Source organism: Pseudonocardia sp. CA-142604 (assembly GCF_050948475.1).
Taxonomy (GTDB): Bacteria; Actinomycetota; Actinomycetes; order Mycobacteriales; family Pseudonocardiaceae; genus Pseudonocardia; species Pseudonocardia alaniniphila.
This window is the reverse complement of sequence record NZ_CP192045.1, coordinates 4084935-4199337: the sequence shown is the minus strand read 5'-3', so window position 1 is coordinate 4199337 and position 114403 is coordinate 4084935. Positions and strand designations below refer to the sequence as shown.

The following is a 114403-nucleotide window of genomic DNA, read 5'->3' as shown; positions in this document are numbered from 1 at the left end:
AGGTCCACGTTCCCGGTGCGCTCACCGTTGCCGAACAAGCAGCCCTCGACGCGCTGTGCACCCGCCATCAGAGCCAGCTCTGCGCACGCCACTCCGGTGCCTCTGTCGTTGTGCGGGTGCACCGAGAGGATCACCGCCTCCCGCCGGTCCAGGTTGCGGTGCATGAACTCGATCTGGTCGGCGTAGACGTTCGGCGTGGAGATCTCCACCGTCGCGGGCAGGTTGTGGATCACGGGGCGATCCCGATCCGCGTCCCACACCTGCGTCACCATGTTGCACACCTCGAGCGCGAAATCCGGCTCCGTCAGGTTGAAGACCTCCGGGGAGAACTCGAAACGCACCTCTGCGTCCCAGCCGTCCACGGCGCGTGCGATCCGCTCGGCCGCGTCGCGGATGCGCCGCGCCAGCCCTACCCGGCCCTCGCCGATCACCGTGTTGCGCCACAGCGGCGCCGTGGCGGTGTAGAGGTGCACGACCACCCGGCGCAGGCCGGATATCGACTCGATCGTGCGGTCGATCAGCTCCGCCCGAGCAGGGGTGAACACGACGGCCGTGACGTCCTCGGGGACGAGTCGCTCGTCCGCGAGCTCGCGGACGAAGTCGAACTCCACCTGGCTCGCTGACGGGTAACCGACCTCGATCTCGGTGAAGCCCATCCCGACCAGCAGTTCGAAGAACTGCCGCTTGCGCCCCAGATCCATGGGCTCGACGAGAGCCTGGTTGCCGTCGCGAAGGTCGACGGGGACCCACAGCGGCGCCTCCGTGATGCGCCGCTCGGGCCACGTCCTGTCGATGAGGGGGACGTCGACCCTGTCGTGGGCGGGCCGGTAGCGGTGCGACGGCATCGCACTGCCCCGCTGCCGGTTCCACCAGGGCGCGGTGGCCGGTCGCGGGCCACGCGGCGTGCGCAATGACGTGCTCGGGCGAAGTGACGGTGAACCTGCCATGGACCCAACCTAAGAGACATCTGGTTGTCTGACAACCAGATATCCGAGCCCACCATTGCCGGCGCCCCGATTGCCGGCCGGTCAGCCCATCGGCCGGCCGACGACGTCCTGGCCGGCGTTCCACCCCGCGATCTCCCGCGCCACGTCCTCGTCGATCAGAGCGTTGTTGATCGCGATCGCCACGGCGCTGGCATGACCGGCGGCGCCGATGACGGTCAGGCCCGGATTGACACTGCTGCCGGCCGCCCAGACGTTCGGCACGCTGGTACGCCCGGTCGCGTCGGCGTCGATGGCACCTGCCATCGGGCCTTCGGAGAGGACCGGGCAACCGAGCCGCGCGGCGAGATCCGAGGGTTGACGCCGGGCAGTCACCACGAACAGCGCCTCCCGAGGGAGCGTCTCGCCGGTGACGAGTCGAACGGCGGTGAGCCGGTCTCCGTCGACCTCCACACGGGCGACGGGATTCTCGCGGATCACGACGCCGGCACGCCGCAGATACTCGAGCCTGGCCTCGTCCAGCCCGGCGGGGCCGTTGCTGATCAGGGCCAGGTCCGGCGTGAAGCGCAGCAGCAGGAGCAGGTGCTGCCACGCCCGGGGCCCCGACCCCACCACGGCGACGGCCTTGTCCCGCGCCTCCCAGCCGTGGCAGTAGGGGCAGGCGACGACGTCACGACCCCACCGGCTCGCCAGCCCGTCGATTGCCGGAAGGTCCTCCACGATTCCGGTGGCGAGCAGGAGCGCCCGGGCATGCCACCGCGCGCCGTCCTCGGTGCGAACCAGCCAGTGCGGATCATGCCGTCGCACATCGACCACGGAACCCGGCACGATCTCGACGCCGTAGCGGAGGGCATCCGCCCGCCCTCGTGCGAGCAGCGCATCCGGGGCGATGCCCTCGTGTCCGAGAAGGTTGTGCACAGCGCTCGCAGCAGCATTGCGCGGCCTCCCTCCGTCGACAACGGTCACGGTTCGACGTGCCCGTCCGAGCATGAGAGCGGCCTGCAGACCAGCTGAACCGCCACCGACAACGACCACGTCCACTGCTTGTCGAGTCACCGCTGTACACCATCACGACGTCCCAGGATTCGGCCAGATATTCCCATCTGCTGAGATCACGGACACCATGCGGCCGGACCGCGCACGTGAAATTCGCCAGGGCGGGCCGCCGATCGGCCCGGACGGCGCGATCCTGCCCGGGAACCCCGTCGGGGGTACCCAAAGCGATTCGCGGATGCTCCGGCCGGCCGGGGTTATCCCCACATTCGGCTCGGCACCGGGAATCCTGCGGTTCCGCGCCCGGCGCCGCCAATGATGGAGCTTCCGGTGACCCGCGACTCCCCGACGGATCGACTTGCCATACTGCACCGAAACAATTATCTTGATCGCGTCCCCCGATACGGTTCATCCGTAGCAACCCGTGAAAGGCAAGCCACGTGGCGAAGCAGACGACAGTCACCCTGGTCGACGACTTGGACGGCAACGAGGCCGACGAGCAGGTCGAGTTCGCGGTGGACGGCAAGGCCTACGAGATCGACCTCTCGGCGGCCAATAGCGCCAAGCTGCGGGAGGCCCTCGCTCCCTTCGTTTCCGCTGCTCGCCGCACGGGCGTCCGCCGCCGTTCGGCCGGCACCACCGCAACGGTCCGCCCGAGCGTCGACCGCGAGCAGAACCAGGCCATTCGCGAATGGGCGCAGCAGCGCGGAATGAAGATCTCCGAGCGTGGCCGCATCCCGTCCAACGTGCTCGAGGCCTACCACCAGAAGAACTGACGGGGGCCGGCCCCCACCGTTCTACCGCCGTGGGGGCCCGAGGCGCTGCGTACGCCAGGATTCCGCTGAGCATGCGCCTCGGCCCCCAGGTAACGGGCTCGACAGCGCTCCCCCGCAGGTCATCATGGGCCCACGAGATCGCGCTGCCGCGCCGATCACCGAACACCCGTCGCTCGGCATCACGTTCACCACGGTCGCGGGCCGTCTTCTCGTATGCCGGTATTCCGGTTTACACGTCGAGATCGCGTCCGCGAGCGTGCGCTCGTCATCGTCGGCTGACGGCGTGTACGGTCGGCGCATTCGCCAGTAGCGATGCACCACACGAATCAACGGCTCCAGGTCGCGGTTGCACTCCTGGCCCTGCCTACTCGGGCCGGTTGTGCCGATAGACATCAGAGGGTAGGTCCGCGAGTTCCCGAAGCGCTGGGTCTCTGACCGGAACAGCAACTAGTCGATCTACGGCCACCCCAGGTTCAACTCGTCTGGATAGCGTCGCCACGCGCCGCTCCCGGCACACCCTCTACGTTCCGCGGCTCGCGCACCCCACGGTGTACTCCGAATCGGCCTTGGCGATGGGAATCTTTGCGCGCTCGCCCAACGAGTGGCCCGGTTGTCACCGGCCCGACAACGGCGGCGACAACCGCTCGAACAGCCGTATGCCCTTCGCGATCTTCTTCCCCGCACCCCGGCAAAACTCTTGCCCGGCGCACCGCGTTCGACGGCCCGATCCCTCCCGGGGGCAGGTGACCCCACTCGGCCGCGTTCGGCGGCAGTCTCCGAGCCGTTCAACAGTTACGAAACCGAAGAACAGAGACACATGCGTGTCCCGCGTCTCGACCAGGGGTCGTAACGGCGCTGCCGCTGCGCGGTCGCCCGGCCTCCGCACCGTGGCCGCATTAGCCACCCTCAGGCCGTCCGGGGTTTGAGTTCTCCTCACACGCGCGACACGCTGGTCGCCGGTCGAGATCCGGGCGGAGCGAGGTGAACCGTGGCGGGCAGGGCGAGGAGCACGACAATACGCACGGGCGAAGCCCGGAAGCCGCAGGAGTCGGCCGTGCACGCCGATACGGTGACCACTGAGCGGGCCGCCGGAGTGCACCCGGCCGAAGGCCGCTTCGCGGGACGGCGCTCGGCGACGGTCAACCTCCCCTTCGTGACCAGCCCAGTTCCTTGTGCCGGACCTGCAACTGCCGAGCCGGGCGGAGCTCGGCTGGGTCGTGCACACGGCACAGTCGATGCTGCCGTCGGGCAGGTCACTGTTGTTCTTCGGCGGACTCGCGGCAACCGCGATCGCCGGGATCATCGAGTGGCCGGTCGCCGCAGCCATTGGTGTCGGTAGCGCGTTGGCCGGTCAGGGCGCCACGAACCCGGAACCGCGCAGCGGGACACCGCACGCGATGCAGGCCGGGGCAGGCGGCACGAACGGCCCCGGGGGCACCAGTGGCTGAGCCCGCGGAGACGGTAGCGCCACCCCTGGTGGCGACGCGGCTGCTGCAGAACCCGCTGGGTCAGCGGGCGGCACCTGGTGCCCGGGGCGACATCGTCCGGGTCACCGACGGGCGGGCCACGATCTATCTTCTCCCCCAGGAGTACGACGCAGCCGATGATCGCTCGCTCCGGTGGCTGCTGGCGAAGCAACGTCCGCCGGAACGAGGTTGCCGGCGCGACTTGTGATCACTTCTCCGGGAGACCTCGGGGCTGTGTCTCGATACAGTGCGCCCGGGGGGATCAATGAGCGTGCTCACGAAGAACGCGCCGGTGTCCGTTGCGCGAGTGCGCGAGCTCGTCGCGGGCGGGGCCACGCCGCAGCGGCTACGCCGGGTCGGGGCCGTCCTGCTGGTCGGTGCGTTGCTGGCCGGGGTCGTCGGGCTGGCGAACGGCCTGTCACGCGCTGACGCCGTCGGGAGCGAGGGCGCCCGCCTGGCCACGCTCTCCGCCGACGCCGCCGAGATCTACCGCGCACTGGCGGACGCCGACGCCATGGCCACCAGCGGCTACGTCTCCGGCGGCACCGAGCCTGCAGCCGTCCGCGACCGATACGACAGCGACGTCAGCGCAGCATCCGAGCGCCTCGTGCGGGCAGCAGCCGGCCTCGCCGACGACGATCCCGCCGCCGACGACGTTGTGACGATCACGTCGAACCTGCCCGTCTACACCGCGTTCGTCGAGTCCGCGCGCACCTACAACCGCCTCGGTCTGCCCCTCGGCCAGTCCTACCTCGGCGCTGCATCGAACCTGATGCGGGAGACGATCCTGCCGGCCGCCGCGACGCTGCGCACCGCGGAGAACACGGCCCTCGACGCCACTCTCGCCCGCGGCGGCACCCTTCCGTTCGCCGTGGTCGTGCTCGGGATCGCTGCGCTCGTCGGCCTCGTGCACGCCTCGATCCGGGAGCGCCGCCGCACCAACCGCGTGATCAACCCGGGCCTGGTCGGCGCCGTGGCCGCGCTCGTCGTCCTCGTCGGGTGGTGGGTGGTCGCGACCGCCGTCGCGGGCGGGGCACTGCGCGGGGCCGATCGGCACGGCGACGCGGCGCGCGCCCTCGACGACGCCCACGCCGCCGCGCTGCAGGCCCGGAGCAACGAGAGCCTCGTGCTCGTCGCGCGCGGCGGAGCAGGGGCCTCCGACCAGGGCTTCACCGTGCAGATCGACCGCATTCTCGCGCCCGGCGCGCTTCTCGACACCGCGGCGGCGGCCGATCCCGACGCCGACCTGTCGACGGTCCGGGCCGCGGCCGAGCGGTGGCGCGACGCGCACGTGGCCCTCCGTGCGCTCGACGACGGCGGCCGCTTCCCGGAGGCGGTCGCCTCTGCGACCGGCACCGACCCGCAGGGCTCCGGGGCCACGTTCCAGGCGCTCGACGCGGCGCTCGGCTCGGCGACGGCCGCGCAACGCGCCGCGTTCGCCGACGACGCCGCAGTCGCACGGGCCGCTGTCGGCGCCCTGCCGGTGGTATCGGTCGTGCTGGGGGTGCTCGCGGCCGTGGGGATCGTCCTCGGGATCGGGCGCAGGCTGGGGGAATACCGGTGACCGGACACGAGACGCGCTCACGCCCGTCGAGCAGACTGCCGCTGATCGCCCTCGCGGTCGCCGGAGTGCTGGCGCTCGGCAGCCTGCTGCTGCCCGACGGCGGTACCCCCGCCGCCTTTCCCGCTGCGGCGACCCAAGCACCCGTGGCAGCGCCGACCCCGCCTGCCTGCAGCGAGGTGCGGGAGAGCCTGCGCCCCACCGGTCCGCTGCCCGCGCCCGGCGCGATGCCCCCCGGCTCGACCATGGCCGCGATCGCGGCGCGGGGCCGGCTGATCGCGGGTGTCGACCAGGGCAAGTACCGCGTGGGCTACCGCAATCCGATCACCGGGCAGATCGAGGGCTCCGACATCGACATCGTCCACCGGATCGCCGCCGCGATCCTCGGCGATCAGAACGCGGTGCAGTTCGTCGTCCTCGACATCGCCGACCGGGCGAGCGCCGTCCGGGACGGGCGCGTCGACATGGTCGTCAACAGCTTCACGGTCACGTGCGACCGGCAGAAGAGCGTCGAGTTCTCCAGCGCGTACATGACCGTCTCCCAGCGGATGCTGGTGCCGGTCGACAGTGGAGTGCACGAGGTGGAGGACCTCGCCGGACAGCGGGTCTGCACGTCGGAGGGCTCCACCACCGAGGACGTTCTCCGTGCACTGCCGCTCGGCTTGCAGGTCTCCACCCGTGCCGGGATCCCCGACTGCGTGCTCGACCTGCAGCACGGCAGGGTCGAGGCCGTCTCCAGCGACGACGTCATCCTGGCCGGGCTGGCGGCGCAGGACCCGCAGACCGAGATCGTCGGCCGCGCCCTCGACAACTCCCGCTACGCCGTGGGGATGCAGCTGGGCCAGCCCGACCTCGTCCGGTTCGTGAACGGCGTGCTGGAGCAGGCCCGCGCCGACGGCAGCCTCGCCGCGAGCAACCAGAAGTGGTTCACGGGCCACCTCGACACGGTCCCGCCGGTCGCGCCCGCCGTCTACCGCGACTGACCCGACTGGCGCGACTCGCGGATCAGGGGGCGTGGACGCTGAGCGTCGTCCAGGCGCCGATCTTGACCACGGTGCCGTCCGGCAGCGGCACAGGGGTGTTGGGCGGGATGAGGTCGGTGCCGTCGCCGACCGTCGTCCCGTTGGTGGACTGCAGGTCGACGATCGTCCAGCCGCCGTCTGCGCCGGGCAGCAGCAGCGCGTGCAGCGTGGAGACGCCGGGGTCGAGCGGCGGGCCGGACAGGTCGATCTCCGGGTCGATCCCGCGGGAACGGCTGCGACGCCCGATCGCCATCTGCGGGCCGCTGAGCGTGAACCGGCGCTCCGGGGCGTACGGCGGGAACTCGAGCGTGGCGGCATCCGGCCCGTCGCGGCGGCGCACCTCCTCGAACCACGCCCGGTCCGCGCGGACGACCGCCGTCCAACCGGCAGCCGGTGCGGGCTGCGCAGCAGGAGCGGTGTCCGGCACCGGCAGGTCCGCGTCGTGCCCGCACGCCTCACAGAACCGCCCACCCCGCGGCTCGCCGCACCGCGCACAGTGCGCAGGCGGCTCGGGTGGCGGCGCGGGCGGTGACGCCGTGGGCGCGGTCATGCGAGCCCCGCACGTGTCGCAGTAGTCCGTGGTCGAGGACTCGTGCCCGGCCGGGCAGGCGGCCATCAGCCCTCACCCCCACGCACCCGCACGGTCTTCACCGACCGGGTGTCGAGCGTCATCTCGTCGGCGGCGGACACGTCCTTCCGCAGCCGGACCGTGCCCGAAGGCGCATCGACGACCTCGACGACCTTCTCCAGCAGCCTCGCCGTGCCGTCGTTGCCGGACACATCGGCCAGCGCGACGGCCCGGCCCAGGCGCGCGGTGGCAGTCGGTTCGTCGCCCGCCTTGCGCGCGGCGAGGCCTTCCTGGATCGCCTGGGCGAGCTCGGCCTGTCCGGTGTAGTGGGCCACCCCCGGGCTGATCCTCGTCGAGAGCGCGACGTCCTCGGTCCAGACCGCCCGCATCCTGCCCTGGTCGCCCAGCGCCTCGTCCGAGCCCGACCGGACCAGGGTCACCCGGCCCGCGAGCATCTCGTCGCCGACCGCGCCGGGCGCGACCTCGACGCACACGTGGTACTCGCGGCTCTCCGCGCCCCACGAGCCGAGCGGGTAGTCGCCGCGCAGCGGGCCCGCCTCGGCGCGGCGGTCCGTGAGCTCCTCGACCGCGGGCGAGACCTGCTTGACGAACCGGATCGTCGCCCCGCGCGGTGTCCAGAGCCGCAGGGCGACGTCGGCGACACCCTTGCCCATCGCCGCACCCATCAGCGACCGGAAGTCGGTGGCGAGGTCGGCGGGGTCGGCGACGATGTCGACGGTGCCGAGCAGCGCCGAGGCGATCGCGCGCAGTTCGTCGACCTGCCAGTCGGTGCCGACGCCGCGGCAGTCGCACGCGATCAGCCCGGTCACCGACCTGAGCTGCTCGGCGAACCAGTCGGGGGCCTCGCCGTTCTTCCCATCGGTCAGCAGGATCGCGTGCTTGATCGAGCCGGGATGGGCCGCGGCGATCGCGCCTGCCGCAGCGAGCCAGGAACCGATACCTGTGCCGCCGCCCGCCTGCAGGAACCGCACGACGGTCGTCGCCTCGGCGCGGGTGGCCTCGCCCGCGACGGCCGTGCCGCCGCTGGGTGGATACACCTGGCTGGCGACGTGCGTCCCGGCGATCACGGCGAAGGCGACCCCGTCGCGCAGTTCGGCGATCGCCGCGGCGGTGGCCTGCCGCGCAGCGCGGATCCGGTCGCCCTGCATCGACCCCGAGCAGTCGATCACGATGACCTCGAGGACATCCGACGGTGGGGCGGGCGCGGTGAGGTCGCCGGAGGCCGTCACCGTGACGATCGCGTCGACGCGGGTCTCGCCCGCCGCGAGGTACGGGTTCTGGTCGACGTCGACGGCGAAGGTCATGCCGGACTCCTCTCGGGTAGGGGGATCGCGACGACCGTGATGTTGTCCCGGCCGCCCGAGTCCAGCGCATACCGCGTGAGCAGGGCGGCGATCCCGTGCGGGGTGTCCGCGGTGGCCGCGATACGGGCGAGGTCGCCGGGGTCGGGCAGGTAGTTCCACAGACCGTCGGTGCACAGGAGCAGAAGCCCACCCTCGGCGTCCACGGTGGTGACATCGGGGTGCGGCACCCCGTCCGCGCCGAGCCACCGGGTGATCGCGTGGGCGCGCGGATCGGCCATCGCCGCCGCGGGGTCGAGCACTCCGGCGGCGACCTGCTGATGGGCCCACGAGTGATCGGCGGTGAGCAGCCGCGAGGCCGGGCCGTCGAGGTGATAGACGCGGCTGTCGCCCACCCACGCGACCGTGACCCGGCCCGACGACCCGACCAGCGCGGCGACGAGGGTGCACGACGGGGCGTCGGGCTCCCGCACGGCGGCCAGCCCCGCAACGGCCTCGGCCGCGGCACCGACGGCACGCCGCAGCAGCCGTTCCTCCTCCGCAACGCCTGGGGCCGACTCCGGCGGCTGGTAGGTACGAGCCGCGGCCGGGCGCACCCGCACCGTCCGCCCGGTACGCGGTTCCTCCGGTCCGGCGCCCACCGGCACCGGCACAGGGGCGGGCTCGGCGTTCAGCAGCACGGAGAGGGCCGCTTCGGCGGCGGCCCGGGAGGCGTCCTGCGGCCGCCTCGTGCTGGAGACGCCGTCGCAGACCACCGCGGCGACCACGCCGGTGTCGCGGCGGAGTCCGAACGCCATCGCGTCCTCGTTGCGGGCGTGGACATAGCCGCGATCGCTCACGCCGGCCAACCGGCCGAGGTCGGCGGCGACGTGGTCGGTGCCGTCCGGGACCCGCCTGCCGCAGACGCCGCAGTAGTCGGTCTCATCCGGTGCGGCGCCGCAAGCGGCGCAGGCGCCGGGTGGGCGGGCATCGACCGTGCCGGCGCGGCGCAGCGTGAGGTCCAGGCCGCATCTCTCGCAGAACCGGTCGTCGACGCCGACGTCCGCCGCGCAGCGTGGGCAGGCGTTCACACCCATGTCCGGGGCCGTTCGGCGTTCGCGCGGTCGATGAGCTCCACCCGCTGGGCGTGGTCCGTGACGAGCCGCGCCGACGCCCGCAAGCATCGCTCCAGAGCCAACCGCAGGTCGTGCTCGCGCCAGGGCACCCCGAGCAGCGGGCCGTCCCCCGTGCTTCGTGTCGCGATCGCGGCGGTCAGCAGGGCGGCACGGACTCCCTGGTCGGTGGCGCGGTCCAGCGGCAACGACTCGACCCGCGCAGCGACGGCCCGCAGCTCGCTCGCCGGGGCAGACGTGCCTTCCGCGACCGTCGCCTCGACCACCGCGAGCTGGGCCGGGACGTGCATGCTCGACGTCATGGGGACGGCGTCGAGAGCGGTGATCGCCCCGGCCCGGTCCCCCGCCCGGAGGCGGCAGCGCGCCCGGACGAACGCTGCGTCGGCCAGTGCCGGGTCGGTCGCGGCCAGCAGCGAGGCGAGTTGCTCCGCGTGCGCGTCCGCACCGGCCCGCTCGGACGCGGCAGCGAGCGCGAGCTTCGGGGCCTGCTCGCCCGGCAGCGTCGAGTAGACGGCGTCGAAGGCGGTGACCGCCGCCGGGACGTCGCCGTCGACCAGCGCCGCGATCCCGGTGAACCAGTCGAGCCGCCAGTCGCCCGCCTCGTCCCGGCGCAGCGCGTCGATCGCGGTCCGTGCGGCCGCGGTGTCGCCGGCGTCGATGTCCGCCCGGATCAGTCGCAGCCGCAGTTCGGGGCTCGGCTCCCCCGGCCCACCGGTCTGCGCGCTCGCCTCGGCGATGCGGGCGATCTCCGCGCGGTCGACCGTGGCGGTGGCGGCGAGCACCCCTGCTGCGGGATCCGCAGGGTCCACCAGCGGGACGGGGAGCAGGGCCGCGACCGCCGCGGGATCGGGGCGCCCGACACCGTGCTCGTCGATCAACAGCCCGGGCGCGAACGTGCCGCGCGGCGGGCCGAACAAGGTGGACGCCGCAGGTCGCGGCCGTCCGTCCTCAGTGGCCAGAACCTCGCGCAGCACCCCCGTGAGCTGCTCGGCCATCTCGTCGCAGGAGTCGAAGCGGCGATATGGATCCGGGTCGGTCGCCCGGCGCAGGAGCCGGTCGAAGGACGGATGCCGCGTGAGCACCGGATGCGCGTCCGGATCGGGCAGCGGGGTGGGCACTCCGCGGCGCGCGGGCGGCATTCCGAGCGCCAGCACGGCGAGCGTGCGCCCGACCGTGTGCACATCGGACGCCGGCGACGGACCGAACGCCGCGATCTCGGGCGCCTGGTAGCCGATCGTGCCGAAGACAGCGCTGGTCCGGTCGTCGACGCCGATCACGGCACCCAGGTCGATGAGCGTGAGCTGCCGGTCGTACTGGATCACGTTCTCGGGCTTGAAGTCGCAGTAGACGAGGCCGCGGGCGTGCAGGTAGCCCAGCGCCGGCAGCACCTCCAACGCATAGGCGACGGCCTGGCCGACGGGCATCGGGTCGAGGCCGCCGTCGGCGCGCCTGCGCTTCTCCATCAGCTGCTTGAGCGACGAGCCGCCGACGTAGTCCATGACGATGTACTCGACCGGTGTGCCGTCGTCATCCGGATGCCGGACGAAGTTGTAGATCTTGACAATGGTGGGGTGGTCGACCTCCGCGAGGAAGCGCCGCTCGGCCACGGCAGCGGCCATCGCGTCGGCGTCACCGGCGTCGAGCAGGCCCTTGAGCACCACCGGCCGGTCGTTCACCGCCCGGTCGAGCGCCAGGTAGATCCAGCCGAGGCCGCCGTGCGCGAGGCAGCCGAGCACGTCGTACTGTCCGCCGACGAGGGTGCCCGTGGTGAGCTTCGGCACGAAGGAGAAGCGGGTTCCGTCCTTCGGGCAGAAGCCCTCCACACGTCCTGGCTGCCCGTCGCGGCTGCGCCCGACCGGGCTGCCGCAGCGGCTGCAGAACCGCTCCGACTCCGCGACCTGCGGGTCGGTCATCAGCGCGCTCACCGGGTCGAGACGCGGCACCGGTGGGACGTCGACCATCCCGGCCCCCAGTCGGCTGCGGGTGGCGGCGGTGCCGCTGCGCCCGCTGCCGCGGCGGGTGGGCCTGCTGGCGGGGCTGCCGGATCCGCCGGATGAGCTGCTGGTGGACCAGGTCGGCGCCGCAGCCGCCGTGCTGGGGCCGGCATCGGTGTCGGTCCCGGCCGCTGCCGGCGCCAGGCCGCACGTGTCGCAGTAGCCCTCGTCGATCGTGCCGTCACAGCCCGGACGACCGCACGACCCCGGAGGCGCGACCGCCGCGCTCGCCGAAGCCTCGACCGATGGCGGCGCGGCCGGAGCCAAACCGCACGCGTCGCAGTAGCCGTCGTCGATGGTGCCGTCACAACCCGGCCGGGCACAGGCACTCATCGCTCGTCCCCGCTGCGCTCGGCCGGTGCTGTGCACAGGCACCGTGACGCCGGTCCGCCCGCGAGCTCGATCATGCGGTCCTCCCCTCGGCCTGCAGCAGGCGCTGGTACTCGGCGAGCGCGCGGGTAGCGGCCGCCAGGTCACACGGCCGCGCCCACAGCACGGCTCGCAACTCCTCCTCGAGCCGGAGGATCTCGGGCTGCTCGGAACGGCCGAGGCGGTGTGCCTTGGCGCGGTACGCCTCGTAGCGCCCGCGCAGCTCGCCACGGCGCTCGATCAACCCGCTCGCCAGCTCCCGGGCGGCCCGCAGCGTGTCGGCCTCCGTCGCGACGGCGACGAGGAGGCCGTCGAGCGCCGCGGCCCTCGACGGCCAACCATCGATCACGAGCACGGCGGCCTGACGGGCGCGCAGCGCGGGCCTGCGGTCGGCCGGGGCGGGCGGCAGCGTGACGACGACGATCTCGGCGGCTCTGGCGCGGTCGGCGACCATCCGGCCGCGCAGCGCGTCGAGCTCACCGAGCGCGGCGTCGAGCCGGGCGGTGCGTTCGGGCCAACCGTCCCGGACGGCGGCCGCGACGCGAAGCCGCTCGACGACTGCCCCGACGTCGTGGGCGAGCGGGCCGGTGTCGACCGTCGAGCCGAGCGGATCCGTGGTCGCGGTCCGCTCGACGACGTCCAGTCTGCGGGTCAGCTCCGCGATCGCGTGCTGCTCGGTGCCGAGGTCGTCCGCGATGCGGCAGGCGTCGCGGAGCTGTTCGGCGGGCGAGGCGACGCGGGCGAGAGCGTCGCGATATGCGGCGTCGGCGCGCGTCACGAACGCGCTGACGCGATCGAACGCCGCCTCCATCCGGCGCTGGAGGGTGTCGAGGTCGATGTGCTCGACACGCTCGGGGACGCCGGTGAGTCCCCGCTCGTGGAGCGGGAGTGCGGTGCGGGACACCTCGATCGACGGATCGTGCAGCAGCCGCCTCAGCGTGCCGAGATCACCGCCGTCGGCGGCGGCTGTGGCGGCGTCGACGATCCTGCGGTGGTCATCGAAGTCGCGCCACAGCCCGGCGAGCTCACCTTCGATGCCTGCCCAGAGCCGCGCGGTCTCCCCCGTGAGCCTGCCGCTGGTGAGGAAGGCATGGCCGGGATGGCGCTCGAGCTCGACGAGCGCACTCGCCATCCTGCCCTGCACCGCGACCCGCTCGGCCAGCTCGGCCCGAAGTGGACGCGTTGCCCCGTTTGTCATGCCGTCCCCCCGAGGCGGCAGGGTAGCGCGTTCAGCCGGTGCCGAGCAGGATCTTCTGGGCCCGGGTGCAGGCCGAAGTAGCGGTCGATGAAACGGGATCGCCGCCCCGACGGCGTCCCGGCCGACCGCCTGCATCATCGTGTCGACGAGGGCGCCCTGGTTGACGTCGAACGTCCAGCCGTGCAACCGATGAGTCGGGCAATGGGACGTTGATGCGTTCACGGAAGGAAATATCGCAACTGTTCTACGTGGTGACCACCAGGGAATTCGAAGGCGGGAAGATTGTCCGCGAGAAGCAGTAATTCAATGAGGCGTTCGAGCCGGACCGGCGGTCATTGGAGCGGGATCGCCGCCCCGATGGCGTCCAGGCCGACCGCCTGCACGATCGTGCCGACGAGGCCGCTCTGGCTGGCGTCGAACGTCCAGCCGATGGGCCCGTCCCCAAATTGCCAGTAACTCTTGAAAGCGGCTTGGAAATCCGCGTCCTGGACGCCGAAGGTCACGTTCACCTGGTTGGCGGGACCCGACTGGAGGGAGGCACACACCGCGTTCGCCGTCTTGTTGAGGGTGTCGTCGAAGCTGACACCCGCCGCGGACAGCGCGGTCTTGACCTCGGGCAGGGCCAGGCAGCGCAGCAGAACGCCCCGCCCGCTGACGTAGTCCTTCGAGAACACGAAGCCCGTCATCGGGTCGTTCGACATGAGCGCCTTGAACGGCGCTTCACGCACGATGCCGTCGGTGCCGACGAGCAACTGCTGCACGCCCCCCGCGATCTGACCGATCCAGGTGGTGACGTCGGTCGTGAACGCGGTCTTGTCGAAGGTGGGATCGACGTGGGCCTGGACGTAGAGGGCCAACTCGTCGGCGATCTCGAGCATGCCCGCCAGGGCCGCGAGGATCAGGCCCTGGTCGCCGGACCAGGTGCAGCCCGGTTCGTACGGCGGGTTGTCGAGCGAGTTGTAGATCCCGTCGGGCAGTGGTCGTTCGTTGACCAGACCACCCATCACGCCTTTGTTGAACGTGACGAGCTTCAGGTACTGGTACTTGGAGAGGTTCGGCTCCGTGAACCACCGGCTGAACCACTCGTATTGGGCGTAGGCCATCTTGAGGTAGCCCTGGGCGGCGGCCGTCTTCTGGGGCGTGACGGTCTTCAGCGTGTTGTAGAGGCGCAGGGACAGCAGGAAGAACCCCGCGTTGGTGACCGTGTTCTTGATGCCCATGGGGTTACTGCCGGCCGAGGCACTGCTGTTGCGGCAACCGTGCGGTACCGGCATCACCTCCGTCGCCAGGTCGTAGCCCGTGCCGACCATGCGTAGCCAGCACGTCTGCGCGATGTTGAGGTAGACGGGGGCGCGCAGGTAGCCGCCCGTGCCGGGCAGGTTGTTCGCGAGCAGGAAGTCGTACGCGCTGAGCGAAGCGAGGCCGCACCAGGCGAAGTCGTCGTCCCAGACGCCGACGTTGTCCAGCATCGGCTGGAAGAACTGGTCCTCGGTCTGGGCTGCGTTCGCCAGCCGCGCATTCATGCCGTCGACCCATGGTTGGGCCTGGGCGGGCCATTTGCTGTACGCGGCGTTGACGAAGTGGATGGCCGCGTCGAGAGTGTTGGCCCGGGTCCAGAAATCGGTGATCGCCCAGCGGTTGTTGTACAGGTACCCTTGGTAGATTGGATTCACGCAGGAAACCGGGTCCATAGCGCCTCCTTCGGGAAACGATTGCCCGACCAATTGCGGCGGCTGTTGAGCGCGCCCAGGATGGCCGTCTGCGTGTGCCCGCTGCAATACGACATGCAGTTGATCCCTCCACGTCCGGCGTCACTTTCCGTGACTGAGGACATGGACTCCGGCTGGGATCAGCGGCGGAGCTGCCTGCGTGAGGTGATGTTGAGTTTGCCGAAGATCTTGTGCAGGTGATATTCGACGGTGCGCGGACTGATGAACAACCGGGCTCCGATCTCGGGATTGGTGAGACCCTCCCGAACCAGACGCGCGACCTGCGCCTCCTGCGCGGTCAACTCACCGCCGATCTCCACCGGACGTCTGCGCACGGTCTCACCGGTGGCCCCCAGTTCGCGCTCCGCACGCCGGGCGAACGCTTCCATCCCCGTCGCCGTGAACATCTCGTAGGCGGTGCGCAGTTGCTCACGCGCATCCAACCGCCGGCCCTCGCGACGCAACCACTCCCCATACAGCAGATGGGCCCGGGCGAGCTCCCCCCGAATCCGGGTGCGTCCGAGCCGTTCGATCGCCTCTCGGTAGGCACGTTCCGCCGCATAACCGTCGCTCGTCAGCGCCCGGCAGCGAGCCTCGATACCCAACCCCCAGTCTGTTGCGCTCGCGCGGGTCGACTTCGCGATCTGCTGCAGGGCGCCGTCGGCACGCTCGGGCATCCCGATGCGAGTGGCGGCCTCGACGAGCTCGACCAGCGCCCAGGCGGTCGATGCGTTCAGCTCCTCCGGGTGCTCACCGGCTCGCTCGGCCGCGGCCATCGCTTCCTCGTAGCGCCCGAAACCGTTGTTGAGCACTGCCGCCGCCAACCCGGTGACGGTCAGCCCGAGTCCCTCGCCCCGGGACACCGCTTCGTCGAGAACGGTCTCGATCAGGTCGGTGGCCTCGTCCTCGCGGCCCCGCCAGGCGGCAAGCATCAGGGCGCCGTAGGGCACGAAGGGGCTCCCGGTCGCCTCCGTGACGCCGTGCAGCTCGTCTCCCAGCGCCTCGGCAGCATCCAGCTCACCGGCGAACACGTGCGCGAGCGTGCGGGCGCTGAGGGCGAGCGGAAGCACGGAGAGCGCTCCGGTCTCCCGCGCGAGCTCCAGGAAGCGGGTGACGATCGCCTCCCACGCCTCCTCGTCCCACAGAGCGCGGGCGACGCGGCAGGTGAGCCACAGCCAGCGCAGCCCCTCCTCCTCGGAGACGTCCGGGCAGCGGAACGCGACCAGCGCGCGCTTCAACGTCGGTATGCCCGCCGCGAACCCGTCCGTGTACCCCACGGCCAGACCGTCGAGGAGGAGATCGGGCGCACGTGAAGGCGACTGCGACGGGGGCGCGGAACGTGCGGCGGCTGCGGTCTCCTGCAGTCCGCTGCTGCCCGCCAACGGGCCGGCGAAGATCGCTGCGTCCAGTGCATCCAGGTAGGTCTCCCGAGCCAGCTGCACGTCGAGCGGTTCGAGCTGTTCGGCGGCCCGCAGCAGCAGCGACGGTGCATCACGGCCACGGCTGACGGTGAACGCGATCTGCGCCCGCAACAACTCCGACCGGACACGTTGCAACGGATCCAGTGGCCCCGCCGACGCAGCCGACAGCAGTTCCAGCGCTGTGTCGGGTGCGCCGGCCTGGTGCTTGGCCTGCGCCGCGGCCAGCGCCCGCTCGGCCCGACGCTGCGGATGGAGAGTCAGATGAGTGGCCCGTTCCAGGAACGCAGCGGCCGCAACGCGCCCCCCGCGGGACTGCGCCCGCCCTGCCGAACGCTCCAGCTCCGCCGCGACGTCTTCATCCGGGCCCGCGGCCGCCTGGGCGCGGTGCCAGGCACGGCGATCGGGATCCGTGTCGGGATCGATCGACTCCGCGAGCGCACGGTGCGCGTACCGCCACTCCTCCACGGTGGCGGCCCGGTGAACCGCCGAGCGCAGCAGCGGGTGGCGAAACCGCACCTGAGCGCCGATCTCGATCAACCCGGCGGTGGTCGCAGGCGCCGCTGCCTCATGCCCGATCCCCAGCCACTGCGCGGCCCGCCAGATCAGGACGGGGTCGCCGAGCGGCTCCGCCGCGGCGATCACCAGCAGCTCGCGGGAGTCCGCCGGCAGCGGCGCGAGCTGGCGACGGAAGCTCTCCTCGATCCGCTTCGGCAGTGGCATCGTCGTGGGCAACCCGAACCCGCCGGTCAGCTCGGCGGGCGTCAGCCCGCGCGGAAGCTCCAGCAGGGCCAGCGGATTACCGCGGGCCTCGCCGACGATCCGGTCGAGCACCCGCGCGTCCACCGGACCGGGCAGCGCCGAGCCCAGCAACGCTCGTGCGTCCTCGTCGGGCAAGCCGCCCACCACCAGCTCCTGCAGACCCGTGGACTCCTCCTCGTCCGATTCCTGCTCCTCGCCGGGCTCGCGCGACGCGAAGACCATCGCCACGGACTCAGCGCCCAGCCGCCGTGCGGCGAACATCAGAGCCTGCGCGGAGGCACGGTCCAGCCACTGGACGTCATCCACCACACAGACGAGCGGCTGCTCCCGCGCCACCTCCGCAAGGAGGCCGAGCACAGCGAGGCCGACCAGCAAGCGGCCCGGCGGGTCGCCGTTGCTCAGCCCGAACGTGATGGTCAGCGCCTCGCGCTGCGGACCAGGCAGATGGGCCAGCTCATCCAGCATCGGCGCGCAGAGCTGGTGCAGCCCGGCGAACGGCAATTCCATCTCCGACTGGACACCCGAAGCGCGCGCCACACGGCAGCCCGAGGCCCGCTCGACCAGGTGCTCCAGCAGGGCCGTCTTGCCCACACCGGGCTCGCCGCGCACCACCAGCGCCCGGCTCTCGCCCGACCGGACGGCCTTCAGCAGACGGTCGAGCGCCTCACACTCGCTGCGCCGATCCCGCAGGGCCACCGGCGCTCGGCCTCCTCGCGCCACCTCAGGAGTATCCGGCCTACTCGTGCTGCTCACGTGCTGTGATGCCGGCCGGTTCCAGGAGGTCGGGCCGGGCTGCGAGCTCGCGAAGGACTCGATGAGGTTCCGCGACGAGGCGCCGGGTGCTGTGATCGAGCACTCCCATGATCTTGACCAGCTCCGTGGCCAGCACCCCGTCGGCACGGATGAAGCGATGCAGGAAGGTGAAGGTTCGTCCGGAGCCGTATGTGGGCTCGCAGGTGACGGTCACAGGTTCTCCGATGCGTAGCTCGCGCAGGTAGCGCGCCTGAGCTTCGAGGATGACCGGGCCCACCTTGTTCTCCATGAACGTCTCGGGCACGACTCCCGCGCGACGCAGGAACTCCAGCCTGACGTGGTCGGCCCAGTCGTAGTAGGCCGCGTTGTTCACGTGCCCGTTGAAGTCCACCTCGTACTGCCGCGCAGCCAGCTGCACGCTGAAGATGCCCATGCCCTGCCTTCACCAGCTTCAGGTCTGACACGGCGACTGTCGTCCGGCATCAGTGCGATCGCATCCGTGTGGATCCCGAGCCACATCCCCAGCGGGCATACCGGGGACGGCACGTGTGCGGGAGAAGGTCGGCGTATGGACGCGGCCTTGTCCGCCGTTCGGTCAGCCGGAGCGGTCGGGGCCCGCGCGGGTCAGCGTCACGCGCAGCAACACCCGCCGCTCACGCTGCATCGCCGCGCGGTATTCGTCCCAGTTCTCGTGCTCGCCCATGATCCGCCGGTAGTAGTCCACCAGGCCGTCCATCGCATCCGGCAGAGACACGATCTCGGCGCTGCCCTCCACCTGGATCCAGCTCCCGAAGAACCCATCGGGCAGCACGCACAGCCACAGCCGATGGTCCCTGCGCACGTTGCGCACCTTGACTGCGGTCTCCCGGGTGCTGACGAGCACGCGGCCGTCGTCGTCCACGCCGACCAGGACCGGTGACATCTGCGGAGTGCCGTCCTCGCGGATCGTGGCGAGCACCGCCCGGTGTTGTTCACGGATGATCTCTCGCGCTTTGTCGAGATCCATCCGACGACCGTAGTACGCCGCCGCGGTGAGCACCGGCCGACGCCCTCACATGCGCCCGCATCGGTGCGCACTGATACTCCTTGCGTGGCGCGGCGCGGATCCGCGCCGGTGGCGGTGTTGCCAGGTGTTGCGGGATCGGCGCAGTGAGTGTGACGAGCTCGACCGCCTGCTCGAGGCTGTTCGGTCGGGCGAGAGCCGGGCGCTGCTGGTGCGCGGCGAGCCCGGTGTGGGCAAGACGGCCCTCCTCGACTACCTGGTCGAACGCTCGTCGCACTGCCGCGTGGAACGGACCGCGGGCGTCCAGTCGGAGATGGAGCTGCCGTTCGCCGGGTTGCACCAGCTGTGCTTCCCGATGCTGGATCGGCGGGAGAAGCTCCCAGGTCCGCAGCGTGACGCGCTGGCCACAACGTTCGGGCTGAGCAACGGACGCCCACCGGAGCGCCTGTTGGTCGGTCTTGCCGTGCTCGGGCTGCTTGCCGAGGTGGCACGGGAGAAGCCGCTGGTCTGCGTGGTCGATGACGTCCAGTGGCTCGACCGTGCCTCCGCACAGGCCTTGATGTTCGCCGCACGGCGGCTGGGCGCCGAGTCCGTGGCGATGGTCTTCGCCTCGCGCCCTCAGCGCGGCGAGCAGGAGTCGACCGGCCTGCACGAGCTGGTGGTGGGCGGTCTGCCCGACCAGGACGCCCGAGCGCTGCTGGGCTCGGTATTGCCCGGTCCGGTGGACGAGCGGGTACTCGCCCGGATCGTCGGCGAGACCGGCGGCAATCCACTCGCGCTCCTGGAGCTACCTCGCGGATTGACGCCCGCCGAACTGACCGGCGGCTTCGGACTGCCGACGACGACGGCGCTCCCGAAGCGGATCGAGGAGAGCTTCCACCGGCAACTGGCCCCGTTGCCGGCGGACACGCGGCGCCTGCTCGTGATCGCCGCGGCGGAGCCGCTCGGCGACCCCGTGCTGGTCTGGCGGGCGGCCGGGCGGCTCGGGGTCGGCCACGAGGCGAACGGGGCAGCGGGCGGACTGCTCTCGATCGGCTTTCAGGTGCGGTTTCGCCACCCGCTGCTGCGCTCGGCGATTCACCGGGCCGCCTCCGTGGAGGAGTGGCAGAACGCGCACCGTGCGCTCGCGGAATCGATCGACCCCGACGTCGATCCCGACCGCCGGGCCTGGCACCGTGCCCAGGCGGCCGCGAAGCCGGACGAGGACGTCGCTGCAGACCTCGAGCGCTCCGCGGGGAGGGCACAAGCCCGCGGCGGGCTTGCCGCCGCCGCCGCGTTCCTCGAACGTGCCGCACACCTGACCCCCCACCCGGCCCGCCGAGCCGAGCGGGCACTGGCCGCGGCACAGGCCAAACACCAGGCAGGCGCACCCGACACGGCCCTGGAGCTGCTGGCCGTTGCCGAAGCGGGGCCGCTCGACCCTCTGCGGCGCGCCCGCGTCGATCTCCTGCGCGCGCAGATCGCATTCACCGTCAACCGCGGCCGTGACGCGCCACCGCTGCTGCTGCGGGCCGCACGGGAACTCGAACCGCTCGATGTGCAGCTGGCCCGGGAGACCTACCTGGACGCGCTCAACGCAGCGATCTTCGCCGGTCCGCTCGCCGGGAGCTGCGGTGTGCGGGAGACCGCCGAGGCAGCACGGGTCGCGCCCGCCGGGATGCAGCCCCCGCGCGCGCCCGATCTGCTCCTCGAAGGGTGGGCGGTGCGGTTCACGGACGGTTACGCCGCTGGGATGCCCATGATGCAGCGGGCACTGGTCGCCTTCCGCAGCCCGGACCTCTCCGAGGAGGAGGGGCTGCGCTGGCTCTGGCCCTCCATCCGCACCGCCCGCGACGTGTGGGACGACGAGACCTGGGAGGTCCTCGTCATCCGCTTCCTGCGGCTCGTCCGGGAGACCGGAGCGCTCAGCGCCCTGTCCGTCGCCCTGACAGCCCGCGTCGCCGTGCACGTGGTCGCAGGCGAACTGGCCACGGCTGCGGCGCTGGTGGAGGAGGTGGAGACAGTCATCGAGGCCACCGGCCCACTCGCGCCTTATGGCGCCTTGATGCTCGCCGCCTGGCGGGGCCGGGACGCCGAGGTCGCCGAGATGGTCGGCTCCACGCTCGACGATGCGAGGTCCCGCGGCGAAGGGGTCGCGCTGCCCATCACGTGGTGGGCGCTGGCGCTGCTCGACAACAGCCTCGGCCGGTACAAGGACGCGCTGACCGTTGCCCTGCGGGCCGCCGGGGACCGCCCGGAGGAGCTGGGGGCACCCATCTGGGTGCTGGTCGAGCTCATCGAGGCCGCCGCCCGGGGTGGGACGCCCGACCATGCTGCCGACGCCCTCCAGCGACTCACGCCGACGACCCGCGCCGCCGGCACCGACTGGGCGATGGGCATCGAGGCCCGCTGCCGCGCGCTGGTGGCCGAGGGCCCGGCCGCCGAGAGCGACTATCGAGAGGCGATCGACCGCCTCGGGCGCACCCGCATCCGCGGCGAGCTCGCCCGCGCCCATCTGCTTTTCGGCGAATGGCTGCGCCGCGAGGCGCGGCGCCTGGATGCGCGCGAGCAACTCCGCACGGCCTACGAGATGTTCACGGCGATGGGGATGGACGCGTTCGCCCGGCGTGCCGAGCGTGAGTTGTCGGCTGCCGGCGAGACCGTCCGCAAGCACACCGTGGAGACCGGAAGCCAACTGACCGTGCAGGAGGCGCAGGTCGCACGTCTGGTTCGCGAGGGCCTCACGAACCCGGAGATCGCGACCCGGCTGTTCATCAGCCCGCGCACCGTCGAATACCACCTGCGCAAGATCTTCGGCAAGCTCAACATCACCTCACGCAGGCAGCTCCGGCGCTGATGCCGTAGTGCTGGGCCCTCCCCCGGCCGCCAGGTGCCCTCACTAGGGATCCGACCCGGGGTTCCCACGGAGGCGCCCGGAGCGTCGCCATCGCACGGTTGAGATGCCGGCCCGACGAGGTGACCGAACGGCGGTGGCCCCGTCGCCGGACCTCGCGACCAACCGGCCGTCGAGATGGCTGCCCCGGTCGGGATCCACATGCCACAGAACGGAGCAGAGCGTGGGAAGAGTAGACGGCAAGGTCGCCTTCATCACCGGTGCTGCGCGTGGCCAAGGCCGCAGTCACGCGCTGCGGCTGGCCGAGGAAGGTGCGGACATCATCGCCCTCGACATGTGCAGGCCGCTCACCTCCGCGCGGTACAACCTGGCTTCCCCGCTGGACCTGGCGGACACGGCACGCGAGATCAGGGCCCTCGGCCGGCGCGTCGCCGCCTTCGAAGCGGACGTTCGGGATGACTGTGCGCTGCGGAAGGCGTTCGAGGCCGGGGTCGGCGAGATCGGCCCCGTCGACATCGTGATCGCGAACGCCGGCGTGGCGTTGTTCGCGGTGGACGAGGCCTACGACGCCTGGCAGGACACGATCGACATCAACCTCACCGGTGTCTTCAACACGATGGAGATCGTGGTGCCGTCGATGATCGACCGTGGGGCGGGTGGGTCGATAGTCCTGACCAGTTCGACCGCGGGGCTGCGCGGTGTACTCGGGCCGTCGCGCGCCGCGCTGGGGTACGTCGCGTCCAAACACGGCGTGGTGGGCCTCATGCGCTCCTACGCGAACATCCTCGCTCCACATTCGATCCGGGTGAACTCCGTGCACCCCTCAGCGGTCAAGACCCCCATGCTCACCGCCGCGTCGATGACGGCCTTTCTCGAAGCGAACCCGCAGATATCGGCGGGATTCACCACTCCGATGCCGATCGACGTCCTCGACTCGCGCGACGTCAGCAATGCGGTGCTCTACCTCGTGTCCGACGAGGGCCGCTACGTCACCGGCACCACGTTGCCCATCGACGGCGGCCGCACCAACAAGAACTGAGATCTCTTCCTCACGGAACCACGAAGGACAAGTGATGACATCCATCAGCGGATCGACCGTCCTCGTCACCGGCGGGCAACGTGGCCTCGGCAAATCATTCGTCGAGGCTGCGATCGATCTGGGCGCCGCCACGGTGTACGCGACGGCGCGCAGGCCAGCGCCCAGCGCCGACCCACGGGTGGTACCGCTCGCCCTCGAGGTGACCGACCCGTCCTCGGTGGCCGCACTCGCCGACCAGGTCCGCGATGTGTCCATCCTCGTCAACAACGCCGGCGCGACACTGCGGAAGCGACTCATCAGCACCGAGGTGGACGAGCTCAAGGATCTGTTCGAGACCAACCTCTTCGGCGTACTGCGGGTCACCCAGGCTCTCGCGCCCACCCTCGCCGCCAACGGTGGCGGAATATTGATCAACATCCACTCCGCGATGTCCTGGATCGCCGGAGCGGGCCCCTACGGCGTGACCAAGGCCGCGTTGTGGTCAGCGACCAACTCCTTGCGCATCGACCTGGCCCCACAAGGGACCCAGGTCGTCGGCGTCCACCTCGGCTACACCGAGACGGACATGACCGCGAACCTCGACGTCGTGAAGAACGATCCTCGCGAACTGGCCCATGCCGTGCTGGTCGCGGCCGAGAACGGACAGACCGAGGTGCTGTCGGACGAGGTGAGCCGGCATGTCAAGGCGGCACTCTCCGGCCCGGTCGAGGGACTCGAGTTCACGCTCGTCGACGGCAAGGTGGTGGCCAAGCACGCGTCCGCCGACACGTCTGTATGACGACGAGGCCGTGCGCGTGACGCACCGTGCCGGCGCCGGACGACCGTCGGGACGACCCAATACTGTGCCCTTGCGCTAAGTGTTTGGCCGGGCCACACTTAGCCGCGTGGCACAGTATTCGGCGGAGGTCGACGGCGTCTTCGTCGCCCTCGCCGACCCGACCCGGCGCGGCGTCATCCGCCGCCTCGGCCGCGGCCCGACGAGCGTGAGCGATCTCGCGCGCGAGTTCCCGATGACCCTCCCCTCCTTCATGAAGCATGTGCGGACGCTCGAGGCGAACGGCCTGATCAGCACGGTCAAGCTCGGCCGCGTGCGCACCTGCGTGCTCAACCGCGACCGTCTCGCTCTCGTCGACGACTGGCTCGCGGAGCAGCACCGGATCTGGGAAGAGCGCACCGACCGACTCGAACGGCTCGTCACCGACCCCGACCAGGAGCAGCAATGAACCCAGAACTCGACCTGACCATGGAGCGGATCATCCGCGCCCCACGCGCCGTTGTGTGGAGCGCGTGGACCGATCCGTCCCGGCTCGAGAAGTGGTGGGTCCCGGCTCCGACCCTGTGCCGCGTCGACCACCTGGATGTCCGGCCCGGCGGCGGGTTCGTGACGCGACTGAGCGACGACGGGGCGGAGTTCGTCCCCCACATCGACGCGAGCTTCCTCGTCGTCGACGAACTCGAGCGGATCGTGTTCACGAACGCGATCGACAGCACCTGGCGTCCCACGAATCCCGCGCCGGTCCCCATGACGGCCGAGATCACGCTGACCGATCACCCGGACGGCACGGACTACCGGGTCCTCGTCCGGCACGGCGATCCCGCCGCCCGCACTCGCCACGAAGAACTCGGCTTCCTCGAAGGCTGGGGCTCGGTCACCAAGCAACTCGCCGCCGTCGCGGAGAGCCAGGCCGCGCGTTGACGATCGCGCTCACGGAGCTCGTCACCCTCGACCAGGTCAGCCAGACCCCCGGCTAGCGCGCTGCGGATACATGCGCGCCTCCCTATTTGAAAATCATATTCAGTAACGGTTGACTCGTGGCGTGACCTTCCCCTCGCTGCCTCTCAACCTCGGCGGCGCGCCTCGTGACCCGGGCCGCGGGCGCCGCGCCACAGAGATCGCCGATCTGGTGCGCGTCCTGCTGCAGCTACCGGCGGATGCGCCGGTCACCGTGTTTCCACTCGCCTGTCGCGAGCCCGGCTGCCCACCGGTGGAGACCGTGATCGCCGTGCTCGCGCCACCCCGGCGGCGCTGGACGATCCACCGCCCGCTGGTCCAGATCGACGACGGGGTCGTCACCGACCTGCTCACCCACAACCCGCAGGGATTCACCCATGACTGATCAGCGCATCCCCGTGACCGTCCTGACCGGCTTCCTCGGCTCGGGCAAGACCACGCTGCTCAACCGGATCCTCACGGAACAGCACGGCCGCCGCATCGCCGTGATCGAGAACGAGTTCGGCGAGGTGGGGGTGGACGACGCGCTGGTACTCGACGCCGAGGAGGAGGTGTTCGAGATGAACAACGGCTGCATCTGCTGCACCGTGCGCGGCGACCTCATCCGCATTCTCGGTGCCCTGCTGCGGCGCAAGGACCGGTTCGACGCGATCCTCATCGAGACCACCGGGCTGGCCGACCCCGCGCCGGTCGCGCAGACCTTCTTCATGGACGACGCCCTGCGCGCCGAACTGCGCCTCGACGCGATCGTCACAGTCGTCGACGCCAAGCACGTCCTCGGTCACCTGGACGAGGTCAAACCCGACGGGGTGGAGAACGAGGCCGTCGAGCAGATCGCGTTCGCCGACCGGATCGTGCTCAACAAGATCGATCTCGTCGAGGCCGCGCAGGCCGCCGAGGTGACCCGCCGGATCCGCGCGATCAACGCGCCGGTCATGGTGCTACCCGCCGTGCGCGGCGACGTCGACCTCGCCGACGTCCTCGACGTTCACGCGTTCGACCTCGACGCGATCCTGGCCGGCGAGCCGGAGTTCCTCGACCCCGACTCCGAGCACCAGCACGACGAGTCGGTGACGAGCGTCGGGATCGAGGCCGACGGCACCATCGACCCGGGCGCACTCAACACCTGGCTGGGCGCGCTGCTGGCCACTCGCGGACAGGACCTCTACCGGAGCAAGGGCGTGCTCTGCCTCGCCGACACCGACCGCCGCTACGTCTTCCAGGGCGTACACATGCTCCATGACGGCGAGCTCGGCGAGCCGTGGCGCGACGGGGAGTCCCGGCGCAACCGGATCGTGTTCATCGGCCGCAACCTCGACCGCGAGGAGCTGACCGCCGGGTTCCGCTCCTGCCTGACCGCCGCATCGGTCGGGGTGGCCGGATGACGACCGCGACCGCGGACACACGCTGGACCGTCGATCTGGGCGAGCCGGTGATCCACTGCGTGCCCTTGCCCGGCGGGCTCGCGGCCGGAGGCTCGGAAGGCACGATCGTCGTCGTCGACCTCTCGAGCAGCGTCCTGCTCCGGCTGCATCTCGACGACTTCCTGCTCGGCCTGGCCGCCAGCCCGGACGGCACACGTCTCGCCGCAGGCGGCGGCGAGCGGGTCGCGGTCTGGGACCTCGCCGACGGCCGTCTCCTCGCCGAGCACCCCACTCAGTGGAGCTCGGCCCTGGCCTGGTCCGCCCGTTCCGACCTGCTCGCCGTGGGCGACGGCAAGCAGGTGCGCGTCCTCGACCGCGACGGCGCACCCCGCTGGACCTCGACCCCATTGACGTCCACTGTGGCCGGTCTGGCGTTTCTCCGACGCGACGGCCGCCGCATCACCGCGGCCGCCTACCGAGGCGTCACCATCTTCGAACCCGACTCCGACCGGCTGATCGAGCATCTCCTCGCACCGGGATCGATCGCCGGGATCGCCGTCGCCCCCAACGGACGCTGGGTCGTGGGCGGCAGCCAGGACGCCACACTGCACGGCTGGAAGGTCCCGGGCGGCGACGACTTCCGGATGAGCGGCTTCCCCACGACCGTCTCCCGGCTCGCATTCGAGTCCAGCGGCCGCTGGATGGCGTGCGACGGCGGCGACGCCGTCGCGTTCTGGGACTTCTCCGGGCACGGACCCACCGGCCGCGAAGCCGTGCTCGGCGACGGCCACCGCGGCCTGATCACGGCGATGGCCTGGTATCCCGGCAACGCACGCACGCTCGTGACCGGCGACGGCAACGGCGATGTCATGACGTGGGTACTCGACACGTCCGTCCGCCCCGGAGAGCGCATCGGCCCCACACGCGCCCGGTCCACGGGCGACCCGATCGACGCCCTCACCGTCGTCGACGGCTACCACCCGGTCACCGGGCACCGATCTGGCGCGATCACCTGCGGCACGGCATCGTGACGGTGCCCCGCACGCTGACCCTCGAAGCGGACGGGCGCCGCACGACCGGTTCGTCACCACCACGACAGGACGCCGGCCGTCGATACGGGTCAGATCCAGCCGCTCTTCTTGAACAGCACGTAGAGCCCGAACGCGAGCAGCAGCATCACGAGCAGGGCCAGCGGGTAGCCGAGCGTCCAGTGCAGCTGGGGCATGTGGGTGAAGTTCATGCCGTAGATCGTGGCGATCAGGCTGGGTGCGAACAGGATGGCCGCCCACGAGGAGATCCGTTTGACCTGCCCGCTCTGACCGTAGCTGGCCTCGGTCAGCGCGGTGAGCTCGGCGCTCTGCCGCTGGGCTACCAGAGCTGCGTTGACCGCCATGACGTCGACGAGCAGTTCGCGGAAGCTCTGTGCGCGTTCGACCGCGCGGGTGCTGTGGTCGGCCACATCGCGCAGCGCCCGGCGCAGCTCCAGGTCGGACTCCCCGGCCTGGGCCTTCAGATGCTCGCGTAACTCGGAGCAGAGTGCAGGTAACGGCTCGACGGCGCGCTGGAACGTGATCACCTCGCGGGTCAGGTGATAGATCCGTCTCGATGCGGTGGGATCGCCGTCGAATACCTGCACCTCGATCTCGTCGATATCCGTTTGCAGGCCATCGAGCACCGGACCGTAATCGTCGACGACCTTGTCGAACACCGCGTAGAGAACCGCGAAAGGCCCGCTCCGGAGCAAGTTGGGGTCCTGTTCGAGACGGTGGCGCACCGGGCGCAGGTCGGGTTCTTCGGCATGCCGGACGGTGATCACGAAATCCGGCCCGAGGAACAGATGCAGCTCACCGATCTCGATCGCCTCGGCGGAGTCGACGTAGCGGACCGGGCGCAGTACGACGAACAGGATGTCGTCGTAGCGTTCCAGCTTCGGTCTCTGGTGCGCCGTGATCGTGTCTTCGACGGCCAGTCTGTGCAGGTTGAACTCCTGCGCCACCGCGTGGATCTCGTCGGGATCCGGGTGCAGCAGCCCGATCCAGCAGAAGCTGTGGCCGTCGCCCGGGCAGGCTCGCAACTCCGAGAAGGTGCGGTCCATCGAGCCCGGCTGCACCTCTCGGCGGCCGTCGATGTAGATGGCGTTGTCGACCACCGGCATGACGCGGCTCCCAACGGTGAGGCAGGTACCCGGCGGTGGGTCGGACCGGGACCACCGGACAATTCTCCCATCGGAGTGCCATCGCGTGCTCGACATCGGCCTTGACGAGATCCGAATGGTCGATGCCCGGGACATGGGGTTTGATGGGGCTGTGCAGGTGGAACCGATCCTGCAAGCTCATCGGCCGCTCGTTGTCGGCGCTGCTGCCGTGGCACCCCTGGTTGCCTGCGCGGCGCTGAGCCCGCTCCGGGACAACTTCGCGAACACCAATATCGCGCTCGTGCTGGTACTGCTCATCGTCGCGGGTGCCGCCACCGGCATCCGCGCGGCGGGCCTCGTCGCCGCGTTGTCGAGCGCGGCCTGGTTCGACTTCTTCTTCACCGAGCCGTACAACCACTTCAGCATCATCGATCGCGCGGACATCGAGACGGCGGTGCTGCTCATGCTCGTGGGCGGCGCCGTGACCGAGATAGCCCTCTGGGGACGGCGCCAGCAGGCGCGTGCGAGCAGCGAGCAGGGCTACCTCGACGGCGTGCTGAGCACCTCCGCGGCAGTCGGCGCCGGCCGCTCGTCCACGGACTCCTTGCTCGACCACGTGTGCGAACAGATCGTCGGCGTCCTCGGCATCGACCGTTGCCGCTTCGATCCCGGCAGCGACGCCATCCTCGCGACCCTCAACAACGACGGGACCATGACGTACAACGGCCGCCCTTTCGACGTCGGTCGTCTCGGGCTGCCGACCGACTCCGAGATCGCGCTCGTGGTGCAGAGCGGTGGCGTCGTCCATGGCAGATTCCTGCTCACCGCCGCTACCCGGATCGTCCGGCCGACGCTGGAGCAACTCCGCGTCGCGATCGCACTCGCCAACCAGGTAGGTGCCGCGCTCGCCACCTCCGATCTCGACAGGCGTCCTCCGCGCACCGAACCGAATCGCTGACCGCATCCGGGGAACTCATCATCTGAGTGCGCGTTCAGCAACATCGCCCTGCGGAGGTGGGTCCGACCGGGCCGCTCCTGTCCTAGCAGACAGCACGACGTCGACGCTTCGGATCGGCAAGGACGGCGGCGCCGTAGCCCGCGTCGTCGGGATTGAGGTCGACGCCGGGTGCCACGACGTGGTCGATGCGGTCGAGCAGGGCGGCTTCCAGAACGATGTCCGCAGCACTCAACTGGCCGTGCAGGTGCTCGGCGGTGCGGGGGCCGATGATCGCCGCAGAGACTGCGGGGTGGGTGGTGACGAACGCCAGCGCCAACTGAATCAGTGTCAGGCCGGCTTCGTCGGCGATGCCGGCCAGTTCAGTGGCGGCGTCGAGCTTGGCCTGGTTGCCCGGGACGTCCAAGTCGTAGTGAGCGGACGTGGTGCGGAAGGGCATCGTCCGCGTGCGGTGGCTGGACGGGTCGGCCGCGTCCCGACGCCAGCGTCCGGACAGCCAGCCCCCGGCCAGCGGGCTCCAGGCAAGTACGCCCATGCCGTATGTCTCGCAGGTGGGCAGCACGTCGGCTTCGACGCCCCGGGTCAGCAGGGAGTACGGAGGCTGTTCGCAGACGAAACGCTCACGTTGCCGTCGCTCGGCGGTCCATTGCGCCCGCACGATCGTCGAGGGGGAGAATGTCGATGAGCCCGCGTAGCGAATCTTGCCTGTGCGGACGAGGTCGGACAGCGCACCCAGGGTCTCGTCGAGGTCGGTGGCGGAATCGGGTCGGTGCACCTGGTAGAGGTCGATGTGATCGGTGTCCAGGCGGCGCAGACTCTCCTCGCATGCCCGGACGATCCAGCGCCGCGAGGCTCCGCGTTCGTTGAGGCCGGGGCCCATCGGGCTCGACACCTTGGTCGCCAGGATGACCTCGTCGCGCCGTCCGGCGATCGCCTTCCCCACGATGACCTCGGACTCACCGCCCGAATACACGTCGGCCGTGTCGATGATGTTGACGCCCGCGTCGAGCGCGGTGCGGATGACGGTGATCGAATCGTGATGGTCGGGGTTCCCCCACTTTCCGAACATCATCGCGCCCAAGCACAGCGAGCTGACATGGACTCCGGTGCTTCCCAGCGTGCGGTACTGCATGACGTGGACGACCCTCCTGCGGACGCGACAGCGCAACGGAACGGCCGACAGCCACCTGCTACCGTCCGCGGCTACCGGAGTCACCTCCGGTAGCCGCCGCACGATAAACGGAGGATGCTCCATATAGCAAGCGGGTGGCAGGACGAGGCCGCGATCCGCGTCAGCTACCCCGACATCACGAGTTCACGCTCAGTGGCAACGATGGCTGCGCGTCAACCCCTCGCCACGCGCCGGGCCGTGTTCAGATCTGGTTGCGTGAGGTGATGTCGAGCTTGCTGAAGAGCCTGCTCAGATGCCATTCGACGGTCCGCGGGCTGATGAACAGCCGAATCCCGATCTCAGGGTTCGTGAGGCCTTCGCGAACCAGGCGAACGATCTGGGCCTCCCGCGCGGTGAGTTCCTTGGTGGGCTCGGTGCAGCGTCTGCGGGCGGTCTCGCCGGTGGCCAGCAACTCGCCGGCCGTCCGCTGGGCGAACGCGTCCATCCTCATCGCGCCGAACATCTCGTGGGCGGTACGGAGCTGCTCGCGCGCGTCGAGGCGGCGACGCTCACGGCGCAGCCACTCGCCGTACAACAGATGGGCGCGCGCGAGCTCCCCACGCAGGCGGGTGCGGCCGAGGCGATCGATCGCTTCGCGGTACGCGTCCTCGGCGGCTTGGCCGTCGCTCAGCAAGGCGCGTGAGCGGGCCTCGAGGCCCCGCGCCCAGTCGGTGTCGTTCGCGCGGGCCAGCAGGGAGAGCCGCTCGAAGGCCGTGGCGGCGAGTCCTGTCTCGCCGCTGTGGGTGGCCGCCTCGATGAGTTCGGCCAGCGTTCCGCGGGCGAGCATGCTCATCTCCTGCGGGAGCGCGTCGCAGATCTGGGTGGCCGGCGCCAGCGCGTCCTCGTATCGACCGAGGCCGTTGTACAGCACGGCCTGCGCCCACCCGACGATCGTCAGCCCGATCCCCTCGCCCCGGCGCCGGACCTCGGCGCCGCTCGCCGCGATCAGCTTGACGAGGTGGTCCTCGCAGCCGCGCCAGGCAGCGAGCATCACTGCGCTGTGCGGCCACGACGGCTCCCCTGTCGCCGCGGTGGCCGCGTGGAGCTCCTCCAGCAGCGATTCCGCCGCGGTCAGATCACCCAGGAGGACGTGCGCGTTGATGCGTTCGTTCAGGGCCGTGGGCAGCCTGCCGAGCGCGCCGGCGTCGCGAGCGAACTGGACGTGGCGGGTGGCGAGCAGGTCCCAGGCCGCGTCGTCGCCCAGGTCTCCGGCGGCGAGATGGGCATGCCAGAGCCAGCGGAAACCGTCCTCGTCGGACAGGGTGGGGCCGAGGAAGGCGCTCAACGCCCGCCGTAGCAGCGGTGTCCCCACGGTGTAACCGTCGGTGAACCGCGCCGCCAGGCCGTCGAGGAGGAGATCGGTCGCGCGCGGGGGCTGCGGTGCGGCGGGCACCGCCCGCGCCGCTTCGGCCACCTCCCGGACATCGGCGCCGCACGCCAGGTGACCGGCGTGCATGGCCGCGGCGAGCGCGTCCAGATAGGTCTCACGGGCCAGCCGCAGGTCGAGCGGCTCGAGTTGCTTGGCGGCCTTGAGAAGAAGCGGGGCTGCATCGGAACCGCGATTCATCGCAAAGGCGAGCTCTGCGCACAGCTGGTCCACGCGGGCATGCTGCAGCGGGTCCAGCGGGCCTGCCGCCGCGGTCGACAGCAGTTCCATCGCCGCGTCGGGTGAGCCGGCCTCGTGCATGGCGTGCGCTGCAGCCAGCACGCGCTCGGCCCGTCGTGCCGGATCGACGGTCAGGTGGGCGGCCTGTTCCAGGAATACGGCGGCTGCTGACGGTCCGCCGCGCTTCTGGGCGCGCTCCACAGAGCGCTCGAGCTCCGCCGCAATGCTCTCGTCGAACCCCTGCGCCGCCTGGGCGCGATGCCACGCGCGGTGATGGGGATCCGCCTCGGGATCGATGGCCTCGGCCAACGCCCGGTGCGCGCTCCGTTGTTCCTCCACGGAGGCTGCACGCAGAATCGTGGAGCGCATCGTCGGATTCCGGAACCGCACCTGGGCGCCGATCTCGACCAGCCCGGCCGCGGGTGCGGCCGCCCCGATCCCGATTCCGTGCCGATGAGCCGCCCGCCACACCAGCACCGGGTCACCGAGCGGTTCCGCCGCGGCGATCAGCAGCAGCCGCCGCGTGTCGCCCGGTAAGGACTCGAGTTGCCGCTGGAGGCTCTCCCCGGCCTGCCTCGGGACCGTCGTCCTGCCTGGCAGGCCGAACCCGCCGGTCAACTCGGCGGGTGTCAGTTCCTCCCGCAGCTCCAGAAGCGCCCGAGGGTTGCCCCGGGTTTCGGCGACGATCCGGTCGACCACTCGCTCGTCCGCCGGTCCGAGCAACACCTGGCCCAGTAGTGCTCGCGCATCGTCGTGCGCCAAGCCCGTGACCACCAGCTCCGGCAGCCCCGTCGCCTCGTCCTTCTCGTGTTTGCGCGACGCGAAGACCAACCCGACCGACTCGGCCCCCAACCGCCGAGCGACGAACGTCAACGTCTGCGCCGATGCCTTGTCGAGCCACTGCGCGTCATCCACCACCCAGACGAGCGGCTGTTCGTCGGCCACCGTGGCCAACAGGCCGAGTACGGCCAGGCCGACCAGGAAGCGACTCGGCGCCTCCCCCTTCTGCAACCCGAACGCCGTGCGCAACGCGTCGCGCTGGGGATCGGGCAGGCGTTCGAGCCGGTCCACCATCGGGGCGCACAGCTGATGGAGCCCGGAGAACTCCAACTCCATCTCGGCGGGGACACCCGCGGTCCTGGCCACGCGGAACCCCGGCGCCTGCCCGGCCACGTAGTCCAGCAGTGCCGACTTGCCGACGCCCGGATCGCCGCGCAGGACGAGGACCTGGCTCTTACCCGCCCGTACGGCGGCGAGCAGTCGATCGAGCGCTTCACGCTCACGGCGTCGGCCAAGCAACACGTCCACCACCCACCGCCTCAGGTCAGCGTCGACAAGTCAGGCACGACCACCTGCAGACCGGACACGATCGTGGTGCCATCGCGGTGGTCCCGAGCGGCACCAACAGGAGTCGTTCGAGCGATTGGCTTGCTGTCATCACATCGGCCGCCGCGCCACAGGTGCTTCCGAAGTGGCGCAAGCCGTGCGGGTAAGGGTGCCGCCCGACCGAGCGGATGTCGTGATGGCCTCCGGCCATCTTCCATTACCGGCTGGCCGGAACCCGGTGTGCCAGCTGCCACTGCCAGCGCGGCACGATCCGGATGAACCGACCTCGATCCCCGGCAACGCGCGTCAGACGTCGCAACCTCGGCCGCGCGGTTCTCCGGTGGCCGCGTCTCGGTGGGGCAGGCTGGAGCCATGACTGGGAGCTGGATCGACGTGCACGCCCACTACAGCCCGCCGAGCACCGCGCAACAACGGGAGGCAAGCCGGCAGGCGATGCGAGAGGCGTGCTTCATGGTGCCGGAGCCGTACCACTGGACCGTCGAGAAGACCCTCGACCACATGGACCGCACCGGCATCGGGATGCAGCTGCTGAGCAACCAGCCCGCCGGAACGGAGGCGTTGCGTGCGTCGAACGACTACGGCGCCGAACTGGTGCAGCGATATCCACAGCGGTTCGGGTTGCTCGCAGCGCTGCCCACCGACGACCCGGCGGCGACGATGGCCGAGCTCGACCGCGCCGACGAGCTGCACGCGGACGGGTTCGCGGTGACCTGCCGGCGCAACGGCGTGTACCTCGGCGACCCGAGCCTCGATCCGATGTGGGCGGAGCTCGATCGCCGCGGCGCCACGGTCTTCGCGCACCCGGACGCCTACGCGGCAGGGACCCAGGGCCGTCCGGCTCCGTTGATCGAGGTGGGCTTCGAGACGACGCGGACGATCGTGGACATGGTCTACGCCGGTCTCTTCCGGAAGTACCCCGACATGAGGCTGATCGTCGCGCACTGCGGTGGCGGCGGCACGCTGCCCGCGATGACGGGGCGGCTCGGGCTGCTGGGCGCCGAGCCGTGGGTGCCCAACCCGAACGCGCTGACGGCCGAGGAGATGCGTACCCAGCTGCGGCGGCTGTATCTCGACACCGCAGCCACCGGGTTCGCTTCCTCCCTCGCTCCGGCGCTCGTCATGACCACGCCGGACCACATCGTGTACGGCTCCGACTCCGGGGTGCCGTGCAGCACCGAGGAGACCATCGAGGCCAACAAGCAGGCGCTGCTGGAGTTCGACGGCCTCACCCGGCAGCAGCGCGAGGCCGTCGGCCGCAACGCCGCGGCGCTGTTCCCCGCTGCCGCGGCCCGTCTCGACGGATGGACCGCAGCGGCCTGACCGCGGTGCTACCCAGCCAGTTGGAAATGCCAGACGATCGTCACAGGCCGTCCGGCGTTGACGGCGTGCGCCGCGTCGGGCACCAGCGCGGCGAGGCTCCAGGGCCAGCGCTCCCACGGTCCCACCCCGTCGCTCGTGGCAGATCGTGGAGGGCTTGCCGGCAGTCGGGGCTCCTCGCAGCGTCGCACCTGCAGACCGACCGGCAGGGCCGCACGCAGATAGTCACCGACGAGATGGCGGTAGGTCGACACGCGTGCGGGACGGCCGCCCGGCCCGACGACGGAGGGGATCGAGCCCAGAGCCACCGATTCCTGGTGGCCGTCCGAGATCACCAGATGCCCGCCGGGACGCAGGACCCGTGCGAACTCCGTCATCACGGGTTCGAGCGCCGGAACGTGATTCAACGCGAGGCCGCAAACGATGATGTCGGCCGAATCGTCGGAGAGCGGCAGATCCTGGAGATCGCCCGAGCGGAAATCGGCCTGCGGTACGCGAGTACGCGCTCGGGCGAGCATGTCGGGTGAGCTGTCCACACCGATGACCTGATGACCGCGTGCCGCCAGGTACTCCGCATATCTGCCGGTGCCGCAGGCGGCGTCGACGGCGACGCCCGCCGGCCGCCCGTCGAGGATCTCGTGTACGAGAGGCTCCTCGAAATCGAACAGCCCGTTGCGCGGCTCGTCATAGGTCGTCGACCACACGCGATATCCGTCGACCGTGTCGACGCGGTCGACCAGAACGCCGTGCCCGTTCAACGACTCGTCGTCGAGCAACTCGCGTATCTCGGCCAGCCGCGCCTCGACGAACTGCCGGTCGAACTCCCCGGTGAACGCACGCAGCAACGCGACACCCTCGAGGCCGAGCAGATATGCCAGCGGGTGCTCGTAGATCACAACGGCACGGTAGCCGGGCGCATCCGAAGCGAGCTAACCGTTTATGCGTGCCTATGGCCAGTGGTGCATCACGCCTGTCGCACGCTGTGTTGTTCAGCCGTGATGACGGGGTCAGTGACCCCACCAGGGGACGTCCATTTGTCGATGTCCCACCCGGCCCGCGTCGCGCCGGCCCGGTAGGCGCTGTCGTAGAACTCGAGCACCACTGCCCGGGGATCCGGCGCCGCGCGAGCGTCGTCGTAGCGCAGAACCGCGAGGTGGCTGCTGCCCCGCTCGATCCACGCGGCCGTCGAGGGGTGCAGCGGCTCGTCCGCCAGCCCGGCAGGCTCAGGGGACGTGTAGGAGTAGAACGCGGCCTCGGGGAAGGCGTCCTCGCCGAACCAGAAGCCGAAGCTGGTCACGTCCCGGGAGTAGGCCTCGCGGGTGACCGGATCCGTGGACGGAGGTTGATCGACGAATGCATCGCCGAACCGCGTGACGGCGATGTCGAATGTGTGCCAGAAGTGGTGAACAGGGCTGGTCTTGCCCGAATAGCCGGCCGCGAACTCCTCCAGCAGCAGGTTCACCTGGCTGAGAACACGCCAGTAGCGGCTCACCGCAGCGGCGTCGTAGGTCGCGTGTTCGGTGTCCTCGGCGAACGGCCTGCCGGAGTCGGACAGGTCGAACGGCCACGGCAGCGCGATCGTGACGTCGGCCCCGACAGCGGACAACCCCCTGCGCACCTGATCGTAGAAATCTGCGACCGACTGCCCGGAAAGGGGGAACGAGTACCGCCGGCCGCTCAGCGCGGTGATGTCCAACCGGTGGTCGAGGAAGTCGAAGTCGATGGTGAAGATCGTCGACCCGTCGGTCATCGGGCGAGTCGTGATACCACGGCCGGTGACATGGAACGGAACGCTCCACCAGTGGTTGCGGCGGGGGCTGGCCGCCAATCTGACCTTGCCGACGATCTGGGCGTAGCGGTGCAATGTCGCGCGGGTGTCCACCCAGGAGGCGAACGGAAGATCGGGAAAGAGCTCCACGGTGTTCTCCTCGCGGTCGGAATCGTCGTGAACGGCCTGCCATTCTCCCGCACTCGCAGCTAGGTCACCGCACACACGAGGGGGCCGCCGCACACATGTCCGGCCGTGTGCACCGGGGCCACGGGATGTGTGCCGTCACTCAGTGACCCGCGCTCTGGCCGCCGTCTACGTGGAGGATCTCGCCGGTTACGAACGGGGCGTTCTCCAGGAAGATCACCGCGTCGACGATGTCGCTCACCTCGCCCATCCGACCGACGGGGTGGTGGCCCGCCAGCATCTCGTGGTGTGCCTCGGGGTGCATGGGCGTCTTGATGATGCCCGGAGAGACGGCGTTGACGCGGATGCCGCGGGTGGCGTACTCGATGGCCAACGACTTGGTGGCGGACTGCACACCACCCTTGGTCAGCGATGCCAGCACCGAGGGGATATCGGAGTTGGCGTGATCGACCAAACTGGTGGTGATGTTGACGACATGGCCGCCGCCCAGGCCGAGCATGTGCGGGATCGCGGCCTTGGTGATGCGGAACAAGCCCGCCAGGTTCACGCCGACGACGGACTGAAAATCGTCTTCCGTGTAGTCGGTGAAAGGCTTGGGGACGAAGATCCCGGCGTTGTTGACCAGGGTGTCGACACGGCCGAAGCGCTCTATGCCTGCGGTGATGACGCGATCCGCGCCGGGGTCGGCGACGTCGGCCTGCACCGTGAGAACGTCGGCGTCGTCGCACGGGCCGATGCTGCGTGACACGGCGACCACGGCGAAGCCGATCTTGCGATACGCGGCGACCAGGCCTGCGCCGATGCCCTGCGAAGCGCCGGTGATGACCGCAACCTTCTTCTCCTGCGTATTGCTCATTCCGTCCTTTTTCTCCACCTGCGTTCGATGGTCTGGACAGCCTCGGCGCAACGGTTATCCTGCACCGGACGTCAGCCCCGGACAACCACCATCTTTCCGCCGGCTTCGTTGGCCTCCATCACGCGATGTGCCTCGCGGATCTCCTCGAACCCGAATATGCGGGCGGGCCTGGCGTCGAGCTTCCCGGACGCCACATCCCGCGCGATGTCCTGCAGAGGGACGTCCCACAGCGGAAAGCCGGGCGTCCCGAAGACGAAGCTGCCGAAGAAGGTCAGGTAGACCCCGCTGGCCATCTGCAGGAGCGGGTTGAAGTCGGCGATGGGGTCGAGGCCGCCGAGCCACCCGGCCAGGCAGGCCCGCCCGCCTCGGCGCAGCATGGCGAGCGAATCGATGATCACGCTGTTGCCGACGAGGTCGAGCACCGCGTCGATCTGCTTGGCCTCGGCGATCCGCTCGGAGAGGTCGAGCGCCTCCACCTCGCACCGCTCGACACCCAACGCCTCCAGCATGGCGAATCGATTCCGGTTGCGCGTCGTCGCGACGACACGCGACCCTGCATTGACAGCCATCTTGATCGCCGCCTGCCCGAAGGAGGACGTCCCGCCGCGGATGACCAGCAACTGGCCGGACTGGATCTCCAGATTGCGGAACAGGCAGGTCCAGGCGGTGGCATACGTCTCGGGAATGGCTGCCAGCTCGGCCCACGACAGCTCGGCGTCGATCAGCGCGACATTGGAGACCGGTGCACGGGTGAACTCGGCATAGCTTCCGTTGCGGGTACGTCCGAGACCGCCCATGAGAGCGGCAACCTTGGCGCCGACGGGAAACTCACCGCCTGGACACGACTTCACGGTGCCGACACATTCGATGCCGCTCACCTCCGCAGCCTCGGCCCACTCGCCCCGCCGCATGTGTATTTCGGCATGATTCAAACCGAAGGCCTTGATGTCGATGACGACTTCGCCTGCCCTGGGCTCGGGCTCAGGGATGTCCTTGTAGACAAGACTGTCGAGACCACCGAACTTCTCGAGAACGATGGCACGCATGATCTTCCTCCAGGGGCCGGCGGCAGCGGACCGGGCCAGCCTAACGCATGAGTAGGTTCGCCGATCGCCATCGAAATCCCACATGCGAACGGGGTCAGCGCCCGTCGAGAGCCATTCGAAATATCGCAGGCACCCTTCGACAAGTCGCACGTTCGCCCACGCCGCACTGTGGTAATCGTAATTCGAACCGCGCCGCTCGGAATAGAAAGAGTCGCATGTATATCAGCAATTCCGGGCAAATCGCCGAACCGCCGCCCTCATCGCACCGACCAGGCCCACCTTCACCGCCTGGCAGACCCGTGCCCACGGAGGCATCCGGCCACATCCCGTAGCCGGCCTCACAACCCCTTCCACGCTAACCATCCAACGATGCTTGACAGGTTACATCCGCCGATCCTAGGCTTTGCTAACCGCCATACGTAGCTTGAGTGGTTAGCTGGACCGCCGGGCGTGACCACGGGAAGGAAGACCGCGATGCCACAGCGCCCAGCCGGAACGACACCCGATCGCGGGCCGGAGCAGGTCGGAGAGTCCGCTTCGACCGCCCCGAGTCCAGCACTCGGACCCATCGTCACCGCCGCGCAGGTACGTGGACAGGCGCTCACCGTCACGCCGGGCTTCGGCCCGCTTCCGGCCACCTACCTGCCTGCCACACCGCTCAGCTCGTTTCGAGGCGGACGAGGGGCAACCGCCCGCCTCAGGGCGCCGGCGTTGCGGCTGGTGCGCCTCCTCGCCGGAATCTGGCACCACCGTGCATCGCAGGACGGACGTGTTCAAGGAACCGCCCCGCACCTCAGGTCGATCTCATGACGACGCTGCGCGCGCTCCAATGCCTCGTGGCATTGATCGACTCGGAATCGGTCACCGAGGCCGCGGCCATGCTGCACATGTCGCAGTCGGCGGTCTCGCATCAGATCGCCGGCCTGGAGCGCGAACTGGGAACCCAGGTGGTCGAGAGACTGCCCCGCGGCGTCCGCCCCACGGCGGCAGGCCGGGCCGCGGCCAACGAGGCCCGCACCGCACTGCAAGCCGCCGCTCGCGCGATCGAGACGGGCCGGCAGGTCGGCGGGGGCCGCGCCGGCAGACTCCGCATCGCGTGCAGCGAGACGATGACGGTCTGGCTACTGGCGCCCGTCCTCAAGGACTGGAGCCGGCGAAGACCCGAGGTGCGCCTCGACCTCGCCGAGTTCACGAGCGCAGACCGGATGACCGAGCACATCGCTGCCGGCGAGTCGGACATCGGTGTCGGGCCACGACCCACGACCACAGCGGCTCGCATCGAGCTGCTCGGCCAGGAGCCGATGGTCGTGGTGGCTGCCTGCGGCCACCGGTTCGCCGCGAAGTCGTCCGTGTCGGTGATCGAACTCGCCGACGAGCCGTTCGTCCATTACGACCCGGCCAACGGACTGTCGAGCTGGTTGGACGAGTTCGCGGCGCAGCATCAGCTGAGCACGATGCCGGTGCTGCGCACCCGAAGCCCCCGGACTGCGGCCCAACTCGCCGCTTCAGGGGTGGGGGTGGCGATCGTGCCGATCTCCGCCCTGATGAGCCAGACGGCACGAATCGTCCGCCACCTGGATCCCGAGGTGCGCCGCGACGTGACCGTGCAGATCGGCAATCCCGCTGACTCGCTGGCGCAGCGGTTCGTCGCCGATCTACGCCGCCGCGGCCTTCCTTGCTCGGTGGTCACCGATCACAAGTGCGAGATCGGTGCCTGACGGCGCGCGGCCTGGTCAGCCGGCCGCCTGGCTCCGCCGGTAGTGACGACGAACCTTCAGGCGATTGCCGCAGACCTTCATCGAGCACCAGCGAGCGGAGTTGCCGTGACTGCGGTCGAGAAGGAACAGCCGGCATTCGGGGTTGGCGCACGGCCGGAGGCGACCGGACATCCGTTCCTGCAGGTGACCCCAGGTGAGCAGCGCACGCGTGGCGAGGCGTCGATCGTCGTCCACGTCGAGCCGCCAGCTCACCCCGTCGCCCGTCAGGTCGGGGCGAAGCCGGACGCCGCGAAGCGACGGCGCGAGCACCGCCACCGGCTCCCGACCCCTCACCACAGCCTGCAGCCGGTCGCGAACCCGGCGCAGGTGGCCGATCTCCGCCCGCGAACCGCTGCCACCCCTGGCGAGAGCCCAGTGTTGCGCCTCGTCGTCGGCGGCAAGCAGGTCTCGGCTTTCGCGCTCAACCACCGGCGTGCTGTTCAGGAGGTCGAGCAGTAGCTGCTCGTCGCCCGGGTTCATCGGATGAAGCACGCGATGATCATAACCACACAAAGGCTCTTGACAAGTTAGGGACGGGCATGTCTGATGGCGTCCGCCTAACCATTCAAACGATGATGGGTAGTTAGTCATGTCTGACGTGCACCACCGCACCGCCACCGTGAACGGGCACCGGGTCTTCTACCGCGAGGCCGGTCCCGCCGGCGCGCCCGTGGTCCTGCTCCTGCACGGATTTCCCACCAGCTCGCGCATGTTCCGCCGCCTGGTCCCCGCGCTCGCCGACCGTTACCACGTCGTCGCGCCCGACCACCTCGGCTTCGGACACTCGGCAACGCCCGGAACCGACGAGTTCACCTACACCTTCGACGCGCTGACCGACGTCACGCAGGGCCTGCTCGACCAGCTCGGGATCGATCAGTTTGCGATGTACGTGCAGGACTACGGCGCGCCTATCGGCTGGCGGCTCGCACTGCGCCGGCCCACTGCCGTCACGGCGATCATCAGCCAGAACGGCAACGCCTACGACGAGGGCTTCGTCCCGGACTTCTGGGCGGCGGTGTGGGCCTACGCCGAGGATCCCGGCCCGGCCACCGAGCCTGCCGTTCGTGGCGCACTCTCCGTCGACGCCATCCGCTGGCAGTACCTCACCGGCGTGCCGGAGCCCGACCTCGTCGACCCGGATACCTGGCTGATCGACCACGCCGGCGTCGCCCGACCCGGGAACGACCAGATCCAGCTGGCCCTGTTCCGGGACTACGCGACGAACCCGCCCCTCTACCCCGCCGTGCAGGAGTACTTCCGCACGAGCCAGGTTCCGCTGCTCGCGATCTGGGGCGACGGCGACGAGATCTTCGGACCGGACGGGGCGAAGGCCTTCGCCAAGGATCTCCCCGATGCCGAGATCCGTCTCATCGAGGGCGGCCACTTCCTGCTCGAGAGCGCCTTCGACACGGCGAGCAGGTACATCCGCGGGTTCCTCGGCCGCACCGCGGCCGCGATCACGTCCTGACAGCTCAGGCGCCCCTCGAAAGGACCCACAGCATCATGTCCGAACCGCTGAAGGACCAAACCGTTCTGGTCGTGGGACGCGGCGGCGGCCTTGCTCGCGCTGTCGCACTCACCGCGCGTGACGCCGGCGCTCGTGTCGTGGCGGCCGGACGGCGCCCCGATGCCCTCGCCGCCGCCTACGCCGACGAGCCCGGCATCACCGTCGACACCGTCGATCTCACGGACGAGCGCTCGATCATCTCGCTCGGAGAACGGCTGGGGACTCTCGACCACGTCGTGTCCACCGCATCGGCCCGCGCCCGCGGCCGCCTCGCGGAGCTCGACCGGGAGGCGGTCCGGGCGTCCTTCGACACCAAGGTCATCGGTCCGCTCATGCTGGCCAAGCACCTTGCACCGCGGATCAACGACGGCGGCTCGTTCGTGCTGTTCTCAGGGGTGGCGGCCTTCAAGATCGCCGTCGGCACCCTCGCCGTCGCGATCACCAACGGCGCCGCCGACACGCTGACCCGCTCGCTCGCGCTCGAACTGGCGCCCATCAGGGTCAACGCGATCTCTCCCGGCGTGGTCGACACCGGCGCATGGGACGCACACGGCGAGCAGCGCAAGACCGAGATGTTCGCGGACATGAGCGTCCGCAATCCGGCACGACGCATCGGCACGGCCGACGACATCGCCTCCGCCGTGCTGTTCGCACTCACCAACACCTTCCTCACCGGTGTGACGCTCGCCGTCGACGGCGGCGAGGTGCTCACCTGATCCGGAACCGATCGGAGGACCTTCTCAATGGGCCTGTCGTGGCAGCAAGGACCGCTCTCGCCGGGAAGGGTCGGGCGCTTCCTCGTCCCCGACCCACTCCCCGACCGACTGCTGTTCGCCGAGCCGTTGCGGCGGCGGATGCGGGTGCGGCTCGGAGGTGAGTGGATCGCCGACAGCGAGGACGTCGTACTGCTGCACGAACCCGGCCGCTACCCCGTCGCCTACTTCCCGCTCGGCGACATCGCGCCCGAGGTGCTGAAACGACTGGAAACCGTCACCGACCATCGCGATCTCGGGCCGACGTCCTGGTTCGCGGTGCACACCGCCGGAAAGACGGCGCAGCGTGGGGCGTGGCAGCACATCGGCCTGCCGGAACACGCGCGCGAGTTCGAGGGGCGAGTCGCATTCGCCTGGCGGGCGATGGACGCCTTCTACGAGGAGGACGAGCGCATCCTCGGTCACGCCGCGGACGCCTACCACCGCATCGACATCCGCCGCACGTCACGCCATCTGGTCGTGTGCCTGGGTGACCGCCCGATCGCCGACACGACGGAACCCGTGGTCCTCTACGAGTCCGGGTTCGCCCCACGCTGGTACGTCCCGCGGGCCGACATCGACGAGACGGCCTTGACCCCCGTCGAGGGCCAGACCTTCTGCCCGTACAAGGGACTGGCCGACTACTACGACATCGGCGACGCCAAGCGTGCCGCGTGGTCGTACCGCGACGCGTGGTCCGAGGTCGCACGGGTGCGTGACCTGGTCTCGTTCGAGCCGGACAAGATCACCGTTCTCCTCGACGGCACAGTGCTCGAGCTCGAACCCGGTCAGCAGGTCACCCCACACGGCATCGACCGTGGGCTCACCGCCGACGAGGTCGCCGCCGATCCACCGCATTGACGGTCACGGGGACCGAATCGCGCGCGGCCGATCTCAGAGCTTGCGCGAGTAGTCGATGGCCACCGACGGGACCGCCATCAGCAAGCCTGCGATGGCGAACATGATGAAGACCCCGACGAAGCTGCCGGACACCTGGACGATCACGCCGACCAGGATCGGGGCGAGGATCCCGGCCACGTTGCCCGAGAAGTTCATGGCCCCGGAGAGCCGGCCGACGTGCTGCGACGACGCGAGCCGTGCGGGAACGGACCAGTACAGCCCGCCCCAGCGAAGGAAGAAGTTCGCCAGGCTGATCAGAAGGATCGCCGCCGCGGGTGTCGACACCGTGTTGACGAGGATGATCGCGACGGCGACCCCGAGGCCGGCGAGACCGAGCAGGGTGCGGAGCACGAGGTTGGGGGACGCGCCCGAGCGGATCCACCGGTCCGCCACCTGGCCCGCGATCAGTTCGCCGACGAAGCCCGCGCCGAAGATGACGAACGTCCAGAGCCCGGTGATGCCGAACGAGACGTGCTGCACCTCGCTCACGTAGGACGGTGCCCACGTCAGCAGGCCGTAGACCACCGCGTCGTAGCCGAAGAACGCGATGAGCAGCAGCCAGGCACTACGGAACCGGAAGTACCGCAGGGCCGACCCCCGCGCTTCGGGCTCTCGACCTTCCTCGGCCTCGCCCTTCGCGAGATAGTCCGCCTCCTCACGCGTGATCATGGGATGGGTGGCCGGGTTGTCCCGCATGAAGAACCAGGCGGCTACGCCGATCAGCACCGTGATCAGGCCGACGCCGGCGAACGCCAGCCGCCACGTGCCCAGCCAGACGATCAGACCCGTGACCAGCAGCCCGCCGAACGCCGTGCCCAGCGGGCCGCCGCCGTCGACGAGCGTGCTCCCGCGGGCGTGCTCGCTCTTACGCAGCCAGCGCGTCAGCGACGCGTTGGCGCCGTTCTGCACCGGGCCTTCGAAGACGCCGAGGAGCATCCGCATGCCGATCAGCGAGGCCACACCGTTCGCGAGTCCGGTCAGTCCCTCGATGACGCCCCAACCGAGCAGGCTCCCGGTCACGACCTTGCGCGGCTTCAGCTTGTCCACCAGCCAGCCGCCGGGTAGCTGCATCACGGCGTAGGTCCAGCCGAACGAACTGAGGATGACCCCCGTGATCGCCGCGTCGAGATGCAGGTCCTTGCTGATCAACGGCATGGCGATCGACAACGACGCACGGTCGATGTAGTTGATGATCATGACGAGGACGAAGAACCCGAACATCCACCAGCGAAGGCCGGAAACGCGGATACCGGAAGCCTGGGTACGGACTCCACTTCGAGTGCCCATGTGCACTTGTGAGAACCACCAGTTCTATCGCGTGACCGTCAGAGACGGAGGGATTCACCAGCCTGTGCGACCGCGATTCCGGGCGCATCGTCGGTGGTGGCGGCGTGCGCGAGGTCGAGTTCGACACCGAGATCGCGGATTCCGTCGGCGGCCGCTGCCTGCAGCCTGTCGTCGGTGATGATGCGATCGAAACGGCGTAGCGGCACGACGTCGTACATGCCGAAGGTCCCGAACTTCGTGCTCGTCGCCAGGAGCACCGACTCGGAGGCACCGTCCAGGGCCGCGAGCTTGACCTCGACCTTGGCTTCGGCAGGCGTGGTGACCCCTCGGCTCAGATCCCAGGAGCTGGTGCTGATGAACGCGAGGTCGCTGTTCAGTTGCCGGAGCGTCTGGGCCGCCAGCCGCCCGACCGTGGATCGATTGGTGTGGTCGAGGCGTCCGCCGACGTGGATCACGTCCACGTTCGTGGATCCGGTCAGGTCGTCCACGATGACGCAGTCGTTCGTGATCACCGTGATTCCGCGGCGTTCGCGGATGGCCGGGGTCAGCGCGCCGGTGGTCGTGCCCGCGTCGAGGTAGATCGTCATGTCGTCGTGCAACAGGCTTTCCGCCCGCTGCGCGATGGCGACCTTCTCGAGGCGCTCGGTGCCCGCTTTCGTGGCGAACGTCGGCTCCTCGCGCATGGAGCTCGCGTGGCGCACGCCGCCGGGCACCGAGTAGGCCCGACCCTCCCGCTCGAGCACGACGATGTCGCGGCGCACGGTCATGTGGGAGACGCCGAGCAGCTCGGTGAGCTGAGCGACGCTGAGGACGGTGTCCCTGCGCAGCAACCGCATGAGCTTCTCGCGGCGCTGGTCGGGAATGAGATTCGTGTCCTTCTCGATCACTGCCCGGATTCTTTCTCCGCCTGGGCGGCGGCATCGAGGCCGGGGGCGGCGCCGAGCTCCCGGCGCAGGACACTGAGCCGCCGATAGGCGGCGTCCCGGTAGGCGAGCAGCGCCGGAACGTCCTTGCTGGGGATGTCGAGGAACCCGCGGCCGCTCTTGATCCCGAAGTTGCCCTCCTCGACCGTCTTGCGCAGCCGCTCCGGCGCAGCCAGCCGGTCGCCGTACTCGGCGGCCAGGCTCTCGTAGGAGGCGGCGTAGACATCGAGCCCGGCCATGTCCCCGATCGCGAAGGGACCGAAGAGCGCGAGCCGGAACCCGAAGGCGTTGCTCACGACGGTGTCGATCTGTGACGGGGTGGCCAACCCCTCGTCCACCATCCGCACGGCTTCCTTGTACAGCGCGAACTGGAGCCGGTTCGCGACGAAGCCGGGGCTGTCGGCGATCCGGGCCGGAACTTTGCCTGCCTCGGTGACCATCGCCTCGACACGGGCGATCGCGTCCTCGGATGTCCGCGGGGTCGCGATGAGCTCGATGGCCGGCACGAACGGCGCCGGGTTCATCCAGTGCACGCCGAGGAAGCGTTCGGGACGCTCGACGGACTCGGCGAGCTCACCGATCGGGATGGCCGACGTGTTCGTGCCGATCACGGTGTCGGCGCGGGCGGCCCGGGAGATCCGCCGCAGCGCGTCGGCCTTGACCTGTCGGTCTTCGAAGACGGCCTCCGTGACGTAGTCGACGTCTGCCACGGCGGACTCGATGCTGTCGGCGGCACGCAGCCGCTGTTCGAGGATCTCCACCGAGCCGGGGTCGAACAGATCCGTCTTCACGAAGCGCCGGGCCTCGTCGAGGAGCCGGACACGTGCGGCCTCCGCCTTGGCCGCATCGACGTCGCTCAGGACGACGTCCCGGCCGGACAAGGCGAGCACCTGAGCGATTCCGCCGCCCATGTATCCCGATCCGACGACTGCCACCGTTCGGATGTCGGCGCCGGACTCACTGGCTACGGGGTCGCTCGACATTCGGTCCACTCCTTCGGGGCGTCACGGGGCGACGTCATCGCGTCGTCACCTGGGACGTTAGCTCCGTATTCACAAGAGCGTCAACTCTGATAACGTTTCTTCACAGACGCGATCACGGCAATTCACATGATTCGGACAGCGTCTGCGTCGAGAGGGGTGGACGTGCCGCAGTGGGGCTGCATAGCCGACGACGTGACGGGAGCGACCGATCTCGCCACCAACCTGGTGTCCCGTGGCCTGCGCACGGTCGTGCTGCTGCAGCCGTTCTCCGACTCGGGCGCGCCACTCGGGCCAGGGCGGCTGCCCACGGAGGTCGACGACATCGACGCGATCGTGGTCGCGCTCAAGTCGCGCACCGCACCGATCGACGTCGCCGTGGCGCAGAGCCTGGCCGCGCTCGACTACCTGGAGTCCGTGGGCTCGGAGCGGATCTATCTGAAGTACTGCTCCACCTTCGACTCGACGCCCGAGGGAAACATCGGGCCGATCATCGATGCCGTGCTCGCGCGCACCGGCGAGACCCGCACGATCGTGGTGCCGAGCTTCCCCGACGCCGCGCGCACCGTGTACCGCGGACATCTGTTCGTCGGCGACGATCCGCTGGACGAGAGCCCGATGCGCAACCATCCACTGACCCCGATGCTCGACTCGTCGGTGCCGCGCCTGCTCACTCCGCAGACCAAGGGACACGTGGACCTCGTGACGCTGCCGACCGTGCGCGCGGGTCGTGCCGAGCTCGCCCGGAGCCTGGAGGCGGAGCGCGGCGACGGGCCGGTGTCCCTGGTGGTCGACGCGATCGAGAACGAGGATCTCGAGACGATCATGGCGGCCGCGGGAGCACTACGGGTGGTGACCGGAGGGTCAGGCCTCGCATTGGGAATGCCCCAGCGCGCAACGTCCGACGCCAGGCGGATTCGCGGGGTCGAGGGCCGTCGCGCGGTGCTCTCGGGCAGCGCCTCCCAGCGCACCCGCGAACAGGTCGCCTTCGCTCGCACACGGCTGCCGTGGTGGAAACTCGACGTGGACCGGCTCTCACAGGGTCTCGAGGACGCCGTCGAGGAGATCGCTCGCTGGGCCGCGGCTCGCTGGGCCGACGACCCCACGGCCATCCCGCTCGTCTACTCAGCGGATTCCCTCGACGACATCGACCACGACACGCCCGACGCGGCCGATCTCGTGGAACGGACCTTCGGTGCCGTCGCCGAGCGTCTCGTGACGCTCGGCGCGGCACAGCTGATCGTGGCCGGTGGCGAGAGCTCGGGACGGGTCATGGCCGAACTCGGTGTGGCCCAGCTGCGGATCGGCCCCGCGATCGCCCCCGGAGTCGCATGGAGCGAAGCCACGACGGCGACGGGCACCCTGCTGAACGTCGCGTTGAAGTCGGGCAATTTCGGCGAGGTCGACATGTTCACCGCGGCATGGCGCGAACTGGAACGGGGCACGGGCACATGAGCGACAACGGTTCTCGGACATCCGTGGAGACGGAATCGATGCTCAGAAAGGAACTCGTGGCCGCCGCGGCGCAGCTCGCGGCGGCCGGCATGAGCCCAGGCTCGTCAGGCAACCTCAGTGTCCGGCACGCCGACCGCATCATCATCTCGCCGACAGGCTCTGATCTCGGGTCGCTCGACCCCGATCGGCTCTCGGTACTCGATTTCGACGCGACGCTGCTTTCAGGACCCGCGCCGTCGAAGGAATATCCGTTCCACCGCGCCTTCTACCGTCGCGACGAGACGTTGCGAGCCGTCGTACACGTGCACTCCATCGGCGCCTCTGCGTGTTCGTGTCTCGACCCGTGGTCGGAACGCAGCGCGATCCCGCCGCTCACACCGTATTTCGTCATGCGCGTCGGCCAGACGCCCCTGATCCCCTACGCCGATCCCGGCGATCCGGCGCAGGCCGATGCCATCCAGGCATCCCGTTCACGTTTCCGGGCAGCGCTGCTGCAGAACCACGGCGCGATCACGGCCGGGCGCACCGTGCAGGAGGCACTGGAAGCGGTCGTCGAGCTGGAGCACACATGCTCCTTGCTCCTGCAGCTCGGCTCCCGCCCGTTCCAGCTGTTGCCCCCGGAGGCCGCGGACCGGCTGGCGAAGAAGTACGACTCGCCCTGGGGCTGACCCGTCCGCACGTCACATGACGTGCGACGCCCCGCCGTCCACATTCAGCGCCGAACCGGTGATGTACCCGGCCGCGTCCGACGCGAGGAACGCGATCGCCGCAGCCGCCTCCTCCGCCTGACCGGTGCGTCCCAACGGCACCCGGAAGTCGCGGGCGAGGTCCGCGTAGAACTCCTCCCGCGTGCGCCCGTCGTCGGCCGCACGCCACCGGCGATCGTTCTGGAGGCTCTCCACCACGCCGATGCAGACCACGTTCACCCGGATCCGATCCGACGCGACATCGCGGGACAACGCCTTCGCGTAGGCGAGCCCGGCCGCCCGCGACACCGACGTCGGGGACGACCCGGCTGACGGTTGCCGTCCGGCGATCGCCAGAACGCTCACCACCGCGCCCCCGCCCCGTGCCCGCATCGTCGGCACCACCAGGCGCGCCATCCGAATGTGGGCCATCAGCTTCAGGTCCAGGTCGTCCTGCCACGCCGCGTCGTCGACCTCGGCCGCGTGCCCCCTCGCCGAGGTCCCCGCGTTGTTCACCAGGATGTCGATCCCGCCGAACCGATCGACCGCGGCACCGTGCAGCCGCACGAGCTCGTCCGGATCCGTGGCGTCGCACGGGACGCCCAGGCACCGCTCGTTGTCGAGCGATGCCACCGCATCGGCGAGACGCTCCTTGTCGCGGCCACACACCACGACGCTGCTGCCCTCCGCGAGCAACAACCTCGCGGTCGCGAGCCCGATACCCGCCGTGCCGCCGGTGATGACAGCGACCTTGCCGGCCAATCCCAGTTCCACAGCCACACTCCCGGATCCGGCTTCCCGCCACTGCCCGGCCGGCCCTGCGAGGGCACCGAGCTCGCGAGCGGGAATTCATATTGTGAATAGACAGGCAATTCGATGAACCTTAGCCCACCGACGCATGGACGCCGAGAGATCACGCGTGGCACGATTCCTGTCGGCCCGCCGCCAGCGTCGGGCACGCGGCGAGGAGGTCGTGCGTGAGCGTCGTGCTCGGCTCGGGCGAGTACACGTACTGCGCACACGACGGGCAGTGGGGCGATCTGCCCGATGGCTGGGAGCTGATCGACGTCGCCGGGGTCGCGGTCGACGACCAGGACCGCGTGTTCGTCTTCAACCGCGGCGCGCACCCGGTGATCGTGCTCGACCGCCACGGCCGTTTCCTCGGCTCGTGGGGCGAGGAGATCTTCACCCGGGCCCACGGCATCCATCGGGGTCCCGACGGCAACCTCTACCTGACCGACGAGGGCGACCACACCGTCCGCACGTGCACGCCCGAGGGGCAGGTCCTGCTCGAGATCGGGGTCGCGGGGCGTCCGGCGCCGTTCATGAGCGGCGAGCCGTTCCACCGCTGCACGCACACGGCCCTCTCGCCGGACGGCGACATCTACGTCTCCGACGGCTATGGCAACGCGCGGATCCACAAGTACGCGCCCGACGGGACACATCTCTTCTCGTGGGGCGCGTCCGGCGTCGGCGAGGGCGAGTTCAGCCTCCCGCACAACATCGCCTGCGACGCCGACGGCTGGGTCTACGTCGCCGACCGCGAGAACCACCGCATCCAGATCTTCGACGGCGACGGCCGGTTCGAGACGCAGTGGCATGCGGTCCACCGCCCGAGCGCCTTCCACCTGACCGGCGGCCCCGACCCGCTCTGCTACGTCGGCGAGATCGGCACCCCGCTCGACTTCCAGCGCGGTGCGCCCAATCTCGGCCCACGGGTCAGCATCTTCACCCCCGGCGGGGAACTGCGTGCGCGGCTCGGCCGGGAGCCCACCCCCGGTACGGGCGCAGGTCAGTTCGTCTCACCGCACGGGCTCTGCGTCGACTCCCACGGCGACATCTACGTGGGCGAGGTGTCCCACACCGGCTGGCCGAACGTCTTCGGTTCCGACCGGCCCCGCCCGCAGCCGCTCCGGGCACTGCAGAAACTGGTGAAGGCCGGCCCGCCGAATGCGAAGGAGTCGAGTTGACCAGGGGAAACCCGCTCAAGGGGATCGGCGACTCCGGCCGGGCGCAGATCGGCACGTGGATCAACCTGGTCCGCAACCCCGCCGTGCTGACCCTGCTCAAGAGCACCGGCCTGGACTTCGCGCGGGTGGACATGGAGCACTCTTCCCCGTCCATCGAGACGATCGCGGACATGGCGGTGCTGGCACGCGCGCTCGGCTTCCCGCTGGTCGTGCGCCCGCCTGCGGCCGATCGCGAGTGGGTCACCCGGCTGCTCGACGTCGGTGTCGTGGGCCTGCACGTCCCACAGGTCGACACCCCGGAGATCGCGCGTTCGGTTGTTGAGGCCGCCTACTACGCGCCGCTCGGGCTACGCGGGATGGCGGTCAACGGCCCGCACAACGACTACCGCGCGGAGGCCGGGCTCGACGAGCTGAACGCACAGGTGCACATCACCGTGATGCTCGAGTCGCGCGAGGCGTTCCGGCACCTCGACGAGATCGTGGCGACCCCCGGGATCGACGCGGTGACCCTCGGGCCTGCCGACCTCGCACAGGAGCTGGGCGTGCGCGGCACACCCGACGAGGCACGCGTGCTGAACGAGCACCGGTCGCTGCTCCTCGACGCGGCGCGCCGCCACGGCAAGGACGTCGCGATGCTGTTCGACACGGTCGAGCAGGCCCGCCCCTGGATCGAGGCCGGCATCAGGATCATCGCCATCGCCTCTGACGTGGCAGTGCTACAGAACGGCTACCGCGGCATCGTCGCCGGGCTGCGCGCCGGCACCGACGGTCACGGCGACGACAGCTCCGCACCAGCCCCCGACGTGATGGGATTCGAGCATGCCCGTTCTCGAGCACGGTGACGTCAAGATCCGCTACGACGAGTACGGCGCCGGATTCCCGGTGCTGCTGTTCGCACCCGGTGGCCAGCAGTCGTCCGTCGGGTTCTGGGAGCACACCCCCTGGAACCCCATCGAGCACCTCTCCCCGCACTACCGCGTGATCGCGATGGATCAGCGCAACGCCGGCGGATCCACCGCTCCGGTCCGCGCGTCCGACGGATGGCACTCCTATATGGAGGACCACCTCGCGCTCCTCGACGCACTCGGCATCGAGAAGTGCCACCTCCTGGGCATGTGCATCGGCGGCCCGTTCATCGTGCAGCTCGCCGAGTCCGTCCCGGACCGCATCGGCGCCGCGGTCGTCCTGCAGACGATCGGCCTCGACGGCAACCGGGAGCTCTTCCACGGGACGTTCGACGCCTGGGCCGCCCGCCTCTCCGATCAGCATCCCGAGGCCGACGCCAATGACTGGAAGGGCTTCCGCTCGAACCTCTACGACGGGCCGAACACCCTCTACAGCGTCGCCGACGACGTCGTACCCCGGCTCACCACACCGATGCTGGCGTTCCTGGGGAACGACGAGCCGCACCCGGCCAGTGCGTCACGGTTCCTCGCAGCGCACGCACCGAACACGCAGCTCGTCGAGCAGTGGAAGGAACCCGAGCACCACGCCGCGGCGCGCTCTGCCATCGAGGCGTTCCTCGCCGACCACACGCCCTGAGTCGTACTGCAACGGCAGTTCGACGTGTCGTGTGAAGCTGCGCCCGGAGGGGCGGGAGCAGTGTCCCGGTGCCAGCCGCTGACCGAAGTGACCTCCGGGCACGGAGCCCTGCGCGAAACCCGTTGGCGGACCACGGCGACCACCGCTACTTTTCGGGCGGCCGTGCGAGAAATCGAGGAGGTGGTACCCGTGAACGTATCGACATGGGTGCTTCCGTCCGGGGTCACGGTCGGGCGATAGGTCGTCCGGGAGCGCCGTTCACGAGCACTCCCGAAAGGCACGACCATGCGATTCACTTCCGAACAGCGCCTCGACGACGGTGTCCTCGAGCGCGGGTTCACCCTCGGCGAGATCCCCGGCATCCTGTGGACGCCCGGATCCGCATCCGCACCGGCCCCGCTGATCCTGATGGGCCATCCCGGCGGACTGCGCCAGATGTACCCCCGACTGGTTGCCCGGGCCCAGCACTCCGCGGCGGAGGGCTTCGCCGCGGCCACCATCGAGCTCCCCTGGAGCGGTGACCGGCCCGGTTCCGCCGCTGCGAAGGAGGCCCGCGCCGAACTGCGCCGGGCGCTGGAGGCCGGCGAGCCGGTCGACGACGGGATCGTCGACCGGCTCGTCCTGCCGCTGGTCGAGAAGGCGGTCCCGGAATGGCGGGACGCCCTCGACGCACTCCTTCGGCTGCCCGAGATCAGCGGCCCGGTCGGGTACGCGGGAGGGGTGATCGCCATCGGCATCCGGCTGGCGGTGGTCGAGCCGCGTGTCTCGGCCGCCCTTCTGTTCGCCGGGAGTTTCGTACCCCGCGTCCTGTTCGAGGACGCCCGCCACGTCACCATTCCGCTGCAGGTGCTGCTGCAGTGGGACGACGAAGGAAACGACCGGCAGATGGCCCTGGACCTGTTCGACGCTTTCGGCGCCACGGAGAAGACGCTGCACGCCAACATGGGCGGGCACACCGGCGTCCCGCAGTTCGAGGGGGACGACGGGAACCGGTTCTTCGCCCGGCACCTGAAGTGACGCCGGGCCGTCAGACCGGCAGCAGACGATCGGAGCTGTCGACCACGATGCGGTAGAACGCCGGTTTCACGGACGGTCCTGCTCTCCGGCGGGGGCGGTCTGACCGCCGACCAGCGGCCAATGTCCGCCCCGTCGGGGAGGCCCGCGGTGATCATCACCGGCCGGCCGCCGCATCTCGGTCCGTTCCGGCAGCACCTCCGGGAACCGATCACCGGTCGAGGTTCTCCGTGGTTCGGTCGCAATGCAGTGATTGACCGATCACCTTTCGCCCGCACAGCCGCCGATTGTTGACAACTTCGTTGCCAATATCAGCCGACGGAGTTATGCTCCGATCGAATCACAGTGGGTTGCGATACCGCTCACACTCGGAGGCGAGCGGGTAGGCCGCAGGTGGGCCGGGCCGGACGTGATCGAGGCGGCCCTATCTCGGCACCGACGACGACGTGACGGTGTAGGAGACGGAGTTCGGCGCCCCGCGCACCGATAGCTGGATCGTGACCGCCGGCTGACGCCGGGGCGGCCGCGTCGGGGCCTTCCCCCAACCAACTGCATGCCGCGTTCGACACAACGAGGTGGACGACGATGGTTCTGTTGCTCGCACACGTCACGAACCATGGCTTCGGCGAGGATCGCCCTCAGGGCGATGTCGTCGCACCATACGGCGCGGTGGGCCGCCGGCGGCGATCCACCTCTTCTGCGCCCACCTGGCGGCCGACGAGACGCCCGCATGCGGCGGGATCCCGACCCCGGCGATGACCGGTAGACCGTCGGCGTCGATCTGACCGTCCGGAAATTTCACCCGGGCCGCATTCGCCGTCCCCGACTCGCTCCCGACGATCGCCGGACCGGAGATCAAGGGCGGGCTGCGGCACCTGAATCGGGACACATTCCACCCCACCATTCCGGCTCGACGGATGAATTCGTCGAGATAGGCGCGTTTCGGATGCGGCCGATCCGGTCGCCCACTCACAGCAAAGGAGCTGTGCTGACATGGGTACGAGAATTCGCACCTCGGTCACGGCGACCGCTGCGGTCGCCTGTCTCGCCCTGCTCGCGGCGTGCGGCGCCATCGGCGTCGCCCCGAGCGAGCAGGGCGATCGCATCGTGGCCACGAATCCGTACGGAGGGAATCCCGCCACCGAGGGCGAGCCCAAACGCGGCGGGACACTCGTGATGGGAACCGACCGCGAGGTGGTCAGCTTCGACACGACAGTGCAGAACGCCAACCAGGCGGCGATGGCTGTCTACGACTCGCTGCTCAAGCTCACGCCCGACGGCACGCCGGAGCCGTACATGGCCGAGTCGATGGAGTCACCCGACAACGGGGTGACCTGGCGGCTCGCCCTGCGGCCCGGCGTGATGTTCTCCGACGGCACCCCGCTGGACGCGAACGCGGTGATCGTCAACGTGCAGCGGCACGTCGACAAGGTCTCCTCGCCCGGTCACCTCTACACCGAGCCGATCGCGTCGATGCGGGCGGTGGACCCGTTGACCGCCGAGTTCACGTTGAAGCGCCCGTTCGGTCAGTTCCCCACGGCATTCGCCCTGGGCTTCAACGGCGGCCTCGGCGCGATCATCTCACCGGCGGCGCTCCAGCAGTACGGTGACGACATCGGCAGCCACCCCGTCGGAGCAGGCCCGTTCGTGCTCAGCGAGTGGACACGGGACTCGAGGATGGTCCTGAACCGCAATCCGAACTACTGGCAGGCGGGCATGCCGTACCTGGACGCGTTGGAGTTCCGGCCGTTGCCCGACACGGAGACCCGCTACGCCTCGATCGAGAACGGCGACGTCGACCTGATCTTCGGCGGCTACCACACCGAGTTGGTGCGCGGCTTGGACAACCCGAACCTGACCGTCTACTACGGGCCGGGTCATGGCGCCGAGTGGGTCTACTTCAACCACACGCGACCCCCGTTCGACGACCACCGGATGCGCGAGGCCGTCGTGCGCGGAATCGACCTGGACGCACTTGCGGCCACTCAGTTCCGCAACCGGATGACCCGCGCCGACGGGTACTTCGGGTCGGACAGCGAGTACCAGACGCCGGAGGCCGCGGCGGCGTGGCCGGCGACCGACATCGAGCGGGCGAAACAGCTGGTCGAGGAGTACAAGGCCGAGGGCGGCAACACGACCGTGTCGCTGAAGACGTCGAACGCACCGAACAGAGTGGCCTTCGCGGAGTTCCTGCAGGCCCAGATGGCCGTGATCGGCATCACCGTGCAGCCGGAGTTCTATGACCTCGCGCAGTTCGCCGGCACTGTCGTGCAGAGCCGCGACTTCGACCTAGCCAGCTTCGTCGGCGGCCCGGTCGACACGCCGTACCCGAGCGCGTCGAACATCTTCCGCACCGGCGGCAACGCCAACTACGGCGGCTACTCCAATCCGCAGATGGACGCGCTGCTCGACCAGGCGGCGACGACCACCGACGAGGCCGAGCGCACTCGGCTCTATCAGCAGGTACAGCTCCTGTCCAACCAGGACCTCGTGGACGCCTGGTACAGCCGGGGCTACCTGTCCACCATCGCCAAGCCCGAGGTCAAGGGCGTGGTGCGGTACCTGAACCGCACCCACTTCTACGCCACGACCTGGCTGGACCGCTGACAGGTGTCACGCCGCCCCGGGGCGCCGGCCGGGCCGGCGCCCCGGAGCGGTGATGCATCCAGAGTGGGTCATGCTCGATGGACGGCGTGTCGCGCCTCGTACCAGGTGTCGCCGACGGGCTCGCCCGCCATGTTCCAGCTCCACGAGTCGGTGGGACTGATCCGGATGTAGAGGCCCGGCCCGACCATTCCGGTCCGCTCCACCGGGGGATCGGCTCGCCCGTAGATCCGTATCCCACGCGCGATGAACGGTTCGAAGGACACCATGTCGTCGACCACCAGCGCGACTTTCCGGTTCCCCGCGCGGACGTTGCGGAACTTCCGGGTCCGTTCGACCGACGCTCCGGATCCGCCCACCCAGAAGAACTCCCCGTCGAACTCGAAAGCGAGGGGGACGACGTCGGGCTGCCCGTCGGCGGAAAGCGTGGAAACCCGAGCGAGCGGTTGCGACCGTAGGTAGGCGATCTCTTCCTCGGTGAACGACATGCAGTGGCTCCTCTCGGGAAGGTCCGCACAGTGTGTACGAACCCGCAAGAGTCGAGATCGACGGCAGCCGTCGCAAAGGATCAGGAGGCGCCGACTCGCAACGCCGTGACCACGAGCGCCGTGTACCGCATCGTGAAGCTGCCCCCGAATGCGTCGACGGCGGCGCCGGTGCCCGTCAGCACCTCCTGGAGCTGGGCGGGTGGGAGCCGTGTGTGCAGGCCGGTGGTGGGCACGTGGTCCAGCCACTCGTCCCGGGTGTAGGTCTGCTCCCAGTCGAATCGCCACTGCTCGGGCTCGCCGAACGCGCTCGTCCCCCGGATACCGTCCGCCGCCATGTCGCCCATCACCGAGTACCCGTCGACGGCCGACATCGTCGGCCGGCGGGCGGCAGGCGAGTCGGGCAACACTGGGAGATAAATCTCGACGAACGATTCCGCCAGTTCGGGCGGTGGTTCGGCAGCGTTCCAGAACACGGCCAGGCGGCCACCGGGCCGCAGCGCCTGCGCCGCCTTGGCCGCTCCCGCAGCCGGGTCCACCCAGTGCCAGGTCTGCCCGGAGACGACCGCATCGAACTCGCGGCCTGCCGGGTCCCAGGCTTCGAACGCCGCCACCTCGACGTCGAGGCCCCGCCGACGCGCGAACTCGGCCATCCGCGCATCGACGTCGACCCCCAGCACCGTGCAGCCGGCCGCTTGGAACTGCCGGGCCGCGATGCCGGTGCCACACCCGACGTCGAGAACGTCACGGCCGGGACTGGTGGCGACGATGCGGTCGACCATGGCTTGCGGGTAGCGCGGCCTGGCCCGGTCGTAGCGCTCGGCGTCCGCGCCGAAGGACTCCGCCATCTGTCGGTGGTGGTGAGGCGCGTCGCCGGACGAGGGCGTTCCCGCCGAAGGTAGAGTGGGCATGTGCCCACTCTAGTGGGCACATGCCCACTCATCGACGGGGCGGGCTCGACGAGGGAACGAAGGACGCACGGTGCCGACAGGTGTGGCCATCCACGACGCGCGTGATCAGCTGTTCGACGCCGCCGAGCGCGTGTTGCTCCGGGACGGGCCGAACGCGCTGACCAGCCGGGCAGTCACCACGGAGGCCGGCTGCGCCAAGGGAGTGCTGCATCGGCACTTCGCCGACTTCGACGCGTTCCTCGCCGAACTCGTGCTGAACCGCATGGCCCGGATCGACGGTCAGGCCGCAGCCCTGCAGGCGTCGGCCGGAACAGGCACCGTCGCCGACAACGTCGCCCGCGCCCTGACCGACCTGTTCGGGTCGGTCGCCGTGGCGATCGTCGGGCTCATCATCTCCCGGGACGATCTGCGCGCCCGGCTCCGCCGGACCACGCCGACCGGCATCCCGCTGCTCACCGAAGCCACGGCCATGATCGCCTCCTATCTCGCAGCCGAGCGCGAACTGGGCCGTATCGCGGCGGCCGCCGACGTCGACACGCTCGCGCCCACACTGATCGGGGCCGGGCACCTGCTCTTCGCCGACCGGAAAGGCACACCGCCGGAAGCCGGCGCCGTCGACAAGGTCGTCACCTCGGTCATCGCCGGCGTCGTGCGAGAACAGCAGCCATAACCGCCGGTCGACGCTCGCCCCATTCGCGCGCAGATCACGCCGATCTCATTAACGCCCTGTCGCCGCCGCAAAGCACAGATGCTTGACGACCATTCGGCACGTGCTACTCTCCGTTATCAACAATGCGGCCGGCGGTCGGGTTTTGATATACGTACCGTGAGGGGACGGCCGACAACCCGTGTCGGGGCGGGTGGTTCAGGGCAATTGATCGAGTCAGCGATGCCGTGCGGCCGATGAGTCGACCATCGCCGGTGGATCTCTGACATATCGGAGGACATGTGGACGAGAACGTCGAGGACGTGCGCCGACGCCAATTCCTCAAACTGTCCGGCACGGCCGGGCTTGCCATAGCTCTCGGCGGCTTCGGCACGCCGGCCGGTGCGGCGGTGCCCACAGCCCTTCAACCCAACCTGTGTGGCTCCGACACGGACTCCAAAGGCAGGTTCGTCCTCTGGGACCGTGCCAAAGCATGTGGGGATGCGTATAAAAATCCCAAAAAACCCACGCCACCGCAGTATTGCCTGATCGGAGGTAAGCGTGATGTCGTGCTGCACGGCGGCGGCTCGACCACGCATGACTTCCTCCTGGTTCCCACCACCCGCATCAAGGGAATAGAATGCCCACTGCTCCTCAGCGACCTCGGGAGACAATACTGGGAGGACGCCTGGAACTACGCGCAGCCAGGAGCCGGCCCGGGAGCGGTGAGCTTCCCTGCCGGCCAGCTCGCACTGGGAGTGAACGCGGCACACACGACTGGAAATCCACCTAAACCTGTTCGCAAACAGGACCAGCTGCATATTCACATGGCCGGCATCCCGCAGAACGTGGTCAACCAGCTGAAGCCCATAACGAGCGGCGTACAGCAGTGGAGATCGACGATCCTGGATGTCGCTTTCGGCGGAGGGACGTACGCCCTCCGAGGATTCCGCGCCACGAGCTTCAACGAGAATTTCTTCAAGCTCCTGCACGACGAGGTCGTGAAGCCGGCGGGCGAGGACATGGCAACCCAGATGATCGTCGTCACGAAGGCCGGCGGCAACGACTGGTACGTCTTGAACAGCAATAGCGCTGTGCGGGGGCCGAACAACACCGGTGGAACGAGCACCTGCGATCGGATTCTCGTCTACAAGTAGGCCGCGGGCTACTCCTGCCCGGCTAGCGCCTGCGCCGCACCGCGCGGCACCACCATCACCGGCACGGGCGAGTGCCGGACGATCCGCGATGAGCGAGAGCCGATGAACACGCGTTCGAGCGGTCCCGCGGTGCTGGACCCGACGGCCAACAGGTCACCGTCCGCCCACCCGATGTCCTCGATCGCCCCCGCCCAGTCGGTGCCGTACCCGACCACCGACTCGATCGAGGACGGCCGGTGGGGCAGGCGTTGGACGTACTCCAGGACGGCACGCTGAGCGTGCTCGGCGTCCGCCGCCCACTTGTGCGCCACGCCGTCCTCGGCACGGGAACCGATCCCTGCCGTCAGCGGCGTGCGCGGGCGCACGGCGAAGGACGCGACGCGCAGCGTGGCACCCGCCCGCGCGGCGACCTCCGCGACGGCGATGACGAGCTCGTGGGAGTCCTCGGTCGCACCGAAGGCTGCCGTCACCCGGCGCACGCTGCTGTCGGGCCGGCAGCGGAACCCACGGGGGCCGAGCACGACCGGCAGGGGCGAGCTGTGCAGCAGCCGGTCCGCGACGCTGCCGAACGCGACCCGCCCGAGCACCCCCGCCGTGGACGAGCCGAGCACCAGCATGCGTGCGCCGTGTTCGTTCGCGATCGCGATCAGGCCCGCCGACGTCGAGCTCGCCCTGGCGACGACGAACTCGGCGGAGCAATCGGGGGGCACCAGGCTGCGGGCCCGCTCGATGGCCTCCTTGGCGCTCTGGTCGAGGTACTCCTGGTACTCGGCGTCGACCCTGCCCATCCCCGGCGGCCACGGGGGCGGCACCACGGTGCACACCACGAGGTCCTCGTCGAACGAGCGGGCGAGCCTCCCGCCGAGCTGTACCGCTGCCGTTGCGCGCTCGTCGCGCGGCAGCCCGACGACGAGCGTCACAGCACGTCCTCCTGGGGATCCGTGGCAGCGGCACGTAGCCGCGAGTGCCGGATCCCGTAGGCGAAGTACCAGACGAGCACGACGGCCACCCAGATCGCGAACACGGCGATCGTCATCGGCTTCAGGCCGACGACGATCCAGAGACAACCCGCAATCGAGAGGATGGGTGTGACCGGATAGCCGGGAACGCGGAACCCACGGGGCAGATCAGGTGCGGTGCGCCGCAGGACGATCACACCGACGGAGACGACGAGGAAGGCCACGAGTGTGCCGATGCTCGTCAGCTGGGCGAGGAAGTGGATCGGAAGGAGCCCGGCCAGGAGCGCCACGGCGACGGCGACCACGATCGTGGTGTTCACGGGCGTGCTGGTGCGGGCGTTCACCTGGTGGAAGAACTGCGGAAGCAGCCCGTCGCGGCCGATCGCGAACAGGATGCGGGTCTGACCGTAGATCGTCACGAGGGTGACACTGAAGATCGAGATGATGGCCCCGGCCGCAAGCACGGTTCCCGGCCAGCTGGCACCGACCACGTTCTCCAGAATGGCGGCGAGCCCGGCCTCCTGGCCCTCGAAATCCGCCTGGGGCTGGGCGCCGACCGCCACCAGGGCGACCGCCGTGTAGACGAGTGTCACGGTGCAGAGCGCCAGGATGATCGCCAAAGGCATCGTCCGGCGTGGGTTCTTCACCTCCTCCCCCGCCGTCGACACGGCGTCGAGACCGATGTAGGCGAAGAAGATGATGCCGGCGGCCCCGGTGATTCCCGTGATTCCGAACGGCGCGAACTCGGCGAAGTTGTCGGTGTTCCAGCCCGTGACGCCGATGACGACGAACATCAGCAGCACGGCGATCTTGATGACGACCATGACCGCGTTGACCGTTGCCGACTCGCTCGCCCCGCGGATGAGCAGGAGCGCGCACAGCGCCACGAGCACGACGGCGGGCAGGTTCAGCAGGCCACCGCCCTCCGGCGACTGGGAGAGGAACTCGGGGATCCGGAACCCGAACAGGTTGCCCAGCAGCTGGTTGAGGTACTGCGACCAGCCGACCGCCACCGCCGCGGACGACACGCCGTACTCGAGCAGCAGGCACGCCGCCACCCCCATGGCGACGACCTCACCGAGCGTCGCGTACGCGTAGGAGTACGACGACCCCGACACCGGGACGGCGCTGGCCAGCTCCGCGTAACAGACCGCGGTGAGGCCCGCGACGATCCCGGCGATCACGAACGACCAGACGACCGCCGGTCCGGCGACAGGGACGGCCTCGGTCAGGACGAAGAAGATGCCCGTCCCGATCGTCGCGCCCACGCCGATCATGGTGAGCTGGAAGAGCCCGATGGTACGGGCGAGCTCGCCCGCGCCCTGGCCGTCGAGTCCGGTCTCCGCGGCCATCTTCTCTACAGGCTTGCGACGGAAGGCCTGCTGCAACAACGTCGCCATGCCATCTCCTCGGTTCGTGGCTCGACCACGATCCCGGGCGGCACGGCTGAATGCGAGCCTCCGAACGGACAATCCGCACCAATGGCTGACTCGCGAGCGCGGCGGCGGTGGGAATCAACCCGTTCGCCGAGCCATATCGCGATCCGCCCACGGCGGACCTGCCATCAGGCCTTGCTGTAGTCCGTGCTCAGCCACTTCTCGGGGCGCATCCGAACGAGAAGGGAGTCCGCTCCGAGGTTGTCGGTCACCCACTTCGCCGCATCCTCCGCGGACAGATAGCGGCCCGCGATGCGGAGGGCCTGCTCCTCGGTCGGTTCCTCGTCGATCGCGATCACCGGGCCCTCGGCTGTGGCGTACTTGTACGGTGCCGTTTCGACCTGTGCGCAGATGCTGAACCGGCCGGCCTCCCGCAACAGACGTTCCTTCAGCGATCCGCGAGAGATCCAGATCAGCACCTCACCGCCCGGGACGTAGTCGTACCAGATCGGCACAGCGAGCGGGGCTCGCCCGTCACGGTTCACCGCGACCACGCCGACGTGCACTCCGGCAAGGAACTCCTGGCGCTCCTGCTCGGTCATGACAAGAGACATGCGCACCCCTCGACCAGGAACGGACGAACCGCCCGTTCGGGACTTATGTGATCAATGTGCCTGATACAACTCCGGCACCATCTGCCGCATTCCGTCGGTGACGGATGGCCGCTCTGCCCGCGGTGTGCCCACCTGCGACCCTAGACCGGCACCTGATCACGCCACGTGAAGCGGCGCCTCCGGACACCGTCTGCGATCAGGACCGGAGTCAGGTGAACCTCCGATTCGTCGGATCCGTGTCGAAGAGTGTGGATCGAACTTCCTCGGCGGCCTCGGCCCCGTCGCCGGCCGGTTCAGGACCCGGCGCCGGCGCTGCTGATCCGGTCGCTCGATCGCGACGTGGGCCTCCCGTGGCGCGATGTGCACCCGGCATCAGGCGCCTGGTGAACACCGGGCACCGCGCACCCGTACGGGAAGGATCTCCGGCTTGTCGATTCACACCCCACCCCGCGCCCCCGCTCGGAACGACACAGCAGGCGTCCACAGGGCAGCGCGGAACGACAAGCGGCCACGCCACGTCAGGATCGGCGCGATCCTCACCGGCCTGGCCGGTGTGCTGGTGTTCCTCGCTCTCGTCGCGCCCCGGGAGGTCGGACAGGTCACCCCGTTGGCGCTCCTTCGAATCCCGATCGAGGGGCTGCTCGGCGTCGCGGTCCTGATCGCTCTGCCACCGCGGGCGCGCCGGGTGCTGGCCGTTGCCGCGGGAACGCTGCTCGGCCTGCTGACGGTGCTGCGGGTCTTTCAGATGGGCTTCCTCGCGATCCTGGGCAGGCCGTTCGACCCGATATTCGACTGGTCCCAACTCGGGAGCGGCATCACGCTGCTCGAGGACTCGATGGGTCACGCAGGCGCGATCGGCACCACGGTCGGCGCCGCCGTCGCGGGCGCCGCACTGGTCGTCCTCATGGCGCTGTCCGTCCGGCGGCTGGCGAACCTCGCGGCCAGGCACCGGACCACCACGGTCCGGACGGTCGCGGTGCTCACCGGGGCCTGGCTCGCCTGCTTCGCAGTCGGCGCGCAGATCGTCGCCCCCGTGCCCGTCGCGGCGAGGAGCACCGCCGCGCTCGGCCTCCAGACGGCTCAGCAGGTGTCCACGAGCCTGCGCGACCAGCGGATCTTCGACGAGCAGGCCGCCACGGACGCGTTCCGTGGCACCCCGGGCGCGAACCTGCTGACCGCGCTGCGTGGCAAGGACGTCGTCTTCACCTACGTCGAGAGTTACGGGCGCTCGGCGCTGGAGAATCCGGAGTTCGCGCCGACCATCGGCACGGTCCTCGACGACGGAACCCGCCGGCTGGCCGCGGCCGGGTTCGCCTCCCGCAGCGCCTACCTCACATCCTCGGTGTCTGGCGGTGGCAGCTGGCTGGCCCACGCCACGCTGCTCTCGGGACTGCGGGTCACCAACCAGTACAGCTTCGACAAGCTCGTCGCGAGCGACCGCCTGACCCTCACGAGCGCGTTCCAGCGCGGAGGCTGGCAGACCGTGTCGGTGATGCCGTCCAACTCCGGACCCTGGCCGGAGAAGGCGTTCTACGGCATCGACCGGAGCTACGACTCCGGGAACCTCGGCAACCGGTCCCTGACCTACTCTGGCTTCCAGACCCCCGACCAGTACACGCTGTCGGCCTTCGAGCAGTCGGAGCGCAGCAGGCCGGACCGCGGTCCTCTCATGGCCGAGATCCCCCTCGTCTCCAGCCACTGGCCGTGGGCGAAGGTCCCCAACCTTCTCGACTGGGACGCCGTCGGCGACGGCTCGGTGTTCGACCGCCCCGGCGCCGGGCGCAATGATCCCGTGGATGTCGTCGAGAGCGATCCCAACCGCATGCGCGACGGGTACCGGCGTTCCATCGAGTACTCGCTGTCCACCCTCGTGTCGTACGTGGAGAAGCACGGCGATGACAATCTGGTGCTCGTCGTCCTCGGCGACCACCAGCCCGCCGCCTTCGTCGCCGGGGACGACGCCGGCAAGGACGTCCCGATCACGATCGTCACCCGCGACCGCGCCGTACTGGACCGGATCGCCGGGTGGGGATGGCAGGACGGGCTGCGGCCCGGCCCGCGGGCGCCGATCTGGCCCATGGAGTCCTTCCGTGACCGATTCCTGACCGCGTTCGCGCGGTAGGTCGCTTCGCGGGCGACGAGGGTCATGGTCGCAGTTCGTAAACCATGTTGAAGGGATTCGAGGTGGCGACTCGCGTGCGGCTGAAGCCGGCCTCGGCCGCAATCTCTGCGGTTCGGCTCGGGCCGGCTTGGTTGCCCAGGCCCGCGGCCGGCGGTGCCGACAGTCCGCTGGGCAGGCAGATGAACACCGATCCCCCGGCCATCAGCCGGCCGAGCGGGGTGAGCCGATCGGCAACGGCATCCGAGCTCATCGGTTCCACCAACATCACCCGGCCGTCGGGGGACAATGCAGCTCGGGCTGCACCGAGCGCCGCAACTGGATCCGGCATGTCGTGCAAGCAGTCGAGAAAAGCGATGAAATCATAATTTCCGCTCAACTCGCTTGCACTGGCCACCTGGAATGTGATGCGGTCCCCGACACCCGCCTCCGTGGCACGCGAGCGGGCCAGCTCTAGTGACTGTTCGTGATAATCGACTCCCACCCATTCCGTGGCGGGATACGCTTTCGCCATGATGATCGTCGAGGCTCCCAGGCCACAGCCGACGTCGGCGGCTCGCCCCCCACTGATGAGCTTCTGCTCCACACCATCGAGCGCCGGAATCCACGAACTGACCAGATTCGCCTGGTAGGCACCGCGAAAGAAGCGTTCGGTGCCGACGAATGTGTCCTCGTCGTGCTCGTGCCAGCCTATCCCTGCGCCGGTACGAAAGGCCTCGGCGAGCCGGTCCAGCATTCGCGGGGCCGCGGAGAAGGTCTGAAACGCCCCCGCCATGTAGGAGGGGCTCTCCGTGTTCACGAAGATCTCGACCTGCTCGGGCGACATCTGGTACATCGCGGAGGTCGCGGATCCGTCCCCTGTGGTCCCCACGTACGTGACGTATCCCGAGGCCGCCATCACCAGCAGCCACTCCCGCACGTAACGCTCCGCGAGTCCCGCACGCTCCGCAAGGTGAGCCGATGTGGCTGGTCCACAACTGCGGAGTGCGGTGAACAACCCCAGCTTGTCGCCCAGGAACGCCAACGGAACAGCGAGTGCCCCACCGGCGTCGGCGATGATCTGATCGCGAAGCTGTTCAACTTTGGCATCGTCGACCGACTGCCCACCGGTACCGCCGTGACTCACCGAGTCCGCGCTCGACATCACATCTCCTGACATTCGTTGAGTTGTCACAAGCATTTACCACGAAGTCCAAGCCGGTCAGCGGGAGAGGTCCTTCCTCGAGTTGATCCGCAGCTTCGCGAAGATTCCTCGCAGGTGCCATTCGACGGTACGGCGGCTGAGGTAGAGCCGGGCCGCGATCTCGGGGTTGGACAGTCCGTCACGGACGAGCCGTGCGATCTGCGCTTCCTGAGCAGTGAGCCGGCTGGTGGTCTCCGGGATGCGCTTGCGGGTCGTGGCCCCGGTGGCCCGCAACTCACGCGACGCGCGCCGGGCGAAGGCCTCCATGCCCATTTCCCGGAACATCTCCTGGGCCGTGCGCAGCTCCTGGCGCGCTTCCCCTCGGCGGCATTCACGGCTCAGCCACTCGCCGTACAGCAGGCGGGCGCGGGCCAGCTCGGGACGGACACGCACCCGCGAGAGCCTGTCGATCGCCTCCCGGTAGAAGCCCTCGGCTGCAGGACCATCGGTCAGCAGCGCTCGTGAGCGAGCCGCGATGCCCAGTCCCCAGTCGGTACCGCCGGCGGACGTCACCTCGGTGAGCAGTTCGAGGGCGTCGGCAGCCTGCTCGGGCACACCGGTGCGGACGGCAGCTTCGATCAGCTCGATCTGGACGCCCCAGGTGCACATCCCCAGCTCCTGAGGGTGCTGGGCCGCTCGGGCCGCGGCCAACGCATCCTCGTGCCGGCCGAGACCGTTGTTGAGCAGTGCTTCGGCCCAGCAGGTGATGGTCTGTCCCATCCCCTCGCCCTGGTCGAGCGCCTCCATGGCGAAGGTCTCGATCAGAGAGGTGGTCTCGGGTTCCCGGCCCTGCCACGCGGCGAGCAGCAGGCGCCCATAGGGCCTCAAGGTGCACGACACCGCCTCGGTGACCGCGTCCAGCTCCTCGCCGAGCGACGCCGCCGCGTCCAGCTCACCGGCGAGCGTGTAGGTCACCATTCGAGCACTCACCGCAATGGGGAGCACCGCGAGGACGCCGGCCTCGCGGGCTTGCCGGACAAAGCGAGCCGTCAACGCATCCCAGGCCTCGAAGTCCCACAGCAGGTCGGCGACAGTCCGGCAGGCGAGCCAATGCCAGCGCAGCGCTTCCTCGGTGGAGATGTCTCCTTCCGGGAAGGCCTCGAGGGCTCGGCGCACCAGCGCGATCGCGGCGGCGTAACCGTCGGTGAATCGCGTGGCCAGCGCCGCAAGAAGGAAGTCACCCGCGGTCGGGGACGGTGACGAGGCCCGGGCCAACCACGCGGCCTCTGCCACCTCCCGCACGCTGCCACCGCACGCGAGCGGGCCGGCGTGCATCGCCGCCAATAGCGCCTCGAGATACGTCTCACGCGCCAGCCGTGCGTCCAGAGGCTGCAGCTGAGCAGCCGCCTTGAGCAGCAGCGGCGCCGCATCCGCGATACGGCAGCTGGTGAAGGCCGTTCGCGCCCGCAGAAGATCGACCCGGCCCCGTTGCAGCTGGGTCAGCGGACCGGACTCCGCAAGGGCCAGCAACCCCTCCGCCTCGGCCCGCATACCAGCCTGATGTTTGGCCTCGGCCGCCTCCAGTGCCCGCTCCGCCCGTCGCACCGGGTCGGGCGTCAACTCCGCAGCCCGTTGCCAGAACGCGGCCGCGGCGACCGAACCTCCACGGGCCTGCGCCCGCCCCGCCGACCCCTCGAGACCCGCGGCGACGTCCTCGTCCGGCCCACCCGCGGCCTGGGCCGCGTGCCACGCGCGGCGGTCGGGATCCACCTCGGGGTCGGTCACGTCCGCCAGAACGGAGTGCACGCGGCGCAGCTCCCGAGCCGACGCCGCTTGGTAGATCGCCGAACGCTCCACTGGATGCCGGAACCGCACGCGCCTGCCGATCTCCAGCAATCCGGCGGCGACCGCGGGCGCAGCCGCGTCCACACCGATTCCGAGGCGGTTCGCCGCCCGCCACACCAGAACCGGGTCTCCCAACGGTTCTGCCGCCGCAAGGAGCAACAGCTGCCTCGTCTCGTCCGGTAACGGCGCGAGTTGGCGTCGGAAGCACTCCTCGATCCGCACAGGCAACGCCGCGCCGCCCGTCCCGAACCCACCGGCCAGCTCCGCCGGCGTGAGGCTCCGCGGCAGCTCCAGCAACGCCAGCGGATTACCCCGCGTCTCGGCCACGATCCGATCCCGTACGCGGTCGTCCAGCGGCCATGGAAGTACCGAGTCCAGCAGCGTCCGCGCGTCGGCATCGGGAAGACCGCCGACCACCATCTCGGGCAGGCCGGCCAGTGCCGGTACGTCCTGGGGCCGGCACGTCGCGAAGACGATCGCCACCGCCTCCGTTCGCAGGCGGCGCGCGACGAAGGCGAGAGTCTGGGCGGAGGCGGAGTCCAGCCACTGTGCGTCGTCGACGACGCAGATCAGAGGTCGTTCCCGGGCAGCCTCGGCGAGCAGACCCAAGACACCGAGCCCGACCAGGAAACGATCCGGTGCCGGTCCTGAACTCAGCCCGAGCGCTGTGCGCAGCGCGTCGCCCTGATGGTGTGGGAGGCGCTGCACGAGATCCAGCATCGGCGTGCACAGCTGATGCAACCCGGCGAAGGCCAGTTCCACCTCCGACTGGATCCCCGCTACCCGTGCAACGCGGCATCCCGGCGCCTGCTCCACCATGTAGTCGAGAAGTGCCGTCTTGCCCACTCCGGGCTCACCGCGCACCACCAGTGCCCGGCTGTCGCCCACCGTCACCGCCTCGACGAGAGAGCCGAGCGCTTCACGCTCTCGGCGCCGACCGCGCAATCGAGCTAGCACCCCATCCACTGAATTGATATTCGCACCCAAGCCACTTCACCATACGTATCGCGATTCGATATGGCGGATCTACGGCGCCGTTCGGTCCGATGCGACGGCCGATTGTGTTCACGGTCAGATTCCCGGGCCTCCGCTGATCAGCTGCCGGAGCCGTTCCGGGGTGTCCGTGGTGAGCACGGGTGTGTAGATCACCAGGCGCAGATGGGGGTGGTCGGACGGGGCCAGGCGATGTTGATCCATATGGAGTTCGCCGACGACGGGATGGTGGAAGATTCGTTGCCGAGAGGCGAACCGTTCGATGTCGCGACTCTCCCAACAGGCGCGAAATGCCTCGCTCGAATCGAGGAGCCGCTCCACCAGCCGCATGAAGGACGGCTGGCCCAGCCGGGGTCCGGCTTCGGCACGGAACTGGGCGACGTGGCGGCGACTCGTGAACTCCCAGTCGGGTATCAGTTCACGCAGATATGGGTCGGTGAAGATCAACCACAACAGGTTGCGATCCGCGGTCGGCACCTTCGACAGATCCCGGTAGAAAGCTGCGTAGGCGTCGTTCCATGCCGCGACCGTCCAGTCCGGGGCGATCGCGAACGCCGGGTAGCCCCCGACCGCGTCCAGGAGTCGCTGCACGTGGGCCGGGGCGGCCTGGGGACTCGGCTCGGACAGGAGTTGTGGGTCGCAGTATCCGGCCAGCAACCGGATGTAGGTGTGTTCTTCCACCGACAGCTTCAGGGCGCGCGCGAGCGCGTCCAGCACCTGCCGGGACGGCATGATCTCGCGTCCCTGCTCCAGCCACGAGTACCAGGTGATACTCACGCCCGAGAGGTAGGAGATCTCCTCACGACGCACGCCGGGCGGACCCTTTCTGATGGCCGGTAGGCCCAGCTCAGCTCGCGTGAGTTGCCGTCGACGCGTTTTGAGGAACTGGCCGAGCTCCCGACGGATCGTCGCGTCGGCATTCACGCTCGGCACCTCGCCGCGTCGACACGATGCATGGACCTCTCCTGTTCCCCTCGGGCTCGAACCCGGCCTTCGCCCGCCACTCCGGCCACAGCCCCCATAGCCCGCGGGGGCCCGCCTCCACGCAGGCGCGTCACCGGCGCGACACCCCGGGATTCCCACCAACATGACACGCAGCAGAGCAGTCGTCCTCCCCTCATCGCCTTCATCGATATCTGCCCTGGCCAGGGCTCATCCCAGGACGTGTCAAGTCTTGACCGGGCGCGGGCCGTTCGCCCCCGTATCTGTCTCGGGCACACTCGCGGGCACGCCGAAGGGTGGACGTGGTTCGAAGGTCAGGTGATGGCAACCGTGCATAACGGAATCCCACCTAGGTAGAGTTAGAGCATGGGGGTTTCGTCCGGTCCGCGGATGACGTTGCCAACGCAACTCGTGTTGCGCGCGATGATCGCCGATCCGGCCAGAGAGATGTACGGCCTGGAGATCGGCCGGGTCGCCGAGCTGGCGTCCGGAACGATCCATCCGATCCTCGCACGCCTGGAAGGCTGCGGATGGCTGGAGTCGCGGTGGGAAGACCTGGATCCACACGATGCCGGGCGGCCGCGCCGGCGCTACTACCGGCTCACCCCTGACGGCATCGTCGGCGCCGCTCGCGCACTCGACCGGGTGCGCACTCCGAGGTCGCTGATGTCCCGGCTGCACCCTGGCCTTTCCGACGGTCTCGCATGAATGACGGGGCCGGGTCGACGAGCCGGATTTCCCGACGGGCACTGGTCCAGCAGGCTCGACAACGCGCGATCGAGTTGGCCCGTGACGAGGGCGTGCGAATCTCGGACGGACTCCAGCACGCAGCCACCGCACTGTCGGCGATCGCCGACCGGGCCCGCTCTTGCTACGGCGAGTCGGCGCGAGTGCGGGCGCTGGGCCTCGAGTGCCTGCCCGACAGCGGCTATCTCACGTACCGCGTCGCTGGACTGCGAGCCGCTCTCGATGCCAGCCGCTCCCGCCGATCCTGGCTGGCCGGCGCGCGGGGTCATGCCGACGAGGTCGAAGCGTTGCTCGAACGGGCCATCGAGCTGACCTCGACCATCGACATCGCCGGCGAACTGGATCTACCTCTCGAGCTGGTGGTGGCGGTACAGACCGGGGCTCGCGCAGGCCTGTCCGCGCTCCGCAGACTGCATGACGACCTCGACGCCGTCGAGAACGGACAGCACGAGAGCATCGGCAACCGCGCCGTCACGGTGCAGCCGAGCAGCCCCGCTCACTGGCTGGTGCAGGTCGCCAGCCGGTTCCTCCCGGGCGGGAGTCGCGACCGATACCTCGAGGAGTTCACCGGCGAACTGCGCGAGCTCGCCGATTCCGAGGCGAGCTCACGCGCCCAGCTCGCCCACGCCCTCAGGCTCGCGGCCCGGGTGTGGTCGCTCCGCAACGCTCTGCCGGCCGACGCACCTCGAAGCGCAGCGGGGCCGGACCGCGTCCGAGTCCACCCCGGTGGCCGCCCCGACGGAATCAGCGCCGGGAGGGCTCGTGCTCGTGGGTGGGAAACGAGCCGGACGCCGTTCCGTCGGTGGAAGGCCAAGCGGGATGCCCGGCTGATCGTGCGGATCGTGAACGAGCGAGAGCAGGCACGGGAGCGGGCGAGCCGACGCCACTCGCCCGCCCATGCATCCGGACGCCGCCTCACCCGGGTCAGCCGCAGTGAAAACGATCATCGCGACGCCTCGGGGTGATCTGCGGCGGGCGGGGTCTACGCCGTGTCGCGGGCGGCAACCCTCTCCAGCGTCGACGCGATCTGCCTGAGCTGCCACGGGATGTTCAGCAGCGTCGGGTTGTTGAAGGTCAGGGCCGTGAAGGGGTCGGCCTGATAGACCCGACCCTCCCGGACCGCGGGAATGGCTGTGTAGGCCGGATTGCCATCGAGCGACGTGCGTAGCTCCGGCGCGGCGAACCCGACGAACATGAAGTCGGCGTCCAGCGAGCCGATCTGCTCCATGCTCAGGGATCGATCTTTGACGGTGGACGTGACAGTCGGGGAGAGGACCAGGCCCAGCTGGGCGTAGAGCGCCACCGAGCTCGTGGCCGGGTCGTCGATCACGGCGAAAGGCTGCCCGGGGTCGTGGTAGAAGCTGGAACTGAACGTCCGGCCCCTCAGCCCCGGCAGCCGCGCGGCGACGGCGTTGATGTCCGCCTCGGTCGCGGAGATCGCCTGCTCGGTCTGCGCGCTGCGTCCGACCGCCCGGCCGATCAGCCTGCTGACGTCCTGCCAGGTGGACGTGCCCGGCTCGTTGATGAAGCCGACGGTGGGTGCGATCCGGCTCAGCTCGTCGTAGTGGTTCTCGAGCCCGTAGAAGTTCGTGGCGAGGATCAGGTCGGGCCGCAGCCCCGCGATCTGTTCCAGGTTGAGCGCGTTGAACACGTTCTTCAGCTCGGTGGAGCCGGACAGGTCGATCTTTCCTACGAGCCAGGGATACCGCCCGCCCGGTAGGAAGTCGTTGGCGCCATATGCGATCGGGGTGATCCCGATCGCTCCGAGCGTGTCCTCCTCGTAGCTCAGAGCGACGATCCGCTTCGGCTCCGCCGGGATCGTCGTAGTGCCCAACTTGTGGTGAATGGTGACCGGGAACCGGTCGTTGGCCGGTGCAGTCGGGGCTGCACCGGGCATCGTTGAACCGGACGCTGTGACACCACGCTCACCTGCGGTGCCACCGCAGGCCGCGAGCATCACGGCGATCACCACCGTCAGTGCCGCGGCCGGCAGCGGCCTCCACCTCGTTCTTCTGGGCAGCCTCGTTCTTCTGGGCACCGGGCCTCCGGGTCATGCGGGGAGCGGACGGAACGGGCACAGAGGCCCGTAGCGGCGTCGCAAAGTATGCCGTTCGAGGTGAGGGTAGGCAAACCTTAGTCGCCCGTAGGGCGTGCGACCACCCATCCCCGGCGTGCCGCACGGGGCGTGCACGGCCTGCCTGTCGGATTGGGCCGGGTCAGTCTCGCGTGTTCTCGTTCACCGAGCGCGTCGCACGGGTGAACGTCAGATGTGTGCGAGTCACCCGTTTCGCGCGCGCGAGCTCGCCTCCGTCGCATCCGGGGTGCCTGTCAGAAGTGCCGGAGCTGCCGATGATCGCGGGGCAACGTCGCGGCGAACGCGCGGCAGACGCTGCTCAGCGCCGCGGTGACCTCATCGCGGATCACCGGGAAGTGTTCTGGGAATGCGGACGGCCGGCAGATACGCGTGGGCGAGCAGCTCGAGGTCGGGGTCCTTTGCGCTGCTTACTGCCTTCGGCGTCAGACGCCGGGACGGGCGTTCCGCCTGCCCGGGCGGCGATTCAGCGCGGCCCGGGCACCAGGTAAGAAGACCGGAGCCGGAGGAGGCCGCGGTTCCGCTTCCCCCGACTCCGGCATTTTCCGAACCGTCAGCTCTCGTACTCGGTCGGCACCTCGTTGAGGATCACGGTCTTGGTCTCGAGGTAGGGCAGGAGGCCCTCGCGGCCCCCTTCACGCCCGATCCCGGACTGCTTGAACCCGCCGAAGGCCACCCCGAAGTCGGTGCGGAAGGCGTTGTGCCCGACCGTGCCGGAGCGCAACTGCCGGGCGACGGCGCGAGCCCGGTCGAGGTCGTTGGTGAACACGGAGGCGTTCAGGCCGTAGATCGTGTCGTTGGCGACGTTGATCGCGTCCTCCTCGTCGTCGGCGGCGATGACGCTGAGGACCGGGCCGAAGATCTCCTCACGGGCGATCGTGGAGGAGTTGTCGACGTTGCCGAACACCGTGGGCTCGACGAACCAGCCGCGCTCGAGGTGCTCGGGCCGACCGCCGCCGGTGGCGAGCACGGCGCCCTCGGCGATGCCCTTGGCGATGTAGCCCTCCACACGGTCGCGCTGGCGCTGCATCGCCAGCGGTCCCATCTGCGTGGCCGTGTCGAACGGGTCGCCCACGCGGACCTGCGAGAACGTGGCTGCGAGGGCGTCGACGAGCGCATCGTGCCGCTTGCGGCTGACCACGATGCGGGTCAGTGACGAGCACACCTGCCCGGTCAGGAAGCACTCGGCGCTCGAGAGGGTGGCGGCGGCCTCGGCGACGTCGATGTCATCGAGGATGACGGCCGCCGACTTGCCACCCAGCTCCAGGGTGAAGCGCGCGATGCGCTCGCCGCAGATCGACGCGATCCGCCGACCGGCCGCGGTCGAGCCCGTGAACGCGATCTTGTCGACGCGTGGGTCGCGTACGAGCAGCTCCGAGACCTCGCGGTCGGCGGTGACGACGTTGAGTACGCCCGCCGGCAGTCCCACCGATTCGGCGACCTCCGCCATCAGGTACGCCGCCCCGGGAGCCTCCGGCGACGCCTTGAGCACGACCGTGCAGCCGGCGAGCAGCGCGGGCGCGATCTTGTAGGCGATGAGCGACATCGGCGCGTTCCACGGGATGATCGCGCCGACCACGCCGACCGGCTCACGCACGATCAGTCCGAACGCACCGCCGCCGGTCGGCTGGGCACGCTCTTCGAAGGGATAGGTCTCGGCCAGACCGGCGTAGAACTCGTAGACGCGGGGGATCCCGTTCATCCCCGCGCGGGCGACCTTGTGGAGCACGCCGGACTCCCGAGGCCAGATCTGGCTCGCGTCGTCGGCCCGCTCCCCCACGCCCGCTGCGATCGTGCGCAGGAACTCCGCCCGTTGGGCGTGCGTCATCCGAGGCCACGGGCCGGCGTCGAACGCCTTCCGCGCGGCCTCCACGGCGCGCGAGATGTCGGGTTCCTTGGCCTCCGCGATCCGGAAGAACAGCTCCTCCGTGGCGGGCTCGATGACGTCGATCGTGGCGTCGGACGACGGCTTCACCCACTCGCCGCCGATGAAGAACCGGTCCAGGCTCCGCAGCGGTGCCCTGGTGTCGCTGGTGACGCTCATGTCGTGGTCCCCCTGTATTCGGTCGCACGCTAGTCTCACTGAGACTAGTTGACGATCGACCGGGGCGCGCCCCCGTGATCAGTGTGGATCCGAACAAAGGTTGAGGCCGAAAATGGTGCGGACATCCCAGGTTCGAAACTCGTGCGGGCCTGACGTGGAGCCGCGAAGAGCCTCACATCCTGTTCTCCTACGGCACGCTGCAGCAGCGCGACGTCCAGCTCGCCACGTTCGGCCGAGTGCTGGAAGGGCGGAGCGACGCCATCGCCGGCTACGAGGTCAACGACTACGAACGGGTCCGCGTCCTCCTGCGCTCGGGGCGTCGGGCGTGGGTGTACGCGATGAAGAGCCGGCCTGGCGACACGGAAATGGGACGAGGGGCGATCCACCACCCAATTCCGCATCCGCAGCCACAGCCGCCGCTGGACAAGGCCGCGCCCGCGGGGATTGACTCCATGATCGACCATGATCAAGGAAAGCGACCATGAACCTGTCATACGACAAACTGTTCATCGGGGGCGAGTGGGTCGCTCCGTCGTCATCCGCCATCGAACGTCTCGCCACGGCCCTCGACGCCCGCGGCACGGAGATGGCCCGCCGGGTGAGCGCCCAGGAGACGATCTTCGGGCCGGTCCCGTCGGTCGGACCCGAAGGCCTCGCGTCCTGCCAGTCGGTGCAGTCGGTCTCCCTGCAAGCCTGAGCTCGGTGTGGGCGGCACGACCCGGTGGATCTGCCGCCCACACCGGTTCCGGACGTGTACCGGAACGGAAAGCCGGTTCCGCCGCACGTTCTCACCGCCCCGCAGATCGCCAAGGAGGATCTTCGACATGAGCATCACCCCACTGCCGCCCCTGGATCGACGGCAGGCCGCCACGGCCGTTCTCGCCGCCAAGAAGCGCACCGGCGTGCGCTGGGCCGACCTCGGCAAGGCGATCAGCATGTCCACCGAGTGGACCACTGCGGCCCTGCTCGGGCAGCACCCGCTGACCGACGATCAGGCGACGACCCTCGGCTCCGTGCTGGAGCTCGACGCTGCCGTTGTCGAGGCTCTGACTCTGCCGCCCGTCCGCGGGAAGGATGTCAGCGACACCTCCGAGCCGCTGGTCTACCGGCTTCAGGAGGTCGTCCAGGTCTACGGCAGCACAATCCACGAGCTCGTCCGTGAGGAGTTCGGCGATGGGATCGTCAGCGCCATCGACTTCGAGCTCGCACTCGAGCGCATACCCGACCCGAAGGGCGACCGCGTCCGGATCACCCTGAACGGGAAGTTCCTCCCCTACCGCACCTGGTGAGAGCCGCAGTCTCCGCAGCCGCATGACGAGCGTTCCGACCTCTGCCGGTGTGCCCCCACTCGTGACGACAGGGGGCGGACCGCTCCGTCCACGGCGACCTCGGTCGCCTTCACCACCGCGACGGCGAGCGAGCCCGGCTCCAGCCGGAGCTCGCGCACCGCCTCCGCGCTGATCAGGGCCTCGATGACGGTGCCGGCGCAGAGCATCTCGACGCGGGCCATGACGGTGTCGCCTGTCACGGAGGTGACCAGACCGACGAGGCGGTTACGGGCGGACCGCCGGATCGTCGAGGGATCGGCGACGGGTCGGGCGCGCTCGCGGACGAGATGGGCAGCGGCCAGGCCGTCGACGACGTGCCGGCCGCTGTCGTCCGGCTCCGACGCCAGCTCGCCACGCGCGATCCAGCGGCGGACCGTGTCACCGCTGACGCCCAGCAGGGCGGCAACTTCCACGACGCGCAGATGCGGCACTTTCACGATGCTAGATCCGCATCTGCCGACCCTTCTCGGCGGGGATCCCTCCCCCGTCAGTTCTCACACAGCTGTGATCACCCGCTTCCGAGCGGTCACCGGCGGATCGCGGAACCGGACGATCTCGCGTGGCGATCATGCTGGATTCGCCGCGATGTCGGATCTATCGTGCGTTCCGTGGCGCATTCGCGGAACAAAACGGTGTTGGTCGGCCTGCTGCTCGGAGTCTTGCTGGCCGGCGGGTGCGGGACCGTCGCCACCGTGGCGGCGCCGGCGCCGGTTGCCGTCCAGGAGCCGGCAGCCACATCGTCGCCCGGACCGGTGCGCCTGACCGGTGATGTCCACACTCCCCGCGATCTGGATGCCGACGACCTCGCGGCCCTGCCGCACCACACCGTCGCGGTCGAGTACGAGAGCGGATCGGGGCAACAGAGCCACAGCGAGGCAGGAGTCCTGCTCGCCGACCTGGTGCCGGCAGATTCCCTGGCCACCACCGACCGCAAGAACGACGCGCTCTCGTTCGGCGTGCTGGCGGTCGGCGCCGACGGCTATGCGGCGCTGGTCTCGTTCGGCGAGATCTCGCCCGAGTTCGGCGACCGCGGCGTGCTCCTCGCGACGGCGGAGGACGGCAAGCCCCTCGAACGGCCACGGCTCGTCGTTCCGGGCGACGTGAAGGGTGGCAGGTACGTCAGCGACGTCGTCGAGTTGCGGGTGATCAGAACCGCGGACTGACGCGAGGCCCTCATTCCGCAAGCGGGGAATTATCCGTTCACGATAACCGCAGATGCGGTGCTTTACGGCGCCTCACCGCCTAGGGTGGCGTCATGACGGGGGACGTCCAGATTCGCCAGCTGGAGTACGTGGTCGCGCTGGCCGCGAACAGCACTTCGGCCGCGCGGCTGTCGCGTGCCACATCAGCCAGTCGGCGCTGTCGGCGGCCATCCGCAAGCTGGAAGCGGAACTGGGCGTCACGATCATCGAACGCGGGCACCGGTTCACCGGGGTGACCGCCGAGGGTGCGCGGGTGGTCGAATGGGCCGAGCGGATCCTCGCCAAGCGCGATGCCCTGCGCTCCGAACTGAGCCGCGCGAACGGCGGCCTCAGCGCCACTCTGCGCATCGGCGCCATCCCGACAGCGGCACGGGCGATCGCGATCCTCGCAGGCGCCTTTCGTGCGAGGAACCCCCGTGCACGGGTGCGGGTCGAGACGGGTGCAACCGAGGAGATCCGGCATCGACTCGCCGATTTCACCCTCGATGCCGGCATCGTCTATCTCGACACCGACACATCCCACGGCCGACGCGGTGGACACGAGCTCTACCGGGAGCGGTACATCCTGCTGACCGCGGAAGACGGTCCTCTGCGAGGCCGGAAGACCGTCGACTGCGTCGACGTGACCCAGCTACCGCTCTGCGCACTCACCCCGGCAATGCAGAACCGCCGCATGCTCGACCTGGCGATGGCACGGTCGGGCGTCCAACTCGTGCCGAGCGTCGAGGCCGACACGGTGGACGCCCTGCACGCCCACCTGAGCACCACCCGATGGTCGAGCATCGTGGCCGACAGCTGGCTGCACACCTTCGGAATACCACCCGGAATGACGGGAATCACGATCGCCGATCTGGACTTGCGGCCCGTCGTCGGCATAATCACGGGCGACCGCGAGCCGGGGTCGATGGTGGCCGGAGCGCTCATCGATGCGGCCCGCGACCCCGACGTGCGCGCCGACTTCACGCGGTCGTTCGGCGCGGCCCTCTCGGGCCCGAACGGTGCGGCAGAGTCGCGGCCGGCCGGTCGGTCGGCTCGCATCGGGCACACCAGGAATTCTCATTCAGCCAACTAGTCTCACTGTTACTAGCTGCGAGCTCGCCGAAGTCTCCACGCCATTCGACTACCTCTTCGAGACGATCAGAGACGACCCTGCGGCGCATCTGCCCGACGACGACCCAGCGGCGACCGTCGCGGCTCTGGATACGCTGGGCCGGCTGATGGTCGAATCTCAGCCGCCACCGGAGGACCCATTCCGGTCCGGCGACGGCAACTCCACGATCCCGGCGGTCTACACCTATCTCGGCCAGTTCATCGATCTCGCGCAAGATCGACACCCGGCTGGCCTTCGCCCTGGACGAGATGGCGAACGAGATCCCGAACCCGGCACCGGGGCCGGACATCACGGCGATCTTGGAGCAACTCGCGGTCCGCAACCTCCGCCGCGGGTACCAGCTCTCGATCCCGACCGGCCAGGCGGTCGCCGAGGTCCTGAACCTGGCCTCGCTCACTCCGGAGGAGCTGAGGCAGGGCAACAGCGACGAGCTCAACACCCACCTGGCCAACAGCGGGTCCTCGACCGAACGCCGCTCTGGTACTACGTGCTCAAGGAGGCCGAGGTCCAGTCGAGCGGCAATTCACTGGGCGAGCTCGGCAGCCGCACCGTCGTCGAGACACTCGTCGGTCAGGTTCGCCATGACCCCGGCTCCTTCCTTGCCCAGTCACCGTCCTGGGTGCCGGAAGACGGCGTACTGCTGCCCGACGGCCGTCCCATCCTCACGATCAAGGACTTCCTCCGTCTCGCGGGAGTCCTGCCGACCCGCCCGTGATCTGTTCCACCGGGCCCGGCGCCGCCCTCGCAGCGGCGCCGGGCCTTCACGGATCGTCGCCCGGATCGCGACGTAGCGTCATACGGCGCGGGCGCTGCTGGCGCCCCGATGTACCCCTGGGGTATTAAGGCCCAGGTCGGACGGCGCGGAAACTCCCTGGGGTGTCGACGAATACCTGAGCAGGTGATGCCTGTGTTGCGGGACCGTCACACCGAACGCAAGGCGCTTGACCAGTTCGTCGCGGACGTTCGGACGGGCAGGAGTCAGGCTCTCGTGGTTCGCGGCGAGGCGGGTGTGGGCAAGACCGCCCTGCTGGGGTACCTGGTGGACGCGGCGCCAGGGTGTCGCGTGGAACGGGCATCCGGTGTGCAGTCGGAGATGGAGCTCGCCTTCGCCGGGCTGCATCAGCTGTGCGCTCCGTTGTTGGACGACGCCGAGCGGCTACCCCATCCGCAGCGCGATGCCCTGTACACCGTGTTCGGGATGAACAGCGGTTCCAGACCGGATCGTCTTCTCGTCGGGCTGGCGGTGCTCGGCCTCCTTGCCGAAGGTGCCCGGGAGCGGCCGCTGATCTGCGTGATCGATGACGCGCAGTGGCTCGATCAGGCCTCCGCCCAAGCGCTGACGTTCGTCGCGCGCCGGCTGGTGGCGGAATCGGTGGGGTTGGTCTTCGCGGCGCGCGACACCGACGAGGTCGCGGAGCTCGATGGATTGGTGCAGCTCCCGATCGCCGGTCTGCCGGACGACGATGCGCGGGCGCTGCTGAGGTCGGCGCTGCCCGGGCCTGCGGACAACCGCGTTCTCGACCGGATCGTCGCAGAGACGCGCGGTAACCCGCTGGCGTTGCTCGAGCTGCCGCGAGGCATGACCCAGGCCGAGCTGGCGGTCGGTTTCGGGTTGCCGAGTCCGCAGGCACTGCCACGCCGGATCGAGGAGAGCTACCGGCAGCGGCTCTCGCCGCTCCCCGTGGCGACGCGACAGCTGTTGCTGGTCGCCGCGCTCGATGCACTGGGCGATCCGGTGCTGGTGCTCCGAGCAGCCGCACAGCTCGGGATCGGGCTCGAAGCCGCGCGACCAGCAGCGGAGGCAGGCCTGCTCGAGATCGGCACCCGTGTGCGGTTCCACCATCCGCTGGTGCGCTCGGCCGTCTACGGGGCAGCCCTCCCGGAGGAACGCCGCCGCGCGCACCACGCTCTTGCGCAGGTACTCGATCCCGACACCGACCCCAACCGCAGCGCCTGGCACGCCGGACAGGCCGCATCCGGAGCCGACGAGGACATCGCCGCGGAACTCGAACGCTCGGCAGGCCGCGCACAGGATTGCGGCGGGTACGCCGCGGCCGCCGCGTTCCTGGAACGGGCGGCCGAGTTGAGCGTCGATCCGGGGCGCCGGGCGCAGCGAATGCTGGCAGCCGCGCACGCTACCCACCAGGCCGGCATGTCCGACGCGGCGGAGCGACTCCTGTCCCTGGCCCAGGCCTACCCGCTGAGCGAGCTCCAGTCCGCCCAGGTCGACCTGCTGCGCGCTCAGATCACGCTGACCACCGATCGCGGCGGGTCGGCGCCGTCGCTCCTGCTCAAGGCGGCCAAGCAGCTCACGACGCTGGACGCCCGGCTCGCCCGCGAGACCTACCTGGACGCCCTGATGGCAGCCATGCTCGCCGGCTCGTTGGCCAGCGGCGATGGCGTGCGTGAGACGGCCGAGGCCGCACGGGCCGCACCTCCGGCCCCGCTTCCCCCGCGAGCGTCCGACCTACTCCTCGACGGCCTGGCCATACGCTTCACCGACGGTTACGCCGCCGCGATGCCGATGGTGAAGCGAGCACTGAGCGCCTTCCGAAGCCCCGAACTCTCCGAGGAGGAGGCGCTGCGCTGGCTCTGGCTCGCCAGCCGCACTTCCGCCCACGTGTGGGACTACGAAACCTGGGAGGTGCTCGCCACCCGGCACGTCCAGCTGACCCGCAAGGCCGGCGCGCTCGCGGTGCTTCCCTTCGCCCTCAGCGCACGCATCATGGCCCACGTCTTCGTCGGCGAGCTGTCGGCGGCCGCCTCGCTGACCGAAGAGCTGAGGTCGGTCACCGAAGCGACCGACAGTCCCCGGGTGCGTGATCCCGGCCTGGTGCTCACCGCTTGGCAGGGGTTGCAGGCCGAGACCCTCCGCCAGATCGACATCATGACCGAGGAGGTGCAACGCCGGGGCGAGGGAATCGGACTCACCGTCGTCGGGTGGGCGAAGGCGTTGCTCTGCAACAGTCTCGGCCATTACGACCACGCGCTCGCCGCGGCGAAAGAGGCAGCCGAACACCCACCCGTGGTGGGCTCCGCAGCCTGGATCGTGTTGATCGAACTCATCGAGGCGTCCACCAGGTGCAGCACGCCCGAGCCCGCCACCGACGCCCTTGACCGGCTCGCGGAGACGACCCGGGTCAGTGGCACCGACTGGGGGCTGGGCGTCGAGGCCCGCTCACGCGCGCTGCTGAGCGACGGTCCGGCCGCCGAAAGCTGCTACCGCGAGGCGATCGATCGGCTCGGTCGCACCGCCATCCGCGGCGAGCTCGGCCGCTCCCATCTCGTCTACGGCGAATGGCTGCGCCGCGAGAACCGGCGCGTCGACGCCCGCGTGCAGCTGCGCACCGCCCACGACATCTTCACCGAGATGGGCGCTGCGGGATTCGCCCAGCGCGCCGCCCGTGAGCTACGGGCAACCGGCGAAACCGCCCGCAGACGCACAGCCGAAACAAGCAGTGAGCTCACCGCTCAAGAAACCCAGATCGTACGGCTTGTTCGTGACGGCCTCACGAACGCCGAAATCGCGGCCCGGCTGTTCATCAGCCCCCGGACCGTGGCATGGCATATGCAAGGAATCTTCGGCAAGCTCAATGTCACCTCACGCAGGCAGCTCCGTCTCTGACCAGCGGCTCGGCGAGCCCCGCCGAGAACGCTGTGCACGCTGCACCGCGCCCACGGTTGTGCGGTTCGCCACGTGATCTGTTAATAGACCACACCACCTGCTTGGCTCGACTCGCCAGCACCGGGGGGGTGGGCATGAGAGCGACTGCTCTCGCGCTGGGCGCCGCCATTCTGGCGAGCGCCCTCACGGCAACGCCGGGAGGCCACGCCTCTGTCGTGATGCAGACCGTGTATGTGTCGACGACGGCCACCGACAATGCGGCCGGCCGCAACTGCTCCAGCGCTGCCTACGATTCCATCAACAAAGGAGTCGCGGCCGTTGCGGCCGGGGGCCGCGTCGTCGTCTGCGACGGCACCTACCACGAGGGCGTAGCAGTACAAAAGCCGCTGACGATCATCGGTCGCGGGAATGCCACGATCGACGCCACCAACATGATCAACGGCATCACGGTTACCGCATCCGACGTCACGCTCACCGGTCTCATCGTGAGAAATGCGATCGGCGAGGGCATCCTCGTGCAGAACGCGGACCGTGCCGAGATCGCGGACAACGTCGTGGCCAGCAACAACACTGGCCTGCGGCTGACGGATCCGGTACCGAACGACTATCCACCGTGCCACCTGCCGGTCGGTCCGGACTGCGGAGAGAGCATCCATCTGCTGGGCAGCTCGCATGCCATCGTCCGGGGCAACATCATCACCGACGGCACCGGAGGGGTGCTCCTCTCGGACGAGACCGGGCCGACGGCGCACAACCGGATCGTGGGCAATATCGTCGCCGACAACACCACTTCATGTGGCGTCACCCTGGCCGGCCATAACGAGCACGGGGCTCCGGGCGGAGTGCCCGACCCCCGAGTCGCCGGAGTGTTCGACAACATCATCGAGCACAACGCGATTTTCCGGAACGGACTACAGGGGAAAACCGGAGGCGCCGGGGTACAGATGGCCACTCCGGTGCACGGCGGAGCCGTCTATCGGAACATCGTCTCGCAGAACATCATCGACCACAACGGACACCCGGGCGTCACCTTGCACAGTCACGAGACCGGCCAGTACATGAACGGCAACTCGGTCACGCGAAACCGAATCGGCAGTAACAACGTCAACGGTGACGCGGACTTCACCGCCAAGGACCCCTCGCGGACCGGGATCTTCATCGGCACGGTCGACTCGATGTCCATCGAGGTCAAGGACAACGCCGTCAACCGCGATCAGTACGGGATCTTCACTTCCGGCCCGGTCACAGTGGACGGCGAGCACCAGAACTCGTTCTCGAACGTGGTCGTGGCAGTGTCGCAGAACTGATCGATCAGGCCGACGCGCCTGGCTGCCGGGGCCACTCTCGTGATCGCCCGCGAGTAGCCCGCGACATCCGGCCCCGGCGGGTCGCCGGTAGGCCTCACCGGGGTGGCAGACACGCCACCGGCGCATCGGGGCCGTCCGACCTGGTCCGAGCATCGCGGGCGCATCGGGGAGAACGGCGTGTGAAGATCCCTTGAGCGGCCGGATCATATCAGATATGTTGCAGGTGACTCGGATCACAGGGGGAACCGCAACGTGTCCGACCTGAAGTCACAGACCATCTATCGCGCGCTGCGCGAGCGGATCCTGCGAAACGAGCTCATCGCCGGCACCCGGCTGGTGCTCCGCGAGCTGGCGAATCAGTACAAGGCCAGCGACATCCCCGTCCGAGAGGCGCTGCGGATGCTCGAGCGTGACGGGTTGGTCGAAATGGTCCCCTACCGCGGTGCGCGGGTAACCACGCTCACCCGGCGTGAGATCGAGGAGACCTACTTCATCCGCGGTCATCTGGAGAGCATCGCCACCGGCCTGGCCGCCGAACGGATCAGCCAGGCCGAGCTCGATGCACTCGACGCGTTGATGGTGCAGATGCGCGCTGCGGTCGAGGCACAAGACGGACCACATTTCTCCGACCTCAATCGCGAGTTCCACGCGACCATCGTCGCCGCCTGCGGCAACGAGATGCTCCGCGAGCTCACCATGGACATCTGGCAACGCCACTCCGGTTTTCAGCGAGTGTTCCGGATGGTTCCCGGACACCTGGCTCGTTCCCAGTCCGAGCACGAGGGAATCATGGCGGCTCTGCACGCACGGGACTCCAATCGGGCGGCGAAGCTCGCGCTGTGGCACAAACGCTCGGTAGGCGAAACCGTCAGCACGCTCGTCGACGAGACGCCCGACCAGCCGGGCGCCGAGGTCACAGCATGACGATCGACGACCGGCCCCGCCCCCGGCAGCAGGCCGGCAATCCCCTCCCCCAGATCGGCATCCCCACAATCCCCGTACCGCACATCGACCTCACGTCCTACGGCGCTCGATCCAGCACCTGACGAGGAGTTCCATGCAGACCGCAGAGTCGCGGACCGAGATGACGAGCGCTGTTCGCTTCGACCACGTCTACAAGGCGTTCGTCGGCCGGGGGCGCGGGAGTGATGCGGTGCTGGCCTTGCAGGACGTCACGTTCGATGCGAAGCCGGGTGAGTTCATCAGCCTGGTCGGGCCGTCCGGCTGCGGAAAATCCACCTGCCTCAACCTTCTGGCCGGACTGTCGAGTCCGTCCGACGGCACGGTCGCGCACCACGGCTCCCCGGTGCGCGGCATCAACACCTCGGTCGGCTACATCACCCAGGACGACAATCTGCTGCCATGGCGCTCGTTGCGGGGCAATGTCGAACTGAGCCTCGAACTGCAGGGCGTCGAACGCCACGAACGACGCAAACGCGCCGATGACTTCATCCGCCTCGTCGGGCTGACCGGATTCGAGGACCATTACCCGCACGAACTGTCCGGCGGGATGCGCAAGCGCGCCGGAATCATCCGCACCTTGGTCTACGAGAGCGCCGTCGTCCTGATGGACGAGCCCTTCGGCCCGCTCGACGCGCAGACCCGGGTGATCCTGCAGGCAGAGCTTCTCAAGCTGTGGGAGCGTTCTCGCCCGACCGTACTGTTCGTGACGCACGACCTCGTCGAGGCGATTGCGCTGAGCGATCGAATCCTGGTGTTCACCAGTAGTCCGGGCACCATCAAGCGCGACTATCGCGTCGACCTGCCTCGCCCTCGCGACCCGTTCCGAATCCACGAGACACCGGGCTTCAGCGAGTTGCACGATGCGTTGTGGGCCGACATCCGCGTGGAAATCGAGAACTCCCGTGGACGGGGCGCGACGTGAGCATCGAGGTCGCACCCACGGAACGCGCTGCGGATCGCGGCAGGGAGGTCTTGGCCGAAGCAGCCGAAGCCGAGCACCGCCGACGGCACCGTGAGCGCGTCCACCTGTGGCTCGGCACGACCGGTCTCGGCATCGCGATCCTGCTGTTTTGGCAGTTCGGCATCCAGTACCTGGTCAATCCGCGTTATGTGAGCGATCCGGTCTCGATCGCCGCGAGGATCGGTGAACTGCTCGCCGACGGCGAGATCATCGAACACCTCACGGTCACCCTCACCGAGGCGGGGCTCGGCTTCCTGGTCGGCGCCGCACTCGGCCTGCTGAGTGCATTCGCTCTCGCCCAGACGCGGCGCGGGTACGAGGTGTTCGAACCCTTCCTCATCGGCTTCTACTCGATCCCGAAGATCGCTCTGGCGCCGTTGTTCATCCTGTGGTTCGGGCTCGGCTACACGCCGAAGCTCATCATGGCCGCCCTGCTCGTCTACTTCATCGTCTTCGTCAACTCGGTCACCGGGATCCGCGAGGTGAGTCCTGGTCTGCTCCAGGTCTGCCGGGTATTCGGAGCGAGCAGGCGTGACCTCCTGCTCAAGATCGTTCTGCCTTCCGCGGCGCCTGCCGTTGTGGCCAGTATCAGGATCACCTTCACCAGGGCCATCGAGGGCGCGGTGCTCTCCGAGTTCGTGGCCTCGACGCAGGGGCTGGGATACCTGGTCGCACGCGCTTCCCGCGCATTCGACATCGAGACGGTCTTCGCCGGCATCCTGATCATCGCGGCGGTGGTGATGGCCGCCAACGGGTTGCTGCGACTGTGCGAGACCCGGCTCATGCCGTGGCAGACCGACAGGGTGCACGGATGAACGCGCCGGCCCACGACACCGTCAGCTCCACGGGCGCCGCGGTACTCGCGAGGGCGCGGCTCGGTCACCTGGCTGCTCGCCGCAGCCATCGGCGGTTCCTCACGACGGCGCGCCTGGGAATCGTCGTCGTCGCGCTGATCGGGTGGGAACTCGCGTCGGGCACACTGATCCGGCCGTTCTACATCAGCTCTCCATCGGCGGTGGCACAGACGCTGGCCGAGCTCGCGTGGAGCGGTGAGCTCTGGTACCACGCCCAGTTCACGGTGACAGCAGCGTTCGTCGGCTATCTGCTCGGTGCTGTCGCGGGAGTCGGGGTCGCCTGGCCGCTGGGGATGGTGCGACTCGCTTACCGCATCGTCGAGCCGTACTTCCTCGTGGCCTACTCCGTGCCTGCGGTCGCCATGGGCCCGGTGTTCATCCTCTGGTTCGGGATCGGCATGACGCCGAAGATCCTCATCGCCGCATACTTCGTCTTCTTCATCGTCTTCATCAACACCGTCGCCGGATTTCAGCAGGTCCCACAGGGGCTGCTCGATGTCACACGGGTGATGGGTGCGTCCAGCCGGGACCAGTTCCGGAAGGTCATGCTGCCGAGCGCCACCCCGTTCATCCTCGCCGCCCTGCGGATCACGCTGCCTGCCGCGATGATCGGTGCCGTGACCGGCGAGTTCATCTCATCGAACCGAGGGCTCGGCTACCTCACGCGGGAGGCCGCATCGGTCTTCTCGACCGCGGGCGTGATCGCCGGAGTGCTCTCGCTCAGCGCGATCGTGTTGCTGATGAATCTCATGTTGCGCCCGCTGCGCAACGCGCTGCGCTGGCAACACGCGATCGACGTGCCTCCCCTCGCCGGAGGCCGATGAAGCCGTTCTCATGCGCGACCGGTGTCCGATCCAGCCATGAGGGAGAGACCATGAGAGGACTACGGCAGTCCGCGATCTTGGGCGCACTGGCGTTGCTGATACCGGTCGCGGCCTGCGGGGGTGATTCCAGCTCGGGTGGTCTCACGAAGATCACGGTCACCTCGCTGCCGAGCGCGTTTCTCGCCTCGCTGTACGTCGCCGACAAGCAGGGCATATTCGAGCGCGAGGGGCTCGACGTCGACATCGTCGAGCTGCAGAGCGGCGCGGACGGCGTGGCGGCCGTGGTATCGGGCAGCGCCCAGTACGCCGACATCGGCTTCGACGATCTCACCACGCTCGCGGCCGAAGGCGAGGAAAGCCTCGTCATGGTGCACAACCTCGTCGGACGGGTCACCTTCGCGCTGGTGATGAATCCGGATGTGGCGCGGGAGCGCGGAGTCAGCCGGGAGTCCAGCATCGAGGAGCGCTATGCAGCGCTCAAGGGCCTACGGCTCGGCGTGACCTCGCCGGGCGCGGCGACAGACAAATACATGCGCTATTACCTGCGGCAGGCCGGCCTCGATCCCGAGAGGGATGCAGAGATCATCGCGATCGGCGACGGCGCCTCGCTGCTCGCCGCACTGGAGACCGGCCAGATCGACGCCTACCAACTCTCCCCGCCGACGCCGTACGTCGCGCAGGCGGAAGGGTTCGGCACCGTCCTCATCGACGGCGCCGCGGGCGACGTGCCGCTGTTCTCCAATTTCGTCTACACCGGATTCGCCACCAACCGGCAGTGGGCGGAGGACAATCCGGAGCCGGCACGCGCATTCAGCCGCGCACTGAACACAGCCATGGCGCAGGTAACGGCCGACCCGAACGCCGCGGCCGCGGAGATCGTCGACCGGATGTCGGCCGGTGACGTCGGGATCATTCAGCAGACGCTCGCCGCGCTGATGCCTGCGCTCTCCCAGAACGGCTGTTTCGACGCCGGCGCCGTGCAGACCACTCTCGCCACGATGCACGACGTCGAGATCACGCCCAGCGCGGGTGATCCGGCCGAGGGTGTGCTGTGGACCAACACCTACAACGACTGCTGACCGAGCGAAAGGAAACCCCGTGAAAATCGTTCGCTATCAGACGACCGGCCCCCCATCGTGGGGCGTTCTCTCCGACGGCGTCGTTCTCGCCGCCGAGGGAACGCCCTTCGTCGACCTGCGCTCAACCGGACGGCAGGTCGGGACGATCGACGAGGTCACGCTGCTGGCTCCGGTCACTCCCCGCACCGTGCTCTGCGTCGGGCGCAACTACCGGTCCCATGCCGAGGAATTCGGCAACAAGGTGCCCGACGAGCCCCTGCTCTTCCTCAAGCCACCGGCGTCCGTGGTCGGGCCCGGCCATGAGGTGGTGTATCCCCGTATCTCCGGACGGCTTGATCCCGAGGCGGAGTTGGTGCTCGTGATCGGAAAGCAGGCCCGATCCGTTGCGGCAGACGATGCCTGGGACGTCATCGGCGGCTACACCTGCGGCAACGACATCACCGCCCGCGACATCCAGAAGTCCGACGGCCAGTGGACGCGAGGCAAGGGCTTCGACACCTTCTGCCCGATCGGGCCGTGGGTGGAGACCGAGTACGACCCCACGGACGTCCGAGTGTCCTGCATCGTCGACGGTGAACGCCGCCAGGACGGCCGCACAAAGGACCTCATCTTCCCGATCCCATTCCTCATCGAGTACATCACGCGGTTCACCACACTCGAACCGGGCGACGTCATTCTCAGTGGGACGCCCGAAGGCGTCCGGCCGGTACAACCCGGCAACACGATCACGGTCGAGGTCGAAGGCCTCGGAGCACTCTCCAACCGGGTAGTGGCCGAGGTGGCCGCGCAGAGCGCATAGAGGAGTTGACGCATGGCCGAGTCCGTCGAGTCGAGCACACTTGCCACCGAACTGCCCAGCAAGTACCTCCCCGCGGTGCGTTATCGCGACTTGCCCGAGCCGCGCAACCTGCGGAGATATATGGGAGCCAGCATCATCCTCACCGCGACGGCGCTCGGGTCCGGGGAGTTGGTGCTCTGGCCCTACATCACCACACAGGTGGGCCTGGGGATCGTCTGGCTCGCGGTGGTGGGCATCACGATGCAGTTCTTCCTCAACATGGAGATCGAGCGCTACACCCTGATCACGGGCGAAACAGCTGTCACGGGATTCTCCCGGATGTGGCTGCCCTGGGGAATCGTCTTCGTGCTGGGTGCGATCCTGCCGAACACCTGGCCCGGTTGGGCCTCCAGCGGGGCCACCGTTTTCACGTTCATCTTCAACCTCAGCGAGTCGGCCGTCCCGCTGATCGCCACCATCTTCCTCATCTCCATCGGCCTGGCGGTGACCGTCTCGCCGGTCATCTACCAGACACTCGAGAAGGTCGAGGGTGTCATGATCGCCCTCATCCTGGTCTTCGTCGTCACGGCGATAGCCGTGGCCACCACGGGTGACGCCTGGGCGCAGGTCGTCACCGACATCCCCGACGTCACCGGGAACCTGTCGGCCGTCGTCGCTCAGCTGGGCGCCGCGTCGCTGTTCGGCGCGATCGTCTTCGCAGGCGCGGGCGGTGCGAACAACCTCGTGCAGAGCAACTACATCAGGGACAAGGGCATGGGGATGGGGATCAACATCCCCAACATCGTCTCCCCGGTCACCGGCCAGGAGGTCGCGGCTCCTTCGCTCGGATACATGGTGCCCACCACGAAGGAGAACGAACGCCGCTGGCGGGAATGGTGGCGCATCGCGAACTGGGAACAGCTCATCACGTTCTGGTTCATCGGGGCGCTGCTGCTGGTCTCCCTCTCCGTCCTCGTCGTCTCGACGATCGGCACGAACACGGACCTCGAGGAAGGACTGTCGTTCCTCCAGGCGGAAGGCCGCGCACTGGGAGACCTCATCGGCCCCTGGTTCACCACAGCCTTCTACGTCGCCGGCTTCCTGATGCTCTTCTCCACCAACATCGGCGTCATCGACTACGTGAGCAGGCTCGCGGGCGACTCGCTGAAGGTGACCTTCCTGAAGGACAGCACCTTCTGGAGCGAGAGCAAGATCTACATCACGGTGGTGTGGGTCATGATCATCGCGGGTTCAGGGATCATCTGGACCGGCATCGAACCGGTCCTGCTCCTCATCATCTCCTCGGCCGGTGGCGGCTTCGTCATGGCGATCTACTCCGTGCTGATCATCATGCTCAACCGCCGGCATCTACCGGAGTTCGCGAAGCTCAAGGGCTGGCGACTGCCCGTGATGATTCTGATCGCCATGTTCTACATCGCCTTCTCGCTGTTCCTGACCTACCAGATGATCACCATGGGACCAGCTTCGGTGGCGTAGCCGACCAGCAGCCCCATCGATTTGCGAGGGAAATATGCAAGGAACCTTCAGACGGCTCTGGCTGACCATCCTGCTCGGTCTCACGGTCTTCGTCGTGCTGATCTCCTTGGCGTACACGCTGGGGCTGCTGACCTGACACCCGCGGCCGGATCCCGGCGCGTGATCGTCGGTTCGGGCCCTACGGCAGGGCGTGGCACGGTTCGTGGTCCCGAACCGGTGATCATGAACCGGGCAGCCAGGCTCGACACGTCGTGTCGGGTGGGTTGGGTGCCGGGCCGGCGGCGTCGGCCCGGCACCCAAGCACGAACGAGCGGCCCCGACCCGCTGGTCAGCCGCGCACCGCAGCCAGGCACTCGTCATACAGATCCATGATGTCGCCCTTGCCGTTCTTCTCGACCCACGTCATCGATGCAGCATCCAGGCATGCGAACGCCGTCGCGATCACCGCCCGGGCCTTCGCGTCCACGCTGCCGGTGACGGCGTCCATTCGCGCCTCGACGAGCGGCAGCAGGTCCTCCTGGAAGCGCAGTCGCTTTTCGAGCCAACCGGCACGCAGCGACGCGGTGTTGTGCAGGAGTCGGAACCGCTCCAAGGCCTGTTCGCGACTGTTGCGCAAGGCCAGTACGGCAGCGACGCCTGCGCGCAGGGCCTCCCAGACACCGACTTCGGCCGGCAGTTCGCCGATCGTGGCTGTCAGCACCTGCCCGAACCGGTCCTGGTTGCCGCCGAGAAGGTCCTCCTTCGTACCGAAATAGCGGAAGAGGGTGCGCTGGGAGACACCGGCCTCTCGGGCGATCTGGGCGATGGTCGTCTCGTCGTAGCCCTGCTCGGTGAACAGGCGCAGAGCCGTATCGAGGATCTCTCGGGACGCCAGCTGCCGCGTCCGGTCCCAGAGCGTGGCCGGTGGACCGCCCGCCGTCTCGGCTTCCTGCTTCATGAGCCCAGGTTAACGCAGCACTGCCAGAGTGACACCAACATGCAGTTTGGCAGTGACTGCCAAACTGACGTACGCTGCCATCCGTGACCGTCGCGGCACACCCTGCTGCCCCACGGACGTAGCCGCTGACCGATCACCCACCTCCCAGAAGCACGCAAAGGAACGCACCATGTCTGCACCCGCAGCGCTGATCACCGGTGGAACCAGCGGCATCGGCAAGGCAACCGCCGAACTGCTCCACTCCCGCGGCTACCGCGTCATGGTCACCGGCGTCAGCAACCTCGCCGGCGCCGGATTTCCCGAAGACGTCACGGTCGTCCGGGCCGACGCACGGTCCCTGCCGGACATCGACCACGCAATGGAGCAGGCGCGCCGGGAATTCGGCTCCCTCGACCTGCTCTTCCTCAACGCGGGCATCTCCCGACCCGGCCCTATCGAGTCAACCGACGAAGCCGCCTTCGATGCCTTGTTCGACATCAACGTCAAGGGCGCCTTCTTCACCCTGCAAAAGGCGCTCACACTCCTCAACGAGGGCGCCTCGGTCGTGTTCACCGTAGGCGCCGGCGAAGGGCTCGGACCCGCCATGACAGCCGCCAAGGGCGCTCTGCTGCCCCTCATGCGGTCCCTCGCGCTCGAGCTCGCCCCCCGCCGCATCCGCGTCAACGCCGTCAGCCCGGGACTGATCGACACCCCTGCCTACGGCAAGATGGGTGTCTCCCGGGAAATGATCGACTCCTGGGCTCAGGACGTCCCGCTCGGACGCGTCGGCGCTCCGGCCGATATCGCCGAGGCCGTGGCCTTTCTCGCCTCGGATGCCGCCGACTACATCACCGGCGACAACCTTGTCGTCTCCGGTGGCATCGGTGTTCACGCGCGCCCCTGACGAGCTGCGGATACATGCGCGCTCGCGGCCGCTCAACCACGAGTGCCTGCGCTAGCTGTGCACCGCTCCGTGGGCCACAAGGGCGGTGGGCGCGGCAGGCACGTCACGGCCCGGCTCGAGCGAGATCGCAAAACTGGAGAAGGACGGCCCGTCGGCGGGACGGTCGATGCCCTGGACGCCGGATCCGGGCGCGGTGACGTCGAAGGAACCAAGGGGACGGGGGTCGCCGGCTCCGAGCCCCCACAGGACATAGATCGTGTCGTTGCGGTCGTTCGGGGGAAGGCCCGTGGTCACCACCGTCCAGTCGGAGGCGGTGACGAGCACGGCCGCGAGGGTTCGGCCTGCGTCGGTGCCGAGCATGGCGTGGCTGGTGCCGGGCCGGTCCAGCTGAGCGACGAGGTCGGCCAGTGACTGCGACTGCGCGATCTGGGCGTCACGTTGCTGCTGCACCTGCGCGGTGTACACGGCAAGGCCTCCGACACCGAACACCACCGCCACCGCGGCAGCGATGGCCACGAGACGCGCGCTCAACCACCGCCGGTGTGGATGCGCTTGCGTACGCAGGATCGGCCGGTCGTTGGCGGGGAACCCGGAATCGGAGGCCATCAGCCCGGCGTGTCGCCCCGTGGCGAGCGTCTTCTCCCGGCCCAGCTGCGGGGTCCGCGCCGCCTGGGCGAGGATGTTGTCGCGCAGGCGGGCCGGCGGGTCGACCGGCTCAACGGACGTCGCCAACTCCCCCATGACGAGTTCGGTCTCCCGCACGATGTCCCGGCAGAAACGGCAGCCCGGCAGGTGGGCCTGCATCGCCTGTTCCTCGTCGGGTTCGAGCGCATTCAGCGCCCAGCCGACGGCCTGATCGTTCATCGGACACGACCGCAGCTCGTTCGCGTCGACCGGGCCGGTCACCGGGCGCCACCGCGCCGGATGCCGGGGGAGGCGTTGCCCGGCACCAGGCCGAGTACGTGGCGCAGCTGCTGCACGCCGCTGACCATCCGCGACTGCACCGTGCCGAGCGGGACGCGTGTCATCGCGGCGACCTCGCGCTGGGTGTAGCCGCCGTAGTAAGTCAGGGCGAGTGCCCGGCGCTGGTCGGCCGGCAGCGCGCCGAGGGCGTTCCGGATCCGTCCTGGTGGGACCGCCCGCGACGCCTCGTGGCCCGCAGCCGGAGCCGGTACGTCCACTCGTTGCCTGCCGCGGTCGCCGATGGGCTCGGTCCGGTGCCGAACTGTGGCTTCCCGGCGCACCGCGTCGACCGACCTGTGATGCACGAGCGTGAGGATCCACGGGCCGAAGCTGCCGCAGTCGGAATCGAAGCGCCGTGGCTCCCGCCAGAAGGCGAGGAACACTTCCTGCACCACCGTCTCGGCCATCCCCTCGTCAACGCAGATGCGCCGGGCGAGCGAGTATGCGCGCCGACAGTAACGGTCATACAACGCGGCGAATGCGGACTCGACACCCGTCACGACCGCCTGCGCGAACTCCTCGTCGGACCGGTCGTCAGCACGCATACCCGGAGCGGCGGCGCCGGCTCGGGCCCGTTGGTCCGGGGCGTCCGGATTGTCGGCGACATCGGCCACCACCGCGATCCTCACATCCGTTTGTTCGGAGCACAGCACTGTTCGGTTCGAACCTGGTGAGAATAACGCCTCAGTGCGCCATCACGTGATGCGCAACCCACCCGATCGAGTGACGTCCAGAAATTGACCTGCATCGAAGGCAGGGCAACTGGCTTCAGCTGCGAGAGCACACTCGAGTTCCGCACGGACTTCGCGTCGAGCCCCCATATGCGAATTTCTCCGCCGCAATCGGCGGCCGCCGATGATGTGCTCGCTCGCCCCGCCCGTACCCCGTCGCAGCCCCACTGCCAGGGCCCGGGAGCCGGGTTGCCCCGAGCCGACCGCGATGACTCGACGGGAGCACGACCAGTCCGAGACCGCGCCCGTCCGGGATGGACGGCACGTCCTTCACCTTTCGCATTCACCCGATCGGATCAGCGCCACTCAGACGATCGACACGTGTGTCAGGTAGCGGCTCTCCGCGCTGTGCACCGATTGCACGGCGGACGTGCCCGATACCCCGGGGTCGGAACTCGACCCAGGGCACCTCTCGCATCGAGGAGAAGCAGTGTTCGAAGGGTTCAATCAAGCATTCGTCAAGAACGCCATCACGCGGAGTTCGGAAAACGCGATCGATCGTCGCCGATTCCTGCGTGCCGCCGGCATTACCGGGGTGGGTGTTGCCGGCCTGGGCGCACTCGGGGTCACCGCGGGCACCGCGTTCGCCGACGAAAGCGCGCAGAAGGGCCCGAGCGACGGCGCCGTGCTGAACTTCGCCCTCAACCTCGAGTACCTCGAGGCCGAGTACTACCTGCGCGGCGTGTTCGGCGAGGGCTTGAAGGACAACCAGATCGACGGTTCCGGTCACCTCGGTGGCGTCACCGGCGGCTACAAAGTCAGGTTCGAGTCGGACCTGGGCAAGCAGTACGCAGAGGAGATCGCCGCCGACGAGCGGGCACACGTCGACTTCCTGCGTGGCGCTCTGGGCAACGCCAAGGTGGCCCGCCCGAAGATCAACCTGACCGATGCCTTCAACGCGGCTGCCATGGCGGCTGGCCTGATCAAGCGAGGTGAGGAGTTCGACCCGTTCGCCAGCGAGAACAACTTCCTGCTCGGCGCGTACGTGTTCGAGGACGTGGGCGTCACCGCTTACAAGGGCGCGTCGCCGCTGATCTCCAACAAGACCTTCCTCGAGGCAGCTGCAGGCATTCTCGCGGTCGAGGCGTATCACGCCGGCATCCTGCGCACCGTCCTGCTGTCCAAGGGCCTGGAGATTCCCGCGGGGGCCGTCTCGGATGCCCGTGACAGCCTCGACGGCAAGAGCGACCTGGACCAGGGCATCGTCGACGACCATGGCCACGTCAACATCGTGCCGACCGACAAGAACGGCATCGCGTTCTCCCGCTCCGCCGGCCAGGTGCTCAACATCGTCTACCTGAACCCGGCGGCGGTGAACGAGGGCGGCTTCTTCCCGAACGGCGTCAACGGCGAGATCAACACCAGCGACGACAACTCCTGACCTACACGCTCCACGGGCGACCCGACGCGGAATCGCAACCGCGCCGGGCCGCCCTCTTCGTCGGTGCCCATCAACGAAAAGGACGCACTGTGCCGAACCTCGGTGGCTGGGACTCGTCATTCTTCTCGGGGTACTCGTGCTGATCTTCGGCACGAAGAAACTGCCTGACATGGCCCGCTCCGTCGGGCAGTCCGCCCGGGTGTTCGCAGGTGAGATGAAGGGCATGGTGGAGCCCACTGACCCGGTGACAGCCCCCGCATCGCCCGCCGGCGTGGCTCCGGGGGCTCGTGCTCACTGCCGCGCGCGATGATCGTTCTGAGATCGGGATCTCCGCCCCCGATAGGGCTGATCGGCCACACTCGCGGCGATCACCGCCATCGACCCCGCCCCAGCCGGCATGCTGGCTCGCCGCATGATCGTTCTGGGATCAGGGTTTCCGCCCCCGCCGGGGCGCGTAGCCCTATCTCGCAGCGATCTTGGCGCGGTGATCGATCCCAGATTCGGGTTCTCGCCCCGGCTAGGGCGAATCGGCCGATTTCGTGCCGATCTTGAAGGTGACATGTGGGTCGCGCCGGAGCGACTCGGCGAGGCGCTGCAAGGCCGGGTTCGGGTTGTCCGGGCTCCAGCAGGCGTGCAGCGTGACGGATCGGGCGTTCGCAGCCACGAGTTCGAGATACCGAACGCCCTCGACCCCCATCGCCGTGATCGAGCGGGGTACGAGCGCGCATCCCAGCCTGGCTCGGACCAGCGCCAGCATCGTGGGCACCTGTGATGCCAGCTGGCTGACGACATAGCGGTCCATACCGATCATCGCGGCGCAGATGTCGTGGAGATAGCGCGAACCTTCCGGGCTGTAGCCGATGTAACCCTCTGCCACGTCGGCGAGCGCGACGGGTTGGTCCCTGGCCGCCAGCGGATGTCCGGCCGGCACGGCGAGCACCAGGTCCTCCGAGTGCACCAGTACCGACTCGAACTGCTCGGGAATCGGCGGACGCACCAGGCCGAGATCGATGTCCATACCCGCGAGCCCGTCGAACTGGTCGGGGCTGACCAGCTCGGTGAGTTCGATGCTCGCGGCCGGGATGCGCTCGTTCACGGTGAACAGGAAGTCGGCCAGCACCGCGTACGCACCGATGGCGGTGAACGCGAGCCGCAGGGTGCCGGTCTGGCCGTCGGCTGCGCGGCGGGTGGCGACGGGCGCCACGTCGATCAGCGCGAGCACGCGGCGGCAGTGCTCCAGGAAGACCTCGCCTGCCGCGGTGAGCCGGACTCCCCTGCCCGAGCGGTCGAACAGGCTCACGCCCAGCGCCGCCTCCAACGCCTGGACCTGTCTGCTCAGCGGTGGCTGGGTCAGGTTGAGCCGTCGCGCGGCCCGGCCGAAGTGCTGCTCCTCCGCCACCGCGACGAATCCGCGAAGTTGGTGCAGGGAGAAATCCATACCTCTGACGGTATCGGTCGATACGAAATCGGGTTTGGACGCGCATCGCGGTAAGCCCTTACCGTCACTCTACGTCACTCACGAACCCGTTTGGGGGAGCCAGGTTGTCCAGACTCACCGTCGCCATGACGCCGCAGCGCGCCGCAGACGTGTGCGACATCGAGACCCGCCGCCTGCTCGACGATCGCTTCGAGGTGACGTGGGCAGGTCCGGAGCTGGACGCCGGGAAGCTGGCCGATCTCGTTGCGGGCAGCGACGTGGTGCTGACCAGTTGGGGCACCCCGCCGCTGGACGCGGCGATATGGGCCGACGGCCACGGCCCCTCCGCGGTGGCCCACGCGGCGGGCTCGGTGAAGAAGCTGGTGGACCCGGTGGTCTTCGACCACGGCGTGGCGGTCTTCTCCGCGGGTGGACGGATCGCGCTGTCCGTGGGCGAGTACTGCCTCGCCGCGATGCTCACCATGGCCCGGCGGCTGCCGCCGTTCCACACGACCATGCAAGCCGGCGACTGGAAGCCCGGCCACCTGCGCGGGCACGAGATCAGCGGCCGCTCGGTGGGCATCCTCGGCGCGAGCTCCACGGCCAGAGCGCTGATCACTCTGCTGAAGCCGTTCGGCTGCGACGTCGTGGTGTACGACCCGTATCTGGACGCGGACCGGGCCGCCGCGCTCGGCGTTCGCAGTGCCGGGCTGGAGGAGACGCTGCAGTGCTCCTTCGTGTCGATCCACGTGCCCGACGTCCCGGAGACGCGCGGCCTGGTCAGCCGCAAGCTGATCGACCAGCTTCCCGACAACACGATCGTGGTCAACTCCTCGCGGGGCCCGGCGATCGACCAGGAGGCCCTGCTCGAACAGGTCGTGGCCGGCAGGCTGTTCGCGGCGCTGGACGTCTACGACCCCGAGCCGCCCCGCCTCGCCGCCGATGTCCTGGCCGCCCCGAACCTGTTGCTGACCCCCCACATCGCGGGCGACACCGTGGAAGGGCATCTGGCGCTGGCCGGCTACGTGATGGCCGACGTCATTCGGTGGCTCGACGGCGGTGTGCGCGGGCCGAGCTTCGTCGATCCCGCTCTCTGGTCCATCGCCGCCTGATCACCCCGGAAGGACCGTCGTCAGCATGTCTCGCATCAGGTCGGTCGAGGTCTTCGCCGTGGCCGTTCCCTTCGCCAAGGGGTTCGTCATCGGCAGCGGCGCCGTCGGCACCCCCGACCACGCCGGCGAGGTCGTCTTCGTCAAGATCACCACGGAGGACGGTGTCGTCGGCTGGGGTGAGCAGCGAGCGCTGCCCAGCTGGAGCTACGAGACCGCCGAGACCATCGCCGTCGTGATCAAGCGGTATCTCGAACCGATCCTGCTCGAGCTCACGCCGTTCGACGTCGAGCTCTTCCATGCCACGGCCAACCGCAGATTGAGCCCTTCGGTGTCCAACGGCTTCCCGTTCGCGCGGGCGGCCGTGGACATCGCCATGCACGACGCCGCCGGAAAGCTGGCAGGGGTTCCGGTCCACGCGCTGCTCGGCGGCAAGAACCAGGACGAGATCCCGCTCTGCTCGGCCATCGGCGTGGACCGCCCGTCCATCGTGCGCGAACGCGCGGAGCAGTCGTCGGACTACGCCGCATACAAGGTGAAGATCGCCGGTGATCTCGACGCCGACACGGCCGTGATCACCACCGTCTCGGAGGTCGCCGGCGGCAAGCCGATCTGGCTGGACGCGAACCAGTCCTACCGGCCGAGCGCGCTGCGGCAGTTGCTCGACGCGGTCGCATCGGTGCCCGGCATCCACTGCGTCGAGCAGCCGGTGCCCAGCACGGACACGCTCGCCATGCAGCGCCTGCGGTCGATGATCGACCTCCCGATCGCCATCGACGAGGGCAGCTTCACCGCATCCGACCTCGCGCGCGCTGTCCGCCTGGACGCGGCGGATCTCGCGGTGGTCAAGATCTGCAAGTCGGGTGGAATCCGCAACGCCCTCAAGACGGCGCAGGTCGCCCTCGCGAGCGGCCTGGAGCTCCTGGCGAGCGGTCTGACCGACTGCGGGGTCGGGTTCGCCGCGGCCCTGCACCTGTTCAGCCAGCTCGACCTCGCGCTGCCTGCCGAGCTGAACGGGCCGGAGCTGCTGTCCGACCTGTACGTGGAGGGGCTGACGATCACCAAGGCCGTCGCCATGGTCCCGACCGGCCCCGGACTCGGTGTCGAGGTCGACGAGGACCGGATCCGTGCCGGCGCGAGGGACCTGATCTTCATCTGACCACCAGGTGATCGTGAGGAGACAACGATGTTTCAGCACCTCTCGCGCCGCGACCTGCTCAAATGGTCGGCACTGGGTGGGCTCGCCGCCACCGGCATCCTGAGCGGCTGCTCGTCGCGCCCCGCCGGTGCTGCCACCTGGTCGATGTGGTCCAGCAGCGCCACGGAGGCCGAGGTCTGGGCCGACTTCAGCACGTACGTCGAGCAACAGTTGGGTGTCCCGTCGATCCCGACGCTCACACCGTCGGGCGGGTACCCGACCAAGCTCGACCTGCAGCTCGTGAGCGGGACGGCCAGCCTGGTCACCGCCGTGAACGGCTGGCTGCTGCCCACCTACGCCGCACGGGGTGCGCACCGGCCTCTCGACGACCTGATCGCGCAGGACCCGGACTTCGACATCGAGGACTTCTACCCCGACATCCGCTCCATCTCCTCCTTCGCCGGCCGCACCTATGCGATCGGGTTCGACGTGGCGCCGACGGTGCTCTACTACAACAAGTCGCTGCTCGCGGCCCACGGGATCGCCCCGCCGTCGCCGACCGAGCCGATGAGCTGGACAGAGCTCCGGGAACTGGCGATCGAGCTCAGCGGGCCGGCAGACCAGTACGGGTTCACGTGCGCCCCCGCGATCGACGACCTCGTGTCGTGGATCTACTCGGCGGGCGGCAACGTCATGAACGCGGACGCGACGGCCAGTGCGCTCGGAGCACCGGAAGCGATGGAGGCCATCGAGTTCGTGGTCGACCTGTTCGTGCGCCACCGGACCACTCCCCCGATCACCAACCTGGTCACCGAGAACGCGCTGGCCAACTTCCTCGAGGGCAACGTCGCGTTCATGCAGAACGGGCCGTGGCAGGTGGTGAACGCGCGCAAGGCCGAGTTCGAATGGGACATCATCCCGTTCCCGGCCGGTCCGGCGGGCAGCTTGCCTCGGGTGTCGGGGTCGAGCTTCGCCATCCCGGCCGGTGTCGCGGACAGCGACCTCGACCTCGCCTGGAAGCTGCTCAAGACCCTGACCAGCCGTGGAGCCCTCGACATCTACGCGAAAGCGGGCCGCAACAACCCGGCGCGATATTCCGCCGGTACGGCGTTCCGGCCGCCGCCGGACAACCTCGGCATCGTGCAACGCATCCTGGCGGGCGAGATGGCGGGCGGGCACCCGTTCGACGTCACCACCAACTGGAACCAGATCCGCCAGTTGCTGGCCCAGGATCTGCCCCGGTCGTTCCTCGGTCAGGTCACGGTCCGCGACGCGATCGACGCGTTGACCCCCCGCCTCGACGTCCTGATGAGCCAGCACCAGGACAACGTGCGGCAGGCAGCGTCGCGTCACGCCTGATCCCCGATCTGCTGACCATCCGCCGCGCGATCCAAGGAGGGACACCGTGGCTGTCCAGACCCTTGCCGGACCGTCGGGTACGTCCAGAAGCTCCCCCACGGACCCGGCCCGCAGGCCCCGCTGGCGCGAACGTGACAAACAGACGCTCGCCGCCTGGCTGTTCCTGCTGCCGAGCCTGATCGGGTTCGTGATCTTCACGGCCGGACCGGTGATCGCGGCAGGCGTGATCTCGCTTCTGGAGTGGAACCTGTTCAGCCCGCCGTCCTGGGCGGGGCTGCGGAACTTCGCGCGCCTCGGTGGCGACCCCACCTTCTGGTCGGCGCTGGGCAACACCGCCTACTTCACGTTCGCGAGCGTGCCGCTGACCATCCTGGTGAGTCTGACGCTGGCATTGCTGCTCAACCAGGGCCTACGCAGGGTGGCGGTGTTCCGCTCGCTGCTGCTGTTGCCCTACGCCACGATCACCGTGGCCGTCGCCTTCGTCTGGATCTGGCTCTACATACCCGACGGCGGCCTGATCAACGCCGTGCTCGGTCTCGTGGGGATCACCGGGCCGGAATGGCTGGTCTCCGAGACCTGGGCCATGCCTGCCCTGATCGCGATGAGCGTCTGGAAGAGCTTCGGCTTCGGCATGGTGGTCTTCCTCGCCGGGCTGCAGGCCATCCCACAACAGCTCTACGAAGCAGCCACAGTGGACGGCAGCAACGCATGGCAGCGCTTCCGCAACATCACGCTCCCGATGCTGTCACCCGCGGCCTTCTTCGTGGTGGTCACCTCGATCATCGGCTCGTTCCAGGTGTTCGACCAGGCACTGATCATGACCAACGGCGGTCCGGGATCCGAGACCACGACCCTCGTCATGTACATCTACCGAACCGGGTTCGAGAACTACGACGAGGGATATGCCGCGGCGCAGTCGCTGGTCCTCTTCGCATTCATCGCGGTGATCACCGCGATCCAGTTCGTCCTCCAGCGGAGGCTCGTCCACTATGACAACTGACCTGGCGTCGACACCCGCCGTGGCGCCCCGGCACACAACGGCTTCGTGGCGCTCGCCCGTCGTCGTGCGGAAGCTGGTGGTGTTCGCCTGCTTCCTCGTCACCGCTGTCACGCTGATCCCGGTGGTCATGATGGTGCTGGTCGGCTTCCAGTCCGACGCCGAGTCGATGGCGGCCCGGCCGTCGTTCTGGCCCACCAGCTGGCATCCGGAGAACCTGGAACGCGCCTTCGGCCTGGTGCCGCTGGGCCAGTACCTGATCAACACGGTGATCTTCGCTGCCGGCACGACGCTCTTGGAGACGGCCACCGCGGCGCTCGCGGCCTACGCCTTCGCAAGGCTCGAGTTCCCCGGCCGCCGCTGGCTGTTCGGCGTCTACCTGGCCACCCTGATGATCCCCTCGCAGGTCACCCTGATCCCCCAGTTCGTGCTCGTCGCCAAGCTGGGCGGGATCGACACCTGGCCGGGCATGATCCTTCCGCACGCCTTCACGGCGCTCGGTGTCTTCCTGCTCCGCCAGTTCTTCCTCGGGATCCCCCGCGACTACGAGGAAGCCGCCCGCCTCGACGGGGCGAACCGGTGGCAGGCGTTCACCCGCGTGATCCTGCCGCTCGCGATCCCGGCGATCGCCACCCTGGCGGTGTTCAAGTTCATCGGGCAGTGGAACAACCTGCTGTGGCCGCTGGTCATCTCCAACAGCGACGCGACCCGGACGGTGGCGGTCGGCCTGCAGGTCTTCCAGGACACCAACGGCACGCAGTGGAACCTGCTGCTGATGGCCGCCACGATCACGACGGTGCCGCTGATCGTGATCTTCTTCCTCACCCAGCGCTGGTTCGTCAAGGGGATCACCATGAGCGGACTCGGAGGCCGCTGATCGATGACACATCTCTGGTCCGTCTTCACCAAACCGTGGTCGGCCATGCCCGCCGACTCGCTCGGGCGGCTGGTCTCCGGGCTCGGCTTCAGCGGCGCCGAGGTGCCCGTCCGGGAGGGTGCGTTCGTCACCTCCGCCGAGGCGGAGCAGCGGTTGCCCGGGTTCGTCGCCGAGCTGCGCCGCCACGGCGTCGAGGTGATCAGCATCGCCGGTGACCTCGGCGAGTCGACTTTCGCAGCCTGCCGATCCGCCGGAGTGCCGCTCATCCGCGTCATGGCCGACCTCGGTCCTGATGGCTATGCCCTCTCGGTCCGCCGCGTCCGGCAGCGACTCGAAGCCGCGGCTCCCCTCGCCGAGAGCTACGACGTGCAGGTCGGGGTGCAGCCGCACCACGGGCGCTTCGTCTCGTCCGTGCTGGGCGTGCTGGACCTGCTCGACGGTCTCCCGCCCGAGCACTTCCGCGTGATCTGGGACGCCGCCCACGACGCGCTCGCGGGGGACGATCCGCGGGTCACCCTGGAGTTGGTGGCCGGCCGGCTCGGCATCGTCAATCTCAAGAACGTCGTCTACGTGCCTCGTGAGCCGGACCGGTCGGCGGTCGGTGGGGCCTGGAAGCCGTGGTTCGTGCACGGCTCGGACGGACTCTCGAATTGGTCCGCGGTCTTCGAGCAGCTGGACCGGATGGGCTGGACCGGTCCGATCTGCCTGTCCGGCCAGTACTCGGACCCGAGCGTCCCGGTCGAGGACCGGCTGAAGATCGATCTCGAAGCAGCACGCACAGCAGCCTCGACAGGTGTGACCCGCACGCCGGCGAAAGGACAGGAATGCGATTCGCGATCATCGGTTGCGGAGTGATCGGCACGACCCACGCCGAGACGATCGCGGGTCTGGCACCACGGGCGTCGCTCGCCGTGGCCGTCGACACCGTGCCGGAACGGGCAGAGGCCCTCGCTGCGAAGTACGGCGTCGACGCGGCGACCTCCATCACCGAGGCCCTCGCCCGGCCCGATGTCGATGCCGTGACCATCTGCACGCCCAGCGGGCTACACGCCGACGGTGCGGTCTCAGCGCTCGACGCGGGCAAGCACGTGATCATCGAGAAGCCGGTCGACGTCACCCTCGACGCCGCCCGCCGGGTGCTCGCAGCGGAGCGCCGCTCGGGCCGGACGGCGATGGTCGTCAGCCAGCACCGCCACGACCTGGCCAGCCGGATCGTCCACGATGCACTGACGGCCGGCAGGTTCGGCCGCATCACGTCGGGCGTCGCCCTCATGCCGTGGTGGCGCAGCCAGGACTACTACGACTCCGGCGGCTGGCGCGGCACGATCGAGCTTGACGGGGGCGGCGCCCTGATGAACCAGGGCATCCACACCATCGACCTGCTGACGTGGTTCCTCGGTGAGCCGCTGGAGGTGTTCGCCTACGCCGACCGCCTCGCCCACGAGCGGATCGAGGTCGAGGACACCGCAGTCGCCACCATCCGGTTCGCAGGCGGCGCGCTCGGGATCGTCCACGGGACGACGGCCGCCTACCCCGGACTCACGACCCGCGTGCAGGTCCACGGCGACCGCGGGTCGGCCGTGATCGACCGCAACGAGCTCGTCTACTTCCACGCCACGGACGGCGACGGCCCGGCGTACGCCTACGGCGCGAACGGCGGTGCCAACGACGCCGAAGCCGTGCTCACCGCGGCCGAGTCCGCAACACCCCGGGCCGGCACGACGTCGCACACCGTGCAGTTCGAGCACTTCCTCGACGCGGTGGCGGACGGCCGCCCTCCTCTCGTCACGGTGGAGGAGGCCACCCGGACGCTCGCGCTGATCCGGGGAATCTACGAGTCGGCTGCAACTCGGCGGCCGGTCGAGCTCAAGGAGGTGCTGGGATGAAGTTCGCCGTTTTCACCGTCAGCCTGCCGGACTGGACGCCGGAGGAAGCCGTGCGCGAGCTGGCCGAGCAGGGCTGGGACGGCATCGAGTGGCGTGTCGTCGACCAGGAACCCACCGCCGGCGACGTCGGTTTCTGGCAGGGCAACAGGTGCACCTGGCCCGCGTCGACGTTCGAGCAGGACGTGCCTCGGATCAAGGAGCTGACGCAGCAGGCCGGCCTGGGTATCCCCTCGATCGGCACCTACGTGAAATCCGACGAGCTCGACGCGATCGAGGGCCTGATGCGGGGCGCGGCCGCGCTCGGCGTCACGCAGATGCGGGTGCAAACCGGAACGCCGGGACCCGAGGGGTACCGCGCAGCGTTCGCGCAGCGCCGGAAGGAGTTCCAGGCCGTCGCGGAGCTGTCCCGGACCTACGGCGTACGGGCGCTGATCGAGCTGCACCACCAGTCGCTGATCTCCAGCGCGTCGGCGGCGGCACGGTTCGTCGAAGGGTTCGACCCGGAGACCGTCGGCGTCATCCACGACATCGGCAACATGCTTCAAGAGGGGTACGAGTACGACCCCTGGAGTCTGGAGATCCTCGGCGAGCACCTCGCCCACGTACACGTGAAGAACGCGGTGCCCAGGCCGGAGCGGGTGGAGGAGGCGAACCGCACGCGCTGGACCTGGGAGTGGGCGCCCATGCGGGAGGGCGTGGCCGACTACGACCTGCTGTTCTCCTCGCTCGCCCGGATCGGTTACGACGGCTGGGTGACGGTGGAGGACTTCTCCACGGAGCTGCCGCTGGCGGAACGTGTGCGCGACAACCTCGCCTATCTCCGAGAGGTCACCGGCAGGGTGGGAATCGGTTGAAAGGACCGGCGACGCCGACGATCATCGACGAGTCGGCCGGTTCGGCCAGCAACGCGCCTCGACCGAGGAGACGATGCCGTGACCCGCGCAAGCGTGACCGTCGCGCCGCTGTCGGTTCAGCTCTACACCGTCCGGGAGATGCTCGACGCAGACCTGGCCGGCACCCTGCACCGCATCGCCGCGCTGGGGTTCACCCAGGTCGAGCCGTTCGCCTTCACCACCTATGGCGAGGCGTTGGGTCACGCGATGGCCGACGCGGGCCTCACCGCGCCGACCACCCACCAGCGCTTCATCGGTGAGGACGCCGAGCCCGTCTTCGCGGCCGCGGCCGCCATGGGCATCGGCACGGTCATCGACCCCCGTGTCGACCGTGGACGGTGGGGCAGCGTGGCCGACGTCGAGCAGGTCGCCGCTGATCTCAACGCCGCCGCCGTCGTGGCCGCACGCCACGGCGTGCGCGTCGGCTACCACAACCATGCCCAGGAGCTCGAGATCGTCCTCGACGGTCGGACCGCCCTGGAGGTGTTCGCGGAGAACCTCGACGACGGCGTGATGCTGGAGGTCGACACGTACTGGGCGGCGGTCGCCGGTCAGGACCCGGTGGCCCTTCTGCGTCGGTTGGGTGATCGCGTCGGAGCGGTGCACCTCAAGGACGGTCCGGCCACCACCGACGTCAAGGATCAGGTTGCGGTCGGCCACGGCGGAATGCCGATCCGGGAGATCATCGACGCGACCCCGCACGCCCTGCGCGTCATCGAGCTCGACGACTCCCGGGACGACCGGTTCCGGGCCGTCGCCGACAGCTATGCCTGGCTCGCCGCCGAGGGACTGGTATGAGGGGTGGCGGCACCGTCGGCGTCGGGGTCATCGGCGCCGGGGTGATCAGCTCCCAGTACCTGCGGAACCTGACAGCGTTCCCGGACCTCGACGTGCTCTTCGTCGCCGACATCGACGAGGCCCGCGCCCACGAACGGGCGGCCGAGTTCGGCGTGGCGGGAAGCGGGTCGGTGGGTGAGTTGCTGGCCCACGACGGGATCGAGATCGTCGTGAACCTCACGATCCCCCGGGCCCACGTCGAGGTCGCGCTCCGCGCGCTGGCGGCCGGCAAGCACGTCTGGAACGAGAAGCCGATCGCCCTCGACAGGAAGAGCGGCCGGGAACTTCTCGACGCAGCGCACGGCGTGGGCCTGCGCGTCGGGACGGCCCCGGACACGTTCCTCGGCCCGGGCATCCAGACATCGCGGCGGCTGATCGAGGCCGGGGAGATCGGCAAGCCGCTCACCGCGCTGACCCTGCTGCAGGGCCCCGGACCGGAGTCGTGGCATCCCAACCCGGACTTCCTGTACCTCGACGGCGCCGGACCGCTCTTCGACATCGGGCCGTACTACCTCACCACGCTCGTCCAGCTGTTCGGACCGATCTCGCGCGTGATGGCCGTCAGGTCGCAGGCGAAGGCCGTGCGCATCATCGGCTCCGGACCGCGTGCCGGTCAGCAGTTCCCGGTCACCGTCCCGACGCACGTGAGCGCGATCTACGAGTTCGCCGCCGGGCAGACCGCGCAGAGCATGTTCACCTTCGACTCCATGCTGCGCCGCAAGCAGTTCGAGGTCGCCGGGGTGGACGGCACGCTGGCCGTGCCCGATCCCAACACCTTCACCGGCGATGTGGTGATTCACCGCAGCGGCGGGGAGGCGACCACCGTGGCTCAGGGCGAGTGGACCTCGACGCGGGGCACGGGGGTGGTCGAGTTGGCACGTGCGATCCGCGCCGGCCGGGCCGAGCGCGCGTCGGGCGAGCTGGCGTTCCACGTGCTGGACGTGATGATCTCCACCAGCGAGGCAGCAGACCGCGGTACGCCGGTCGAGATCGCGAGCACGGTGGAACCCACGCCCGCGCTGCCCGAGGACTGGGACCCGCTGGCCAGAACCCTCTGATGCTGCTTTCGTCATCGCGCGCATCGCAGCCCTGGAGGGGAAGCCTGGGCGGTTCGTCGTGTCGTGCCCTACCGTCCGAGGCGTGAGACACGAGGGGATCAACGCCGCCGTCAACACGGCCATGGGGGCCATCCGGCTGGTCGTGGCCGAGCACGAGAACATGCTCGAAGGCTCCGGCAACGCGGTCGTCGGGCTCCTTCAGGCCCTCGCCAAGGAACACGGGCACCGCACCGTCGAGATCACGGCCCTCTTCCTGGCCCAAGCCGCAGCCGCAGGTTTCGAGAACCTCGCGCGTTCGCAGGGAGATCCCGTCGAGGACGTGCTGGCTCAGTACCAGGAGCACTTCGAGACGAACGTGGACTTCACATTGATCACCGCGCAGTTGGATGAGGGCGGGCGGGCTCCGAACGCGTGACCCCGGGCCCGGCGGCTAGTGCGCGCAGACGCCGTCTTTATGATCAACGGGTCAACGCGGCGAGCTGGTATCGGGGGAAATCATGAGCTGGGAGAAAATCCGGGACTTGCACGTCGAGTTCCTCGCTGAACAGGGGTTCCGGCCGAAGGTCGACGACGAGGGCGACATCCATTTCCGGGAAGAGGGCCGCCACCACTTCATCATGGAGACGCAGGACGAGCACTACTTCCACCTGCTCTTCCCGAACTTCTTCCCGCTCTCGAACAAGACCGAGGTCGAGGAGGCGGCGGTCGCGGCTTCCACCGCGTCGCGCTCCACGAAGGTCGCGAAGGTCTACCTCAACCCGGCGCTCGACAACGTGAGCGCCTCGGTCGAGCTGCTCGTGAGCGACCCGACCGAGGTCCACGCGCACCTCGTGCGGTGCCTGGGCATCATCGGCACGGCGACCGGCACGTTCCTCGAGGAGATGAGCGCCCGGCTCGCGGCAGCCGCGCCCAGCGACCGCAATTCCTGAGGCGGCGGAACGGGGTCAGCCGCGCGCCGCTTCGTTGGGATCGAGCAGGCGGCGCACGGCCCGCTCCACCAGAACCGGCAGGTAGTCGCGCACGGTGGCCGAGTCCAGGACTCGGCGCTGGTGCGCGATGTGCTCGAGGACGGCCTCCACCTCGGCGCCGCCGCCGGGGGCGAAGTCGCGGCAGAGCCGGGCGGTGACGTCCTCCCACTGCTTGGCCATGCGCTCCTCGCGCGCCCGGGCGAGGAAGTCGTCCTCGTCGTCGGGTGCCCCCGCCGCAGCGTCCGCCACCGCGGTCCGCGGGGATGCCTCGGCGGGCGCGGGTGCTGCTCCCGCCGGAACGTCGACGCCGGCATTGGCGCCCGCGAGCTGCACCACACGTGCCATCAGGGTCGGCGCGCCGGGCAGGATGGGGCGGTCCGACCGCGGGTCGACACGGGGCGTGTTGTCCACGAGCGGCCCGCCGGACTTCAGGTTCCGGTCGATCTTGCGGTGGACGAGCTTGAGGTTCTCGTCCGTCCGCCGCGGTACGGGCTGGGCCCACCGGGACGAGGGGCTGGGGCGCTCGTGGGCGGATCCGGACGCGGTCACGGTTGCGGTCCTCCGGTCAGGTCGGCTCGGCGCAAATGATGATCATCCGGCAGGCTACCGGACCCGCCCCGGGCGAATCATCCGTCGTGCCGTCAGGCGTCCGTAGGTTTCGTCGTGAGCGCCCGACTCCATATCGGATTCCGAACACACAAGCCCCGACACGGCTCGTCAGAACCGCGTCACCGCCACCGGCCGACCAATCCCCGCTGCGATCGGAGGACCTGAAGTTCTCCTGACGAGCACCTCGTCGTCTTCCTTGCTTCGCTCAATGTTTGATCTTTTAACACTCAGTCGAGTGATCCCGCTGCGAGCTTTACGGGGCCGCATCGTTTCGCCCGACAGGAGACTACGTGCATTTACGCTCCCTTTTCGTGGTCGTTGTCGTCAGCGCTTCGGCGCTGACCGCGTCGATCTCAGCCGCCGTGGCTGCAGAACCCTCCGCTCCCGCTCCCCCGATCCCCCAGGGCTGGCCGGTCGTCTCGTCCGCCTCCGCGACGCGGCCGGTGGAGATCGCTCCCGGCGTCACCGAGCACTCCGAGACGTACGTGACCGCCGACGGGCCAGAACACACACAGGTGCTCGAGGTCGACCTGGGTCTCGGTTCGGTGCGGGTCGACACTGTGGAGTCACACGACCGCATCGTCGATCCGCCCGACGAGCGGCCCACGTCGATGGGCGAGCGCACCGACGCCGTCGCCGGCATCAACGGTGACTTCTTCGCGATCCACGCCTCGGGGGCCCCGCTCGGCGGCGTGGTCCGGGACGGGGTGCTGCTCAAGACACCGCGTCGGAAGTTCGCCGGGGAACTCTCGATCGTCGGCAACCGCGCCTCGGTCGGAGAGGTCGACTTCACCGGCCGGATCACGGTCGGCGGTGCCTCCGCGACCATCGAGTCGGTCAACACCGTCGAGGACGCCGCGCCCGGCAACTCCATGGCGATCACGTCCGACCTCGAGAGGCTCGCGAAGCCCGTGGCCATCGACGGCATCACCGAGATCACCTCCGGCCTCGGTGCCGTTGCGACGATCCCGGCAGGCACGCTCGTCATCGCCCACCGCAACGGCACCAAGGCTGCGGTGATCGACAAGGTGGTCCCCGCCGCGACATCCGTGCCTGACCTGTCCTCCGACCAGATCGCCTTGCTCGGTGGGGGCGCCGGTGCGGACTGGCTCACCCAGCACGCCACCACCGGAGCACGGATCACGCTCACCGGCAGCCTCTCGCGCAAGGGCGTCGACGCCCTGATCGGCGGGGCGACCGTGCTGGTGCGGAACGGCGCCGTCTACCACGATCCGACTGGTGCACCCCCCAGCGGCCGCAACCCCGAGACCATGGTCGGCGTCAGCGACGGCGGGCGCCGGCTCATCATGGTGGTGATCGACGGCAGGCAGGGTTCGTCCATCGGCGTCACCCCTGCAGAGGCGGCCGAGTACCTCGTCGCGCACGGCGCGGACAGCGGGCTCCTGCTCGACGGCGGCGGTTCGAGCACCCTGGCCGCACAACTGCCCGGCTCCACGCACCTGACCGTCCTCAACCATCCGTCCGACTCCGCCGGCGAGCGGCCCGTCGCCAACGGACTGTTCGTCTACGACAAGTAGCCCCGGCATCGGCCGGTCTCCGCCTCCTTCGCGAGAGGCGGGACCGGCCGTCCGTCACACCGGCATTCGCCACGTGACCGATGGCCACCACCCGGTGGTGCTCACTAGCGTGACTCCGATGAGCGGATCACGAGTTCGGTCCTTCCTCGCCGGCGTGCTGGTGGGCAACAGCGCCCCACACCTCGCCACTGCGATCACCCGCCGCCGGCACCTCACCCCGCTCGCCGGCCGCCGCTCCGGACCGGCGGTCAACGGACTGTGGGGCCTGCTCAACCTGCTCGGGGGTCTTCTCCTGCTCACGCCGGACGCGCATCGTTCACCGGGAACGTGGGACGACGACCTCGTGGCGTTCGAGGGCGGCGTCCTCGCGCTCGCAGCCTGGATGGCCGTCTCCGAACGGATGCTGCGGACCAACACCCAACGCTGACGAGCCCACCGCCTCACGTCGGCGGGAGCTCGGCCTCGCCGCGCAGCCATCGGCGCAGCAGTTCCTTCTGCACCTTCCCGGTGCTGGTGCGGGGCAGCGCGCGCACCTGCTCGAGACGGGTGGGCTGGTACCACTCGGTCATGGTGATCGCATCCAGGTAGTCGCGGACCTGGTCGATGGTCAGCGCGCCACGGGCCACGACGACCGCGCACGGCTTGTCGCTGTTCTCGCCATAACCGACCAGCGCGGCGTCGTCGATGTCGGGGTGACCCCGCAGCGCGTCCTCCACGTCGGCCGCCGGGATCATCCAGCCGACACCGATCCGGTCCACGGCACGTCCGACCACCCGGATCCCACCGCGGCCGTCGGGCACCGCCAGATCGCCGGTGTCGTACCAGCCCTCGTCGTGCTCGCCGAGCACGACGACCTCGCCGATCTCCCGGTCGATGGTGGCCAGCGCGACTCCCGCGCCGCGAACGAAGAGCTCGGCGGGCCGCTCACGGGAGATCACGTCTCCGGCGCCGCGCAGGTCGATCTCCAGAGCGGCGCTCGGCCGTCCGTCACTGTGCGCGGACCAGTCCGGTGGGTCCAGCTCCGGGTCCGTCCGGATCGCGGCCGCCACCTCGGTCATCGCCCATCCACCCTGCATGACGACCCCGAAGGCGTCGTGGACGTCCGTCCCGAGCTTCACCGGGATCGAGCCCCCACCAGCAACGACGACTCGCAGCGCAGGAAGCCGGGTGTTCCGCTTGTTCGCCTCGGAGACCAGGGCGGACACGTAGCCGGGATGTCCGCAGAAGTAGGTCACGCCGACCTCCTCGACCAGCGACGTGCCCGACTCGTTCTGCCAGGAGTCGGTCATGACCGCCCGGCCCCCGGTCTGCAACGGCAACAGGTTGCCGTAGGCCAGGCCGGCGGCGTGGGTCAGCACGTGCGGTGTGAACGTCACGTCGGCGGAGGTGACACCGTCGCGAAGAGCCGTCTGCGACAGCCCCGCGTACCACTGGTTGTGCGTGAGCAGAACGCCCTTCGGCTTACCCGTGGTGCCGGAGGTGAACAGCACGATGCCGACGCTGTCGGGGTCCTCGGCGCTGGTGTCGACGTCGCCATCGCTGGCAGCGGACGAGCGCTGCTCGAGCAACCTCTCCAGGTCGACCTGGCCGTTGCCGACGTGTTCGCCGAGGACGACCTGGTGACGCAGTTGCGGAAGCTGGCGGGCGACCTCGGTCACTGCGGCCGCATGGTCGAAGCCCGCCCAGCGGTCGACCGTGACGCACACCGGCGAGCCGAGCCGCGCCAGCATCCGTTGCAGCTCGCGCGGCCGGACGGACGGAGCAATCGTCGCCGCGGTCGCGCCGAGGCGGGCACAACCCAGCACGAGCGCATTGACCTGCCACCAGTTGGGCAACTGGATCGCGACCGCCTGGCCCGGTCCGACACCGAGCTCGCGGAGGACAGCGGCGAACCGCTCCACCTGCTCGGCGTACTCGGCGTATGTCAGGTGCACGATCCCGGAGTCGCCCCGCTGAGCGGTGATGGCGATGGCGTCCGGGGTCTCGCGGGCCCACCGCCGCAGGTCGGAGGGCGGGGACTCGTCCCGCCACAGCCCGAGATCCCGGTACTTGCGCACCTGTTCGTCATTCGGTCTCACCAGCAGCGGATCAATCATGTGTTCGCTCTTCCGAGCCCATGAGCTTCCACCGTACGACGATGGTGGACCGCTCGACATATCCGAATGAGCACCGTCACCATGCGGAAATTCGATGCCTGCCCAGCAAATCGTGATTCTGTTGCAATCCCGCGACCGGCCATGAAAGATCGTTCGACAGTCAACGGTATCCGACCGATCAGGGTTGCGAGGTGGACATGGAGATCGCCGACCTGGAAATCATCGAGGGCTTCCCATTTCCGGTGTTCTCGAGCAGGGGTGGGTCCGGCCGGGCGCGGTCCGTGGCGGCGCGATGCGACCGGGCGATAACGTGGCTGAGCTCCTATCTCGAGATGCCGCCCACGCCACCGCTGTACGTGCTGGGCCGTCAGGACTGGCATCGCACCGCGCTGATTCCGCAGTACGGGCTGCCGCACGCGTCGCGCAGACAAATCGTCATGGGTCAGGAACCCAGCGACATCTGGCCCACGATGACGAACGCGGTCTGGCCCGACCTCTCCCACGCCTCACAGACGCGGCTCCACGACGTCTACGGCACGCCGCCGGACCTCGGCGCGTTCGCCGACCTGGTGGTCGCCCACGAGATCACCCACCTTGCGGACAACCCGGCGTGGCTGGACGAGTGGGGTCCGGGATCGGAGACGTACTGGGGCAACACCCCGCGGCTCCTGTGGTTCGTCGAGCTCTTCGCGAACGTGGGGCTGCACGGCTACATCTGCGAATGCGAGCCCGAGTCCCTTCCGACGCTGGAGACAGTGTTCGAGGTCATCTGGCACACGTCGCCGGCTCGATGGCCGATCACCGACCTTCACCGGATGCACGAGTCCGCAACCGAGGCGGACGCCGATGGCACGAACTATGTCTGGTTCGAGTTCGGCCTGCAGGTGCTTGCCAAGCATCTCTGGGAAGAGTGCGGAGCCACGGCGTTGGAGTTCATGAGCTCCACGCTGCACGGCCCGATGCTCTCCGACGACCAGATCGTCGGCTTGCTCGACGAGATGGACCCCACGGTCGCCGACAGCATTCGATCCTGGCCGGCCACGCAGGTCTGAACGGCGTCACCGCATTCATCGCGCCTACCGCGAATCCTGGTGCATCTGGGCGGCTCGGGCGCGGTGGGCAGCCACTTTGGCGCGGTTCCCGCATTGCGCCTTCGAGCACCACCGCTGTTCTCGGCCGGCCGGCGCGAGGAAAATCATCCGGCATTCTTCGGAATGGCATTCATGGAGGCGGGCGCGAAGCTCCGGACTGCCGAGCACGTGCGCCAGGTCCCGTGCGATGACGGACAGCACGGCCTCGATGGACAGACGCGCCGGCGCGAACTCGACAGTGCCGGCCACAGCAACGAGACACGGGGCGGGCGTGGGGAAGCGCGCGACCACGTTGATCGCCTCCAGGCCGCGCTCGTCCACTCCCTCGGCACGGACGACGGCTCGCGTCAGAGCGTATGCCTGCTCCCGCAGGTGACGGATCCGCTCGAGAAGCTCAGGCTCGTCGATGCCCTCGTCCAGGGCGAGCCGGGAGGTCTGACACCACGAGCGCAGCGACGCCGTGTCGGGGAGCCGTTCGATCCGTCGGCTACCGCGGCGCCCGACCGTTGCCATGAGGTTCAGCGCGAGCGAACCCGCGTCGAACCGTTGAGCCCGCAAGGCTGCGGTGACGCGTGTCCTAGGAGCCATGTCACGATAGTAACCCCGAATGGTGTTACTAAGCTGGCCGCCATGAGATCAGGTCCGGGCCGGCCGGCGCCGTGGATGCGCGTCGCGGTCGCGATGCTCGCCGTCGGCTGGGGTGCGAACCAGTTCTCCTCGCTCCTGCTCGTCTACCGCAGCGCCTCACACCTGCCCGATACGTTCGTCTCGCTGGCGTTCGCCACCTACGCGCTCGGACTGATTCCGGCTCTGCTGGCCGGAGCGGCCCTCGCCGATCGCGTGGACAGACGCCTGCCGCTGCGACTCGCCGTGGTGCTCGCCGGCGTCGGAACGCTGCTGCTGGCCGCCGGCTCGGAGAGCTCCTGGCTACTGCTGGCGGGACGATTCGTCTCCGGCGTCGCCTCCGGTGCCGCCCTCGCTCCCGGCAGTGCGTGGATCGCCGAACTCTCCCACCAGGACGGGCCGGGCGCCGGCGCGCGGCGCTCCACCATCGCCCTCTCGATCGGCTTCGGCTTCGGGCCGCTGGTCACCGGTCTGATCGCCCAGTGGGCGCCGCTGCCGGAGCTCACGCCCTACTCGGTACACGTCGTCCTCACAGTGATCGCGCTGCTGGCGGTGTGGAACGTTCCGGACGAGCCCGGGGTGACTCGGACCCGAGCGTCCAGCCGCCGCGCCGAGATCCGCGCCACCCTGCTCTCCCCCGCGTTCCTGCGCACCACCCCGGCCACGGCCCCCTGGGTGTTCGGCACTGCAAGCACCGCCTTCGCGATCGCCCCGAGCATCCTCACCATCCCTGGCTACGGCGTGATGGTCAGCGGCACCGCGGCGGGGCTGACCCTCGGGGCCGGTGTCGCGATCCAACCCCTGGCCAAACACATGGAACGACAACGCCCTGGCCGAGCCCGCCGCACGGGACTAGTCCTGACCGCCGTCGGCCTCCTGATCGCGGCAGCAGCGTTCGAGGTCCACATCGTGTGGCTGATCGCGCCGATCGCGATCACGCTCGGCGGTGCGTACGGGCTGCTCCTGGTGTCGGGCCTCAGGCGGGTCGAGGACCTTGCCCACCCCGACGACCGTGCCGCGGTCAACGCGTTCTTCTACACACTCACCTACGTGGGCTTCGCGGCGCCGCTCGTCTTCTCCGAGCTGACTGCACACCAGCTCGGCCCGTCCGCCCTGATGATCGGCGGTGCCGTCATCGCCGCGGCGACGGCGACTCTTCGACAGCGGCCCGCGGAGCCCGACCCGCGGGCGTGATGCTGCGCAGGAACAGGACCTGATCGACCTGACCGAGGAAGGTGTCGTCGATCGGGATGTACCGGAAGTTCGGGGTGCTGCGTGTCGTGCGCCGCTGTTGGAGAGCCTGTAGCTCCGGCGCGGACAGGAGATGGTTCCCGGGCGGCAGGCCGTGGTGAAGGGCGCCTTCGATGGTGTCCGACGCCGGCTCCGGGATGTCGTGATGGGTGGCTTCGCCCAGCGCGCAGGCGATCACGCGGTAGTCGTCGCCGAGGCGGTCGGCGAGGTGTGCGCCGGCGGTTTGCCATCGCAGTGTGATCGGGCCGAACGACATCGAGCTGGTTCCGGCTCGCAGGTGCTCGTTGTGGGCGGACACGAGGGTCGGACCGCGGTCGGCGATCGATTGGAGGTTCTCGGCCATCATCGTGTCGCGGATGGCGGCGAGGCGTTGCCAGCGGTGGTCGGTGTCTCGCGCCATGGCCTTGTGATAGGCGAGCAGGCCTGCGGCGGTGCGGCCCGCGAGGAGGGCGTCCTCGATGTCGTCGGGGCCGGTCTCACGGCGCAGGCGAGGGATCTCGCCGGCGAGGGTCCAGC

At 69.2% G+C, this 114403-nt stretch carries 108 protein-coding genes and 1 pseudogene (2 of these 109 only partly in view); 67 read left to right on the top strand and 42 right to left on the bottom strand.

Going from position 1 to position 114403, the window contains the following annotated elements; genetic code table 11:
* Both leuA and ACQPZQ_RS19120 read right to left on the bottom strand, forming a co-directional pair.
* On the bottom strand, nt 1–947 hold the 5' portion of the coding sequence (leuA, locus tag ACQPZQ_RS19125; protein ID WP_433297639.1) for a 2-isopropylmalate synthase. 871 nt of this gene lie to the left of the window's left edge; the window shows 947 of its 1818 coding nt (coding positions 1–947); its start codon is at nt 945–947; its stop codon lies off the left edge, out of view.
* A gap of 81 nt (nt 948–1028) precedes the next feature.
* Nucleotides 1029–1979, bottom strand: coding sequence for an NAD(P)/FAD-dependent oxidoreductase (locus ACQPZQ_RS19120; RefSeq protein ID WP_433299287.1), 951 nt, complete (start codon nt 1977–1979; stop codon nt 1029–1031).
* A 398-nt stretch (nt 1980–2377) separates the two neighbouring features.
* Between ACQPZQ_RS19120 and ACQPZQ_RS19115 the strand changes: the two genes are divergently transcribed.
* From ACQPZQ_RS19115 to ACQPZQ_RS19095, 5 genes are all read left to right on the top strand, one after another.
* Entirely contained in the window at nt 2378–2713 is a 336-nt protein-coding gene (locus ACQPZQ_RS19115; RefSeq protein ID WP_433297637.1) for a histone-like nucleoid-structuring protein Lsr2, read from the top strand.
* A 1172-nt stretch (nt 2714–3885) separates the two neighbouring features.
* Entirely contained in the window at nt 3886–4161 is a 276-nt protein-coding gene (locus tag ACQPZQ_RS19110) for a hypothetical protein (RefSeq protein WP_433297635.1), read from the top strand.
* On the top strand, nt 4154–4387 hold the full coding sequence (locus ACQPZQ_RS19105; protein WP_433297633.1) for a hypothetical protein: 234 nt from the start codon (nt 4154–4156) through the stop codon (nt 4385–4387). Before ACQPZQ_RS19110 ends, ACQPZQ_RS19105 begins: the two co-directional genes overlap by 8 nt.
* A 57-nt stretch (nt 4388–4444) precedes the next feature.
* Nucleotides 4445–5743, top strand: coding sequence for a hypothetical protein (locus ACQPZQ_RS19100; RefSeq protein WP_433297631.1), 1299 nt, complete (start codon nt 4445–4447; stop codon nt 5741–5743).
* Nucleotides 5740–6723 (top strand): glutamate ABC transporter substrate-binding protein, encoded by a 984-nt coding sequence (locus ACQPZQ_RS19095; protein WP_433297628.1) that lies wholly within the window; start codon nt 5740–5742, stop codon nt 6721–6723. Before ACQPZQ_RS19100 ends, ACQPZQ_RS19095 begins: the two co-directional genes overlap by 4 nt.
* Before the next feature lie 22 nt (nt 6724–6745).
* On the opposite strand, the gene ACQPZQ_RS19090 is transcribed toward ACQPZQ_RS19095, so the two are convergent.
* From ACQPZQ_RS19090 to ACQPZQ_RS19050, 9 genes are all read right to left on the bottom strand, one after another.
* Nucleotides 6746–7312 carry an FHA domain-containing protein gene (locus ACQPZQ_RS19090; RefSeq protein ID WP_433297626.1) on the bottom strand — a complete coding sequence of 189 codons (567 nt, stop codon included), beginning with the start codon at nt 7310–7312 and terminating at the stop codon, nt 6746–6748.
* Nucleotides 7313–7377: 65 nt separating this feature from the next.
* A complete protein-coding gene (locus ACQPZQ_RS19085; RefSeq protein WP_433297624.1) occupies nt 7378–8655 on the bottom strand; it encodes a VWA domain-containing protein in 1278 nt (425 codons plus the stop codon).
* Entirely contained in the window at nt 8652–9728 is a 1077-nt protein-coding gene (locus ACQPZQ_RS19080) for a protein phosphatase 2C domain-containing protein (RefSeq protein WP_433297622.1), read from the bottom strand. Before ACQPZQ_RS19080 ends, ACQPZQ_RS19085 begins: the two co-directional genes overlap by 4 nt.
* A complete protein-coding gene (locus ACQPZQ_RS19075; protein WP_433297621.1) occupies nt 9719–12091 on the bottom strand; it encodes a tetratricopeptide repeat protein in 2373 nt (790 codons plus the stop codon). Before ACQPZQ_RS19075 ends, ACQPZQ_RS19080 begins: the two co-directional genes overlap by 10 nt.
* Nucleotides 12092–12161: 70 nt before the next feature.
* Entirely contained in the window at nt 12162–13325 is a 1164-nt protein-coding gene (locus ACQPZQ_RS19070) for a hypothetical protein (protein WP_433297619.1), read from the bottom strand.
* A gap of 332 nt (nt 13326–13657) precedes the next feature.
* Entirely contained in the window at nt 13658–15049 is a 1392-nt protein-coding gene (locus ACQPZQ_RS19065; protein WP_433297617.1) for a hypothetical protein, read from the bottom strand.
* Nucleotides 15050–15174: 125 nt separating this feature from the next.
* Nucleotides 15175–17910 carry a helix-turn-helix transcriptional regulator gene (locus tag ACQPZQ_RS19060; RefSeq protein WP_433297615.1) on the bottom strand — a complete coding sequence of 912 codons (2736 nt, stop codon included), beginning with the start codon at nt 17908–17910 and terminating at the stop codon, nt 15175–15177.
* A gap of 40 nt (nt 17911–17950) precedes the next feature.
* A complete protein-coding gene (locus ACQPZQ_RS19055) occupies nt 17951–18400 on the bottom strand; it encodes an acyl-CoA thioesterase (protein WP_433297613.1) in 450 nt (149 codons plus the stop codon).
* Nucleotides 18401–18562: 162 nt separating this feature from the next.
* Nucleotides 18563–18973 (bottom strand): PPOX class F420-dependent oxidoreductase, encoded by a 411-nt coding sequence (locus ACQPZQ_RS19050; protein WP_433297611.1) that lies wholly within the window; start codon nt 18971–18973, stop codon nt 18563–18565.
* A gap of 124 nt (nt 18974–19097) precedes the next feature.
* Here ACQPZQ_RS19050 and ACQPZQ_RS19045 point away from each other — a divergent pair, with 124 nt between their 5' ends.
* The 8 genes from ACQPZQ_RS19045 to ACQPZQ_RS19010 all read left to right on the top strand — a co-directional run bounded on the left by ACQPZQ_RS19045 (nt 19098) and on the right by ACQPZQ_RS19010 (nt 26969).
* Nucleotides 19098–21806, top strand: a complete 2709-nt coding sequence (locus ACQPZQ_RS19045) for an AAA family ATPase (protein ID WP_433297609.1) — start codon at nt 19098–19100, stop codon at nt 21804–21806.
* Nucleotides 21807–22026: 220 nt separating this feature from the next.
* The gene (locus ACQPZQ_RS19040) at nt 22027–22842 is read left to right on the top strand and encodes a mycofactocin-coupled SDR family oxidoreductase (protein WP_433297607.1); all 816 of its coding nucleotides are present in this window, start codon (nt 22027–22029) and stop codon (nt 22840–22842) included.
* Nucleotides 22843–22876: 34 nt separating this feature from the next.
* On the top strand, nt 22877–23620 hold the full coding sequence (locus ACQPZQ_RS19035) for an SDR family oxidoreductase (RefSeq protein WP_433297605.1): 744 nt from the start codon (nt 22877–22879) through the stop codon (nt 23618–23620).
* A 106-nt stretch (nt 23621–23726) separates the two neighbouring features.
* The gene (locus ACQPZQ_RS19030; RefSeq protein WP_433297603.1) at nt 23727–24065 is read left to right on the top strand and encodes an ArsR/SmtB family transcription factor; all 339 of its coding nucleotides are present in this window, start codon (nt 23727–23729) and stop codon (nt 24063–24065) included.
* Nucleotides 24062–24538: an SRPBCC domain-containing protein gene (locus tag ACQPZQ_RS19025; RefSeq protein WP_433297601.1), complete on the top strand. Its 477-nt coding sequence runs from the start codon at nt 24062–24064 to the stop codon at nt 24536–24538. The genes ACQPZQ_RS19030 and ACQPZQ_RS19025 overlap by 4 nt, the downstream gene beginning before the upstream one ends.
* 121 nt (nt 24539–24659) lie before the next feature.
* Entirely contained in the window at nt 24660–24959 is a 300-nt protein-coding gene (locus ACQPZQ_RS19020; RefSeq protein WP_433297599.1) for a hypothetical protein, read from the top strand.
* Nucleotides 24952–25959 (top strand): CobW family GTP-binding protein, encoded by a 1008-nt coding sequence (locus tag ACQPZQ_RS19015; protein ID WP_433297597.1) that lies wholly within the window; start codon nt 24952–24954, stop codon nt 25957–25959. The genes ACQPZQ_RS19020 and ACQPZQ_RS19015 overlap by 8 nt, the downstream gene beginning before the upstream one ends.
* The gene (locus tag ACQPZQ_RS19010; protein ID WP_433297594.1) at nt 25956–26969 is read left to right on the top strand and encodes a WD40 repeat domain-containing protein; all 1014 of its coding nucleotides are present in this window, start codon (nt 25956–25958) and stop codon (nt 26967–26969) included. Before ACQPZQ_RS19015 ends, ACQPZQ_RS19010 begins: the two co-directional genes overlap by 4 nt.
* 89 nt (nt 26970–27058) lie before the next feature.
* Here the strand turns inward: ACQPZQ_RS19010 and ACQPZQ_RS19005 are convergent, their stop codons facing one another.
* A complete protein-coding gene (locus tag ACQPZQ_RS19005) occupies nt 27059–28093 on the bottom strand; it encodes a magnesium and cobalt transport protein CorA (RefSeq protein WP_433297592.1) in 1035 nt (344 codons plus the stop codon).
* A 208-nt stretch (nt 28094–28301) separates the two neighbouring features.
* Here ACQPZQ_RS19005 and ACQPZQ_RS19000 point away from each other — a divergent pair, with 208 nt between their 5' ends.
* Nucleotides 28302–29030 carry a DUF4118 domain-containing protein gene (locus tag ACQPZQ_RS19000; protein WP_433297590.1) on the top strand — a complete coding sequence of 243 codons (729 nt, stop codon included), beginning with the start codon at nt 28302–28304 and terminating at the stop codon, nt 29028–29030.
* A gap of 82 nt (nt 29031–29112) precedes the next feature.
* On the opposite strand, the gene ACQPZQ_RS18995 is transcribed toward ACQPZQ_RS19000, so the two are convergent.
* Nucleotides 29113–30159, bottom strand: coding sequence for an aldo/keto reductase (locus ACQPZQ_RS18995; RefSeq protein ID WP_433297588.1), 1047 nt, complete (start codon nt 30157–30159; stop codon nt 29113–29115).
* Nucleotides 30160–30400: 241 nt separating this feature from the next.
* Nucleotides 30401–33112, bottom strand: coding sequence for a helix-turn-helix transcriptional regulator (locus ACQPZQ_RS18990; protein ID WP_433297586.1), 2712 nt, complete (start codon nt 33110–33112; stop codon nt 30401–30403).
* 390 nt (nt 33113–33502) lie between these two features.
* Here ACQPZQ_RS18990 and ACQPZQ_RS18985 point away from each other — a divergent pair, with 390 nt between their 5' ends.
* Nucleotides 33503–34471, top strand: coding sequence for an amidohydrolase family protein (locus tag ACQPZQ_RS18985; protein ID WP_433297584.1), 969 nt, complete (start codon nt 33503–33505; stop codon nt 34469–34471).
* Nucleotides 34472–34479: 8 nt separating this feature from the next.
* On the opposite strand, the gene ACQPZQ_RS18980 is transcribed toward ACQPZQ_RS18985, so the two are convergent.
* From ACQPZQ_RS18980 to ACQPZQ_RS18965, 4 genes are all read right to left on the bottom strand, one after another.
* The gene (locus ACQPZQ_RS18980) at nt 34480–35364 is read right to left on the bottom strand and encodes a class I SAM-dependent methyltransferase (protein WP_433297582.1); all 885 of its coding nucleotides are present in this window, start codon (nt 35362–35364) and stop codon (nt 34480–34482) included.
* A 68-nt stretch (nt 35365–35432) separates the two neighbouring features.
* The gene (locus ACQPZQ_RS18975) at nt 35433–36386 is read right to left on the bottom strand and encodes a DUF5996 family protein (protein WP_433297580.1); all 954 of its coding nucleotides are present in this window, start codon (nt 36384–36386) and stop codon (nt 35433–35435) included.
* Nucleotides 36387–36525: 139 nt separating this feature from the next.
* Nucleotides 36526–37290 (bottom strand): SDR family NAD(P)-dependent oxidoreductase, encoded by a 765-nt coding sequence (locus ACQPZQ_RS18970; RefSeq protein WP_433297578.1) that lies wholly within the window; start codon nt 37288–37290, stop codon nt 36526–36528.
* 20 nt (nt 37291–37310) lie between these two features.
* Complete coding sequence (locus tag ACQPZQ_RS18965) at nt 37311–38369, bottom strand: zinc-binding alcohol dehydrogenase family protein (RefSeq protein WP_433297575.1); 1059 nt, start codon at nt 38367–38369, stop codon at nt 37311–37313.
* Between the two features lie 722 nt (nt 38370–39091).
* Here ACQPZQ_RS18965 and ACQPZQ_RS18960 point away from each other — a divergent pair.
* Complete coding sequence (locus tag ACQPZQ_RS18960; protein ID WP_433297573.1) at nt 39092–40003, top strand: LysR family transcriptional regulator; 912 nt, start codon at nt 39092–39094, stop codon at nt 40001–40003.
* Between the two features lie 15 nt (nt 40004–40018).
* Here ACQPZQ_RS18960 and ACQPZQ_RS18955 read toward each other — a convergent pair whose 3' ends face one another.
* Nucleotides 40019–40534, bottom strand: a complete 516-nt coding sequence (locus ACQPZQ_RS18955) for a CGNR zinc finger domain-containing protein (RefSeq protein WP_433297571.1) — start codon at nt 40532–40534, stop codon at nt 40019–40021.
* 97 nt (nt 40535–40631) lie between these two features.
* Here ACQPZQ_RS18955 and ACQPZQ_RS18950 point away from each other — a divergent pair, with 97 nt between their 5' ends.
* The 3 genes from ACQPZQ_RS18950 to ACQPZQ_RS18940 are packed head-to-tail and all read left to right on the top strand — an operon-like array spanning nt 40632 to nt 43162.
* Nucleotides 40632–41510: an alpha/beta fold hydrolase gene (locus ACQPZQ_RS18950; protein ID WP_433297569.1), complete on the top strand. Its 879-nt coding sequence runs from the start codon at nt 40632–40634 to the stop codon at nt 41508–41510.
* 35 nt (nt 41511–41545) lie between these two features.
* A complete protein-coding gene (locus tag ACQPZQ_RS18945; protein WP_433297567.1) occupies nt 41546–42265 on the top strand; it encodes an SDR family oxidoreductase in 720 nt (239 codons plus the stop codon).
* 27 nt (nt 42266–42292) lie between these two features.
* The gene (locus ACQPZQ_RS18940) at nt 42293–43162 is read left to right on the top strand and encodes a DUF427 domain-containing protein (protein WP_433297565.1); all 870 of its coding nucleotides are present in this window, start codon (nt 42293–42295) and stop codon (nt 43160–43162) included.
* A 33-nt stretch (nt 43163–43195) separates the two neighbouring features.
* Here the strand turns inward: ACQPZQ_RS18940 and ACQPZQ_RS18935 are convergent, their stop codons facing one another.
* The 3 genes from ACQPZQ_RS18935 to ACQPZQ_RS18925 are packed head-to-tail and all read right to left on the bottom strand — an operon-like array spanning nt 43196 to nt 46394.
* Nucleotides 43196–44488, bottom strand: a complete 1293-nt coding sequence (locus ACQPZQ_RS18935) for an MFS transporter (protein WP_433297563.1) — start codon at nt 44486–44488, stop codon at nt 43196–43198.
* Between the two features lie 38 nt (nt 44489–44526).
* Complete coding sequence (locus tag ACQPZQ_RS18930) at nt 44527–45375, bottom strand: DeoR/GlpR family DNA-binding transcription regulator (RefSeq protein WP_433297561.1); 849 nt, start codon at nt 45373–45375, stop codon at nt 44527–44529.
* Nucleotides 45372–46394 carry a 3-hydroxyacyl-CoA dehydrogenase family protein gene (locus ACQPZQ_RS18925; RefSeq protein ID WP_433297559.1) on the bottom strand — a complete coding sequence of 341 codons (1023 nt, stop codon included), beginning with the start codon at nt 46392–46394 and terminating at the stop codon, nt 45372–45374. The genes ACQPZQ_RS18930 and ACQPZQ_RS18925 overlap by 4 nt, the downstream gene beginning before the upstream one ends.
* A 126-nt stretch (nt 46395–46520) precedes the next feature.
* On the opposite strand from ACQPZQ_RS18925, the gene otnK reads away from it, so the two are divergent.
* Together otnK and ACQPZQ_RS18915 are read left to right on the top strand one after the other, a co-directional pair.
* Nucleotides 46521–47846: a 3-oxo-tetronate kinase gene (otnK, locus tag ACQPZQ_RS18920; protein ID WP_433297557.1), complete on the top strand. Its 1326-nt coding sequence runs from the start codon at nt 46521–46523 to the stop codon at nt 47844–47846.
* Nucleotides 47847–47884: 38 nt separating this feature from the next.
* Nucleotides 47885–48514: a class II aldolase/adducin family protein gene (locus ACQPZQ_RS18915; RefSeq protein ID WP_433297555.1), complete on the top strand. Its 630-nt coding sequence runs from the start codon at nt 47885–47887 to the stop codon at nt 48512–48514.
* A gap of 12 nt (nt 48515–48526) precedes the next feature.
* Here ACQPZQ_RS18915 and ACQPZQ_RS18910 read toward each other — a convergent pair whose 3' ends face one another.
* Nucleotides 48527–49306 (bottom strand): SDR family oxidoreductase, encoded by a 780-nt coding sequence (locus ACQPZQ_RS18910; protein ID WP_433297553.1) that lies wholly within the window; start codon nt 49304–49306, stop codon nt 48527–48529.
* Nucleotides 49307–49509: 203 nt separating this feature from the next.
* Here ACQPZQ_RS18910 and ACQPZQ_RS18905 point away from each other — a divergent pair, with 203 nt between their 5' ends.
* The 5 genes from ACQPZQ_RS18905 to ACQPZQ_RS18885 all read left to right on the top strand — a co-directional run bounded on the left by ACQPZQ_RS18905 (nt 49510) and on the right by ACQPZQ_RS18885 (nt 55665).
* Complete coding sequence (locus ACQPZQ_RS18905; RefSeq protein WP_433297551.1) at nt 49510–50502, top strand: peptidyl-alpha-hydroxyglycine alpha-amidating lyase family protein; 993 nt, start codon at nt 49510–49512, stop codon at nt 50500–50502.
* Nucleotides 50499–51344 carry an HpcH/HpaI aldolase family protein gene (locus ACQPZQ_RS18900; protein WP_433297549.1) on the top strand — a complete coding sequence of 282 codons (846 nt, stop codon included), beginning with the start codon at nt 50499–50501 and terminating at the stop codon, nt 51342–51344. The genes ACQPZQ_RS18905 and ACQPZQ_RS18900 overlap by 4 nt, the downstream gene beginning before the upstream one ends.
* Nucleotides 51322–52044 carry an alpha/beta fold hydrolase gene (locus ACQPZQ_RS18895; protein WP_433297547.1) on the top strand — a complete coding sequence of 241 codons (723 nt, stop codon included), beginning with the start codon at nt 51322–51324 and terminating at the stop codon, nt 52042–52044. The genes ACQPZQ_RS18900 and ACQPZQ_RS18895 overlap by 23 nt, the downstream gene beginning before the upstream one ends.
* Nucleotides 52045–52329: 285 nt before the next feature.
* Nucleotides 52330–53061, top strand: coding sequence for an alpha/beta hydrolase (locus ACQPZQ_RS18890; RefSeq protein WP_433297545.1), 732 nt, complete (start codon nt 52330–52332; stop codon nt 53059–53061).
* A 990-nt stretch (nt 53062–54051) separates the two neighbouring features.
* Entirely contained in the window at nt 54052–55665 is a 1614-nt protein-coding gene (locus ACQPZQ_RS18885; RefSeq protein WP_433297543.1) for an ABC transporter substrate-binding protein, read from the top strand.
* Between the two features lie 68 nt (nt 55666–55733).
* Here ACQPZQ_RS18885 and ACQPZQ_RS18880 read toward each other — a convergent pair whose 3' ends face one another.
* Both ACQPZQ_RS18880 and ACQPZQ_RS18875 read right to left on the bottom strand, forming a co-directional pair.
* On the bottom strand, nt 55734–56150 hold the full coding sequence (locus tag ACQPZQ_RS18880; protein WP_433297541.1) for a PPOX class F420-dependent oxidoreductase: 417 nt from the start codon (nt 56148–56150) through the stop codon (nt 55734–55736).
* An 80-nt stretch (nt 56151–56230) separates the two neighbouring features.
* Nucleotides 56231–56995: a class I SAM-dependent methyltransferase gene (locus ACQPZQ_RS18875; protein WP_433299285.1), complete on the bottom strand. Its 765-nt coding sequence runs from the start codon at nt 56993–56995 to the stop codon at nt 56231–56233.
* Nucleotides 56996–57128: 133 nt separating this feature from the next.
* On the opposite strand from ACQPZQ_RS18875, the gene ACQPZQ_RS18870 reads away from it, so the two are divergent.
* Nucleotides 57129–57728, top strand: a complete 600-nt coding sequence (locus ACQPZQ_RS18870; RefSeq protein WP_433297538.1) for a TetR/AcrR family transcriptional regulator — start codon at nt 57129–57131, stop codon at nt 57726–57728.
* 278 nt (nt 57729–58006) lie between these two features.
* Nucleotides 58007–58861, top strand: a complete 855-nt coding sequence (locus tag ACQPZQ_RS18865; protein ID WP_433297536.1) for a CDP-diacylglycerol diphosphatase — start codon at nt 58007–58009, stop codon at nt 58859–58861.
* Between the two features lie 8 nt (nt 58862–58869).
* On the opposite strand, the gene ACQPZQ_RS18860 is transcribed toward ACQPZQ_RS18865, so the two are convergent.
* The 3 genes from ACQPZQ_RS18860 to ACQPZQ_RS18850 form a co-directional block, all read right to left on the bottom strand.
* The gene (locus ACQPZQ_RS18860; protein ID WP_433297534.1) at nt 58870–59781 is read right to left on the bottom strand and encodes a universal stress protein; all 912 of its coding nucleotides are present in this window, start codon (nt 59779–59781) and stop codon (nt 58870–58872) included.
* A complete protein-coding gene (locus ACQPZQ_RS18855; protein WP_433297531.1) occupies nt 59778–61220 on the bottom strand; it encodes an APC family permease in 1443 nt (480 codons plus the stop codon). Before ACQPZQ_RS18855 ends, ACQPZQ_RS18860 begins: the two co-directional genes overlap by 4 nt.
* A 164-nt stretch (nt 61221–61384) precedes the next feature.
* Nucleotides 61385–61810: a pyridoxamine 5'-phosphate oxidase family protein gene (locus tag ACQPZQ_RS18850; protein WP_433297529.1), complete on the bottom strand. Its 426-nt coding sequence runs from the start codon at nt 61808–61810 to the stop codon at nt 61385–61387.
* 427 nt (nt 61811–62237) lie between these two features.
* On the opposite strand from ACQPZQ_RS18850, the gene ACQPZQ_RS18845 reads away from it, so the two are divergent.
* Nucleotides 62238–63932 carry a sulfatase gene (locus tag ACQPZQ_RS18845; RefSeq protein ID WP_433297527.1) on the top strand — a complete coding sequence of 565 codons (1695 nt, stop codon included), beginning with the start codon at nt 62238–62240 and terminating at the stop codon, nt 63930–63932.
* A gap of 22 nt (nt 63933–63954) precedes the next feature.
* Here the strand turns inward: ACQPZQ_RS18845 and ACQPZQ_RS18840 are convergent, their stop codons facing one another.
* The 3 genes from ACQPZQ_RS18840 to ACQPZQ_RS18830 all read right to left on the bottom strand — a co-directional run bounded on the left by ACQPZQ_RS18840 (nt 63955) and on the right by ACQPZQ_RS18830 (nt 68814).
* Nucleotides 63955–65073: a class I SAM-dependent methyltransferase gene (locus ACQPZQ_RS18840; protein ID WP_433297525.1), complete on the bottom strand. Its 1119-nt coding sequence runs from the start codon at nt 65071–65073 to the stop codon at nt 63955–63957.
* Between the two features lie 57 nt (nt 65074–65130).
* Complete coding sequence (locus ACQPZQ_RS18835; protein ID WP_433299283.1) at nt 65131–67854, bottom strand: AAA family ATPase; 2724 nt, start codon at nt 67852–67854, stop codon at nt 65131–65133.
* A gap of 114 nt (nt 67855–67968) precedes the next feature.
* The gene (locus tag ACQPZQ_RS18830) at nt 67969–68814 is read right to left on the bottom strand and encodes a helix-turn-helix transcriptional regulator (protein ID WP_433297523.1); all 846 of its coding nucleotides are present in this window, start codon (nt 68812–68814) and stop codon (nt 67969–67971) included.
* Nucleotides 68815–69222: 408 nt separating this feature from the next.
* Here ACQPZQ_RS18830 and ACQPZQ_RS18825 point away from each other — a divergent pair, with 408 nt between their 5' ends.
* Nucleotides 69223–69540 carry a PadR family transcriptional regulator gene (locus ACQPZQ_RS18825; RefSeq protein ID WP_433297521.1) on the top strand — a complete coding sequence of 106 codons (318 nt, stop codon included), beginning with the start codon at nt 69223–69225 and terminating at the stop codon, nt 69538–69540.
* Between the two features lie 92 nt (nt 69541–69632).
* Nucleotides 69633–70544: a hypothetical protein gene (locus tag ACQPZQ_RS18820; RefSeq protein ID WP_433297519.1), complete on the top strand. Its 912-nt coding sequence runs from the start codon at nt 69633–69635 to the stop codon at nt 70542–70544.
* Nucleotides 70545–70561: 17 nt separating this feature from the next.
* Here the strand turns inward: ACQPZQ_RS18820 and ACQPZQ_RS18815 are convergent, their stop codons facing one another.
* Nucleotides 70562–71476, bottom strand: a complete 915-nt coding sequence (locus ACQPZQ_RS18815; RefSeq protein ID WP_433297517.1) for an iron-siderophore ABC transporter substrate-binding protein — start codon at nt 71474–71476, stop codon at nt 70562–70564.
* Nucleotides 71477–72224: 748 nt separating this feature from the next.
* A complete protein-coding gene (locus tag ACQPZQ_RS18810) occupies nt 72225–73715 on the bottom strand; it encodes an aldehyde dehydrogenase (RefSeq protein ID WP_433297515.1) in 1491 nt (496 codons plus the stop codon).
* 236 nt (nt 73716–73951) lie between these two features.
* Between ACQPZQ_RS18810 and ACQPZQ_RS18805 the strand changes: the two genes are divergently transcribed.
* The 3 genes from ACQPZQ_RS18805 to cynS all read left to right on the top strand — a co-directional run bounded on the left by ACQPZQ_RS18805 (nt 73952) and on the right by cynS (nt 75004).
* Entirely contained in the window at nt 73952–74200 is a 249-nt protein-coding gene (locus ACQPZQ_RS18805; RefSeq protein WP_433297513.1) for a hypothetical protein, read from the top strand.
* Nucleotides 74197–74412: a hypothetical protein gene (locus ACQPZQ_RS18800; RefSeq protein ID WP_433297512.1), complete on the top strand. Its 216-nt coding sequence runs from the start codon at nt 74197–74199 to the stop codon at nt 74410–74412. The genes ACQPZQ_RS18805 and ACQPZQ_RS18800 overlap by 4 nt, the downstream gene beginning before the upstream one ends.
* A 127-nt stretch (nt 74413–74539) precedes the next feature.
* Nucleotides 74540–75004, top strand: coding sequence for a cyanase (gene cynS / locus ACQPZQ_RS18795; protein ID WP_433297510.1), 465 nt, complete (start codon nt 74540–74542; stop codon nt 75002–75004).
* Here cynS and ACQPZQ_RS18790 read toward each other — a convergent pair.
* The gene (locus ACQPZQ_RS18790) at nt 74989–75474 is read right to left on the bottom strand and encodes a TOBE domain-containing protein (RefSeq protein ID WP_433297507.1); all 486 of its coding nucleotides are present in this window, start codon (nt 75472–75474) and stop codon (nt 74989–74991) included. The two genes, cynS and ACQPZQ_RS18790, sit on opposite strands and share 16 nt — an antisense overlap.
* A gap of 177 nt (nt 75475–75651) precedes the next feature.
* On the opposite strand from ACQPZQ_RS18790, the gene ACQPZQ_RS18785 reads away from it, so the two are divergent.
* The 14 genes and pseudogenes from ACQPZQ_RS18785 to ACQPZQ_RS18720 all read left to right on the top strand — a co-directional run bounded on the left by ACQPZQ_RS18785 (nt 75652) and on the right by ACQPZQ_RS18720 (nt 89244).
* The gene (locus ACQPZQ_RS18785) at nt 75652–76206 is read left to right on the top strand and encodes a hypothetical protein (protein ID WP_433297504.1); all 555 of its coding nucleotides are present in this window, start codon (nt 75652–75654) and stop codon (nt 76204–76206) included.
* 52 nt (nt 76207–76258) lie between these two features.
* Nucleotides 76259–76432 (top strand): annotated as a pseudogene (locus ACQPZQ_RS18780) (LysR family transcriptional regulator); the annotation flags it as partial.
* Between the two features lie 45 nt (nt 76433–76477).
* Nucleotides 76478–77317: a LysR family transcriptional regulator substrate-binding protein gene (locus ACQPZQ_RS18775; protein WP_433299281.1), complete on the top strand. Its 840-nt coding sequence runs from the start codon at nt 76478–76480 to the stop codon at nt 77315–77317.
* 526 nt (nt 77318–77843) lie between these two features.
* Nucleotides 77844–78071 (top strand): hypothetical protein, encoded by a 228-nt coding sequence (locus tag ACQPZQ_RS18770; RefSeq protein ID WP_433297502.1) that lies wholly within the window; start codon nt 77844–77846, stop codon nt 78069–78071.
* Nucleotides 78072–78179: 108 nt separating this feature from the next.
* Nucleotides 78180–80981 carry an ATP-binding protein gene (locus ACQPZQ_RS18765; RefSeq protein ID WP_433297500.1) on the top strand — a complete coding sequence of 934 codons (2802 nt, stop codon included), beginning with the start codon at nt 78180–78182 and terminating at the stop codon, nt 80979–80981.
* 101 nt (nt 80982–81082) lie between these two features.
* Nucleotides 81083–82288, top strand: coding sequence for a right-handed parallel beta-helix repeat-containing protein (locus ACQPZQ_RS18760; protein WP_433297497.1), 1206 nt, complete (start codon nt 81083–81085; stop codon nt 82286–82288).
* 252 nt (nt 82289–82540) lie between these two features.
* On the top strand, nt 82541–83212 hold the full coding sequence (locus ACQPZQ_RS18755) for a GntR family transcriptional regulator (RefSeq protein ID WP_433297494.1): 672 nt from the start codon (nt 82541–82543) through the stop codon (nt 83210–83212).
* Nucleotides 83209–83334 carry a hypothetical protein gene (locus ACQPZQ_RS18750; RefSeq protein WP_433297492.1) on the top strand — a complete coding sequence of 42 codons (126 nt, stop codon included), beginning with the start codon at nt 83209–83211 and terminating at the stop codon, nt 83332–83334. The genes ACQPZQ_RS18755 and ACQPZQ_RS18750 overlap by 4 nt, the downstream gene beginning before the upstream one ends.
* Before the next feature lie 11 nt (nt 83335–83345).
* Nucleotides 83346–84173, top strand: a complete 828-nt coding sequence (locus ACQPZQ_RS18745; protein WP_433297490.1) for an ABC transporter ATP-binding protein — start codon at nt 83346–83348, stop codon at nt 84171–84173.
* Nucleotides 84170–85027 (top strand): ABC transporter permease, encoded by an 858-nt coding sequence (locus ACQPZQ_RS18740; protein ID WP_433297488.1) that lies wholly within the window; start codon nt 84170–84172, stop codon nt 85025–85027. The genes ACQPZQ_RS18745 and ACQPZQ_RS18740 overlap by 4 nt, the downstream gene beginning before the upstream one ends.
* Nucleotides 85024–85890, top strand: a complete 867-nt coding sequence (locus tag ACQPZQ_RS18735; protein ID WP_433297486.1) for an ABC transporter permease — start codon at nt 85024–85026, stop codon at nt 85888–85890. Before ACQPZQ_RS18740 ends, ACQPZQ_RS18735 begins: the two co-directional genes overlap by 4 nt.
* Nucleotides 85891–85940: 50 nt before the next feature.
* Nucleotides 85941–86969 carry an ABC transporter substrate-binding protein gene (locus ACQPZQ_RS18730; RefSeq protein WP_433297484.1) on the top strand — a complete coding sequence of 343 codons (1029 nt, stop codon included), beginning with the start codon at nt 85941–85943 and terminating at the stop codon, nt 86967–86969.
* A 19-nt stretch (nt 86970–86988) separates the two neighbouring features.
* Nucleotides 86989–87768, top strand: a complete 780-nt coding sequence (locus ACQPZQ_RS18725) for a fumarylacetoacetate hydrolase family protein (protein WP_433297482.1) — start codon at nt 86989–86991, stop codon at nt 87766–87768.
* A gap of 12 nt (nt 87769–87780) precedes the next feature.
* Nucleotides 87781–89244, top strand: coding sequence for an Nramp family divalent metal transporter (locus tag ACQPZQ_RS18720; protein ID WP_433297480.1), 1464 nt, complete (start codon nt 87781–87783; stop codon nt 89242–89244).
* Nucleotides 89245–89572: 328 nt separating this feature from the next.
* Here ACQPZQ_RS18720 and ACQPZQ_RS18715 read toward each other — a convergent pair whose 3' ends face one another.
* Nucleotides 89573–90181 carry a TetR/AcrR family transcriptional regulator gene (locus ACQPZQ_RS18715; protein ID WP_433297478.1) on the bottom strand — a complete coding sequence of 203 codons (609 nt, stop codon included), beginning with the start codon at nt 90179–90181 and terminating at the stop codon, nt 89573–89575.
* A gap of 169 nt (nt 90182–90350) precedes the next feature.
* On the opposite strand from ACQPZQ_RS18715, the gene ACQPZQ_RS18710 reads away from it, so the two are divergent.
* The gene (locus ACQPZQ_RS18710) at nt 90351–91064 is read left to right on the top strand and encodes an SDR family NAD(P)-dependent oxidoreductase (protein ID WP_433297476.1); all 714 of its coding nucleotides are present in this window, start codon (nt 90351–90353) and stop codon (nt 91062–91064) included.
* A gap of 51 nt (nt 91065–91115) precedes the next feature.
* Here the strand turns inward: ACQPZQ_RS18710 and ACQPZQ_RS18705 are convergent, their stop codons facing one another.
* Both ACQPZQ_RS18705 and ACQPZQ_RS18700 read right to left on the bottom strand, forming a co-directional pair.
* The gene (locus tag ACQPZQ_RS18705; protein WP_433297474.1) at nt 91116–91928 is read right to left on the bottom strand and encodes an anti-sigma factor domain-containing protein; all 813 of its coding nucleotides are present in this window, start codon (nt 91926–91928) and stop codon (nt 91116–91118) included.
* 38 nt (nt 91929–91966) lie between these two features.
* On the bottom strand, nt 91967–92641 hold the full coding sequence (locus ACQPZQ_RS18700) for an RNA polymerase sigma factor (protein WP_433297472.1): 675 nt from the start codon (nt 92639–92641) through the stop codon (nt 91967–91969).
* 547 nt (nt 92642–93188) lie between these two features.
* On the opposite strand from ACQPZQ_RS18700, the gene ACQPZQ_RS18695 reads away from it, so the two are divergent.
* Nucleotides 93189–94139 (top strand): ferritin-like domain-containing protein, encoded by a 951-nt coding sequence (locus ACQPZQ_RS18695; RefSeq protein ID WP_433297470.1) that lies wholly within the window; start codon nt 93189–93191, stop codon nt 94137–94139.
* A gap of 136 nt (nt 94140–94275) precedes the next feature.
* Entirely contained in the window at nt 94276–94449 is a 174-nt protein-coding gene (locus ACQPZQ_RS18690) for a twin-arginine translocase TatA/TatE family subunit (protein WP_433297468.1), read from the top strand.
* Between the two features lie 207 nt (nt 94450–94656).
* Here the strand turns inward: ACQPZQ_RS18690 and ACQPZQ_RS18685 are convergent, their stop codons facing one another.
* Nucleotides 94657–95577 (bottom strand): LysR family transcriptional regulator, encoded by a 921-nt coding sequence (locus ACQPZQ_RS18685; RefSeq protein ID WP_433297466.1) that lies wholly within the window; start codon nt 95575–95577, stop codon nt 94657–94659.
* A gap of 104 nt (nt 95578–95681) precedes the next feature.
* Between ACQPZQ_RS18685 and ACQPZQ_RS18680 the strand changes: the two genes are divergently transcribed.
* From ACQPZQ_RS18680 to ACQPZQ_RS18625, 12 genes are all read left to right on the top strand, one after another.
* A complete protein-coding gene (locus ACQPZQ_RS18680) occupies nt 95682–96668 on the top strand; it encodes a hydroxyacid dehydrogenase (RefSeq protein WP_433297464.1) in 987 nt (328 codons plus the stop codon).
* Nucleotides 96669–96693: 25 nt separating this feature from the next.
* The gene (locus tag ACQPZQ_RS18675) at nt 96694–97824 is read left to right on the top strand and encodes a mandelate racemase/muconate lactonizing enzyme family protein (protein WP_433297462.1); all 1131 of its coding nucleotides are present in this window, start codon (nt 96694–96696) and stop codon (nt 97822–97824) included.
* A gap of 27 nt (nt 97825–97851) precedes the next feature.
* Nucleotides 97852–99162 carry an ABC transporter substrate-binding protein gene (locus tag ACQPZQ_RS18670; protein ID WP_433297460.1) on the top strand — a complete coding sequence of 437 codons (1311 nt, stop codon included), beginning with the start codon at nt 97852–97854 and terminating at the stop codon, nt 99160–99162.
* A gap of 46 nt (nt 99163–99208) precedes the next feature.
* Nucleotides 99209–100162 carry a carbohydrate ABC transporter permease gene (locus ACQPZQ_RS18665; RefSeq protein WP_433297458.1) on the top strand — a complete coding sequence of 318 codons (954 nt, stop codon included), beginning with the start codon at nt 99209–99211 and terminating at the stop codon, nt 100160–100162.
* Complete coding sequence (locus ACQPZQ_RS18660) at nt 100152–101036, top strand: carbohydrate ABC transporter permease (protein ID WP_433297456.1); 885 nt, start codon at nt 100152–100154, stop codon at nt 101034–101036. The genes ACQPZQ_RS18665 and ACQPZQ_RS18660 overlap by 11 nt, the downstream gene beginning before the upstream one ends.
* A gap of 3 nt (nt 101037–101039) precedes the next feature.
* A complete protein-coding gene (locus tag ACQPZQ_RS18655) occupies nt 101040–101891 on the top strand; it encodes a sugar phosphate isomerase/epimerase family protein (RefSeq protein ID WP_433297454.1) in 852 nt (283 codons plus the stop codon).
* Nucleotides 101861–102922, top strand: a complete 1062-nt coding sequence (locus ACQPZQ_RS18650; RefSeq protein ID WP_433297452.1) for a Gfo/Idh/MocA family protein — start codon at nt 101861–101863, stop codon at nt 102920–102922. Before ACQPZQ_RS18655 ends, ACQPZQ_RS18650 begins: the two co-directional genes overlap by 31 nt.
* Nucleotides 102919–103776, top strand: a complete 858-nt coding sequence (locus ACQPZQ_RS18645; protein WP_433297450.1) for a sugar phosphate isomerase/epimerase family protein — start codon at nt 102919–102921, stop codon at nt 103774–103776. The genes ACQPZQ_RS18650 and ACQPZQ_RS18645 overlap by 4 nt, the downstream gene beginning before the upstream one ends.
* 78 nt (nt 103777–103854) lie before the next feature.
* Complete coding sequence (locus tag ACQPZQ_RS18640) at nt 103855–104613, top strand: sugar phosphate isomerase/epimerase family protein (protein WP_433297448.1); 759 nt, start codon at nt 103855–103857, stop codon at nt 104611–104613.
* A complete protein-coding gene (locus ACQPZQ_RS18635; protein WP_433297446.1) occupies nt 104610–105710 on the top strand; it encodes a Gfo/Idh/MocA family protein in 1101 nt (366 codons plus the stop codon). The genes ACQPZQ_RS18640 and ACQPZQ_RS18635 overlap by 4 nt, the downstream gene beginning before the upstream one ends.
* An 82-nt stretch (nt 105711–105792) precedes the next feature.
* Entirely contained in the window at nt 105793–106125 is a 333-nt protein-coding gene (locus ACQPZQ_RS18630; RefSeq protein WP_433297444.1) for a hypothetical protein, read from the top strand.
* A gap of 82 nt (nt 106126–106207) precedes the next feature.
* The gene (locus ACQPZQ_RS18625) at nt 106208–106639 is read left to right on the top strand and encodes a hypothetical protein (protein ID WP_433297442.1); all 432 of its coding nucleotides are present in this window, start codon (nt 106208–106210) and stop codon (nt 106637–106639) included.
* Nucleotides 106640–106654: 15 nt separating this feature from the next.
* Here ACQPZQ_RS18625 and ACQPZQ_RS18620 read toward each other — a convergent pair whose 3' ends face one another.
* Nucleotides 106655–107227 (bottom strand): three-helix bundle dimerization domain-containing protein, encoded by a 573-nt coding sequence (locus ACQPZQ_RS18620; protein ID WP_433297440.1) that lies wholly within the window; start codon nt 107225–107227, stop codon nt 106655–106657.
* 371 nt (nt 107228–107598) lie between these two features.
* On the opposite strand from ACQPZQ_RS18620, the gene ACQPZQ_RS18615 reads away from it, so the two are divergent.
* Together ACQPZQ_RS18615 and ACQPZQ_RS18610 are read left to right on the top strand one after the other, a co-directional pair.
* The gene (locus ACQPZQ_RS18615; RefSeq protein WP_433297438.1) at nt 107599–108825 is read left to right on the top strand and encodes a phosphodiester glycosidase family protein; all 1227 of its coding nucleotides are present in this window, start codon (nt 107599–107601) and stop codon (nt 108823–108825) included.
* A gap of 118 nt (nt 108826–108943) precedes the next feature.
* Nucleotides 108944–109252: a hypothetical protein gene (locus ACQPZQ_RS18610; protein ID WP_433297436.1), complete on the top strand. Its 309-nt coding sequence runs from the start codon at nt 108944–108946 to the stop codon at nt 109250–109252.
* Between the two features lie 13 nt (nt 109253–109265).
* Here ACQPZQ_RS18610 and ACQPZQ_RS18605 read toward each other — a convergent pair whose 3' ends face one another.
* Complete coding sequence (locus ACQPZQ_RS18605) at nt 109266–110921, bottom strand: AMP-binding protein (RefSeq protein WP_433297434.1); 1656 nt, start codon at nt 110919–110921, stop codon at nt 109266–109268.
* Nucleotides 110922–111112: 191 nt separating this feature from the next.
* On the opposite strand from ACQPZQ_RS18605, the gene ACQPZQ_RS18600 reads away from it, so the two are divergent.
* Nucleotides 111113–111973, top strand: a complete 861-nt coding sequence (locus ACQPZQ_RS18600; RefSeq protein WP_433297432.1) for a hypothetical protein — start codon at nt 111113–111115, stop codon at nt 111971–111973.
* A gap of 24 nt (nt 111974–111997) precedes the next feature.
* Here ACQPZQ_RS18600 and ACQPZQ_RS18595 read toward each other — a convergent pair whose 3' ends face one another.
* Nucleotides 111998–112600 carry a CGNR zinc finger domain-containing protein gene (locus tag ACQPZQ_RS18595; RefSeq protein WP_433297430.1) on the bottom strand — a complete coding sequence of 201 codons (603 nt, stop codon included), beginning with the start codon at nt 112598–112600 and terminating at the stop codon, nt 111998–112000.
* Nucleotides 112601–112642: 42 nt separating this feature from the next.
* On the opposite strand from ACQPZQ_RS18595, the gene ACQPZQ_RS18590 reads away from it, so the two are divergent.
* Nucleotides 112643–113830 (top strand): MFS transporter, encoded by a 1188-nt coding sequence (locus ACQPZQ_RS18590; protein ID WP_433297428.1) that lies wholly within the window; start codon nt 112643–112645, stop codon nt 113828–113830.
* Here the strand turns inward: ACQPZQ_RS18590 and ACQPZQ_RS18585 are convergent.
* On the bottom strand, nt 113769–114403 hold the 3' end of the coding sequence (locus ACQPZQ_RS18585) for an erythromycin esterase family protein (protein WP_433297426.1). It continues 643 nt past the right edge of the window; only the last 635 of its 1278 coding nucleotides appear in the window; its start codon lies beyond the right edge, outside the window; the stop codon is at nt 113769–113771. The genes ACQPZQ_RS18590 and ACQPZQ_RS18585 overlap by 62 nt on opposite strands.

Coding starts and splice junctions, on each gene's coding strand:
- ACQPZQ_RS18815 (WP_433297517.1), bottom strand. CDS start 71,476: ATGCCCGGTGCAGCCCCGACTGCACCGGCCAACGACCGGTTCCCGGTC.
- ACQPZQ_RS18655 (WP_433297454.1), top strand. CDS start 101,040: ATGACACATCTCTGGTCCGTCTTCACCAAACCGTGGTCGGCCATGCCC.
- ACQPZQ_RS18660 (WP_433297456.1), top strand. CDS start 100,152: ATGACAACTGACCTGGCGTCGACACCCGCCGTGGCGCCCCGGCACACA.
- ACQPZQ_RS18935 (WP_433297563.1), bottom strand. CDS start 44,488: ATGGGCACTCGAAGTGGAGTCCGTACCCAGGCTTCCGGTATCCGCGTT.
- ACQPZQ_RS18940 (WP_433297565.1), top strand. CDS start 42,293: ATGGGCCTGTCGTGGCAGCAAGGACCGCTCTCGCCGGGAAGGGTCGGG.
- ACQPZQ_RS19025 (WP_433297601.1), top strand. CDS start 24,062: ATGAACCCAGAACTCGACCTGACCATGGAGCGGATCATCCGCGCCCCA.
- ACQPZQ_RS18710 (WP_433297476.1), top strand. CDS start 90,351: ATGTCTGCACCCGCAGCGCTGATCACCGGTGGAACCAGCGGCATCGGC.
- ACQPZQ_RS18825 (WP_433297521.1), top strand. CDS start 69,223: ATGACGTTGCCAACGCAACTCGTGTTGCGCGCGATGATCGCCGATCCG.
- ACQPZQ_RS18950 (WP_433297569.1), top strand. CDS start 40,632: ATGTCTGACGTGCACCACCGCACCGCCACCGTGAACGGGCACCGGGTC.
- ACQPZQ_RS19100 (WP_433297631.1), top strand. CDS start 4,445: ATGAGCGTGCTCACGAAGAACGCGCCGGTGTCCGTTGCGCGAGTGCGC.
- ACQPZQ_RS18590 (WP_433297428.1), top strand. CDS start 112,643: ATGAGATCAGGTCCGGGCCGGCCGGCGCCGTGGATGCGCGTCGCGGTC.
- ACQPZQ_RS18800 (WP_433297512.1), top strand. CDS start 74,197: ATGAACCTGTCATACGACAAACTGTTCATCGGGGGCGAGTGGGTCGCT.
- ACQPZQ_RS18960 (WP_433297573.1), top strand. CDS start 39,092: ATGACGACGCTGCGCGCGCTCCAATGCCTCGTGGCATTGATCGACTCG.
- ACQPZQ_RS18720 (WP_433297480.1), top strand. CDS start 87,781: ATGGCCGAGTCCGTCGAGTCGAGCACACTTGCCACCGAACTGCCCAGC.
- ACQPZQ_RS18925 (WP_433297559.1), bottom strand. CDS start 46,394: ATGTCGAGCGACCCCGTAGCCAGTGAGTCCGGCGCCGACATCCGAACG.
- ACQPZQ_RS18915 (WP_433297555.1), top strand. CDS start 47,885: ATGCTCAGAAAGGAACTCGTGGCCGCCGCGGCGCAGCTCGCGGCGGCC.
- ACQPZQ_RS19085 (WP_433297624.1), bottom strand. CDS start 8,655: ATGACCTTCGCCGTCGACGTCGACCAGAACCCGTACCTCGCGGCGGGC.
- cynS (WP_433297510.1), top strand. CDS start 74,540: ATGAGCATCACCCCACTGCCGCCCCTGGATCGACGGCAGGCCGCCACG.
- ACQPZQ_RS19055 (WP_433297613.1), bottom strand. CDS start 18,400: ATGGGCATCTTCAGCGTGCAGCTGGCTGCGCGGCAGTACGAGGTGGAC.
- ACQPZQ_RS18635 (WP_433297446.1), top strand. CDS start 104,610: ATGAGGGGTGGCGGCACCGTCGGCGTCGGGGTCATCGGCGCCGGGGTG.
- ACQPZQ_RS18855 (WP_433297531.1), bottom strand. CDS start 61,220: ATGGCGACGTTGTTGCAGCAGGCCTTCCGTCGCAAGCCTGTAGAGAAG.
- otnK (WP_433297557.1), top strand. CDS start 46,521: ATGATTCGGACAGCGTCTGCGTCGAGAGGGGTGGACGTGCCGCAGTGG.
- ACQPZQ_RS18985 (WP_433297584.1), top strand. CDS start 33,503: ATGACTGGGAGCTGGATCGACGTGCACGCCCACTACAGCCCGCCGAGC.
- ACQPZQ_RS18945 (WP_433297567.1), top strand. CDS start 41,546: ATGTCCGAACCGCTGAAGGACCAAACCGTTCTGGTCGTGGGACGCGGC.
- ACQPZQ_RS19015 (WP_433297597.1), top strand. CDS start 24,952: ATGACTGATCAGCGCATCCCCGTGACCGTCCTGACCGGCTTCCTCGGC.
- ACQPZQ_RS18750 (WP_433297492.1), top strand. CDS start 83,209: ATGACGATCGACGACCGGCCCCGCCCCCGGCAGCAGGCCGGCAATCCC.
- ACQPZQ_RS18875 (WP_433299285.1), bottom strand. CDS start 56,995: ATGGCGGAGTCCTTCGGCGCGGACGCCGAGCGCTACGACCGGGCCAGG.
- ACQPZQ_RS18810 (WP_433297515.1), bottom strand. CDS start 73,715: ATGAGCGTCACCAGCGACACCAGGGCACCGCTGCGGAGCCTGGACCGG.
- ACQPZQ_RS18650 (WP_433297452.1), top strand. CDS start 101,861: ATGCGATTCGCGATCATCGGTTGCGGAGTGATCGGCACGACCCACGCC.
- ACQPZQ_RS19035 (WP_433297605.1), top strand. CDS start 22,877: ATGACATCCATCAGCGGATCGACCGTCCTCGTCACCGGCGGGCAACGT.
- ACQPZQ_RS18675 (WP_433297462.1), top strand. CDS start 96,694: ATGTCTCGCATCAGGTCGGTCGAGGTCTTCGCCGTGGCCGTTCCCTTC.
- ACQPZQ_RS18605 (WP_433297434.1), bottom strand. CDS start 110,921: ATGATTGATCCGCTGCTGGTGAGACCGAATGACGAACAGGTGCGCAAG.
- ACQPZQ_RS18885 (WP_433297543.1), top strand. CDS start 54,052: ATGGGTACGAGAATTCGCACCTCGGTCACGGCGACCGCTGCGGTCGCC.
- ACQPZQ_RS18625 (WP_433297442.1), top strand. CDS start 106,208: ATGAGCTGGGAGAAAATCCGGGACTTGCACGTCGAGTTCCTCGCTGAA.
- ACQPZQ_RS18715 (WP_433297478.1), bottom strand. CDS start 90,181: ATGAAGCAGGAAGCCGAGACGGCGGGCGGTCCACCGGCCACGCTCTGG.
- ACQPZQ_RS18730 (WP_433297484.1), top strand. CDS start 85,941: ATGAGAGGACTACGGCAGTCCGCGATCTTGGGCGCACTGGCGTTGCTG.
- ACQPZQ_RS18880 (WP_433297541.1), bottom strand. CDS start 56,150: ATGTCGTTCACCGAGGAAGAGATCGCCTACCTACGGTCGCAACCGCTC.
- ACQPZQ_RS18995 (WP_433297588.1), bottom strand. CDS start 30,159: ATGCAGTACCGCACGCTGGGAAGCACCGGAGTCCATGTCAGCTCGCTG.
- ACQPZQ_RS19090 (WP_433297626.1), bottom strand. CDS start 7,312: ATGACCGCGCCCACGGCGTCACCGCCCGCGCCGCCACCCGAGCCGCCT.
- ACQPZQ_RS19075 (WP_433297621.1), bottom strand. CDS start 12,091: ATGAGTGCCTGTGCCCGGCCGGGTTGTGACGGCACCATCGACGACGGC.
- ACQPZQ_RS19005 (WP_433297592.1), bottom strand. CDS start 28,093: ATGCCGGTGGTCGACAACGCCATCTACATCGACGGCCGCCGAGAGGTG.
- ACQPZQ_RS18895 (WP_433297547.1), top strand. CDS start 51,322: ATGCCCGTTCTCGAGCACGGTGACGTCAAGATCCGCTACGACGAGTAC.
- ACQPZQ_RS19010 (WP_433297594.1), top strand. CDS start 25,956: ATGACGACCGCGACCGCGGACACACGCTGGACCGTCGATCTGGGCGAG.
- ACQPZQ_RS18595 (WP_433297430.1), bottom strand. CDS start 112,600: ATGGCTCCTAGGACACGCGTCACCGCAGCCTTGCGGGCTCAACGGTTC.
- ACQPZQ_RS18685 (WP_433297466.1), bottom strand. CDS start 95,577: ATGGATTTCTCCCTGCACCAACTTCGCGGATTCGTCGCGGTGGCGGAG.
- ACQPZQ_RS19050 (WP_433297611.1), bottom strand. CDS start 18,973: ATGGATCTCGACAAAGCGCGAGAGATCATCCGTGAACAACACCGGGCG.
- ACQPZQ_RS18610 (WP_433297436.1), top strand. CDS start 108,944: ATGAGCGGATCACGAGTTCGGTCCTTCCTCGCCGGCGTGCTGGTGGGC.
- ACQPZQ_RS19070 (WP_433297619.1), bottom strand. CDS start 13,325: ATGACAAACGGGGCAACGCGTCCACTTCGGGCCGAGCTGGCCGAGCGG.
- ACQPZQ_RS18670 (WP_433297460.1), top strand. CDS start 97,852: ATGTTTCAGCACCTCTCGCGCCGCGACCTGCTCAAATGGTCGGCACTG.
- ACQPZQ_RS18735 (WP_433297486.1), top strand. CDS start 85,024: ATGAACGCGCCGGCCCACGACACCGTCAGCTCCACGGGCGCCGCGGTA.
- ACQPZQ_RS18840 (WP_433297525.1), bottom strand. CDS start 65,073: ATGTCGAGCGCGGACTCGGTGAGTCACGGCGGTACCGGTGGGCAGTCG.
- ACQPZQ_RS18745 (WP_433297490.1), top strand. CDS start 83,346: ATGCAGACCGCAGAGTCGCGGACCGAGATGACGAGCGCTGTTCGCTTC.
- ACQPZQ_RS18705 (WP_433297474.1), bottom strand. CDS start 91,928: ATGAACGATCAGGCCGTCGGCTGGGCGCTGAATGCGCTCGAACCCGAC.
- ACQPZQ_RS18850 (WP_433297529.1), bottom strand. CDS start 61,810: ATGTCTCTTGTCATGACCGAGCAGGAGCGCCAGGAGTTCCTTGCCGGA.
- ACQPZQ_RS19080 (WP_433297622.1), bottom strand. CDS start 9,728: ATGGGTGTGAACGCCTGCCCACGCTGCGCGGCGGACGTCGGCGTCGAC.
- ACQPZQ_RS18765 (WP_433297500.1), top strand. CDS start 78,180: ATGTACCCCTGGGGTATTAAGGCCCAGGTCGGACGGCGCGGAAACTCC.
- ACQPZQ_RS18890 (WP_433297545.1), top strand. CDS start 52,330: ATGCGATTCACTTCCGAACAGCGCCTCGACGACGGTGTCCTCGAGCGC.
- ACQPZQ_RS18965 (WP_433297575.1), bottom strand. CDS start 38,369: ATGTGGGATTTCGATGGCGATCGGCGAACCTACTCATGCGTTAGGCTG.
- ACQPZQ_RS18645 (WP_433297450.1), top strand. CDS start 102,919: ATGAAGTTCGCCGTTTTCACCGTCAGCCTGCCGGACTGGACGCCGGAG.